Source organism: Butyrivibrio sp. AE3006, from assembly GCF_000424165.1.
GTDB lineage: Bacteria > Bacillota > Clostridia > Lachnospirales > Lachnospiraceae > Butyrivibrio.
This window is the reverse complement of record NZ_AUJJ01000009.1, coordinates 57,672-173,014: the sequence shown is the minus strand read 5'-3', so window position 1 is coordinate 173,014 and position 115,343 is coordinate 57,672. Positions and strand designations below refer to the sequence as shown.

At 41.3% G+C, this 115,343-nt stretch carries 91 protein-coding genes and 1 tRNA gene (2 of these 92 cut by a window edge); 11 read left to right on the top strand and 81 right to left on the bottom strand.

Annotated elements, in window-relative coordinates; genetic code table 11:
* The 33 genes in view from G603_RS0106120 to asnB (G603_RS0105960) are tightly spaced (at most 58 nt apart) and all read right to left on the bottom strand, a layout consistent with a single transcriptional unit that may run on beyond the window.
* Nucleotides 1-1,637 carry the 5' portion of a right-handed parallel beta-helix repeat-containing protein gene (locus G603_RS0106120; RefSeq protein ID WP_026669644.1) on the bottom strand. The gene continues 1,618 nt to the left of window position 1, outside the view, so the window shows 1,637 of its 3,255 coding nt (coding positions 1-1,637); its start codon is at nucleotides 1,635-1,637; the stop codon falls past the left edge of the window.
* 49 nt (nucleotides 1,638-1,686) lie between these two features.
* Complete coding sequence (locus tag G603_RS0106115; protein ID WP_026669643.1) at nucleotides 1,687-2,649, bottom strand: hypothetical protein; 963 nt, start codon at nucleotides 2,647-2,649, stop codon at nucleotides 1,687-1,689.
* A gap of 8 nt (nucleotides 2,650-2,657) precedes the next feature.
* Nucleotides 2,658-5,435 (bottom strand): bifunctional glycosyltransferase/CDP-glycerol:glycerophosphate glycerophosphotransferase, encoded by a 2,778-nt coding sequence (locus G603_RS0106110; protein WP_026669642.1) that lies wholly within the window; start codon nucleotides 5,433-5,435, stop codon nucleotides 2,658-2,660.
* Between the two features lie 21 nt (nucleotides 5,436-5,456).
* Complete coding sequence (locus G603_RS0106105) at nucleotides 5,457-7,319, bottom strand: hypothetical protein (RefSeq protein ID WP_026669641.1); 1,863 nt, start codon at nucleotides 7,317-7,319, stop codon at nucleotides 5,457-5,459.
* Nucleotides 7,320-7,333: 14 nt separating this feature from the next.
* Nucleotides 7,334-9,886, bottom strand: coding sequence for a CDP-glycerol glycerophosphotransferase family protein (locus tag G603_RS21370; protein WP_051207542.1), 2,553 nt, complete (start codon nucleotides 9,884-9,886; stop codon nucleotides 7,334-7,336).
* A gap of 55 nt (nucleotides 9,887-9,941) precedes the next feature.
* Complete coding sequence (locus G603_RS0106095) at nucleotides 9,942-10,781, bottom strand: LicD family protein (RefSeq protein ID WP_026524639.1); 840 nt, start codon at nucleotides 10,779-10,781, stop codon at nucleotides 9,942-9,944.
* Nucleotides 10,782-10,793: 12 nt separating this feature from the next.
* A complete protein-coding gene (locus G603_RS19445) occupies nucleotides 10,794-11,753 on the bottom strand; it encodes an ABC transporter ATP-binding protein (RefSeq protein WP_081667357.1) in 960 nt (319 codons plus the stop codon).
* Between the two features lie 23 nt (nucleotides 11,754-11,776).
* Nucleotides 11,777-12,556 carry an ABC transporter permease gene (locus tag G603_RS0106085; RefSeq protein WP_026669640.1) on the bottom strand — a complete coding sequence of 260 codons (780 nt, stop codon included), beginning with the start codon at nucleotides 12,554-12,556 and terminating at the stop codon, nucleotides 11,777-11,779.
* A gap of 36 nt (nucleotides 12,557-12,592) precedes the next feature.
* Nucleotides 12,593-13,654, bottom strand: a complete 1,062-nt coding sequence (locus G603_RS0106080) for an NAD-dependent epimerase/dehydratase family protein (protein WP_026669639.1) — start codon at nucleotides 13,652-13,654, stop codon at nucleotides 12,593-12,595.
* 29 nt (nucleotides 13,655-13,683) lie between these two features.
* Nucleotides 13,684-14,409 (bottom strand): IspD/TarI family cytidylyltransferase, encoded by a 726-nt coding sequence (locus G603_RS0106075; RefSeq protein WP_026524642.1) that lies wholly within the window; start codon nucleotides 14,407-14,409, stop codon nucleotides 13,684-13,686.
* A gap of 24 nt (nucleotides 14,410-14,433) precedes the next feature.
* Nucleotides 14,434-15,372 carry a LicD family protein gene (locus tag G603_RS19440; protein ID WP_051197914.1) on the bottom strand — a complete coding sequence of 313 codons (939 nt, stop codon included), beginning with the start codon at nucleotides 15,370-15,372 and terminating at the stop codon, nucleotides 14,434-14,436.
* 1 nt (nucleotide 15,373) lies between these two features.
* A complete protein-coding gene (locus G603_RS0106065) occupies nucleotides 15,374-18,139 on the bottom strand; it encodes a YidC/Oxa1 family membrane protein insertase (protein WP_026524643.1) in 2,766 nt (921 codons plus the stop codon).
* Nucleotides 18,136-19,389, bottom strand: coding sequence for a CDP-glycerol glycerophosphotransferase family protein (locus tag G603_RS0106060; RefSeq protein ID WP_026524644.1), 1,254 nt, complete (start codon nucleotides 19,387-19,389; stop codon nucleotides 18,136-18,138). The genes G603_RS0106065 and G603_RS0106060 overlap by 4 nt, the downstream gene beginning before the upstream one ends.
* Before the next feature lie 11 nt (nucleotides 19,390-19,400).
* Nucleotides 19,401-21,233: an aminotransferase class I/II-fold pyridoxal phosphate-dependent enzyme gene (locus G603_RS0106055; protein WP_026524645.1), complete on the bottom strand. Its 1,833-nt coding sequence runs from the start codon at nucleotides 21,231-21,233 to the stop codon at nucleotides 19,401-19,403.
* Nucleotides 21,234-21,258: 25 nt separating this feature from the next.
* Nucleotides 21,259-22,068: a DUF4422 domain-containing protein gene (locus G603_RS0106050; RefSeq protein WP_035792237.1), complete on the bottom strand. Its 810-nt coding sequence runs from the start codon at nucleotides 22,066-22,068 to the stop codon at nucleotides 21,259-21,261.
* Between the two features lie 58 nt (nucleotides 22,069-22,126).
* Entirely contained in the window at nucleotides 22,127-23,041 is a 915-nt protein-coding gene (locus G603_RS0106045; RefSeq protein ID WP_026524647.1) for an alpha-1,2-fucosyltransferase, read from the bottom strand.
* 2 nt (nucleotides 23,042-23,043) lie between these two features.
* On the bottom strand, nucleotides 23,044-24,282 hold the full coding sequence (locus G603_RS0106040; protein ID WP_026669638.1) for a polysaccharide pyruvyl transferase family protein: 1,239 nt from the start codon (nucleotides 24,280-24,282) through the stop codon (nucleotides 23,044-23,046).
* Between the two features lie 3 nt (nucleotides 24,283-24,285).
* The gene (locus G603_RS21365; RefSeq protein WP_026669637.1) at nucleotides 24,286-25,287 is read right to left on the bottom strand and encodes a glycosyltransferase; all 1,002 of its coding nucleotides are present in this window, start codon (nucleotides 25,285-25,287) and stop codon (nucleotides 24,286-24,288) included.
* Entirely contained in the window at nucleotides 25,268-26,668 is a 1,401-nt protein-coding gene (locus G603_RS0106030; protein ID WP_026669636.1) for a DUF3329 domain-containing protein, read from the bottom strand. The genes G603_RS21365 and G603_RS0106030 overlap by 20 nt, the downstream gene beginning before the upstream one ends.
* A gap of 22 nt (nucleotides 26,669-26,690) precedes the next feature.
* Nucleotides 26,691-27,701, bottom strand: a complete 1,011-nt coding sequence (locus G603_RS21360; protein ID WP_051207540.1) for a glycosyltransferase family 2 protein — start codon at nucleotides 27,699-27,701, stop codon at nucleotides 26,691-26,693.
* Between the two features lie 28 nt (nucleotides 27,702-27,729).
* The gene (locus G603_RS0106020) at nucleotides 27,730-29,139 is read right to left on the bottom strand and encodes a sugar transferase (RefSeq protein ID WP_026669635.1); all 1,410 of its coding nucleotides are present in this window, start codon (nucleotides 29,137-29,139) and stop codon (nucleotides 27,730-27,732) included.
* Entirely contained in the window at nucleotides 29,123-30,307 is a 1,185-nt protein-coding gene (locus G603_RS0106015; protein ID WP_026669634.1) for a hypothetical protein, read from the bottom strand. The genes G603_RS0106020 and G603_RS0106015 overlap by 17 nt, the downstream gene beginning before the upstream one ends.
* A 7-nt stretch (nucleotides 30,308-30,314) precedes the next feature.
* Entirely contained in the window at nucleotides 30,315-31,265 is a 951-nt protein-coding gene (locus G603_RS0106010; RefSeq protein ID WP_026669633.1) for a glycosyl transferase GT17 family protein, read from the bottom strand.
* The gene (locus G603_RS19425) at nucleotides 31,255-32,010 is read right to left on the bottom strand and encodes a DUF5672 family protein (protein ID WP_242834842.1); all 756 of its coding nucleotides are present in this window, start codon (nucleotides 32,008-32,010) and stop codon (nucleotides 31,255-31,257) included. Before G603_RS19425 ends, G603_RS0106010 begins: the two co-directional genes overlap by 11 nt.
* Before the next feature lie 16 nt (nucleotides 32,011-32,026).
* Nucleotides 32,027-33,070: an alpha-1,2-fucosyltransferase gene (locus G603_RS0106000; RefSeq protein ID WP_026669632.1), complete on the bottom strand. Its 1,044-nt coding sequence runs from the start codon at nucleotides 33,068-33,070 to the stop codon at nucleotides 32,027-32,029.
* A gap of 9 nt (nucleotides 33,071-33,079) precedes the next feature.
* A complete protein-coding gene (locus tag G603_RS0105995) occupies nucleotides 33,080-34,897 on the bottom strand; it encodes an ABC transporter ATP-binding protein (protein ID WP_026669631.1) in 1,818 nt (605 codons plus the stop codon).
* 51 nt (nucleotides 34,898-34,948) lie between these two features.
* Entirely contained in the window at nucleotides 34,949-35,818 is an 870-nt protein-coding gene (locus G603_RS0105990; protein WP_026669630.1) for an alpha-1,2-fucosyltransferase, read from the bottom strand.
* Nucleotides 35,815-36,957, bottom strand: a complete 1,143-nt coding sequence (locus G603_RS21355; RefSeq protein ID WP_051197916.1) for a glycosyltransferase family 2 protein — start codon at nucleotides 36,955-36,957, stop codon at nucleotides 35,815-35,817. Before G603_RS21355 ends, G603_RS0105990 begins: the two co-directional genes overlap by 4 nt.
* Before the next feature lie 23 nt (nucleotides 36,958-36,980).
* Nucleotides 36,981-38,933 (bottom strand): asparagine synthase (glutamine-hydrolyzing), encoded by a 1,953-nt coding sequence (gene asnB / locus G603_RS0105980; RefSeq protein WP_026669629.1) that lies wholly within the window; start codon nucleotides 38,931-38,933, stop codon nucleotides 36,981-36,983.
* 24 nt (nucleotides 38,934-38,957) lie between these two features.
* Nucleotides 38,958-40,052: a hypothetical protein gene (locus G603_RS0105975; RefSeq protein WP_026669628.1), complete on the bottom strand. Its 1,095-nt coding sequence runs from the start codon at nucleotides 40,050-40,052 to the stop codon at nucleotides 38,958-38,960.
* A gap of 44 nt (nucleotides 40,053-40,096) precedes the next feature.
* On the bottom strand, nucleotides 40,097-41,611 hold the full coding sequence (locus G603_RS0105970; protein ID WP_026669627.1) for an MBOAT family O-acyltransferase: 1,515 nt from the start codon (nucleotides 41,609-41,611) through the stop codon (nucleotides 40,097-40,099).
* Between the two features lie 27 nt (nucleotides 41,612-41,638).
* Complete coding sequence (locus G603_RS0105965; RefSeq protein WP_026669626.1) at nucleotides 41,639-42,934, bottom strand: glycosyltransferase; 1,296 nt, start codon at nucleotides 42,932-42,934, stop codon at nucleotides 41,639-41,641.
* Between the two features lie 12 nt (nucleotides 42,935-42,946).
* Nucleotides 42,947-44,893: an asparagine synthase (glutamine-hydrolyzing) gene (asnB, locus tag G603_RS0105960; RefSeq protein WP_026669625.1), complete on the bottom strand. Its 1,947-nt coding sequence runs from the start codon at nucleotides 44,891-44,893 to the stop codon at nucleotides 42,947-42,949.
* Between the two features lie 149 nt (nucleotides 44,894-45,042).
* Here asnB (G603_RS0105960) and G603_RS0105955 point away from each other — a divergent pair, with 149 nt between their 5' ends.
* Together G603_RS0105955 and G603_RS23065 are read left to right on the top strand one after the other, a co-directional pair.
* The gene (locus G603_RS0105955; protein WP_026669624.1) at nucleotides 45,043-46,155 is read left to right on the top strand and encodes a glycosyltransferase family 1 protein; all 1,113 of its coding nucleotides are present in this window, start codon (nucleotides 45,043-45,045) and stop codon (nucleotides 46,153-46,155) included.
* A gap of 1 nt (nucleotide 46,156) precedes the next feature.
* A complete protein-coding gene (locus G603_RS23065; RefSeq protein WP_035792228.1) occupies nucleotides 46,157-47,272 on the top strand; it encodes a glycosyltransferase in 1,116 nt (371 codons plus the stop codon).
* 146 nt (nucleotides 47,273-47,418) lie between these two features.
* Here G603_RS23065 and G603_RS0105945 read toward each other — a convergent pair whose 3' ends face one another.
* The 7 genes from G603_RS0105945 to G603_RS0105910 form a co-directional block, all read right to left on the bottom strand.
* The gene (locus G603_RS0105945; RefSeq protein WP_026669622.1) at nucleotides 47,419-48,582 is read right to left on the bottom strand and encodes a leucine-rich repeat domain-containing protein; all 1,164 of its coding nucleotides are present in this window, start codon (nucleotides 48,580-48,582) and stop codon (nucleotides 47,419-47,421) included.
* A gap of 369 nt (nucleotides 48,583-48,951) precedes the next feature.
* Nucleotides 48,952-50,220: a glycosyltransferase gene (locus G603_RS19415; RefSeq protein WP_035792225.1), complete on the bottom strand. Its 1,269-nt coding sequence runs from the start codon at nucleotides 50,218-50,220 to the stop codon at nucleotides 48,952-48,954.
* Nucleotides 50,221-50,222: 2 nt separating this feature from the next.
* Complete coding sequence (locus tag G603_RS0105930; protein ID WP_026669621.1) at nucleotides 50,223-51,011, bottom strand: DUF2334 domain-containing protein; 789 nt, start codon at nucleotides 51,009-51,011, stop codon at nucleotides 50,223-50,225.
* Between the two features lie 46 nt (nucleotides 51,012-51,057).
* The gene (locus G603_RS0105925) at nucleotides 51,058-52,374 is read right to left on the bottom strand and encodes a nucleotide sugar dehydrogenase (protein WP_026669620.1); all 1,317 of its coding nucleotides are present in this window, start codon (nucleotides 52,372-52,374) and stop codon (nucleotides 51,058-51,060) included.
* An 84-nt stretch (nucleotides 52,375-52,458) separates the two neighbouring features.
* Nucleotides 52,459-53,565, bottom strand: coding sequence for a glycosyltransferase family 4 protein (locus tag G603_RS0105920; RefSeq protein WP_026669619.1), 1,107 nt, complete (start codon nucleotides 53,563-53,565; stop codon nucleotides 52,459-52,461).
* Nucleotides 53,562-54,551 carry an ATP-grasp domain-containing protein gene (locus G603_RS0105915; protein WP_026669618.1) on the bottom strand — a complete coding sequence of 330 codons (990 nt, stop codon included), beginning with the start codon at nucleotides 54,549-54,551 and terminating at the stop codon, nucleotides 53,562-53,564. The genes G603_RS0105920 and G603_RS0105915 overlap by 4 nt, the downstream gene beginning before the upstream one ends.
* A gap of 14 nt (nucleotides 54,552-54,565) precedes the next feature.
* Entirely contained in the window at nucleotides 54,566-55,225 is a 660-nt protein-coding gene (locus tag G603_RS0105910; RefSeq protein WP_035792222.1) for a sugar transferase, read from the bottom strand.
* Nucleotides 55,226-55,394: 169 nt separating this feature from the next.
* On the opposite strand from G603_RS0105910, the gene G603_RS0105905 reads away from it, so the two are divergent.
* Nucleotides 55,395-56,255, top strand: a complete 861-nt coding sequence (locus G603_RS0105905) for a YitT family protein (RefSeq protein WP_026669616.1) — start codon at nucleotides 55,395-55,397, stop codon at nucleotides 56,253-56,255.
* A gap of 1 nt (nucleotide 56,256) precedes the next feature.
* Here the strand turns inward: G603_RS0105905 and G603_RS22285 are convergent, their stop codons facing one another.
* The 19 genes from G603_RS22285 to G603_RS0105810 all read right to left on the bottom strand — a co-directional run bounded on the left by G603_RS22285 (nucleotide 56,257) and on the right by G603_RS0105810 (nucleotide 82,461).
* Entirely contained in the window at nucleotides 56,257-56,742 is a 486-nt protein-coding gene (locus G603_RS22285) for a zinc-ribbon domain-containing protein (RefSeq protein WP_155832627.1), read from the bottom strand.
* A 56-nt stretch (nucleotides 56,743-56,798) separates the two neighbouring features.
* Entirely contained in the window at nucleotides 56,799-58,469 is a 1,671-nt protein-coding gene (locus tag G603_RS0105895) for a SulP family inorganic anion transporter (protein ID WP_026669615.1), read from the bottom strand.
* Between the two features lie 97 nt (nucleotides 58,470-58,566).
* Entirely contained in the window at nucleotides 58,567-61,242 is a 2,676-nt protein-coding gene (locus tag G603_RS19405) for an alpha-L-rhamnosidase (protein WP_051207536.1), read from the bottom strand.
* A gap of 12 nt (nucleotides 61,243-61,254) precedes the next feature.
* On the bottom strand, nucleotides 61,255-63,234 hold the full coding sequence (locus tag G603_RS0105885; RefSeq protein WP_026669614.1) for a glycoside hydrolase family 127 protein: 1,980 nt from the start codon (nucleotides 63,232-63,234) through the stop codon (nucleotides 61,255-61,257).
* A 5-nt stretch (nucleotides 63,235-63,239) separates the two neighbouring features.
* Nucleotides 63,240-64,595 (bottom strand): four-carbon acid sugar kinase family protein, encoded by a 1,356-nt coding sequence (locus G603_RS19400; protein WP_051207534.1) that lies wholly within the window; start codon nucleotides 64,593-64,595, stop codon nucleotides 63,240-63,242.
* 27 nt (nucleotides 64,596-64,622) lie between these two features.
* The gene (locus G603_RS0105875; RefSeq protein WP_026669613.1) at nucleotides 64,623-65,435 is read right to left on the bottom strand and encodes a 3-keto-5-aminohexanoate cleavage protein; all 813 of its coding nucleotides are present in this window, start codon (nucleotides 65,433-65,435) and stop codon (nucleotides 64,623-64,625) included.
* Entirely contained in the window at nucleotides 65,428-66,105 is a 678-nt protein-coding gene (locus tag G603_RS0105870; RefSeq protein WP_026669612.1) for an aspartate/glutamate racemase family protein, read from the bottom strand. Before G603_RS0105870 ends, G603_RS0105875 begins: the two co-directional genes overlap by 8 nt.
* Nucleotides 66,102-67,367, bottom strand: coding sequence for an MGH1-like glycoside hydrolase domain-containing protein (locus G603_RS0105865; protein ID WP_026669611.1), 1,266 nt, complete (start codon nucleotides 67,365-67,367; stop codon nucleotides 66,102-66,104). Before G603_RS0105865 ends, G603_RS0105870 begins: the two co-directional genes overlap by 4 nt.
* A gap of 9 nt (nucleotides 67,368-67,376) precedes the next feature.
* Entirely contained in the window at nucleotides 67,377-68,219 is an 843-nt protein-coding gene (locus tag G603_RS0105860; protein ID WP_035792219.1) for a carbohydrate ABC transporter permease, read from the bottom strand.
* An 18-nt stretch (nucleotides 68,220-68,237) separates the two neighbouring features.
* A complete protein-coding gene (locus G603_RS0105855; RefSeq protein ID WP_026669609.1) occupies nucleotides 68,238-69,125 on the bottom strand; it encodes a carbohydrate ABC transporter permease in 888 nt (295 codons plus the stop codon).
* A 91-nt stretch (nucleotides 69,126-69,216) separates the two neighbouring features.
* Nucleotides 69,217-70,698 (bottom strand): extracellular solute-binding protein, encoded by a 1,482-nt coding sequence (locus G603_RS0105850; protein ID WP_026669608.1) that lies wholly within the window; start codon nucleotides 70,696-70,698, stop codon nucleotides 69,217-69,219.
* 127 nt (nucleotides 70,699-70,825) lie between these two features.
* Nucleotides 70,826-71,596, bottom strand: a complete 771-nt coding sequence (locus G603_RS19395; protein ID WP_051207532.1) for a response regulator transcription factor — start codon at nucleotides 71,594-71,596, stop codon at nucleotides 70,826-70,828.
* Between the two features lie 8 nt (nucleotides 71,597-71,604).
* Complete coding sequence (locus tag G603_RS0105840; protein WP_026669607.1) at nucleotides 71,605-73,383, bottom strand: sensor histidine kinase; 1,779 nt, start codon at nucleotides 73,381-73,383, stop codon at nucleotides 71,605-71,607.
* A 16-nt stretch (nucleotides 73,384-73,399) separates the two neighbouring features.
* Nucleotides 73,400-76,021, bottom strand: a complete 2,622-nt coding sequence (locus tag G603_RS0105835; RefSeq protein ID WP_026669606.1) for a beta-mannosidase — start codon at nucleotides 76,019-76,021, stop codon at nucleotides 73,400-73,402.
* Between the two features lie 139 nt (nucleotides 76,022-76,160).
* Nucleotides 76,161-77,012, bottom strand: a complete 852-nt coding sequence (locus G603_RS19390; protein WP_051207530.1) for an ABC transporter ATP-binding protein — start codon at nucleotides 77,010-77,012, stop codon at nucleotides 76,161-76,163.
* Entirely contained in the window at nucleotides 76,969-78,012 is a 1,044-nt protein-coding gene (locus G603_RS0105825; protein WP_026669605.1) for an ABC transporter ATP-binding protein, read from the bottom strand. The genes G603_RS19390 and G603_RS0105825 overlap by 44 nt, the downstream gene beginning before the upstream one ends.
* Before the next feature lie 73 nt (nucleotides 78,013-78,085).
* Nucleotides 78,086-79,330 (bottom strand): ABC transporter permease, encoded by a 1,245-nt coding sequence (locus tag G603_RS0105820; protein WP_026669604.1) that lies wholly within the window; start codon nucleotides 79,328-79,330, stop codon nucleotides 78,086-78,088.
* Between the two features lie 15 nt (nucleotides 79,331-79,345).
* The gene (locus G603_RS0105815; protein ID WP_026669603.1) at nucleotides 79,346-80,350 is read right to left on the bottom strand and encodes an ABC transporter permease; all 1,005 of its coding nucleotides are present in this window, start codon (nucleotides 80,348-80,350) and stop codon (nucleotides 79,346-79,348) included.
* Nucleotides 80,351-80,499: 149 nt separating this feature from the next.
* Nucleotides 80,500-82,461 carry an ABC transporter substrate-binding protein gene (locus G603_RS0105810; protein ID WP_026669602.1) on the bottom strand — a complete coding sequence of 654 codons (1,962 nt, stop codon included), beginning with the start codon at nucleotides 82,459-82,461 and terminating at the stop codon, nucleotides 80,500-80,502.
* Nucleotides 82,462-82,799: 338 nt separating this feature from the next.
* Between G603_RS0105810 and G603_RS21350 the strand changes: the two genes are divergently transcribed.
* Nucleotides 82,800-84,044: a helix-turn-helix domain-containing protein gene (locus G603_RS21350; protein WP_051207528.1), complete on the top strand. Its 1,245-nt coding sequence runs from the start codon at nucleotides 82,800-82,802 to the stop codon at nucleotides 84,042-84,044.
* A 95-nt stretch (nucleotides 84,045-84,139) separates the two neighbouring features.
* Here the strand turns inward: G603_RS21350 and G603_RS0105800 are convergent, their stop codons facing one another.
* Together G603_RS0105800 and G603_RS0105795 are read right to left on the bottom strand one after the other, a co-directional pair.
* Nucleotides 84,140-85,525 (bottom strand): uracil-xanthine permease family protein, encoded by a 1,386-nt coding sequence (locus G603_RS0105800; protein WP_026524789.1) that lies wholly within the window; start codon nucleotides 85,523-85,525, stop codon nucleotides 84,140-84,142.
* Nucleotides 85,526-85,545: 20 nt separating this feature from the next.
* Nucleotides 85,546-86,853 (bottom strand): zinc ribbon domain-containing protein, encoded by a 1,308-nt coding sequence (locus G603_RS0105795; RefSeq protein WP_026669601.1) that lies wholly within the window; start codon nucleotides 86,851-86,853, stop codon nucleotides 85,546-85,548.
* 146 nt (nucleotides 86,854-86,999) lie between these two features.
* Here G603_RS0105795 and G603_RS19380 point away from each other — a divergent pair, with 146 nt between their 5' ends.
* The gene (locus tag G603_RS19380; protein WP_051197933.1) at nucleotides 87,000-87,773 is read left to right on the top strand and encodes a PHP domain-containing protein; all 774 of its coding nucleotides are present in this window, start codon (nucleotides 87,000-87,002) and stop codon (nucleotides 87,771-87,773) included.
* Here G603_RS19380 and G603_RS0105785 read toward each other — a convergent pair whose 3' ends face one another.
* The 4 genes from G603_RS0105785 to G603_RS0105770 all read right to left on the bottom strand — a co-directional run bounded on the left by G603_RS0105785 (nucleotide 87,774) and on the right by G603_RS0105770 (nucleotide 91,435).
* Nucleotides 87,774-87,956 (bottom strand): hypothetical protein, encoded by a 183-nt coding sequence (locus G603_RS0105785; protein ID WP_026524791.1) that lies wholly within the window; start codon nucleotides 87,954-87,956, stop codon nucleotides 87,774-87,776.
* Nucleotides 87,957-88,025: 69 nt separating this feature from the next.
* A complete protein-coding gene (locus G603_RS21345; protein WP_051197934.1) occupies nucleotides 88,026-88,637 on the bottom strand; it encodes a rhodanese-like domain-containing protein in 612 nt (203 codons plus the stop codon).
* Nucleotides 88,638-88,656: 19 nt separating this feature from the next.
* Nucleotides 88,657-90,441 carry a glycoside hydrolase family 27 protein gene (locus G603_RS0105775; protein ID WP_035792216.1) on the bottom strand — a complete coding sequence of 595 codons (1,785 nt, stop codon included), beginning with the start codon at nucleotides 90,439-90,441 and terminating at the stop codon, nucleotides 88,657-88,659.
* Between the two features lie 34 nt (nucleotides 90,442-90,475).
* Nucleotides 90,476-91,435: a hypothetical protein gene (locus G603_RS0105770; protein ID WP_026669599.1), complete on the bottom strand. Its 960-nt coding sequence runs from the start codon at nucleotides 91,433-91,435 to the stop codon at nucleotides 90,476-90,478.
* A gap of 198 nt (nucleotides 91,436-91,633) precedes the next feature.
* On the opposite strand from G603_RS0105770, the gene G603_RS0105765 reads away from it, so the two are divergent.
* Nucleotides 91,634-93,202: a glycoside hydrolase family 43 protein gene (locus tag G603_RS0105765; RefSeq protein ID WP_026669598.1), complete on the top strand. Its 1,569-nt coding sequence runs from the start codon at nucleotides 91,634-91,636 to the stop codon at nucleotides 93,200-93,202.
* A gap of 115 nt (nucleotides 93,203-93,317) precedes the next feature.
* Here G603_RS0105765 and G603_RS0105760 read toward each other — a convergent pair whose 3' ends face one another.
* The 5 genes from G603_RS0105760 to G603_RS0105740 all read right to left on the bottom strand — a co-directional run bounded on the left by G603_RS0105760 (nucleotide 93,318) and on the right by G603_RS0105740 (nucleotide 98,587).
* Nucleotides 93,318-94,577, bottom strand: a complete 1,260-nt coding sequence (locus G603_RS0105760; RefSeq protein WP_026669597.1) for a S41 family peptidase — start codon at nucleotides 94,575-94,577, stop codon at nucleotides 93,318-93,320.
* 13 nt (nucleotides 94,578-94,590) lie between these two features.
* Entirely contained in the window at nucleotides 94,591-95,823 is a 1,233-nt protein-coding gene (locus G603_RS0105755) for a murein hydrolase activator EnvC family protein (RefSeq protein WP_051207526.1), read from the bottom strand.
* Nucleotides 95,816-96,712, bottom strand: a complete 897-nt coding sequence (ftsX, locus tag G603_RS0105750; RefSeq protein WP_026524797.1) for a permease-like cell division protein FtsX — start codon at nucleotides 96,710-96,712, stop codon at nucleotides 95,816-95,818. Before ftsX ends, G603_RS0105755 begins: the two co-directional genes overlap by 8 nt.
* Complete coding sequence (gene ftsE, locus G603_RS0105745; RefSeq protein ID WP_026524798.1) at nucleotides 96,699-97,388, bottom strand: cell division ATP-binding protein FtsE; 690 nt, start codon at nucleotides 97,386-97,388, stop codon at nucleotides 96,699-96,701. Before ftsE ends, ftsX begins: the two co-directional genes overlap by 14 nt.
* A 116-nt stretch (nucleotides 97,389-97,504) precedes the next feature.
* Entirely contained in the window at nucleotides 97,505-98,587 is a 1,083-nt protein-coding gene (locus G603_RS0105740; RefSeq protein WP_026524799.1) for a PucR family transcriptional regulator, read from the bottom strand.
* Between the two features lie 224 nt (nucleotides 98,588-98,811).
* On the opposite strand from G603_RS0105740, the gene G603_RS0105735 reads away from it, so the two are divergent.
* Together G603_RS0105735 and G603_RS0105730 are read left to right on the top strand one after the other, a co-directional pair.
* Entirely contained in the window at nucleotides 98,812-99,003 is a 192-nt protein-coding gene (locus G603_RS0105735; protein ID WP_026524800.1) for a YjfB family protein, read from the top strand.
* An 87-nt stretch (nucleotides 99,004-99,090) separates the two neighbouring features.
* Nucleotides 99,091-100,776 carry a hypothetical protein gene (locus tag G603_RS0105730; protein WP_026669595.1) on the top strand — a complete coding sequence of 562 codons (1,686 nt, stop codon included), beginning with the start codon at nucleotides 99,091-99,093 and terminating at the stop codon, nucleotides 100,774-100,776.
* Here G603_RS0105730 and G603_RS0105725 read toward each other — a convergent pair.
* From G603_RS0105725 to G603_RS0105715, 3 genes are read right to left on the bottom strand one after another with little or no spacing between them, the layout of a single operon-like run.
* Nucleotides 100,769-101,602, bottom strand: coding sequence for a CvfB family protein (locus tag G603_RS0105725; RefSeq protein ID WP_026669594.1), 834 nt, complete (start codon nucleotides 101,600-101,602; stop codon nucleotides 100,769-100,771). The genes G603_RS0105730 and G603_RS0105725 overlap by 8 nt on opposite strands.
* 20 nt (nucleotides 101,603-101,622) lie before the next feature.
* A complete protein-coding gene (locus G603_RS0105720; RefSeq protein ID WP_026669593.1) occupies nucleotides 101,623-102,396 on the bottom strand; it encodes an acyl-[acyl-carrier-protein] thioesterase in 774 nt (257 codons plus the stop codon).
* A 3-nt stretch (nucleotides 102,397-102,399) separates the two neighbouring features.
* Nucleotides 102,400-104,205, bottom strand: coding sequence for a DUF6020 family protein (locus G603_RS0105715; RefSeq protein WP_026669592.1), 1,806 nt, complete (start codon nucleotides 104,203-104,205; stop codon nucleotides 102,400-102,402).
* Between the two features lie 54 nt (nucleotides 104,206-104,259).
* On the opposite strand from G603_RS0105715, the gene G603_RS0105710 reads away from it, so the two are divergent.
* A complete protein-coding gene (locus G603_RS0105710) occupies nucleotides 104,260-105,855 on the top strand; it encodes a hypothetical protein (protein ID WP_026669591.1) in 1,596 nt (531 codons plus the stop codon).
* On the opposite strand, the gene G603_RS0105705 is transcribed toward G603_RS0105710, so the two are convergent.
* Complete coding sequence (locus tag G603_RS0105705; RefSeq protein ID WP_242829643.1) at nucleotides 105,826-106,263, bottom strand: sugar 3,4-ketoisomerase; 438 nt, start codon at nucleotides 106,261-106,263, stop codon at nucleotides 105,826-105,828. The genes G603_RS0105710 and G603_RS0105705 overlap by 30 nt on opposite strands.
* A gap of 143 nt (nucleotides 106,264-106,406) precedes the next feature.
* Between G603_RS0105705 and G603_RS19370 the strand changes: the two genes are divergently transcribed.
* Together G603_RS19370 and G603_RS0105695 are read left to right on the top strand one after the other, a co-directional pair.
* Nucleotides 106,407-107,555 carry an AI-2E family transporter gene (locus tag G603_RS19370; protein WP_196808045.1) on the top strand — a complete coding sequence of 383 codons (1,149 nt, stop codon included), beginning with the start codon at nucleotides 106,407-106,409 and terminating at the stop codon, nucleotides 107,553-107,555.
* A 3-nt stretch (nucleotides 107,556-107,558) separates the two neighbouring features.
* Complete coding sequence (locus G603_RS0105695) at nucleotides 107,559-109,241, top strand: EAL domain-containing protein (protein ID WP_026669590.1); 1,683 nt, start codon at nucleotides 107,559-107,561, stop codon at nucleotides 109,239-109,241.
* Between the two features lie 99 nt (nucleotides 109,242-109,340).
* On the opposite strand, the gene G603_RS0105690 is transcribed toward G603_RS0105695, so the two are convergent.
* The 7 genes from G603_RS0105690 to G603_RS0105660 form a co-directional block, all read right to left on the bottom strand.
* On the bottom strand, nucleotides 109,341-109,997 hold the full coding sequence (locus tag G603_RS0105690; RefSeq protein ID WP_026524808.1) for a hypothetical protein: 657 nt from the start codon (nucleotides 109,995-109,997) through the stop codon (nucleotides 109,341-109,343).
* 40 nt (nucleotides 109,998-110,037) lie between these two features.
* A tRNA-Gln gene (locus tag G603_RS0105685) sits at nucleotides 110,038-110,110 on the bottom strand.
* Nucleotides 110,111-110,305: 195 nt separating this feature from the next.
* Nucleotides 110,306-112,417 (bottom strand): glutamine synthetase III family protein, encoded by a 2,112-nt coding sequence (locus tag G603_RS0105680; RefSeq protein WP_026669589.1) that lies wholly within the window; start codon nucleotides 112,415-112,417, stop codon nucleotides 110,306-110,308.
* A gap of 73 nt (nucleotides 112,418-112,490) precedes the next feature.
* A complete protein-coding gene (locus G603_RS0105675) occupies nucleotides 112,491-113,738 on the bottom strand; it encodes a peptidase U32 family protein (RefSeq protein ID WP_026524810.1) in 1,248 nt (415 codons plus the stop codon).
* A 43-nt stretch (nucleotides 113,739-113,781) separates the two neighbouring features.
* A complete protein-coding gene (locus G603_RS0105670; protein ID WP_026669588.1) occupies nucleotides 113,782-114,423 on the bottom strand; it encodes an O-methyltransferase in 642 nt (213 codons plus the stop codon).
* Nucleotides 114,420-114,815: an endolytic transglycosylase MltG gene (locus tag G603_RS0105665; RefSeq protein WP_026669587.1), complete on the bottom strand. Its 396-nt coding sequence runs from the start codon at nucleotides 114,813-114,815 to the stop codon at nucleotides 114,420-114,422. Before G603_RS0105665 ends, G603_RS0105670 begins: the two co-directional genes overlap by 4 nt.
* An 11-nt stretch (nucleotides 114,816-114,826) precedes the next feature.
* Nucleotides 114,827-115,343, bottom strand: the 3' end of a protein-coding gene (locus G603_RS0105660) for a ribonuclease J (protein WP_026524813.1). Its footprint extends 1,166 nt past the window's final position; 517 of the gene's 1,683 nt are visible here — the last part of the coding sequence; the start codon falls outside the window, past its right edge; it ends in the stop codon at nucleotides 114,827-114,829.

The window sequence follows — 115,343 nt, the reverse complement described above, 5'->3', positions numbered from 1 at the left end:
GTAATATTCTTATAAGCATCAAATCCTGCTAAAGAACCAAGAGATGCAAGCCCAGTCTCGACACGCCAATCACCGGACAGAAGATTAAGATAACCATCAGCGCCGTAAATAGTAGTGCCTGCTGTCATATCGATAATTGTATTTGAAGAAATATACAACGAATTTACTTTTACCGGATAACTTCCTGCAGGAAGAATAATGGTATATGTATTATTAATATCATTTCTTGACTGGTCAAGAGCTGCCTGAACCATTCCCTGGAAATTACCTTCGTTAAGGTCCCCAGAGCTGAAGGTGTATGTATGCGTACTGGCATTTAAAAAGGCAGATGGATCATAACCATTTGCAAGCACTACGGAATAAACCGAGAAAGAATCCGCCTTAACTTCAACCTCAAGTTCATCCGGTTCTTTGTATTCGTACCCTGTGTTATCCTCAACAGGCTCGGGAGTTTCTTCCTGATAATCAGCATTTATGTCTGCAAGGCTATCTTCTGAAACAGGAATTTCTTCACCTGAAGACTCTTCATCTGTTTCTTCAATTTCTTCTACTTCTTCAATATCTTCATCTGCATTTGCGTCATCAGCATTTTCATACTCTATGTCTTCATTTGCCGCATCTGCAACTTCTTGAGCATCTTCCCTTAATTCTTCAAGGTCTTCATCAGACATTGCCTGTATGATTTCACCTTCTGAAACAACATTTGTTTCACTCTCCAGTTCATCAGCCTTAGCTTCGTCATCGATATGCATAACCTTTATCTGAGGATCCACTGAATACTCGTAAAGAGTCTCCATTTCTCTGCTTATTTCGAAGTGCAGATTAACACTGGATCCTTCTACAGGCTGTACTTCCTTTCCGTCTGCATCCTTAAAGGTAATATCGAAAGAAGCGCTGCCAAGTACGGAGCCATCAATTATTTTCTCAAGAATCTTATCTATATCCTTGTTATTAACCTTCTCAACAGATTTAACACTGACGGTAGTGCCGTTTGGTAACACATTTTCATCAGCTGATATATTTATTGTGAATCCGTCTATTTCTGTTGAATAATCAAAGGCATCTGACTGAAGTTCAGCAGGCTCTTCATCAGCGGTTTCTTCTGTATTCTTTTCCGTTTCTTCTGCATTAGGCTGTTCCTCTGCGTTATCAGAAGCCTGGGCATCCTCGCTGGTTTCATCCTGATTCACATCAGATTCAGCAGCGGTATTATCTTCTGTATCCGTTTCTGGTGTTTCTTCGCCGGTAGCAGGCTCTTCACTGCTTGGCGCCGGTTCTTCCCCGTCTTCTTCCTGACCTGCAGAATCTGAAGCGCTTTCATTCTCACTTGAAGAATCTGAAGCACTTTCATCCTGTCCCTGCGATTCCTGCTCATCACCGGTGTCAGCAGCTTCATCACTGCTACCGGTATCATTGGCATCACCAGCTGCTTCATCTTCGCTCTCCGGTGCTCCTTCTTCTCCGGATGTCTGCATGGTTTCTGCCTGCGGATTCTCTGTCACAATGTCAGTATCACGATTCTCATCATCGAGATCCTGTCCATACGAATCCGTCGCTTTTGCCTGAATGGAACATACTCCATCACAGGGCGAGATTACTAGTAATCCTGTTAAAATAAGTGCTACGATACGTTTCATTTTTCCCCCTTTCAGAAAAACATATAACTTAACCTTTCGGTTTGCATCCTTATCTTATATCCAGAATATCAACGATTACTTTCTCCGCAGAATTATATTTGTTACTGTCGTAGCTCCACCTCTCATCCAGCTGAAGCTCATGGGCTTTACTCAGAACTTCTTTTGCAGTCTTTCCACTTTCGGTACCTTCTATCAGTTCCACTCGTTTATTTCCAATTTTAAAAAGATGGATCAGATAAAGATCGTCTGTGATAAGTGCACAGGATGCGTATGACAGATGCATTGTATCAGTACCGGGGTATTCAACCCTTACATCAAAGTCATTACTGCATTCTCTCATTATGAGCTCAGATAGTCTTGAGCTACGGAATATGTATACTATTTTACCACTTGTCTGTCCCTGAATTAGCTTCATAAGAGTTAAAATTTCATTAACTATTTTTCCCTCATCCGGAATCTCGTCCTGATCCCCAAGTGAAACATAACAGATATTAGCATCTCCAGGTATTTTATTCTCCATACGGACCTGATTTACAGCTTCATCCCGGGACGCATTATCTATTCCGGATGGCAGGCATCTCACAATCCTCTCATCGTCGGATATCCCCGTAAGGTCACTTAGGTATCTTTCAAATAATGGAAATGTACATATTATTTTGTTATAGGCATCAAACATTTTTTTCAGATTCTTGCCGGTTTTCATGGCATCATCCAGTTCTCTTGCCCAGTACTCGCCGGGAGAAAGCAAACAGATTCTTTCAGGTATGGCAGAAAAATCTGCATTTTTTCCTGATAATGAAAAATCATCGCAAATAACCGTATCTTTACCCTGTGCTCTCGAAATAACCTGTTCCTTAATACCCTTTTTCTCGTTCGCGCCTTTTCTTCGGGGCTCTATGCACATATCGCTCAGATCACAGTTTTCCTTATTTGACAGTGCATGTCTTATACGCCTTAGTTCATCTGACCCTTTATTTTTGCTTGTGCTTAAAAAGAATATCCTTCTTCCCATTTATTCTCTTATTTCTCCATATATCCGTTTATAACCTGCGCAATTCTCTCCGAGCTGTGTCCATCGCAAGCAGACATATATTTGTCAGTAAACCTCTTGTATTCAGGTCCTGTCACTTTTCTGTCATCAGAATTCAAAAACTCCACAAGTTCCTGCTGATTCTTAAGAATCTTACCCGGAAGATCCTTATTGTAATCCAGATAAAACTGCCTGTTGTAGGACTCAAAATCATAGCAGTAGAAAGCCATTGGTTTCCCTGTGAGCGAAAATTCAAATATCACTGACGAATAGTCTGTAATTAGGATATCAGCCACTAACATCATGTCATTGGTAGATATATCTCTGATCTCAAGAATGTTTTTACACTTACAAGGGACAATTTCATTAGTCATTAAGGGATGCGGACAAATCACTAATACCTGATTCTCAGGGAGCGAAGCAGATAATGACTCAAAATCTATCGGAGGTCTGAAGTATTCCCTTCCATCATCACTATCGCGAAATGTGGGTGCATACAGAATTACTTCCTTTCCATGCAAAGCCCCATATTCTTTATAAATCTTATTTCTTACATTATTTTTGTACTCTTCATCAAAAAACGTATCTGTCCTTGGGCATCCAAGTGGCTGAACATGCTCTACATCTATCTGAAAAGCATCCGCATAAATACTCCTAAGATTATCCGCGCTTACTGACACGAGATTGTACTGCATGTGGGTAGTTCTCTCGCTTCTTGCGGATATATTTGTTCCATACTGCCCAAACATCTTGAAGGCACCGCAAGCATGCCACAGCTGAACAACTCTCTGGTCGTCTCTTAGCTTGTAATACCTTAGATATTTCTCATAATCATCGGTAACGATTACCTTACTGCTGACGGTGTAATACTTCATCAAAAAAGTCATCCAGGCTGAATGAGGCAACCTATGGGCACATATAACCTTGCTCCCCTTTATATACGGATAAAGCGCTTTGGCATTACCTTCAAGTTCTCCGTCTTTCCTGATACTGAAAAACAAGACTCTGTTCTTAACATGCTTTGCCGCATAATCCAATACTTTTCTGGACCGCTTGGCAAAGCCGCCCTTTTCCTTAAGAGGCATTATCTGTCTGCCCACCTTAACAGGGTCCGTCTTTATCTCATCGCGATGGAGAAGCTTCCTTAATTCTTCGTTTGATGAAGATACGCCTACTGCAAATCTTTTTCTATCTTTCAAATAATCATCCCAGAAGTTTTCAGGTGCTTTCAAATAGAACACGAGTCCCTGGTGATATAAGGAAAACTCTCCTTTCTTTAGTCCCAGGTAAAGGGCTTCTGAAATGTTTTCTTTTGAAAAATCCAGCCATTTTTTTACAGAAGAAAGCCTGAACAGCTTATTATACGGATACTTTTCAAGCTGCATCCACCGAACCCCATCCTCTCCTTCTTCAAAGGCAAGAACAGCTTCCCTGGATGGCTGTATTTCCATATCAAATCCATAAACGTTGTTATGATAAGCATATCCAACAAAATCCAGACATGTTTTCTTTATGTACTTTATTGACAAATCAAAAAAGAGATTCGAATAATATATGGCAGGGGACGCAAATAGTACAAATTCTGTATTTATGCGCTTTACTGCCTGAATCCAAAGTTCCTCTTCTGTCTCTGCCTCCAGATATATTACGCGACCATCATCCGAAAATATCTGACTGGCCTGATCTTTGACCTGTATGGGAAGAAAAATGTTAAAAAAGGGAATATTCTGATTTTTGATACTCTCAAGACTTTTCTTCAGATATTCAGGCACACTGTTGTCTGCAAACATAACGACAGAAGCAAATCTGCATCCCTCCAGTGCATTTATATCTTTATCCATCACCTCGCAATATAGAGGGTATGCTTCTGTAAGGAGTGACTTACCATAGTCAGTAAGATGCTTATATGAATCATCAAGCTCCGTCATGATAATCTTTTTCAGGTCATCATCTATTTCAAAATAGTGTGCCAGAAATTTCTTGATCAGTGTTTTTGCCAGTTTAATATAAAACTCATCGAAGTATCTGGCATTGGAATCAGTCATCACGTCGCCGGCAAGGTTAAGGATTATTTTGTGAGCCTCTATGAAATCTCTAATCTTTCTGGATGAAAGTGCGCCTGTAGCAGGAATATCATCACCACTCTGATCAAATCTTCGGTATCTGTAGACCTGTTCATTAAGACCGCTGATTTTACCGGACTTATAAACACATTCCATTACAAAAACAGCATCTTCCGAATAAATAAGATCAGGAAAACTGATTTTTTCTTTCCTGATCAGTTCCAAAGAAAAGAGCTTGTTCCACAAAGCAAAACTCTTTAGGATATCAGAATCATAGGGACTTATGCTGTCCATCTCCAATAACCTGTTAATCTGAGTTGCAGCTCTTTTCATCTCATTATTGAATATGCTGTACCCTGCAATAACTATGTCAGCTTCCCTATCTTTTGCTCTGTCATAAAGAAGGCGTAAAGCTCCTTTTTCAAGTACATCATCCGCATCTGCAAAAAAGACATACTCTCCGCTGCATATCTCCAGTGCCTTGTTTCTGGCAAAAGACACCCCTGAATTTTCCTGATGAATCACTCTGAAAAACTCGTATTTATCAGAATACTCGTCCAGGATATCACCTGAACCATCAGTAGAACCATCATCTACAGCGATAACTTCAATATCTGATAAATCCTGGCTACAGATACTGTCAAGACATTCATTCAGGAATTCCCTGGCATTATAAACCGGAACAACTACCGAAACTTTAATCATAATCTGGACAAAGGCTCCTTATTAATCATCAAAATCACAGGCTATTTTCAATGAAGCAGTACCATCATCAGAAAAAGAAACCTTATACAAGGCTGCTCCGTATATCTGCTCCCCGCCGAACATCTCAGCCAGCGCATCATCAAGATATGCATCTGAATCATAAACCCACAGATATGAATAATTTCCATTCAAAAGCAGCTGCGGAAGTGCGTCAACACCAAGGTCTTTATTCAAAGCCAGTCTTATCATGCTGCCTTTTTCAGTAAACTTCCATGGCTCCGCATTGTAATTACTTACGTTTTTATCAAATGTATAAAAGGCAAAGTTAGAAGGATATTCAGAATCTCCTTCCTGATCCAGGAAATAAACTCTATCGGTCTCACCGATTGTTTTTTGAATTTCCTTAATCTGAGAACGTACCTCTTCTATATCATCATAACCGGTTATGTACTCAAGCCCGAATGCTGTCATATTGGACAAATATTTGTTATTTATGGCAAAGCAGAAAATCAAAAGCATAAAGAACATATATCCCTCTCTAATCGGGATAGTTTCTTTAATTTCAGTTCCTGTCTCATCTGACACCAGGCTGCTCCAGGCTATAAGCACAACAAATATGCCAATGATGGAAAAATATCTTCCTACAGCCGCCATTGCAGCAGCTTCCTCGTAAGAAAAGACCACAAGGTATGCCATAAATAAAGCTGTGAGGTATATAAACAGTGAACCAATCTCTCCAAAAAGCAGTACTTTGCTCTTTATAACAGAGTTTTTATCATTCTTATATACAAAGGCCCTTACTTCCGCACAGATTACCAAAATAACAACTATAGTTATCAGATAGAATTTTATTGCAGGGTTCACGGAAAGTGGTTTGCCCACAATGGATTCAATAAATGCATAGGTAATCTGCTTCACGATTGCGGTTTCATATCTTTTAAGTCCCAAGCTGACAATTACTGTATATCCAAGAAGGCACCCTGCTGTAGTCACTAAAGCTGCAATAATGCCGATTTTTCTGCTTACTCTTAGCTTTCCACCCAGGACCATTTCTGTAATCTCATGACCTGCCACATACATAACGATAAGCAAGTCCATAAGTATTCCTATATATGACTTGAAAAAGAACACCATAATAAGCCCTGCAATGAGAACAGGAAGCTTTTTCTTATCCTTCAGGCTATGCCCTGATATCCACCAGGTAGTAATCCCTGCTGCCCATCCTGCAGTGGCCAAATCCACATAAAGGTTCTTTCCACCATAAAAATAGAATGCATAGAGAGACATATATACAACTGCAGCATAGAGGAAACATTTTTTCCACTCTTTCCATCTGCAATTATGAAAAGGCAGCATAAAACCAATCCAATACAGCACAGATGCAGACACATACATAAATGCCTCGTTATATCCTGTGAATTTTTCAAAAAACAGAATAAACAAAGATGTGCCATACTTCTGCCTAATATCGCCTATAAAATCACCCGGAACCGGTAAAGTATTTTTACCAAGCATATACTTCACAATCATAGCCCATTGGTGAAGTTCATCGATATGTTGAATGAAATCGTGGAAAAATAGAATAGAATTCAATAATAAAACAGCAATAACTACCACAAAAGCAGGAGTGATAAACTCATTCCTGCTTCTGTCTTCTTTGCCCCTTTGGGTTATGAGCACAATAATTCCTATAACAGCTAATACTGCAAGCATGATTATGCCAATATTAAAATTCTTAAGATATCCTGAAAAGAACATCACCGTTATAATCGTAAATACAGACATAACAGTGCCTTCCATAATATCATAATTCAGCACCTTGGCATAAAAGACTGCTATGCAGGCTAATACTGCAAATGCTAAAAATAACATTGCAAAACTCATTTATAATCTCCCAATCAGCTTATTTTCATAATATCTTTCACTATTTTCTCGGTTCTTTCGGATGCATGTCCGTCGCAATCAGAGAAAAATCTTTCACGGAATTTATCCAGTATACTCATATCGTAATTATCGATATTTTTTATCTTTTTCACAAGTTCGTGGCCATTACTGCAGGATATTCCGGGAAGCAGTTCCTCATAATCCAGGTACATCTCCTGTTCTCTTCCATAGGTCACTCTGTCAGGTGCCCACAAAAACAGCGGCTTTTTGCAAACAGCTGCAGCCAACATATAACTGGTATAGTCACCCACAACTACATCTGCACAGGAAATAGCTTCCATTACAGTAAGTGGCGGGAACTTCTTCCAGTTTATCTTATCCATTCTCGCACCTGCTGCCTCATCAGGAAGTTCATCAGAATCAAGGGCGTCTGCATCCTGCTGCGCTACTCTCTGGGCAAGCACATATCTGGGATCAAATCCAAATCCTTCAAGATACTCTGATATCTCCATTTTTCTTCCGGGACGGCCATCACAGGCAAATCCTACGCATACGCTGTCTCTGGCAAACTCTTCATGGAGCTGTGTCATTACATTACTCAGATATACTGCAAGCGGGTCTCTGTCCTTGCATAAGAACAAAATGACCTTTTTCCCTGTTGCATAAGGGCAGATCGTATCAAGACGTTTTCTGGCATTGGCTTTAAACTCATCATCAAAAAGCAGATCTGTTACAATATTACCAACGTTATAGATACTGCCATTTTCTGTAAGTTTATAGTTTCTTCCAAATAACTCATTATCCTGCTTTGCCCCACCAAGGATAGCATCATAAGCTGAATTAATCGGGAAATTCTCACATTCCCTGACATTATAACCACTTCTCACCTCTTTGGAGTTTATCCATCTGGGATATATAGGCAACAATTCAGGACATATCTGCATAAGCTTAGTTTCTGCTCTAAGCTTTATCATTCTCATGATATAGGGCTCACCTGCACAAACGACAAGAGATGCCCCTGCAAGCTTCTCCATAAAACCGGGAGTATTCTTTTCATTGAAAGTAATATCCCGAATGATATCGTACTCTCTACCTGACTGCTTAAGGGCTTTTTCCAGACCAAGAAATACATCCCAATCTACGCCCTCTGCAGCAAGAAGAGCAATTCTATTCTCAATCACAGGTTTCTTGGCAGCCTTTGCATAGGCTTTTTGGCCAATCTTCATGACCTTCATCATTTTATCAAAGCGCTTGTCTCTGTCTCTTGGAAGACCATTAACCTCAGGCAGCGTATGATAATCCCCTTCAAGAGGTGTATCTCGTCTGAAGGCTTCCATTTCAGGACCGAAAAACTCTTTAATAATTCTCTCCGTAACATGTCCGTCACAGGAACTCATGAAACGCTCTCTGAAAGCATGAACCTTTTCTTTATCAAACCTTTCCTCGATGTTTTCAATGTAATCGATCATCTCAGAATTGGTGTAACATACCGGTCCGGGAGTAAGCTCATCAAAATTATAGTAAAAGCCTCTCCAGTCAAAATAGTTTGCAAGATCATATGCAAAGAACAGCATTGGTCTCTCAAACAGTGAGAATTCAAATATCAGAGATGAGTAATCTGTTATGCATATGTCTGATACGCAAAGCAGCTCTGAAATACTCATCAAATCTGTAAGGTCCACGGCAAATTTGCTGTAATCCGTAGGAATCGTAGGCTTCAATCTCACCATGGGGTGATGCTTAAAAATAAGGATATAGTCCTCATGGAAATGCTCGTAAAATGCACCTATCTGCAGCATATCAGGAGTTATAGCTTTTCTTGGTGTACCACGGAATGTAGGTGCATAGAGAATTATCTTTTTGCCCTTTGCCTGAGGAAGAACATCGTAAAGATGGTTAAATGCAGCATCAATGAAATCTTTTTGATAGAAAACATCACTTCTGCTGATTCCCACAGGCTGAACACACTCCGGATGCTTATCCATGCCCATGGCTTCAATATATGCCCACGCTACATCAGGACTACTTACAGTTACCATGTCATAATCAGGATGTAATCTGTAAGATGTTCTTTCTTTTGCTGTTCCTCCATATATTTTGTTAATGGTACTCAATCCGAACTTCTTAAAGGCACCGGCAGCATGCCACGTATTAAGTACTTTTGTGCCCTTTCTAACCTTAAAGCATCCCTGTACATCGATACTGTCATTGTAAACAAGATACTTGGCAGTAGCTGCATCCTTAACAAAATCTATCTGCTTCTTGAGCTCCATGCTCTTTGTCACTATTCCAAGCTGGAAAAAGTGACAATGAATATCCATTTTGTAATTCTTTACAAGTTCATTGAAAATCTGCTCATAGCTGTCTGTCAGTTCTGAAAATCTAATCTCAAGAAAAATAACCTTATTCTGCTTAATGGGTCTGAGTGCATAAAAATGATATATTGCAGGAAACATGATTTTCCTGGTAAGCCATCTCTTAACATCGCCAGCCATACTATGATTGGTCTGAAGGCTGCTCCTTATTACATTTTTACCACTTACCCTTTTATTTTCAAAAAAACTCATTTATTATCCCTTCGTAACTAACAGTGTCACCCTTAACAATGAACGGGTTTCATTATCATTCTATTCGGTATGCTTTCATCTCATGGGTTTTTCTCTTCTCAACAGGCGGAAGCGTCATGTATTCCCCAAACAGATTATGCAGATACTCATCCCAATATGATGTAGCTTTGAAAGTATGACCTTCAAATTCCACATCTATAGATTTAAGATATGCTTCTCTCGGAATAGCTTCTCTTACTCCATATAACCCTTCAGTGACTATACCCACGCGCTTTGATGCATCAAAGCCATTGTACCTTGCCGCATCCACAAGCTTTTTATTATATCTGTCGGTATTTATCAATTGTGCAAACATAGCCAGTAAAGGCTTTGTGATCATCTTGGCTAAACTTTTTGCCTTGAAAGGCCTTATATATTTCATCTGTACAAGTTTGCGGTATCTGAACATTTTCTGATAAAGCACCCGGACTTCTTCGTCATCATCCGGTAGTCCGTCAACAGGAAGAAGATCCACCCATACATTGTCATAATCACTATCCTTGAAAAATTCATTTCTGACTATGGTTCTCTTATCAAGAATCTTGATGAATGGAAACCTTGATGTCCCGTTTTCATAACATACAATTTCAAGCCAATCCGGCTTATTAAGCTTCTGTTCCCTTACAAGTGCTGCCAGCCTGTCATATTCGGGTCTTGGCATACATATATCTATATCATCATCCCAAGGAATAAAGCCCTTATGTCTTACTGCGCCCAAAAGAGAACCGCCACACAGATAAAATGTGAAGCCATTCTCATCGCATATTTTATTAAATTCCAGCAGTATATTAAGCTCAGTATCTTTTATCTCCTGCAGAGTAAGTTGCCTGCCTGGATTAGAAGAATCCACCGCCATCTGATCCTCCCTTTATATCATCTTCCTGTATGCAGCTTTAAGTGCTTCCGGTCTGTTCTGCCTAAGAACTGCCAGGGCAGCTTCAACAGCAGGCTCAGTCTCACCTTCCTGTAGGATCTTCAGAATTCTCTCTGTTTCCTTCTTGGTCTCTTCACGCATGGACTTTGCATGTCTTACCTCAAAAGCATCCGCAAGAGCTTTTATCTCTTCTTCATTGTGAGGAAGCTTCTTGGTTGCAAGAAACTCTTCGTATGCATTACAAACATATTCCGCGTCATCGCTGAATATTATCTGATTTCCATGATCAATCCAAAGGATTTTATTGCAGAGATCCCTTACCTGTGAAATTGAGTGGGAAACCAATATTCCTGTAATACCACCATTTAGTATTTCCTTCATTTTTTCGGCACTCTTTTTGCGAAATGCACCATCACCTACGCTAAGTACCTCATCCAAAATGATTATCTCAGGATTGATTAAGCAGGCAATAGAAAATGCCAATCTGCTCTTCATTCCACTTGAAAGTTGATTGAATGTATAATCCTGGAATTTTTCAAGCTCTGCGAACTCAATTATTTCATCATACTTCTGATCCATAAACTCACGGGTATAACCAAGCATAGCTCCTCTGAGGTACGCATTTTCGCGGACAGTCAGATCCATGTCAAAACCGCTTGATAGTTCCAAAAGAGCTGCAATGTTCCCTCTTGTCTTCACTGTTCCGCTTGCCGGTGCAAGAATACCTGTAACAGCCTTTAGCAAGGTACTTTTTCCTGCTCCGTTTGTACCGACAATTCCAAGCATATCACCCTTTTCGAGAGAAAATGTTATATGTTTATCAGCCCAGAATTCCTTAACCTTTATTTTGCCTGTCATTCTCTTTATTACGAAATCCTTGAGCCCGGCTGATTTTATATTTCCAGTTTTATAGCGAATGCTCACATCATTACATTCTATAGCTGATTTACTCATTAAAACCTCTTTTCAATGCATGCTTATAAATAATAAATGAACTCTCTGTTGTATTTCTTATAGATCATCCCTCCCAGTATTAAAAAGAAGAATGCATAAAATAAAAGAAGCAGATGATAAGCGGGTGATGGAATAATACCATCTATTACAACAGTTCTGAAATACTTAATATTCGCATATACCGGATTCAATAAAAACAAGCTCTGTATAGATTCACTGAATCTGTCTACTCTGTAGAATATAGCTGAGAGATATGTAAGAAGTGTCAAAAATACGTCATACAGATACCTCATGTCCTGGAAAAAGACAAACAGTGCAGACAGTATCATTCCTATGCCAATGTTCATTATCGTCAATGTAATTATAGGATACAGGAGCATCAGCATCCTCGGTCCAAATGCAATTCCATCGAAAGCACAGAACAAAAAATAAACTACCAGCGTAATTAAAAAGTTTACTAACGCAGATACGTTCTTTGATAACAAAAACAAATACTTGGGAATGTTTATCTTATCTATTATTTTCCTGTTACTGACAAGGGAGTTCATACCATTTTTAGTAGCTTCCTTATAGAACGCCATTACCAGGTTACCACTAAAAAGATATGTGGTGTAATGCGGTGTATCCCTTCCAAAAAACTCCGTAAATACGATTTTCATTACCAGCAATGTCATAAGCGGTGAAAGAATACTCCAAAGCATACCCAATGATGTACGCTTGTATTTTTGCTTGAAATCTCTTTTTACAAGTTCTGAAAAAAGAAATTCATATTTTTTTGCTCTATGAATCCATTTCTTTAACATATCTTTAGTTCTCTTCTACCTCAACATCTTCGCTTTTTATATTTCCCTCAAAACATCTATTGTTCTGATAAGTCCCTTTTTCATATCATAAGCAGCGCTCCAGCCAAGTCCCTTTAGTTTCGTAGAATCAAGGATAGCCTTTGTTGCCTTTGAATAGCCTGCTGCCTCTGTGGCATCCGGAATCTCAAATACCACTTCTTTTCCTGTGTATTCCGCGATGAGCTTTGCCATATCACGAAGTGTTATATCTGAATCAGGGTCAGCGATATTGTATGCTTCTCCGCTCTTTCCAAGGAACAGACAGTACAGAAGACCACTTACCGCATCAGCCACATAGCTGTAGGAATAAAGCTGTGTGCCCTCAGATTTAAGGATAATATCTTCGCCCTCTACACCTTTTTTGATGAACTGTGAAATAGCCTTGGTATCGCTCTTAAGCATTGACGGTCCGTAGGTTCTTGATAACCTGGGGATAACCACATCCAGCTCTCTTTGCTTCATATATGCCTGGCAGAGAGCCTCTCCTGCACGCTTACTCTCGGGATATCCTGCGCGAAGGGTATTACAGTCAATATATCCAAGGTAATCCTCTGCAAAGTATTCTGTATCGCCGCGGTTTTCGCCATACACTTCTACGGATGAAGCAAATACAAAACGTGCAGCCTTAGAGTCTGCAGCATAATCAAGCATATTTTTAAGACCGATGATATTCGTGATAACAGTTCCTATAGGGTCTGTAGAATACTGAAGAGGATGAGTGTTACTTGCAAGATGAAGCACATAATCCGCTTTGATTTCCTTTAGCTCAGTATTGATATCATCATTTACATCCTGAGTTATGGCCATAAAAAACTCATTGTCGGTTGAAAAGCCAAATCTGCTATAGATTCTCTCCTTGCTTCTGCCAAGTGCAACAATCTTAATGCCTGCGCCATTTTTCTCATTTCGCTGCAACAAAACATCTATCAGGAAGCTTCCTATAAGACCTGTTGCCCCGGATAAAACCACAGTTTTTCCGTTCAGCTTTTCCCAGGGGATATCAAGTCCTGCGACATAAGCCACATCCTCTAAATATTTTGCATTTTCACTAAGTTTCATAGTAATCCGTCTCCGTGTGTAGTATCAGATTATTTAAGCCAGTTGTCCTTATCTGACTTAAGGTATGCCTTGAACATCTCAAGGTCATCCTTGGTTGTAAGCTTGATGTTTTTATCTGAGCCCGCTGCAAAGTGCAGAGTCTCTCCAAGCTCAACCATCATAGTATTGGTATAAGCACTTCCCTTTATTCCTATCTCCTTCTCGAAGGCTTCGTGGTAAGCCCAGTCAAGCTTGCCGAATTTGTAAGCCTGAGGAGTAGATACTCGTCTGAGAGTCTCTCTGGGAATGAATTTCTTGGTAGTACTTTCATCTTCCTCGTTTACCACAAAAATCTGCTCGTTGTAAGGAAGGGATGTTACAGCATTGCCATACTTCTGGCATACTACAATAACGTCTGAAAGAACCATCTCATCTACAAGAGGTCTGATTCCGTCGTGAATGATGATAGTATCGTCGTCTTTAACCTTACCTTCTAAGTTGAAGACACCGTTTCTGATGGACTCCTGACCGCTGTTACCGCCGGGAACGATCCACTTAAGCTTGGTTATATTGAACTGCTTGGCATAAGCCCAAACCATATCCTGCCATCCATCTATGCACACAAGCTCAATCTCATCTATCTGGGGATGCTTCTGAAAGCCCTCTAATGTATAGATCAGCACCGGTTTATCATATACATTGATAAACTGCTTGGGAATGTCCTGCTGCATACGATGTCCTGATCCGCCTGCGATAATAATTGCTATGTTTGCCATACTTCCTCACTTTCAATAAAAAAATTATTCACCAAAACTAAGTTCAACTGCTGAATGTATCTCTCTGTTCTCTACCGGCGGAATCTTCATGTAATCACTGCCGTAGAGAATCTCCATATAGGTCTCTGTTCCCTTGGGAATTCTTACCTTCATACCTTCAAAAACGGCTTCACGGGATTCGCACATATCCTCCCGTCTGTACATTTCTCCAAAGAAATGCTTCCTTCCACTGGGAATACAAACATGTTCCGTATTGCCCTTTCGGCACAAAGAATACCAGAAAATCGTATCCTTAGCCATTTTGTCCAGACTTCTCCAATTAAACAAAGACCCGATTCTCTTCTTTTTAAGATAAGCTTTTTTCAGTTCTTCATTATTTACAAGAAACGGTAACAACTCTTTCCAATCTCTTGCTGTCTTTCTGCAGGTAAGAAGATATCCCCAGAAAAGACATATTATACCATGGATATTTCTTTTAACTATATTATCATAAGTATTCTCAAGAACAAAAATATCTATGAATATCCCGGTATCTTCCATTGTAAGCTCATTAAAAGCTTTGTATACGGTGCCCTTTTTCTTTATCTGCACATGTGACATGCCATAGCCCCTGCCGGATTCAGGGCTGCAGAGTACATATTTATCACCTAGTCTTTTATCAAACACCGTTTTTAAGTGCTCAAAGTCCTTCCTTGGCATATTTATGTCTATGTCATCATCCCAGGGAATAAACCCCTGATGCCTGATTGCACCAAGAACACTTCCTCCACTCAGTGTGTAAAAGATTTCCTCGCCATCAAAGACTTCTATAAAATCCTTAAGCATTTCAAGCAGAGTACTCTGAAGTTTTTTAAGATGCTCATCGCTCAGTTCAAATGTACCAGGAGCACCTCTGAAACCGACCTTAAAAAAATGCCTTTTATCTTCAGCACCTATTTTTACACCATTACTTTTATCAGCCATATCAATAGGGAAGTACAGCCTTTTTCTGGACTATACTCCAGTTCTCCTTTTTTCGCATATCATCATGTACCGATAGCCACATGGATGGAATAAACTGAGTACCGTTGTTTTCGTGAATATTATGCTTCTTAGAGGCAATTATATACTGATCATGGGCATATTTCTCGTCATCATTGATAGTCTTTCCCGTAAACGGATTTGTTGGCTCATCAATTATTCCATCGACAGCAAGAACGGGCGTATCAGCGTTTGTCATAAACTCTTCATTCGTCTTTATTTCACCATCAGCGTCAAAATCTTTTGAAAGCAAAAGCGGGTAATAGAACTGAGCGTCCATTAACATTTTACCTTCATCATCCAATATCAGATTATCCAACTGATGAAGTGAACGTCCATGATCAGAGGTTATGATAATTCTTGTATTATCATATACTCCATTTTCTTTTAAGTATTTAATCCATTCAGCTATCTCAAGAATGGATGCCATATTCACATGATAATGAGCCATTCTTCTGCCGGTATCCATCAAAATAGATTGCCCGCCTACAGTAAATCTGTCTGTGTTTTCAGCATCATACTCTGTATTATCCACAAGTGCCTCTACTGAATAATCAGGCTCTCCTAGCATATGAGGACGATGGGGCGTCTCATTATCAATCATCATGAATGTATCGCCCTCCTCTGTAATATGTGTGATATTACTGAGATTTTGCAGTACAGTATAACTTTCAAGGAACTCTGTACTAATACCCTTCGACACAGAGAGACCTTCCACACTCTGTTTGCCGGGGATTGAGGGATCATCATATCTATTATAGTTAGAACTGTTATAAAGAGAAGGCTGAACTATCACGGGCATGGATTTCATCAGACTATAGCAGAAAAAATCCGACTTTCTTCGATCAACAATGCCTTCTTTTATTTCCGTCTGCATAAACTTACCCTTGGCATGATATGCTTTTATGTTCGGATAATCATCATATATTGAAAGATCAGCATAAGTGGAATATCCGGCATATGGCGGATCTATCACCGTAACATCGTAGCCATTTTCGTCAAACAGCACCGGCATAACCTTAAGTGCCTCATTATGCTTATCCCCCAGAAGCTCTGTATCTCTCTTGTTAAGTTCAGCAGGGGTATATTCATAACCTCCAAAAAGCGCAGGAGTACCAAAATTGGTACTTGGGCCAAAGGAAATGGTATTGGGATAATACGTAAATCCCGAGAAAATCTCCCTGAGCTCAGGCTTTTCCTTGAGAATATACGGAAAATACGAATTCATTCCACGATCAAGCATGAACACTATTACGTTCTTACCGCTTTTACATAAATTAAACTCCGGCGTATCCTCCGCCGCATGCTTTACTTCATCATCAAGTTCAGCAACAGACATATGGATTGATGACATATTAATTACAGCCATAACTGCAAGTGCCATTATTGCTACTGAAAGTACTGACAGGCATACCTTTTGGAATTTTTTTACCACAAAGATCACTAACACAGTAACCAGTACAATCACAAGGAGACTGGAAATCTTTTCAAACTTTGAAAACTCAAGCCCCTCTTCAAATTCAAGCTCTGATGACAAAGTTCCAAGATTTCTGCCATAGAACATGAAATCTAATGTCGCTACTACACTTAAGACAACCATAAGCTTGTCAAATATGGGTCTATAAGTTTTCCCTGCAAGCCAGTAGAAAACTCCCATCCATATTACAAATGTACCAATAGCCACAGAAAAAGTACTGCAAATATACCAAAGCGGATGAACAAAATAATTAATATCCACAAGTTCCTGGGGTGAAGCATGCACTACAGAAACCGGAATAACAACACCAATAAGCATAACTAAATAAACCGCTCCAGCCCAAAACAGTTTGGGATTAGCTGTTCCACGAATTTTTATAGCAACCTCAGAATTCACTTTTCGCTTAAATACATATAATAAAAAAGGGCAAAAACATGCTAAACCAATTAATTCTACAAATGCTCTGTGATGCCAGTTACTGTCGAAGTAGAAACCTATTCCGTAAATTATAATCACAGTTCCTATTATCGCAAACAATATAGAAAGAACCTTCTTGGGATTCTTCAGTTTATAAAATATGGTCTTTATGAGAGAGAACAAATTGTTCAAAGTCCAATAAAAGACAAGCCCCGCCGGTGAATCATACAAAAAGATCAGGAAAAAGATTGCCATGCTGTATAACTGAACTTTGGTCTTTAACGGATAGCCTTTCGTAAAGATCGCGCAGGAAATCAGATTGATTCCTGTCATTATTATCGGAAGAAGATTGACATTCAGTCCAAAGATGCTTAAAAGGCCATCCGGCTTACCGAGATCGCCTATTACACCAAAAGACACACCCTGTAGTATCCAAAGATGAGACAAAAACTGATATGCAGCAATAAAAAAAGGGATTTCCAAGAAAAGCGAAATCGAACCCTTAAATACATCCGTAGGACGATAATCGTTTTGTCTGTAATATGTCTGAAGCATCATTACACGCTCATCGCCTTTGAATGTTTTCTTTATATGAGCTATTCCATCGTGAAGTCTGTCCTCTGTATCGCGCTCTTCCTCCTGGACAGCATCGGCTCTCTTATAAAGCGGAAGAACCAGAAAATTAATGGCAAGACTCAACGCAATTATGGATAATCCCGGATTTACGACAATCTTATTAGCTGTTATAAAAACTATCTCAAAAAAAATCCTTAAGGGACTAATGAGTAGTGAATATATTATTTCTGAAACACTCATTTATTTACTACCTGTTCACTTTCCTTTGCAAGCTGATCATATTTTGCCATAAGCCAGTCAACTGTTCGCTTGGTACCCTCTTCGTAGTGGCACCATGTCTCGGATCTCACCTGCCTGCGACCTTCCTCATACTTTGGATCCTCTATACATGTATCAATCATTTCCTTAAGAGAATCCATCTTATCAGCAGTAAGCTTCATGCCAATTCTGGGAAGCGCTGTAAGAGTCCATACTTCTTTTTTAAGCCACCATGCATCATAAGGTGCAGTGTCAAATTCAGTATCTGCATAGATTATGGGCTTATCATAAACAAGGGCAAAATCAAATGTAACACCTGAAAAATCCGAAATAAGAATATCTGAACGCTTTAATACCTCAAAATTGTCAACATCCCTGTTCCACTCAAGCTGATCAGATTCCGGATACATCTTCATTATTTTGTCGATCATTTCTGTCTCTGACGCAAATGACTGTGGATGAGGACGTACAATAACGTGATATCCTGTATCCAATAGTTTGCCTATAATATCGCCGCCAAACTTTGAAAAAATTGCGCTGGGGCCCCAGGACGGTGCTAACAAAACTGTCCTCTCATGAGGCTCTGCCGGTCCGCTGTCTTTCAGTTTCTTAACCATTTCATCCATATAAGGCAGACCTACAACACAGCATTCCTTCTCCGGAAGATTACGCATTTTTTCAAGCTGTCTTACCTCATCAACCTGATAATCGCCGGACAAAAGAAGCGCATCATAATAATCGATGCCGAACATTCTGTACAGCACCACCTCACCTGCAGCATGCAAAATATGAACGTAACATTTTACGCCTTTGGATTTCTTCCACTGATAAACATCCAGTCCCGGCGTGGAAGATAAAACCATTGTCGCCTCTAAGAAATTGAGACGAACAAATGCCTTATTGTTCTCGCCAATAAACTCCCCTTTAATATTTTCGTAGGGATTAGTAAGAGCCGGGTCATCAGGCGACTGAGTCATATAAACAACCTTCATTCCCCTTTTGTCCAGCTCTCTGCATATGGGCTCAAAAACATTCCAATATCTTTTATTATCAGAATAGATGACAAATGGAATTTCTTCCGTGTTCTTGTCAGTTACCCTTCCACCGCCCAGCATAAATTTCAGCTTTACGATTCCTATTCTGATCACATATCTTATAGCTCCAAGAATACCGATAAGCACCGCAAAAAGAATGCTACCAGTACCAGGATCTATATAACACATCATTCTCATTTCTTACTTCCTTATTCAAAACTCTTAAGTAAGTCTATTAGCTTTCCGTTATCCTCCTCATTCCTTACGGCAATTCTTACGTACTGTTTACCATCGTTTATCTTTGGAGTGATATCTTTAATAAATAAATTGTTTTCAAGAAGTTTCATGGCAATCTCTCTTGAACTCTTTCCACCCTCTATTCTGCATAAAATATAATTAGCCTGGGATGAAAACGGTGTAATATATTTTATTTCAGACAGAGCATTCATGAGATTCTTTCTGCTGTTTCTCACCTTTTCAAGAGATTTGAAGTAATCCTTGTCATACTTCTCCTTTATCTGCATGAAAAACTCACCAAAGGAATTAATATTCCAAATGGCAACATCCTTCTTAACAAAACAGATTGTATCCTCATCTGAACTTGCCATGATTCCCAATCTTGCTCCGGGAACTCCATAGCATTTTGAAATACTCTTTACTATATAAAGTCTGTTGTAAAGTGCAAGAATATCTTCTTTTAAAATAGTGAGATCTGTCACAGTCTCCTCTCCGCTCAGATCAGCAAAATCAACAAAACTCTCATCTATTATTAATACGATTCCTTTGTTCTTTGCCCACTCAATAAGTTTGAGAACTCCATCTCTGCTTATATAATTTCCGCTGGGATTATCCGGGTTGATCAGTACAAGCGCATTTATTTCCTTGTCTGAATAGAATTCTATCAGATCATCCTCAGTATAATGGTAGTCCTCAGTTTGTGGAACGTAACTCAATATCCGATCTCTGTCGTATCTGTTTGGATATTCTTCAAATGTCGGGTATACACAGCCTATCTTATCTGTATCTGACAAAAGCTTTTCCATAAGACTCTTGATCAGCTCTGCTGCACCATTCCCAACAACTATGTGATTCTGTCTGATTCCAAATGAGCTTGCAGCTGCTAAAGAATTTACTGCCATTCCTGAAGGATACTGCGTAAGAAGCTCTGTGAAATTGGACTTCATTTCATCTATCATCTTAACAGGAGGGTAATAGGGATTTACCAAATAGCAAAAATCGATCATTTTAGGATATCTCCAATACCCACCATATCTGGAAGCAATCTTATCAAAATGATCCTCTTCCGATGAAGCAAAAAGAGATTCGGCGATATCAAGATCCTGAATATTATCTATCTCATACCAAACCTGGCCTTCAAGTCTTTTTGCTCTTATCTCTCTTGTCTCAAGCAGTGATATCAGTTTAATAACAGATTCATAGTATTCATTCTCTCCCATAGCCTTCTCATATGCCGTGAGGAATGGTACATATGTATTCTTTGAAAAAGATGCACTGAACTTGTAAATATTTACTGTCTTATAGTAATTGTCTTTTTTCGAGAATCGAAGATATTTACCCGGGATAAAGTTGGTAATACAGTCTTCGTCATCAAGCTCCATGCACGTTCCGTCCATCCAGCTTTCAAACTTGTCTACCAAAGCAAGTGTCTGCCTGTCATCATCCAAAAGTGCATCTATTACACTTTCCTCAAAAACAAGATCAGACTCAAGCAAAAGTGTGTCCTCAGAACACAGATAGTCCTTTGCAAGAGCCAGTGAATAAATATTATTTGTTTTGTTGTACACAGGATTATCAATAAACTCTATGGGAGTATTAATCCCCAATGTGTTAATGTAATCTATAAGTTCCTTACCTTTATAACCAACAACGATAACTATCCTGGATAAATTCTTTTTATCAAGAATCCTAAGGGATCGCTCGATCATGGTAATTCCATTTACCTTAACCATACATTTTGTATTGTCATTGGTAAGGAATTTTAATCGCTTACCCATACCAGCTGCCAATATAATGCCCTGCATTTTAATTCTCCTTAAATATATTCAATCAAAAGCTATGATCATATTTTTTGTGGAAAAGCTTAGCTGCCAGGAATGCAGCACCTTTCTTGAACCAGTTAACCTTCTCGATGTGAACACACGGAAGTTCAGCTATTTCTGATTCAGGAATAAATCCGTGCCTGACTTCATAGTCCAACCATACATTAAAGATTATCTCTCCGATTCTTCCGATAAATCTTCCCTGATATGAGTCAAGGTCTCGGACTGAAGCCTTATTCTCCAGTTCGCCCAGTATGTCATAAAGCCAGGTACAGTATCTGTCCAGAATATCTCTTCTCATGATCAGCATATTAAACATGTGACCCGAAGTCTGCCCCATTACTCTATCGTAGGACTCCACATATTCAGGATATTTCTCCTTGATGATCTCATAAGTATCATCAAGCTGTTCCTTGTAGTGTGTATGCGCATAGTGAGACTCTATGGACTCTATGTAGTATTTCCTCTTCTTTGGGACAACTACACTGTATTTCTGCATAAGGCGTCTTACCTCTTCTCCGCCCACAATCTGATCGAAGGGATCCAAGTCAGATCTGGCCTGAGGAGATGCAAAATATCTTCTGTAATGAACGAGTCCGATATAATCCGCATCAAGATTCTTCCAAGCCCAGTAAAGCCCAGTAAGCTCACAGTATCTTGCATTCTTAACAGATATATTATCTCCCGTATTATCCTGAGTATATTCGGATATTACGGACTTTCTCAAAGAAGCCCCCACCTGAAGCGGCATATATACCGGATCTTCAGGCATCCTATATTTAGTTGTAGTCGCAACAACTATCTTTATCTCAGACATGAATAAAAAACTCTCTCCCAGTAGTACCCATTGTAAATTGCACTACAATCGTATTATTTTAACGTACTTTTCCATCCTTGTCTATTAAAATCCACCCCTTCCAGTAGTCATGCATAAGTTCAGGGTCGCAGGGCTGATTGTTTCTCATGGTAAAAGTTCGTATCATTTCCTTGTCTTTTCTGCCGTTTAATCTGGCTCCCCAAAATGAAAAAGTAGAATTTGCGCAGATATTCCCCCTGCAATGACTCATGAGCTGAATGTCCAGAAGCGAATACCTGCCTGTATTGTGATCAATAATGGTATATCTGTTCCTGGCAGCATATTTCTGTCTTGCGTATTCGGGATCATTTGTAAAAATATAAAAATGTGTATCAGGATTCTTTTCCATGAAATAATTCATAGCGCTTTCATAGTATTCATCTGTTGATATACCGCCAAAAAGAGCTGCATTCTCAGGGTCTAAATAGTCTCCTCGCCTGATATGAACACTTACGCTCTCTCTTTGCTCCATCTCTTTCATTAAATCCAGATTACGCTTATGAAGCTCCTCATCAGGATTTGCAGGAAAAACAAAAAGTTCTCGGAGCTCGTCCATAATATCGTCATAATACTTCTGGCAGGCAAAATAACCTTCTATATACTTATTCTTAAGCTCAAACACTTCCGGGTGATACATCTTTGATTCTGTGAATCTGACATTCATCCCGGGTAAAAGCTTTGATGCGACCTTCATTACAACATTTCTGTCAAGGAAAGCCGCTCTCTCCTCCTTTGTACAAAGAGGAAGGGGAAGTCCCTCAAAATATCGGAGCTCTAATTCTCTCTTTGCCAGGACTCCCTTCTGACTATCCGCTTCAAACCAGGATGCATCAAGTCTTATATCATTATCCGCTCCGGCCTTTAGAAGTTTTCTGTAAAGTGCATACTGCTGCATCTGGTTCCCAAGACCGCCGGCGATATTTATAATCAGCATTCCTATACCTCATCCAAAAAGCTTACATTGCCTTTTGCTCTTTCCCTGATATCCGGCATCTTGTCCTGCAGCGTCTTTCTGATACTGCTTCCATTTTCCATAATCCACTGGAATTTATTTAAAAGGTCATCCTTCTTCTCAAGAGACTGTACAGGAATTACATAGTTTTCCTCTGTTCCAAAAAGATCTCTTGCTATTCCTCTGGATTTGACAGAATACCCAAGAACCAATGTGGGAACTGCCTGTGAGTAAGCCGCAATTGTGGAATGGGTTCTTGCTCCCACGAAGGCTTCGCATTTGCCAATCACATATTTAAGCTCTCCTGCAGACATATCATCTATCAGTGTTATTCTGTCTGCAACAGGTGTTTTTTTATCTGTTCCTGCAAATTCGTTATAAAGCTTTGTAAGAGGTTCCCTGTCATCATTGCTGCTCCATACCACATGGGGAACGAGAGCAATGCCATAGTCAGTGTTATTTATTATATAGCTTATCAGCTCCCTGTAATTATCAAGGGTTATGCCGGCGCTTGATTCCTTGCCTGCAGCCATAGGGCTTACATTAAGTCCGATAACCTTCCTCTCGTTAAAGAGCTGAGGCAGATTCACCTTTACAGGATCAAGAACAAAGGCAGGATCAGGGCACAGCAAAAGAGCATCCTTATCCACACCTCCCTTAAGGAGTCCCTCGTAGGTGATGGTCTCTCTTGCGATTATCTTATCGTAGGCATTAAGGTCCAATATAAGTCCCGGTACAGTCTCCGGCTCAACAGAGCATCCCATAAGCACAGTCTTCATTCCAAGTCCGCGAAAAACATTATGAGATAACACCAGATCTTTGATGAGATCAGGATAACAATAGTTATCACCGCCTATTGAAACTGCCACGTCTCCCTTTTTATAATTATAAGTTTTAAGTACATTCTTATATCTGTATCTGTAAAAGGATTCAGCGTCGCCTGTTATTTTTCTATAGCCATAGTAAAGCACATGGGCAATGAAATCCCTGTCTATATGTCTGTCCTCTACAAGCTTGCACTTATTTGTGGTAGCCAGGTTGCCAAGTCCATACATATCATCCTGGGTGATATCATTAGATGCTATAACAGGTGTATCATAATTATTCAGAGCTGCATTGCCCTCCATCAGCTTAAGAGTGCTGACAGCTATGGCCTCGCATCCATGATTGCCGCTACCTGCGTGCATATAAAATAGCAATTGTTTCTTATCTGTGTTTCCCATTCGTTAACTTTTCCACTTTCCATAGAATCCAAGATAAGCCTTCTTACTTATCTTAAACAGTAAAACCTTCAGCTTATAGCCTGCTGACAATCTGCTAAAGCCCTTTCCAATATGCTCTGCACTGTCAATCATCTCTCTGCAGGATATTAGCGCCATATTTATCAGATCCCTGTCAGCGCTTTCTTTTGATGCATCATCCATGCAGGCGATTTTACCTGCAACGAGCATTGCTGACATCATCTGAATCTCGGAGAGTCTGTCATAGGCGACTGTGCTGAATTTGTGACCGCTTCCTTTAAGGAGCTTTTCGGCTTCTCTCCAACAGGTCAGCTGATCTAAATAGCTCTCCTTAAAGCTCTTTTTCATGGCTCCCTGATCGTTATCAAGATAGTCATACAAAACAGGTGTTACAAATGCTGCTATAGTCGCATCACCTGTTTTTAATGCCAGCTCTGTAAGAAAGAGCATATCTTCTCCTATTGTGAGACCCTCTTTGAATTTAACACCGGCTGTTTTTACCGCCTCTGCAAGAAAAAGCTTTCCCCATACGTGAGTATCTCTGTAGAGAATTGCTTTTTCGATGTAATCATAACCGCTGAGGGCACTTTCAAAGTTGCCCTCCATCATGTCTGCTATCGGTGCATTTGAAGACTTCGCTGTTTCAAAGAGCTTTTGAATATACTCCTTCTGAACCGTATCATCTGAATCCACAAAGGAAATATATCTGCCCTCTGCGCGTTTCATTCCCACATTCCTTGCGTGGGATACGCCAAAATTCTTCGTATGAACTACAATCAAAGTCTCGCCACTTAGCCTGTCACATAAATCAGAGCTTCCATCTGATGATCCATCATCCACCAGGATAATCTGAGAAACTCCATGCAAATTATTTACTTCTTCCCAGTATGACAGCGCTTCCCTGACAGAAGATACACACTTCTCCAGGGATTCAATAGCCTGATAGACGGGTATTATTATACTTATCTCAATACTCTGTCCATTCATCTCTGTCCACTCCAACAAGTGTATTAAAGCCATAATACTCTGCCATCATAACATTTACCCAGTACTGCCAGTCCTCGGTAATATCGCAGTCATAGGCAGATGAGTATTTGGTCTCAAACTGTGGTCTAAGCTTAGGCACAACCACATCCTTTTCCCCGGTCTTGGCATATTCCTCAAGATATGCATATCTTTCCTGCTCTTCTCTGTATATCCTGGCAAGACTTGCGCCGCTTGAAAGATAAGTAAAAAACATGTAAAGGCAGGCAATATAAATAACGGACCTACGTATAACCTCTGTCCAGTCAGGACCGTCATAGGTATAATTAAAGGCCTGCACTACAGCGATTATGAGGAAAATACCCGCACCAAAAAGCGCTCTGCTCTGCGGAGTAACAGTCAACACAAGGCTATAGGTGGTGATAAGAGAAAGAGCTGCAAATAAGAGCACATCATATATCTGCTCAAAGCTTTTCCCGTATACCCTCAAAAATACAATCAGAACTATCAGCACCGCCAGAAGAACAAACATCTCATCCCTTACAACAAGGGTGATATTTAAAAATCTTGCAGCCATGCCCAAAATACCGCTATGAAGTTCCTCTCTGTATGCAGCTCTAAGCGCATTACCGGGAGCAAGAACCATCATTGCCAAACCTGCTATATTTCCAAGTATGGCAAAGATCATCCATATCTTTACTTTTTTCTCCTTTTTGTAATACAGGTATGTAAAGAACAATATGAACAAAAGACATCCACCGCTGGTGTTCTCATTGCACCATCCCGCAATGATTCCGAATACGAAAAGTCCAGCAGCCTTAAGATAAGCCTTATCATCAGCTCCGCCTTCCAAAAGCTTTTCAACATTTTTTCTAAAACAGGTCATAAAGCCCAGAATTATTGTGGTGGTCAAAAGATAGTTGCAGGCTCCGGTCTCCCAAAGAATGGTCTGAGCAAAGGATATTCCAAAAATCCAAAGGAGCAAAACTATAAGCACATAGCCCAAAACATCATATTTAGTTTTTCTGCGAATATTACTGTAGATAAGACGAGTCAGCACTGTAAAAGCGCAGGCTGCAAGAATATTGAAAAAGATCCTGTTTCCTGACAGAAAATGATAATCGATATACATGATGATGCGGGCCATAAGATGGGCCACGGAACGTCCGGTCCAGCGAAGATACTGGGCCTTCTCCTGAGCAAAAAGATCAAAAAATGAACCTGCCTTTTTTACCTCAGATAAATATCCCATATCATCCATCATCATCGGAGTGAGAAATTCATATATAAGAATAGAGATAAAGCAAAGTATTGTAGCAGCATTAAAAAGACCGGCAGATACACCCATCTTTTCTTTCTTTTTCATTTCTGAATTTGCTGCCATTTACCTGCTCCCCCCAAAAACATTATCTAAATCTGAATCCGGTCTCAACGACAAAGGCCATAAACCTTCCCGGATGTCTCATTAATAAATATAATAAATGATTAACCTTGTTTTTTACAACAAGAGGTGTTTTCATAACCCGTGCCTTGATATTGTAATCGGAAAGCAGCTTAAGGATTCTTCCCGTAGTGTCAGGAGCACTGTTCTTTAATTCATTCTTTATCTGGAACATGAAAAGAAAAAGATTTTCTTTTTCAATAAGCTCTTCTGCATCAGGACCATCGTATTTATCAGCAAAGACTTTTCTGACTGCATCCATAAGATATTCAATATTATCATTCAGCCCTGCATCATACCCATGGGCCATGGACTCATCATTGTAGTAATAATGATAGTAGCAGGCATCCTTCATAACATAGATACGAGTTGCATCGAGAATTGCAGGAAGCATGATATTCATATCCTCCCCCATCCTGACTCTCTTATCGCAGTACACCATATTATCAGTAATGAGCTCTCTGCTGGTGAGCTTCATACATCTGGACATTGTGATGATCCTGTTCTCATTGCCAAGGATTCTTTTTTTTATCTCTTTGTCCAGGGTTTCTCCTGTGTATTCACCCGGAGCTGCTCCATGATAAATAGGATCAAGCTTGCCGTTGTCATGCTCAAAAAGGCAGTTGCTGCAGATAATCTCTCCCTTACCACGGATATACGATGCCATGTCAGAAATCATCTCGTTTTCTATCCAGTCATCGCTATCTACAAAACACAGATATGCTCCGGTAGATATCTCTACTCCTGCCATCCAAGCGCTCATGAGGCCGCCGTTTTCTTTATGTATAACTCTTATTCTGTCATCGCGGGCTGCAAATTCATCGCACATAGCGCCGCTCCTGTCCTTGGAGCCATCGTCAACAAGTATTATCTCCAGATTCTCGTAAGTCTGGTTGATAATACTATTTACGCACTTATTAAGATAAGCCTCTGCTCCATACACAGGCACAATGACACTTATGAGCTCTTTTGCCATATATATTATATTTCCTCCCGGTAAAAGATTATTCTGCGCCTCTTCCGAACAATACTACTCCCACGGTCTTAATAAGAATTCTTATATCAAGCGCAAGGGACCAGTTATCAATATACTGAAGGTCAAGCTTAACAACATCATCAAAATCATCGATATCGCTTCTTCCGCTGACCTGCCACATACCGGTAAGTCCTGGCGTCATACTGATTCTTCTGCGATAATACTGATTATATTCCTCAAATTCCTTCTCAGTGGGCGGTCTTGTTCCAACAAGGCTCATGTCACCCTTAAGAATATTCCAGAACTGAGGAAGCTCGTCGATACTGGTCTTTCTGATAAAAGAGCCAACCTTGGTAACTCTGGGATCATCCTTCATCTTGAACATAAGACCACTCATCTCATTCTGATCCTGAAGCTCTTCCTTGATCTTCTCAGCATCAGTACGCATACTTCTGAATTTATAGATTCTAAAGCGTCTTCCGTTTCTGCCGATCCTGACCTGTGAAAAGAATACCGGGCCCGGAGAATCAAGCTTAATTGCCAGAGCAACAAAAGGAGTGACTACAGCAGTAATCGCAAGTCCCACAAGAGCACCAAGAATGTCCATGGCTCTCTTTAAAATAAGGGCTCTGTAGCGTCCTGTTCCGTTCATATATGATACAACTGAATAGGTTCCAAAGGTTCCCACCTCTGTACTTCCTGAAATACCGGGAAGTTCTATACAATAGTGAACTGTAACGCCCATATCTCCCAAAGCTTCTATCATATCATTAAGAGCTTTTTGGGAAATATTCGGAGTATGTATGAACACCTCGTCAAGAGGAATAGATGTAACCTTCTCTATGAAATCGTCTTTGTTTGAAATGACTTCTACTCCTCTTATAACCTCTCCTGTCATATCCTCATCAAGACACACTGCACCTACTATTGAATAGTTGATCTCAATTCTGTGCTGAAGATGCCTGATGGTTGACATGAGATTCTCTTTTTCAGACAGCACCAAAAGTTTAACCGCTGAATCTCCGCTCTTCCAATAGGTTTTCAGCATACTTCTGAAAAGCTGGTGAAACAAAAGTGTCATCAGATAATCTATGATTCCAAAATAGAACATAACAAGACGTGAAAACTGTTCTGCCAGCTGCAATCCATATGCGATTGCAATTGTTCCGATAATTAAAGCAATCTCATATTTGAAAACAGCTGTACCTTCACGCCAAACCGTTCTTTTAATAAAATCTCTGTTGTAATCAAGTGCGAAGTTGTATACGGTACCAACAAGTATCAGCACGATACAGATATAGAAATGGGTAGACTTATCCCTCATATCTCTGAAGTTAAAATATCTGACATAGGTCGCAATAACAAATGATAGTCCTATTGCGATCATATCTATTCCCCAAAGTAGATACGTCAATAAATACTTATCTTTCCCCTGCATCTTTTTCCTCCCGACATGCTAAGAATATGTAAGCCCCCCAAATCATAAGCATGAAATTCCTGCCGATATATGACGAAACAAACGTCGCCTCTACTATTGTATATAAAAACATCGAAACAAGCATCACAAAAGTGTCGTAATCCTTTTGTCTGTACATTCTGTAAAGCAGAATAAAAAGAATCACTGTCACGATGATACCTGGTATTATTCCATACCAGTAAAACAGCCTAACCCATCCCATATCAAAATACGTCTCACCGCTGTTGGAATCTCCAAACAACGTCCAGCTTGAAATCGTGCCCTTATGTTCAGGTGTGTTCCCATAAAAAGCTATAATACGTCCGGTAAGCATCCTGTCAATTGCTGCAGAAAAACTGAAGGGATTTTCGAAAGCATACTGACTTACAGCTGCTGCAACAACAGATAAAACTACAGACAATCCGCTTACAGCAACGCCAATAGCATAATAAATCCCCGGCTTCTCATCATCTGATAAAAGCGACGGAATAAGACCTATCAACATAAATATGATTATAAAAAAACCGGTCTTTGAATCCGTAAAAACAAACAGCAATATATTCAGTACAAGGATTATACTGCCTGCTATCTTCCTCTTTTTCCTGCTTTCATCCTTAAGGAGATACATCACAAGCATGGACAGAGCAAACAATACACTGTGAACCGTATTGGGATGCCCAAATCCAAAGGAATACCTGGTCTCAGTTCCAACTGACCTTCCAAAATAATCCGTGATGCTTATATTGCCGTAAATTCCTGTAAGTGCTGCCACAAAGATAGCCGCATATCCGATAAAGCTTACTGTAAAAAAGTAGTTAAGGGCCTTTTTAATATTCACTCCCTTACAGGAAATCACAAACATCGACACTCTTAGAAGGTCATTGTTCCCACATACCCTGTAACAAAAAAATGTAAAAACTGCGGTTATGCCGATAGCAATCCACTCTTTTGCAGAATACTCCGTCAGCAGAATAACCACCATTGTCATCAGAAATGTAGCCCTGAAAACATAACTTGGAGTAGACAACGGCAGATCGCTTCTCTCATAAATCGCCATAAGAAGTTCTGTGGTAAGCATCAGATAAAATACAAAATTCCTGATGGGCGAAAACCGCGATATAAAGTTATTATATCTTGAAGTAATACTCATAAACCGCCTATCTATGCCTCAGAGTCCTTAAAATTTTGTGGTATGCCTTTCTGCAAAATCTTCCAACTGTAATATCAAACTTATGGGTAAATCTCATAAAAGGTGTAATCACCGGCATATACAGATGTCTGTACTCATCGAGATGTTCTCTCAAATATCCGGGATAGGTTTCATCCACTTCAACTCTTGTAAATCGGGCATCTCTTCCAAAAATATCTCTTCCAAGGATCAGATGATCCATGGTCTCAGCCAGGACTTCTCTGTCGTTATACTCCTGGTGGGCCGCAGCCTTAACCTTAACACCGATCCTTTTTACAGGATTGGATTCCTTATAGCCGCCCATATATCCAAAATGCCAGCCTCCGTCAGCAACTCTCACAGAGCGCTCATCCGTAGGCGGAACCAGATCTCTTAGTCTTACTATACCCTCATCCGGGATATTCTCTATATTGCAGACCTTGGTTCCAAGCCATTTCCTCTCGGAAACAGGTATCTCCGGGAATTCTCCCGTGATAGATAAAAGCTTACCCGATGACTCCTCCATATTCAGGAATGCATAAAAATTCCTCTGGGCAAGGTGATAAACCTTTGTTTTATCAAAGTGCTCTATTATATCCGTAAGCACCTTGGGATTAGGGATCTCATCGCAGTCTCCGAAGATTATCACATCATCCGGGGCCGCGTCCTTAAGCCCCTGTAGCAAGTTGTTCTTTTGAAAATAATCCCTTTCATGGGTAACCTCAAAATCTCTGTCTTCAGAAACCACAATATATTCTATCTTATCAAGGAACTTCGAAAACTTCTCTTTGTTCTTTTCAAAGCAAAGCTCCTTTGGCTGTCCTGAAAAGGTGGTTGTTGCTTCCTCGATTATAAACTTGTCCACGTAAGGGTCAAGTACATTCAGACGAAGCTGTAGTATATCTATTTCATTAAAAAAAGGTATCAGATCATAGACCATGTTTCTCTCTCCAGCTCTTCGTCCTTCTCCAGAAAAGCAGCGGTCTTACCGCCATCTTAAATCGCTTATAAGGGCTGTAGAACCTTGGATAGTCCCCATTTTCGCCTCTCCACTTATGGAATGCAAAGGGTGTTATGCCTGCATTCTCAGGAAGATTGTGCTCTCTTGCAAAATAAATCGCTTCCTCAAGGGGTGCTATCTGTATGCCCTCCTGCTCCATCTCTTTTTTCAGATGACAGCAGATAAAAATGTCTTCATTGTAAAATCCATCATCCACTGGAACCCACTCGCAGTTGTGCTTTGCAGGGTATTCCATAAGTCTCTTTGATCTGATGGATACGGAATTCCCAACCCTGCAGATATTGCCGTCAGCATCTCTGTAGGCATAATCGTTCTCAGGCAGCGGCCAGGGGGATCCTATATAGTCATAATCAAGGAATGAGTCCCTCCACTTATCAGGATTAATTACAAAACCATCTGCGTGGACTATAAGGGCAAATTCCGTATTTATATGCTCATGCAGCTCATAAGTCATCTTATAATTGAACTTATCTATGCTGTCGAGCTTTGATGTATAACTGAATCTGATACCGGCAGGCAGATAAAAGGGCTTTTTATCAGAGATAAAAACCACATCGCCAAACTCGATATCCTTCATACTGTACTTAAGCGCCTGAACAGTCTCGTAGACATTTACGCTGGTCATGGCAGCCAAAGTAACATTCTTCAGCGTTAGCTTTTTCAACTTACAAATCTCCGTTTCACGGTTTCCAGGTCTTGATTATTCCAAGCCTTCGCTCCAAGGACCTGACTATCTTCTTTAGGTAGAATACGCCGTAGAGGCATTTTCTTCTGATGATCTGACAATAATATCTGATCTTCCCGGGACGCTCATTTCTTCTGGCATAGAGTCTTGACCTCTTTTTATACTCAGCCAGCTCTTTCCTGCACTCATCAGCCTCCCAGATTCTGCCCTTCTTATCCTGATAATGCAAGAAGCTGTAAATGTTCTGCTCCGATGACCAGAATCCATCGGATACATTATGCCTTGCCCAGTACTTGGGAGCAATTGCATACTTAAGCTCTGTGCTGCTAAGCACGGGCATTATGGAAAATGATGAGTTGGACAAAATAAGGTATCTGGCGTTTTTTATCGTCACATAATCCTTGCCCATATCAAAATGGTGGCACTCATACTCAGGAAGAACCTTCTTTGCGGCTTCCTCGTCCTCTGTGACTATCATAAATCTCATTGCGGGATTTATCTTTTTCATATTTTTTATAGCATTTAAAAAATACGATCTGTCCAGATAAAGCTCCGGATGGTCAGTGTATTCTCCGCCGCGGATGTTTATGATGCAAAGATCATCAGCGGTATATTCATAAGACTCAGCTTCTTCTTTTACATGGAGCCATTCACGAATCTTGTCCCTGTACTTTTCAAAGTAGCTCTCATCCTGCATATTGCCGTAAATAAGAGTGTTATCGGACACCTCGAAAAGCCTCGGATCCGCCCCTGATATATAGCAGCCATTGGCCATATCGTGCTTGGAATTACCCATGTAAAGACGATCGTCCTGCTCATTTACTATTTTATATTTGCATTTATCTTCAGCAGGTATCTCTGTGCCAAGGTCAATGTCCATAAAGTACATTCCGCGCTTGGAATGAAAAACATTTCCTACCTGCCCCGGATTTATAAAGCCGAAATCAACGCCCTTCTCCATGGCTATACATCTTGTGGTCACATAGAAGAAAAGCTGATTGCCAAGGCCGTAACCCGGTATAAATTCTGTTCCTATCATATTCTGCAATCACCCGTGAATAATGGTCTTACCTTCAAGGCTCGACTCTACTATCTTCTGATCTTTTACCTCGTAGATAATGTCGCACTTCTCAATGGTATTAAGTCTGTGAGCGATGATAACCATGGTTTTTTTACCATGGAAACTGTTAACCGCCTCCATAACTGCTGCCTCTGTCTCGTTATCAAGAGCACTTGTAGCTTCATCAAAAACAAGAATCTCAGGGTTGTGGTAAAGAGCCCTTGCGATTCCGATACGCTGTCTCTGACCGCCGGAAAGTCTTACACCTCTGTCACCGATCTTGGTATCAAGACCCTCGGGAAGACTCTTGATGAAATCTTCAAGCTGAGCCTCTCTGCAGACCTCCCAGATTCTCTCATCACTTATTTCTGCTGCATCTATACCAAATGCAATATTGTCTCTTATTGATTCATCAATAAGGTAGATGCTCTGCGGAATGTATCCAACCTGAGCAAGCCAGGATTCGTAATTACTGAAAATGTTCTTGCCATCACAGAGGATCTCGCCCTCTTTTACATGCAAAAGTCCAAGTAAAATATCAACGATTGTGGATTTTCCGGCTCCTGATGAGCCCATGATTCCTACGGATTTACCCCTGGGAACCATCATATCCGCGCCGGTGAAAATGTTCTTTTCAGCATCGGGATATGCAAAAGTAATATTCTTAAGCTCGATCTTATCTTCAAGCTTTATGGCAGGACCTGCGATTGCCATTCTCTCAGCAGCCATCTTTTTATCTGACTTCATGGACTCTGTGAGATTGTTGTAAACGAAGTCAAGGCTTGGCTCCTCGTAAGCAATCTGCGTAATGTAGGTGTTGATGCGGTTGGCACTTGGCATAAGTCTTACTGCAGCAACACCAAAGGCTGTGAGCTGTGTGATGAGAAGCTTCACATCACCGCCGCCAATTATGTAAATCATGATGTAGCTAAGGACAGCCACCATGAAAACAGTCTCAATAAGAAGTCTTGGCAAATTGTTGAGCACGGTGTAGTCTCTTGCGGTCTCAGCACCGATTTTGCCTGACTCATAGTAGTTTCTTATAAAGAAGTCCTGTCTGTTTAAGACCTTTACATCCTTAAGTCCGTAGATAGCCTGAATTCTCCACTTGGCAATCCTTGACTGGATATTCTGATTCTTTTTACCAATGCTGTTCATCCTGGGCTTGATAAGCTTTGTACTAAGAAGCGTCATTAGCCCAAGTACAACGATTATCAGAAGTGCCATCTGCCAGTTGGTATAGATAAGATATATTCCAAGGAATAAGGAAACAACTCCCTCTGTTGCCAGACCCAAAAGCGCCAGCATAAGAGAAAATGTGTGCGGTATATCGCTATCCGTTATTCTAAATACCGTAGGTATATCCGCACCGAGGTAATCCTCATAGGGTCTGTTTAAAAACTCTCGCATAACCCTTGAAATCATGTCGTTTCTTGTTTTTGCTATAAAAGTGTTCTGCTGATAAGTAAGATAAAGAAGATATGCGTTCTTAACAATATAGATAACTATCAGGAATGCAAGTATCGCACATATCTGTCTTTTTTCGGTATTAAGTCCCATCCCATAAGCTATATTTGCAAGCAAGGGGGCTTTGTCCATGGCCTTTTGAAGGGACTCGGGATCAAGAATCACACTGACAACGGGAACCATCATTCCAACACTGAATGTCTCGAAGACGCCTCCCACAAGTATCATAAATCCAAGAAGTACCAGATACTTCTTTTGTTTTGTATCAAAAATATAATTGATCTTCTGAAAAAGATTAAGGTTCTCCGCCTTATTTTCAGAGGGTTTTCCTAAACTCATATAACTCCTTAAATGTCAGATGGAATAACATCCATGCAAAGACATATATCTTCACACTTTAATCATTCGCTCTGTATAAATATCCTCCATGGGCTTGTTGTTAAGCCACTTCGGAGGCACAAGTATCGTCTTCTCCGGTGCATCATTCATCCATGCACTCCACCAGCTAAAGCTTGAATTTGCAAGGATATGGTGCTTGCAAAGACTCATCAAAAGAAGATCCGCTACGTCTTCCTTCTCTTCACCGGTCTCTACATAGTGGAATCTATCGCCTGATACATGGGTCTCGTACCATTCATTATCATTTGAAAAAATGAAAAACTCTACATCCGGATACTTACTGATAAGTGTGTCGATGGCTCTCTTGTAGTAGTCATCATCACAAATTCCGCCGAAGGTCTCCACTGTTCCGGGCTCTAAGTAATCGCCTCTTCTTACATGGATGCTGGCAGAATTACTCTGCAGGATCTGTCTGTATATCTCCCAGGATTTGGATGTGGTAAGACAGTCCTCAGGCTTAATCTCAAATTCTCTTTTGAGCCTTGAAAGGACATTCCTGTCTGTAAAGTACTTATCAGACTGGAAGTAACCGTTAAGGTATGCTGTGTCCATTTCAAGAACCTTGGGGTCAAAATTACCTGTATTGTCCTGATATTCTGCGGACTTTCTTCCGAATAATTTTCTTTTGATCCTGCTAAGAAGGTCCATATGAGCATCAGTAATCTCAACTACTTCCTCATCTGTGGCCGTATCATAAGTGATCCCAAACAGGTCAAAAAGGACGGGATCTCTTTGCGGATCATCCTTAAAACCATTTACCTCGTCGATTTTAACTTCTTTTCCAAGTGCCTTGAGCTGCAGGTAAAGGGCATACTGGAACATCTGATTTCCAAGACCGCCTTTTAGCCTTATTATTATCATTTTTTGTGTCCCCCACTAAACTTTTGACGTAAAGGCAAAACTACCCCCTCATTCAGATCCATGAACAGATCGTAAAACTTGGGGTTCTTTAAAAATAATTCCATTCTCATTTTCTGGTGCGGATCAGCTATATCACATGAAAATACCCTGTACATCTGATTTGCACAGGTTCTGATCTCCTCTGCCAGAGGCTCCATGAATTTCTTTTTTTCTCCGGTCTTATCTCTTCTGGCTTCGGTATATAAAAGCAGAAGCTTCTTGTAGACCATGTAATCATGGCTTGCAGCAAGGTCGCGCCTTCCGATCTCCTCAAGGAGCTCACTCCTTGCATGATACGAAGGAATCTGCTCTGTGAGAATCTCTTTTCTTAGGCCTGCGCCCATGGCCCCACCTTTTCTGTTTATTATATAATGATACAAAGGCGTGTCAATATATGCCACTTTCTTCACTTTTGCGAGAACCCTTGCTGAAAAAAGGATATCCTCGTAGTATCTCTGAATGGGAAAAGAGGTCTCGTCCAGAAGCTCGGCTTTATAGAGCTTATTCCAGGGAGCATTTCTGATGACTATATCATCGCTCTCCTCAACATAATTCTTAAGAGCTTCTTCCCCAGTAAGTTCAAGGAGTCGTACTCCTCTCTCTACTATCTCCTTTGCTTTTCCGTCATCCTTAATATGAACAAGTCCCTTTTTCCTATAGGTCCTGGTCTTTTTCAGATCTTCCTGACTGTCTTCAAAATATCTGCAAACAGAAAGCTCGGCGTCTGCAGTTACCATGGCACTAAGCATATACTCGTACATGTAGGGCTCTATGTAATCATCGCCGTCCACAAAGCCGATGTACTGTCCATGGGCAATCTTTATGCCTTCATTCCTTGCTATAGCAGCTCCGCCGTTTGTCTGATGAACCACAACGATTCTCTCATCAAGAGTCTTATAGTGGTCGCAGATATTACCAGTGTTATCCCTTGCGCCGTCATCGATGAGGATTATCTCAAGATTCCTGTAGGTCTGCGCCATTATGGATTCTATGCATCTTGGCAAAAATTCCTCCACATTGTAACAGGCAACTATTACGGATATAAGCGTATTCTGTTTTATTATGGGAATCTCTTCCATGTAATGATTTTTCTCTTCCATTTATGCGCCTACATTTAATCTAATTAGTTATTTTCCGAAAGCCACTGCTCAAACATCAAAATATACCAGATAAGAGGCTGCCACTGTCCGTCCTCATCGGCAAAATTCTTCCATACCTTAGCTACTGCCTCGGGATTAAGGAAGCCTTCTCTTTGAAGCTTTTCTGCAGAAATCATGTCTTCTGCCCACTGACGGAGCTCCTTTTCCTTAAGCCACTTGGCAACAGGTATTGAAAAGCCCTTCTTTGGTCTGTCCACCAGCTCTCTTGGTACATGTCTGTAAAGTACATCTCTAAGTACCATCTTACCGGTACCTGTGTTTTTATCTCTAAGAAGTGATAGCGGCAGACTCCATGCAAACTCCATTACATCCCTGTCAAGCATTGGTATTCTGCTCTCTAAGGAAACTGTCATGCCGGATCTGTCCACCTTAACAAGTATATCATCGGGATGATACATCCTCATATCCATAAGCATTATATCATGATTTACTTCCCTAAGTCCGTCACCCTCGGCAAGACTTAGCTTATAGGGAGGCATACTCTTTTCTCTTGCGATATTAAGAGCACCGGGGACCATCTCGAACTGGATTCTGTAGAGATCCTCCGGGCTTCTTGCCTGAAGGAGCTTTGCCTTATCTCTGAAAACACCATCCCTCTTAGCAGCTCTTGAATGCTGAAGCATTTTTCCTGCGCCGTATCTCATGCCGCCGGGAATATTCTTCATCTTATTCCATATTCTCTGAACGGATTCATAGGATCTGTAGCCGCAAAACAGCTCATCTCCGCCGTCACCTGAAAGGGATACTGTTACATGGTCCCTTGTCATCTTACTTACAAGATATGTGGGAATCTGTGATGAATCAGCAAAGGGCTCACCGTATATTGATGGAAGCTTTGGAATAACAGCCTTGGCATCTGCTTCTGTGATATAAAGCTCTGTGTGCTCTGTTCCAAGGTGCTTTGCAATCTCCTTTGCAACCTCAGCTTCGTTATATTTTGGATCCTCCATTCCTATGGTGAAGGTCTTAACCTTTCCCTCAGCAACCTCCTGCATAAGGGATACCACAGTACTTGAATCTATTCCCGCTGATAAAAAAGCACCAACAGGCACATCAGATACCAACTGTCCCTTTATGGACTCCTTTAAAAGGCGCTCCAACTCATCTGCTGCCTCATCAGCAGTACCTTTGAAAAGATTCTCCTGACCTTTTCTTGCAACCTCTGTTATGTCGTAGTAGGTTTCAAACCTGTACTCGCCACCGGATCTCTGTATTCCTGTGAGCTTTCCTTCGTCATCATCCTCATGAACGGGCCTGAAATATGAAAAAGGCGCTGTGATACGAAGTATGGTTCCCGGCTCAAGCTTATAGATATCATGGTAAATCGTATAAGGTGCAGGAATATAGCCATGAACAAAGTACAGGTTCAGGGCTTCCTCAAATATCCTGTTCTTAAAGCCTTCTATGGCTCTAATAGCAGAAATCTCAGAAGCAAAAACAAAATTGCCATTTACAAAGCCGTAGTAAAGGGGCTTTTCTCCAATCCTGTCCCTTGCAAGGCAAAGCTCATGGGTCTCAAGATCATAAACCGCAAGAGCAAACATTCCTTTGCAGAATTTCAAAGTCTCACTAAGCCCTAAATGCTCAATAGCTTCAAGTAAAACCTCTGTGTCGGAGGTTCCTCTGAAGGCTGTAACAAAGCCCTTTCCCATAAGAAGGTCTGAGAGCTTATCGGCGTTGTAGATCTCGCCGTTATACACGATTACATACTTCCCGCTCTTTGAGCGCATGGGCTGGGATCCGTTTGAAGATAAATCTCTTATGGACAGTCTTCTGTGTCCAAGCCACACCATATCATCGGGGCTGTTCCAGATATCTCCGCTGTCAGGACCTCTGTGAAGAAGTCTGTCATTCATTCTTTTGATATTCTTTTCAGCATCGCCGCTATATCCGCAAAGTCCAGCTATTCCGCACATAGAATTCCTTTCATGGTTCCTTCGTTATTTGCCAATCATCTTATTATAATCAAATGCTTCAAGAAGCTCTTTCTCAGCAGCAAAATATTCATCCGCATTTTCTTTGGTGATCCTGTTTATGTACTGACCGCCTTCTGAGAGTTCCTCTGCTGCTATCTTCTCTATTATCCAGTCGTTAACTGAGGGTTCATAGTGTCCCCTGTCTCTGTATCTGTCAAGATCTGAAGTAATATCTGTATTCATAGTAAAGCTGTAGACATGGATATTGTCGCATTCAAGCATCATCTGTGTCGCAAGCTTTTTATATTCAAGCTCCTTATCAAGCTCACCTGCCTCTAACAGTCCTCCGAAATATGCCATTGAATATGGAGGATAAAAATACAAAAACGTGGTCTCCGGATGCTTTCTTGCAAGCTCTACAACATTCTCTTCCATGTTCCCTTTAAGAAGCGCTATCTCCTCATCAGATACAGGCAGTATGCTCTCAGGTTCGCCATATTTTTCTCTGCCCTCAAGAACTGCCCCTATTCCATAGATATAATTTACCGCAGAATAGCTGTATTCATCAAAGCTGGTATGGCCTCCCGGTTCGCCTTTTATAAATCTGTAAAGCACGGGAAGAGAATACCTTAGAAAAGCATCCTTGTTCAAAAGATATTTTACATCATCAAAGGGATTATTATTAGTCAGATACTCAGGATACTCGCCCATATCAAGCCTCAGTTCATCCTTATCCCTTACAAGCAGCGTATAATCAAGTGACCTTAGCACATACCTTGGGCTGTGACCTGTTTTATATGCTACCTCCAGATTATCGTCTATCTCTTTATAGGTAGCACCTGAATATGTAACCTTTATGGAGTTTGTCCCAAAAAGCTCATCAAACATCGATGCCCTGAAATTCTCAGCCATTGAGGTTCCTGTAATAATGGCGTCATAGTCAAAGTGTTTGGTTATGCCATCATTCTGGGATCTCTGGTCATTCAGAATATAGTAAAAGCTTTCATTTGGTTTTCTGTAATGGAAAAAAGGATCTGTCCAAAAGACACATCCGGCGATGGCCAGGAGCGCTATAACACTCGCTATCAATATGGAAATAAACCATCTTTTTCCAGTCATATCAGTTTACACTCCATGTTCACACACAAACTATAGGCGAACATCTAGAAATTGAAATACAAAAATGTTGAAACAGAGCTAAGAGAAATAACACAGGTCACAATAAGTACCCAGGTAAAAGCAAGGGATGATACCTTAAACTCATATTTTCTCTCATAATTATTCTTAAATAGCAGGCACAGGCAAAGAGCAAGTACCATCATAATAAACATACAAGCTAAAAGTACAGCGTGGTCTTCTGCGGAAAGTCCTATGGCAGACATCACATATCTAAAGCGCGGTATACGGAAGGCTTCAAGCATGCCATCTCTCACATCAAGATTAAGAACGAAGAGACGCTTTAATATCTGTACCCACTCTGTAACAGAATTTGCTCTAAAGAGGAGCCATGTCACATTTAAGAATGCAAAGGTTACGATCCACTGAACTGTTTTTATGAGAGCTGCACCTGCTTTTCCAAGGAAGCTCTTAGAAACAGCATTATACACAGCTTCGTAAATACCATGAGTAAGCTTATTAAAGCATTGTGCCAGTCCGTGAAGTATTCCCCATAAAATGAAGGTCCAGTTGGCACCGTGCCAAATTCCGCTGATGGTGAATACGATCATTATATTTAAATAGGTTCTAAGCTTACCCTTTCTGTTTCCTCCAAGAGGAATATATATGTAGGTTGTAAGGAACCTTGTCAGTGTCTTATGCCAGCGTTTCCAGAAATCTGCAACGGACAGGGCCTTGTAGGGCGAATTGAAATTCATGGGAATCTTTAAGTTAAACATAGACCCCAGGCCTGTAGCCATGTCACTGTAACCGCTAAAATCAAAGTAGATCTGGAAGGTATAGGACAGCATCAAAATGATGATCTCTGCTCTTGTGAGAGCGCCTTCTCCCACCTGAACTACAGCTGCCTGTGCAAAAGCCCAGTCTACTGCTTTACCGAAGGTGTCTGCAATAAGAACCTTTTTAGCAAGACCTCTTGAAAAAAGCATTATGCCCTTGGACAGATTATCAAAATTAACCCTGTGTCTGGTCTTATCCCTGAACTGAGGAATCAGCTCAGAATGAAGCACGATAGGTCCTGCCACAAGCTGCGGGAAAAAGGACACAAAAAGCGCATATTCCAAAAAGGAATAGCCTACGGCCTCCCCTTTGTATGCATCCACGATAAATGATATCTGCTGAAAGGTAAAAAAGCTGATGCCAAGGGGCAAGACTATTGTCCTTAAAACAAAGTCTGTCTTAAAGGCATCGTTTAGATTCTGTAAAAAGAAATTGTAATATTTAAAATAGAAAATAAGTCCGACGTTAAATAAAAGTCCCAAAATAAGATAGGGCCTGCGGGATTTTGCAGTCTGCATTTTCTTATACAAAAGGAAATTCACGCAGATACTGCTGCAGATTATCACAAGATATGATGCGTTGAAATATCCGTAAAACCACAGGGACATAAGAAGAAGATAGCCTTTAGCCTCTTTTTCTCTATCAAAATGGTTCAGTAAATAATACCCAAGGCAAGTGATGGGCAAAAAGAACAATATGAAAATAAAAGAATTAAATTGCACTTTTCCTTATCTTAGCCTTTCAATAATTTAAGTATCTCTCATCAGTCCTTCAAAATACTCTTTCCACTGGGAATTGATCTTTTCAGGACTGTAATCCTTCCTTACTGCCAGGGCAGCATCTGCCATAGCTTCGCTCTTTTTTGCATCACTTATAAGACTCCTAAGTGCCTTAGTGAGACTATCCTCCATGGCGGAATCCTCACCCATTGGAATAAGTATACCATTTTCACCATCTCTTATAAGGTCTCTTGGACCACCGCAGGGGCAGTCTGTGGATATACAGGCAAGTCCCATGGACATGGCTTCAATGAGGGCATTTGGCATACCCTCCTGCTTAGATGTCAGAACAAAAATCTTCGCATCACGAATTTTATCCGCAACGCCGCTGACATTCCCCATGAAAACGATGCGGTTTCCATCTGTATGGTCATCGCTTGAGCCGCTTGTTCCTGCGCTTCTGGCGGCTTCTATCCCGGCAGCTTCCTTCTCAAACTTCTGCCTTGATGGGCCATCTCCGTAGATAACAAGCTTGTACTGGGGAAACTCATCCATGATCTTCCCAAAGGCTCTTATCAAAAGTATCTGGTTCTTGTTATCATCAAGTCTTCCGACTGAGACAATGATATTTTCCCTGTCGGAAAAGGATACTGTTTCACCCTTCATAAAGGATGGATTGACTGAATTTGGAAGTATCCTGCACTTTTTCCTGATGCTGTCCTTAAAATACTCAGCAGCTCCCGTTGTCTGCACCACAACGCCTGCTGCCCTTGGAAAGAGCATGTTCATTGCAAGATTAAGTCCCTTGGAAGCGTATTCTCTTGAAGGGTTTGATCTTACGGATACGACCACAGGAATTCCAAGGCCTCTTGCCGAGTAAATCGCCATGCAGTTATTTTTTCCAAGAAAAGAAAGGATAAGGTCAGGCTTTAAGCTCTTCCAGGTATCTCTTAATTTCTTTACTCTGTTTCTGAAATTCGCTACTCTTTTGCCCTTTTCATCGGGCATAAGAGCCGTGAAAACTCTGTCTATTCCCGGCTCCTCAGAAGATTTCATACGGACTGTTTTTATGTGCTCGTCCATATTCAGAACTTCGATGATGCGTCCTGATTCGACTTCCTTGCCCTGTTCAGTTACAGGCTCCCACTTTCTGTCCGCAACTTCATACTCATCATCCGCAAGGTATGTGGTCACAAACGTAACCTGATAGCCCGCATTATAAAAATACTCTGCAAGGTTACACATAACGCGCTCGGCACCGCCCTTATTGAGGGATCCGATATACATTGCTATATGCTTTTTTCCTGGATCCATATTTGCGGACATAAATACCTCTCGTTAACTTTGGTAGATATGCTTCTCATACCACTGCTGAAATATGAAAAAGCTCCATGCGATATTGGAGAAATTGGCACCGCTGCCAAAGCCTCCATCTCCTTTTGCAAGAAAATCTCTTATAAAACCGGATGCGTATGTCGCATCAAAAATTCCCTGATTTTTAAGAAAGCTCTCATTACTGTAATCAATGAGCCTGTCCTTAAGAGGACCCCGAAGCCACTTATCCATCGGAACACTAAAGCCCTTCTTTGGTCTGTCCAAAAGCTCTCTTGGGATATAGTCATAGGCGATATCCTTAAGGATATATTTTTTCACGCCGTCTTTATATTTAAATTCATGAGGAATTCGGAAGCTGTACTCCATAACCTCCGTATCCATAATAGGGCATCTGCACTCAAGAGAGTACTTCATAGCTGCCCTATCCATCTTGACCAGAATGTCGCTTGGAAGATATGTATCCATATCAAGGAGCATCCTTCGAACCTGCCAGTTGTCCACGTCATAGTAAGACTCAACGGGATACTTACAGGGGAAAACACCATCCCTTAGGAAATCCCTGCTCATATACTGTGCATATGTCATCCTCTGATCCATCTCTTCTCTGCCGGAAATAAAGGCATGGGCTGCAGGGATATATTTGGGTGCAGAAACTTGCGTCTTAGTCTCAGGATCTCTGTTATCAGCAACTGCCTGAACGCTGTAGGGAAACTTTCTAAGAAGCTTCTCATTACCAAGCGGAATCTGACCAACGGCATTAACTATAGCTCCTATACCATCAAGCTTCCTAGCCTGTACTGCTCTGTCATAGATATTGTAGCCGCAGTAGAATTCATCTCCGCCATCCCCGGAAAGGGCCACAGTCACTTTCTGCCTCGCAAGCTTACACACCAGCATAGTAGGGATCTCTGACTCATCTGCAAAGGGTTCATCAAAATACTGAGGAATGCTGTCCACAAGCTCGATCATCTCTGATTCATCTATATAAAGCTCTGTGTGCTCGGTGCCAAGGTGATTGGCAACCTTCGCTGCATACTCAGCTTCGTTATACTCGGGAACATTAAAGCCTATACTGAAGGTCTTTACAGGGCTCTCAGAATTCTCCTGGGCAAGAGCCGTTATAAGTGATGAGTCATAGCCACCTGATAAAAATGTTCCAAGGGGCACATCTGCAATCATCCTGTCAGCTACAGACTTCTTAAGGCGCTTTTTAAGACCTTCCTTGGCTTCCTCGTAGCTTTCTACCTTTTTATTTACATTATCTTTATAAGCATCCCTGATGCTCCAATATTTTTCCTTAGTGATATTTCCCTGATTGAAAATAACAAGCTGCCCCGGTTCAACCTGATAAACGTTCTCAAAAATGGTCTCCGGTGCATTTATATACTGCTGATAGAGGTATCTTGGAATGATGGATGTTCTTATCTGTCCCTTAAAGCCCGGGCACTTCATTATGGGCTTAAGCTCTGAACCGAATACGATGTTGCCATCTTCAAGCCAATAATACAGTGGCTTTTTACCTATCCTGTCTCTTGCAAAAAGAACGTCCTGATTTTCTCTGTCGTAAAGAGCTATGGAAAACATTCCATGGATGTGCCTTACAAAATCTCTGCCCCATTTAAGATAAGAAGCCAGAATAACCTCTGTATCACAGGTTGATTTGTAAGGATAATCCGAAAGTTGCTTTTTCAGCTCCCGGTAATTATAAATCTCTCCATTAAAAACGACAGAAATCCTGCCATCTGTCGTGGTCATTGGCTGATGTCCAAGGGGTGACAGATCCAGGATTGAAAGTCTTCTCTGAGCAAAGCCTATTATGTAGCCATCCTTACCGGGATACAACTCGACGCCGCTATCATCGGGTCCTCTGTGTATTATGGTGTCATTCATGGCACGCAGCTCATCTTCTGTTATTCTGTTTTTGGAAATATATCCGCAGATTCCGCACATAGGCGCTCCTTCTATGTATTATCCTTTAAATATGTTATACTACTCTTACTTTTTTAGCAAACGACTTTTCAGTTGCCATCTTGCCGGCGATGATAAAATATCTGTACCGGTCAAGATGGTAACAGCAGCGAATATCAATTGAGGTTATCATGGATAGAAAAATCAAAGTTCTTCACATTGTGGGAGCTATGTACCCAGGAGGGATGGAAAACTTCATAATGAATATCTATGAGAACATAGATAAGGAACGGTTTCAGTTTGATTTTGCTGTTCATGACGTGAGAAACGGAGGTTATGACGATCTCATCCGAGAAATGGGCGGCAAGGTTTACCAGCTCCCAAGGATGACAAGTCATCCAATACAGAATCTCAAAAAGCTGGGGAATATTGTAAACGCTGAAGGATATGACATTGTTATAAGGCATACCGCCAATGCGCTTGTTGCTCCTCAGCTTATGGTAGCGAAAAAGGCGGGGTCAATAACGGTTTGTCATTCACATAATGAGACTGATCCCAAGAAGCTTGCACATTTCCTAAGCAGACCTATTCTTATTAAGAACACTGATGTAAGACTTGCATGCTCAGAAAATGCAGGTAAGTGGATGTATGGAGATAAGAGCTTTAAGATAATTAACAACGCTATCGATCTTAATAAATTTGAATTCAGGAATGAATACAGAGATCAGATAATTCATGAATTTAACCTTGAAGGCAAGCATATCTACGGCCATATTGCAAACTTCATCGCATCCAAGAACCACTCTTTCCTTATTGATGTATTTGCTAAGATCGCCGAGAAAGACGATAAAGCTATACTTATATGCCTTGGCGAAGGGGACCTTAAACCGGACATTCTGGAAAAAATAAAATCCCTTAATCTTGTTACAAAGGTTATCCTGACCGGAATCCGCCATGATGCACAGGCTTTCTTTTCAGCCTTCGACGTGATGATATTCCCTTCGCTGTTTGAGGGACTTCCGCTGACTCTTATCGAGGCGCAGGTTAGTGGTCTCCCAATGCTGATATCTGATACCATCACACCAAATGTATCTGTTACAGATGGGCTTATCACAAGAAAATCTCTTTCTGATTCAGCAGAGAGCTGGGCTGATGAAGCCATAAGTATAAGGAAAGAAAAAGAGACGGCAGACAGATCCTGTCAGCGTGAGTCCATTCGTTCACATGGCTACGACCTTGAGCAGCTCGTCAGCTGGTATGAGGATTTCCTGTCAGATCTAGTAAAAAACAAGGGGCAACATTAACATGAAAATTCTTTTTCATTTAAACAGCATGGGCCGCGGCGGCGCAGAGCACGTAGTCAGTATTCTCTCAGGAAAATTTGCCGATGCAGGTCATGACGTCATCGTCGCAACCCAGTGGTTTTCGGAAAATGAATATAAGCTTTCAAGCAAGGTAAGGCGTATCTCCGTTGGCTTAACCGAGAATGAAGAGAAGGCAGGGCGAATTAAGAAGGCCTTTACCAGACTTTTTAAATTACGAAACTGCGTAAAGAAAGAAAAGCCTGACCTTGTAATCTCATTTTGTGCAAAGGCCAATTTCAGAAGTGCCTTCAGTCTCTTTGGGACGAATACTCCTCTTATCGTCTCCGTTCGCAACAATCCGGAGGTTGACTATGCACCTCATAAGCTCGCAACCCGCTACATGGAGAAAAGGGCTGCCGGCTGTATATTCCAGACACCGGATGCTATGCATTATTTCTCAGAGGACTTCCAGAAAAGGTCAACAATTATCTTTAATCCTATAGATGAAAGCTACCTTAATGCAGATACGAATAGCTCCGAGGGAAGAGGCGACAATTCAAAGAAAATCGTAAATGTAGGAAGAATCTCCGTTCAGAAAAATCAGCTGCTTCTTCTTAAGGCATTTAACAATATCACAAAGGACTATCCTGATTATTCACTTTATATCTACGGTGATTCTCAGGAAGGTGGCATATTGGATGGACTTACATCATACATAAGAGAGAACCATCTCGAAGAGAAGGTTTTCATTCTTCCTCCAAGCTCTAATCTTAAAAACGAAATCATCGGCTCTGCCATGTTCGTGCTTTCCTCGGATTTTGAAGGCATGCCAAACGCCCTTATAGAAGCAATGGCTCTCGGAATTCCAAGCATCTCAACTGACTGCCCCTGCGGCGGATCCCGCATGCTCATTGATGATGGCAAATCCGGCCTCCTTACTCCTGTGGGGGATGAGAAAGCTCTAACCGATGCCATGTTACGAATTCTAAAGGATAACGAATTCGCAGCCACACTGGGAGAGACCGCCAAATCTGTAGTGTCAAGGGTTCAACCAGACAAAATCTGTAAAGAATGGGAAGATTTTATAAATACAAAATTAAAAAACAAAAGGGCATAAAGCAAATCAAACTTGTTTGTACATTTCAAACAAACAAGTTTAATACACGTCTTTATCTTTAACGGATTATAAAAACGAAAATGATTAAAAAAGTATAAAAGATTTAGGCGCCTGCAAAAAGCAAACGCCTAAATTTTTAATTATCATTATCCTTTTTTAAACTTATACTTTACGTTTTTGGCACCGGATTTCTTAATCTTTTTCACAATCTTATCAAAGGTCTTTTTGTTCTTTGCTACAATCGTGATAGTTGCGCCTTCCTTTATGTTACTAAATGCGCCTTTGCCAATTGATTTCAATGTATTTCCATTTAGCTTAATGTTATCCAGATTTGAGCAATACTTAAATGCTCCACCGCCGATTGAAGTTACAGTTGAAGGAACCGTGACACTTCTTACTTTCTTATTCTTGTAAAAAGCCTTTCTCTCAACCTTTGTTACCTTGTATTCAACACCCTTATCATCCTTAACAACTGATGGAATCTTTACCTTTTTTGCCTTACTATTCTGTGCCTTCACATAGGATACTTCTGCTTTTCCTGTATCTGAGGAAGTAACCTTAAACATTCCCTGTGTTCCGGAGGAAGCACCATTAAAGGTCGTTCCCTGAGCTGCAGGAGTGGGATCTGTGGGGGTGTTTTGGTTATTCTGGTTGTTTTGGTTGTTTTGATTATTTTGGTTGTTCTGGTCGTTTTGATTATTTTGATTTTCCTCTGGCTCAATACTCTGTGTAGGCTCCGGAGCATCGGCAGTAGCTGTAATAATTAGATACTTATTCTCATCAAAATTCAGAGTTCCATCTCGTAAATCATATTGGTTTTCAAATTCAGTCCTGCACCAATTTTCTTCGCTCATTGAGGTTTGCTGTGAATTTAACAAAAATTCAATCTGTACTCTTGCTCCTTTTGTCATCTGCATTATTGTCCTTACCCCATTTACACCAGTAGTCTTCGTAATAAAGACTCTTCCGTTTAAGACAAGCGTTTGATTTGCTTTTAAAATCTGAAAATCTTCAAATGCAGCCTGAGTTATAGTTATAGTATTACTTGAATAGCTGAGATATTTTCGTACATCAAAATTAGAAGTCTTCGTTCTTAATTCTCCTTCAGCAATATTACTTACATCACTATGCGCGTCCATGCCGCAAAGAATTCTTCCATCCCCGGTTATACAAACAAAAGTTAACTCGTAATCACTAGCATGTACCGTTTCAGGAATAGCCACAAAGCACAATGCCAGCGCTATTGCAAATGCAGAAAAACCGCTAACCATCCTTCTAATAATGTTTTTCCTACTTTTCTTTTCTCTCATAAGAACCTCCTGTAAAGTCAATAATTTACAATGTTTCAAAAAGCAGACAATCTGAAACATATAAAATTGTAATTTGGGCAATTGCATAAAAACCACAAATACCACTGCATAAAATTCTAATAATGATGTTTCAAAAAATCTACTTATCGAAACAAGATTTAAGATTATTTAGAGATTTTTTATAGTCAGACTGATTCAGCTTTTTCACAAGCTTCTGATAGCTTGGTCTATGGAAATCCCTCCCAGACATTTTGTCCACATAAATACAGGCTGCTCATTTACTGAAATTATAGGCAATGCCAAGTATTCGCAGCCAAAAAAGAAACACATCACCGAATCAATCTCCAGCGATGTGCTTTCATATAATCTTCATGAAAATTTTCCTGTTAAATAGAATTTCGACATCATCTCTGCCTGAGTCTTAACATCAAAGCCTGCTGCAGCTATCTGTGATATGATTGGACTTGATGAAGCCTCTCTGTCTCCGATAGGGATGCCGTACTCTTCATCATTTACTCCATTCAGCATCAGGTCATTGAGGATTTTTCTGGCCCATGTGGCAGGTGCTTCCTCGATGCTCATCCTGCTTACAAGAGGGGTTATATCAACCTCCGGAGTGATGGAATCAGATACAAGGCACTGAAGCCCTGCTGCCTGCGCCTCCACTACTGTCCCCGGAAGTCCCTCATAGCGTGAAGGGAAAAGGAAATAGTCCATTGCCTGATAATATTCATTGGCATTACTCTTATTGCCTGCAAAGATTACCTTATCCGAAATCTTAAGGTCGTGACACAGCTGCTTCATAGTATCCATCAGCTCGCCTTCTCCCAGCATCAGAAGTCTTATTCTCATACCGTGCAGCATGCTGAAGGAGTTAACCTCGTCATGATCAAGGATTCGCAAAAACTCAGCAAATACCTTTATCAGATACTCATGGTTCTTTGCATAGTGAAAACGACCCACATGTCCAATCACTATGGCATTGGAAAGACCCAGCTCTTTCCTTATTCTCTCCCTGGCTTCAGAATTATAGACGAATCTCCTTAAGTCTATGGCATTGGGAATGATCCTTACAAGGCCGCCGTCAGTAAGTGTATCTCCAAACACAGCCCTTGCAGCATTCTCTGTACATGAAAACCTAAGGTCACAGGTCTCTGTATTACTCAAAGGATGACGTATAATCTTAGTAACTATTCCCTTGATTCCCGGGTCAACTCCCGCGCTTCTGGCATGGGCTATCGTAGTTCCGATGCCACAGGTCTTGGCGATAGGAAGATATATGGCTGCCGTACTTGTCATATGACCCTGAACCATTTTCCACTCGCCTCTGTGCTGCATGAAAAACATACGGATAGCATTCTTATAATCTCTGAGATTGGTTCCGTGATATCTTGGAATGCAGTATATATTGCCACCCAGCTTCCTTACAGCAGCATCAAAATAGTCTGGCTTCCTTACAAGCATAAGTTCATCGGATGTAGGGCATTTTTTCCCTGTCGGCTCCGCTGCTGCATGAACAAGGAAGTCAAACTGTACCTTGTCCCTGTCTATATGTCTGTATAAATCCATTATTCGGCTCTCGGCACCGCCAAGGCCCAGTGTACCAAAAACATGTAATATTCGAATAGGCTCCGCCATTATTACCACCTCTTGTGCACTAAAATGTATTTAATCCTGGCAAGGAGATACTCTTTTATCCCCTGAAATTCACCTGCTTCCACAGGGTCGGTCATAAGCCATTCATTCCAGCTGACAACCTTTCCCGTCTCAAAGACTTTGGAATAATAATTAAAATCTTCATTGGTAAGGGTATTTGTATGAACGACAAACGTGGTGTAGCCTTCATGATCGTCTGTCAGAGCACTGTCCTTCCTATAGGAAATAGGATAGAAGGTCATATCAAAACGTCTGTAGGCATCCCTTCCAAAACCATCTGTCACCCTTCTAAAGCCCTTCTCTACAAGAGCAGTTATGGTATTTCTGTCGTAGCTGTGACTTGGTGCCATGAAAAAATCCGTGGCTATACCGTGGCTTTCAAGAATCTTCTTGCCCTCGGTGACCATCTCCAGCTGTTTCTCATAAGGGATCCCCGCAAATTCAGACTGTTTATTAAGTGGCAGCATTCCACCCTTTTTAGTGGTGTATACATGATGAAGACCGTGCATCGCTATGATCCATCCCTCTGACTGAAGGTCCCTCACCATTCTCCAGAAGTATGGATTCTCCTCACTGTCTGCCTCTTCATCTGTCCCCTTTTTTTGCTTTGATTCAGGTTCATCAGCTTCCACCATAAGCTTCGGATCCCTGTTATCAGGTACCACGCCTATAAGAGGTCTGATATTGTACTCATCCAGAAGTCTCTTAAATCTTCTGAATTTGCCCATATCCATACCCGGCGCGATATCATCCATTCGAATTAATATCTTCATACAACAACGCCGCCACTTTTTAAGGTGGCGGCATTCCCCCATTTAATTAAAGTCTCCAGTAAGCAAACTCTGCTTCGTCGAACTCATTCTTATTATAGATTCCCTTTACATCAAGGAAAACTCTCTTTCCTCGAGAAGGTGCATACCACTTTTTAATATCCTCTGTAGTGATTCCAAGGAACTCCTCATGGGCTACAGCTACGATCACTGCATCCATATCGTGGATGTCATCCATTGTATCAAAAGCGATTCCATAAAGTCTGTTAGCTTCATCACTGTCAGCTGTAGGATCAACTACTATAGGATCGATACCATATTCCTTAAGTTCATTATAGATATCGATAACCTTGGTATTTCTGGTGTCCGGGCAGTTCTCCTTGAATGTAAATCCAAGAATACCGACTCTTGCTCCCTTAACAGGAACATCACATGCGATCATCTTCTTCACGCAGGACTCTGCAATGTACTTACCCATGTCATCGTTGATACGACGTCCTGAAAGAATGATCTGACTGTGATAGCCAAGGGACTCTGCCTTATATGTAAGGTAGTAAGGATCAACACCGATACAGTGACCACCTACAAGTCCGGGCTTAAAGTTCAGGAAGTTCCACTTGGTTCCTGCTGCCTCAAGTACGCTCTTTGTATCAATATCCATCTTGTGGAAGATCATTGAAAGTTCATTCATGAAAGCGATGTTGATATCACGCTGGCTGTTCTCAATAACCTTTGCTGCCTCTGCAACCTTGATGCTCTCTGCCTCGTGTACACCTGCAAGAGCAACAAGCTTATATACGTTTGCAACTTCCTCAAGAGTTTCCTTATCCATACCGGAAACGATCTTGGTGATGGTCTCAAGCCTGTGAACCTTATCACCGGGATTGATACGCTCAGGTGAATATCCAACCTTGAAGTCTACGCCGCATTTAAGTCCGGACTCCTTCTCAAGGATCGGCACACATACATCCTCAGTAACACCGGGATAAACTGTTGACTCATATACTACAATAGAACCCTTTGTGAGATACTTACCAAGTGTTCTGCTGGCGCTCTCAACAGGGGTAAGATCAGGTGTGTGATCCTCGTTAACAGGTGTGGGAACAGCCACAACGTGAAATTTACACTCTCTAAGTTTTTCGGGATCAGCTGTGAAATCTACTGATGTCTCCTTAATTGCAGCATCGCCAACCTCTCTTGTAGGGTCGATTCCCTTTTTATAAAGAGCAACCTTCTCTGCATTGAAATCATATCCAACTACCTTGATCTTCTTGGCGAATGCAACGGCAATGGGCATTCCTACATAACCAAGTCCTACCAGTGACAGTTTCTCCTCTCCTGAAAGGAGTCTCTCATATAAACTCATTTTTATACCTCGTTAAATTTTCTTACCTCACATAGCTGCAAGATAGAATATTACTTATCCATTATACAATCTTGAATCAAAGATTCAAGATTGATGCACATTCTCAAGTTCCTTTTTATACGCATCTATAACAAGCTGTCTGTCAAAATGCTTCTCTATATGCTCTCTGCCAAGCTTTCCCATTTTGGCTCTGTCTTCTTCTGACAATGAAAGCATTTTTCTTATGGCGTCTTCAAGGGATTTTGTATTTTTTATCTCAAAGGTGAAGCCGCTTTTATCAGGCTCAATTGCTTCTATACAGCCATGAATATCTGAACATAAAATAGGTCTTCCGCAGGCTGCTGCCTCAAGCAGCACGTTGGACATTCCTTCGTGATAAGAAGGATGAACGATTACGTGGCTCTCTGCCATAACCGGCTCTACGTTATCAAGATGGCCATGATAAGTGATAATCCCCTTATCCTCCATTTCCTTGATAAGAGGCTCATAAACTTCTCTCTCATCCTCTTCATACTCGCCCACAAGATCAAAATAGACGTTTTTATATTCAGCGGTAATGTTCCTTGCAGCTTCAAGGTACTCGGCTATTCCTTTATCTCTCATGATTCTGATGACAGCAAGAAAATGAATACCCTCAGCTTCAGATGAATACTCATGAAAAGGATGGGCGGTCAGGTTCACACCGGATCCCGGAAGAAGTCCCGCATTTTTCTTTGCAACACCTCTGTCCTGCATAAACTTCTTATTGCGCTCATTCTGGAAAAATACTTTCCTTGCGCCAGCTGTAGCGGTTTTATAAAAAGCGATAAGGGCTTTACTCATAATTCCGCCGTTTTCAATGGCCATTCCAAGGCCTGTAATGTTGCAGATATAAGGAGTGCGGGTAAGTCTTGCAGCCATTCCTCCATAGAGATTGGGCTTTATTGTATAGGTCAGAACAAATCCCGGTTTTATCTCCTTAATAAGCTTCTTATACGCCATCATAAGGGCAAAATCCTTGGCAGGATTCATCCCATGTCTGTTAAAGGCTGTCTCTACTATACTTACGCCAAGATTTTTGAGCTTAGCCACATTTTCATCCGGAGGAACAGATACTATAACTTCATGTCCATCTGCCATAAATGATTCCAGAAGCTCCCGTCTGAAAAGATACAGACCATTGGCATAATTGGTCAAAATAAGAATTTTCATTGCATTCTGCCCTTTAAGTTTGCAAGGCTGTCGATAACTACGCTGTCATACATCATCATGACCACATCCTCTTCATACTGTCCGATCACAGGCTCATTTTTCTCCTTGTCGTGGACATTCTTATATATGAAGGCAGGGAAATCGACACCTGCGCCGTATGCATGAAGGTATGCACCGCCAAATCTGGGATTGATCTCTGAGAGGTAATATTTGCCATCCTGGTAAAAGAGATCCATATCAAGCGGTCCGTTGAATCTGAATACCTTAAGGGCTTCTTTTACAAAATCAAAAAGAGCTTCATCCTTAAAGGATATTGTCTTGTTGGCACCGCCTATGGTGGTGGATATCTTTTTCTTTGAGAAAATCGCAATTACTTCATTGGTAATAGTATCAACATAGACATCAGCATCCATGTCTTTTCCTGTCATAAGCTCCTGAATGATAAGTGAAGGATCGGTAGCTGTGACCTCTTCAAGAAGCTCTATTGTATCCACTCTTCTTGCTCCAACGCTTCCGCTGCCAGTCCTTGGCTTTACAAATACAGGAAGTGAGATGGCATTCTTTTTATAATCTTCATGGAACTCCGCAAAGCTTCCGTATGTCTTTACTGTGTTGATCCCCTTTTCACTGAGGTACTTAAACATCTCATATTTATCAAAGCAAAGGTCTGCCGTCTCCTTATAGGGAGCAAGAACCTCTACACCTATCTCTTCAAACTTCGCACGGTTGTCTGCAAGTATTGAGATCTCAGGATCAATAAGTGTGGTAACTGCATTTATTTTTTCCTTTTTACATATATCAAGAATTATTCCGATGTAAGTGGGATCTGTGATGAGCGGAACCTGATAGCTGGCATCCGCAAAAGCAAGAGCAGGTGCATAGAGACTGTTATCTGTGACAACAATCCTTACCTTATCTCCAAGGGTCTTTCTAAAATCCTTTAAAAGCTCACATCTTCTTCCAACACTGCAAAACAATATATTCATAGTTCTAATACTCCTTACCGATCACTTTCTTTTTTGGCGGGAGTTCCTTTGAAGGCCTCCATCGTAGCATCCGTTGCGCTGTTTACATCGCTGTGATCAAGCACTACCTTAATAGTCATTATTATTATCTTTACATCAAGTGCAAAGGAAAGATTCCTTACATAATATACATCTTTCTCAAATTTATCTTCCCAGCTTAAAAGATTCCTTCCATTCACCTGCGCCCATCCTGTAAGACCGGGGCGTACATCATGGCGGTGATGCTGCTCTTCATTATAAAGAGGAAGATATTTCACAAGAAGGGGTCTTGGTCCCACAAAGCTCATGTCTCCCTTCAGGATATTGAAAAACTCAGGAAGCTCATCAAGGCTGGTGCTTCTAAGCTTCTTACCAAAATTCGTAAGCCTCACCTCATCGGGAAGAAGCTCTCCGTTAGCATCTCTTTCATCAGTCATGGTTCTGAACTTGTAGAGATTAAAGACCTTCTCATCCTTGCCGGGTCTTGGCTGCCTGAAAATGACAGGGCTTCCGAGCTTAACTCTCACAAGGATTATGAGTATCAGATAAAGCCAGGAAAAACATATAAGTACAAGCAGGGATATTATGATATCCAGCAGTCTTTTGAAAAAACACCCATATAATCCATGCTTAATTTTGTTATCATTGTTTGACATTAACGGTGTCCCCCGTTTTCATTATTTGCACAACAAAGTTATCACAGTAGATATTATAAATCAATCTCTTTGTTGTTATTGCATTTTTTGTGCATTATACTGTGATTATATAACAAAACACGTCAAAAAAATGTTCTTATAATTAATATATTTTGTTAGGGGATTTTTTATGAAAGCTACCTTAAAAAAGGATTCTATTCGTCTTATTGTCGTTCTTTTAGCTGCTCTTTTAATGGCTATGAACATCCAGTCATTCATCAATGCCGGCGGTCTGTTCCCGGGCGGAGCTCAGGGTCTTACCATTGTGGTTCAGCGAATAATACTGAAATATACCGGTATCAGCATTCCTTATTCACCCGTTAATATCATCCTGAACATTTTTCCTATCTATCTGGGCTTTCGTTACATAGGAAAAAGATTCACCATCTTCTCAATGATCATGGTGCTGGCAAACGGCTTTTTTGTTGATATCATTCCTGCCCATGCAATTACTTATGACCCGCTTCTTATCGCTGTTTTCGGTGGAATGCTCAATGCGATTGCCATCTGCATGTGCCTCATGGTGGATGCCACCAGCGGCGGAACAGATTTTATCTCAATCTATCTGTCACAGAAAAAAGGCGTGGATTCATTCCCCTTTATACTTGGTATAAATACCGTAATCCTATTGGTTGCAGGTATCTATTTTGGCTGGGAAAAGGCCCTCTACTCCATGATATTCCAGTATGTTACAACTCAGGTACTGCATATTCTGTACAGGGTTTATCAGCAGCAAACTCTTTTCATCATTACGGATAAGCCTGCCGAGGTCTGTGATCTGATCTACCGGGTAGCCAATCACGGAGCTACTCTTATGCACGGCGAAGGTTCCTTTGAGCATCAGAATAAGATGATTGTTTATTCCGTAGTAAGTGCCTCTGATACAAGAAAACTCATCCCCGCGATAAAGGAGATAGACGAAAACGCCTTCATCAACTCTATTCGCACGGATGAGGTTCGTGGTAATTTCTATTTAAGACCCAGAGATTAAATTAGTATAATCCACCGATCTCATTTAAAAGAGATGCAAAAACTGCACCAAACGCCATTACAAAGATGAATGAGAGAATATAAATGATTACCATCCAAACAAGTCTGGCTCTGGCCCAGTTCTTCTTGCTCTCCTTGGTACTATCACTTACTGCCCACACAATCAGCATGATGAATCCTACAAGCGGGATGCATGTGATAAGAAATGTAAGAAGCCAGTCACCAAGTGAAACAGGCTCATTATTCACAGGCATGTATCCATAAGGAGCTCCGCCCTGAGGGCCATATCCCATCTGCTGCTGATACTGAGGCTGATACTGGGGCTGCTGGTACAGGGGCTCCTGATACTGAGGTGTAGATTCAGTAGCAGAAGCTGCTTCACCCTCGCTTGCAGATGATGCTGTAGCGTTTTCAACAGGTGCCCCGCAATTAGGACAAAAAGCCATATGGTCTTCAACATTGGCGTTACATTTTGAACAAATCTTCATTTCGAATTCCTCCTCTACAAAACTTTTCTCATAAAATTATACAGATATTTCTATATTCATGTAAAGTCTGCATTCACTTTTGCTGCAAGCTCTAATGCATCATCAATATGAGGACAGAAATTCTCTTTTCCAACTCTATCTATAAAGCCGTCCTTCTCCATGGTTCTCATGGGCTGCTCATTAACATGTGAGAATATGAGGCGAACTCCCTTTTTCCGGCAGTCTTCATACAACATTTCAAGAGATCTCATAGCTGTAGCATCGAGAGCAGGCACGCTTCTCATTCTGATTACAAGGCACTTTGTGAAGTCCTTGGTGGTGATATTTGCAAGAGCGTCCGCATCACCAAAGAACATGGGACCGCTTATCTCATATACACGCACATGCTTGGGAATTACTCTGAGTTCAATTGAATCAGGATCATTCTCGGGATCAATATCGGGATCAACATAAGTCCATCCGCGAACAGATGACTCCTCGCTCATTCTCTTCATGAAAAGGAGGCAAGCTGCGATCATACCAACCTCGATTGCAACAACAAGGTCGAATACTACAGTGAGCACGAATGTCATTACAAGAACAATTATGTCACTCTTGGGAGCTGTCTTGCAGAGCTTCAGGAAAGGTCTCCACTGGCACATATTATATGCAACCTGAAAAAGAATAGCTGCGATGGTAGGCATGGGAATAAGTGCAGCGTAGGGCATAAGCACCACAAGTACCAGTAAAAGTACAACTGAATGAACCATACCTGCTATAGGAGTTCTACCGCCGTTTTTAATATTTGCAGCAGTTCTGGCTATAGCACCTGTTGCAGGGATACCTCCGAAAAGTACGGAACCGATATTACCGGCACCTTGTGCGATAAGCTCCATATTGGATCTGTGCTTTGAACCAATCATACCGTCTGCAACTACCGCAGAAAGAAGAGATTCTATTGCAGCAAGGATTGCTATTGTAAATCCGTTTGAGAAAGATGCTCTTACAAGGCTCCATGAAAAGTTAGGTGCATGGAACTTTGGAAGTCCTCCGTTTATCTGGTAAAGGTCTCCTATTGTATTTACCTTAAGGCCGACAACCTTCACCATAAGGATTCCTACGATAACTGCAATCAAAGATGCGGGAATCTTCTTGAAAAACCTGGGCCATATTACAAGAATAAGAAGGCAAACCACTCCGACGATAACTGCCTGGAAATTGATTGTTCCGATGTTGGCAGCAATAGCCTCCACCTTCTCGACTGTCTCGATCGTAACCGTTCCCTTAGGATATGTAAGTCCAAGGAAATCCTTTATCTGTCCGATAAGAATAGTAACTGCGATACCGGCAGTAAAACCTGTGGTAATTGTATAGGGAATAAATTTGATAAGGCTTCCAAGCTTAAACAGTCCCATCAGAATAAGGATGATACCTGCAATTATGGTAGCCATCATAAGACCATCGTAGCCGTTCTTTGCGACAATACCGGCTACGATGGTAGCAAAGGCAGCTGTAGGTCCTGCTATCTGAACACGGCTTCCGCCAAGGAATGAGATGATGAAGCCTGCAACAATTGCTGTGTAGAGACCTTCTTCAGGGCCAACGCCTGATGCCAGAGCCAGCGCAATTGAAAGCGGCAGTGCAATGATAGCAACAATAATTCCGGAAATAACATCAGTTGTGAACTGTTTTGCTGAATACTTCTTGATAACTGAAAACAGCATCGGTTTTAGTTTTTCTTTTTTCATAATATCCTCACTTACTAAAAACACCTAAAATTAAACCACAACTATGCTAATGCTTTTACGCTGTCTGTGCAAGTTTTTTTATGACATAATTATTTTATTAACAAATTTTTCCCCTGATCACATACTCTCCTTTATTAAAACATTTCGAAAGAAGTTCTTCTTCCGTTATCTCATGACCATTAAGAGTCATATCCGTAAGCGTCCTGTCTTTTCTGAACTCTGCCTTACCACCAAACGGTACAGAAAACTCGTAAGTGACTTCATTTCCGTTTATTGACCATCCTGATGAATATTTTCCGGAAGCTGTATCTACGCTTGCTTTTGCCCTTCCAAGTCTTTCGTCAATATGAGGTGCTATAACCATACTCATGCCGGCAATATTATTTTCATCAACGCTGATGCCACACACAGAATCGTAAATCCACTCAACTATCGCACCATAGGCATAATGGTTTAAGCTGTTCATTCCGGTTCCGCTTATCTTCCCATCAGGAAGAAGCGAATTCCATCTCTCCCAAACAGTTGTAGCGCCAAGATTTACTTCATATAACCAGCTTGGATAATCTTCATTTAAAAGAAGTGTAAATGCATCCTTTGTCAAACCTACTTTTGTGAGGGCACTGCACAAAAATGTAGTTCCCACAAATCCTGTTGCAAGGTGGTGATTCCAAAGCTTTAATACTTTAAGAAGATTATCCCCGGCTTTTTGCATCTCATCTTCATTAAACAGGTCAAAATAAATCGCTATGGTATAGGCTGTCTGAGTATTTATAGAAAGCGTTCCGGGAGCTGTAATATATTTATTTCTTATGGCATCTCTGACCTCGATGCTTCTTTTTCCGTAATACTCCTTGTCCTTATCAAATCCAAGAATGCCTGCTGCCTTTGATGTAGTCTCCAGGGAAACCATGTAATACGTGGATGCCACATAATATTTGTCTGTGCCTCCCTCACGATTCTCCATTCCTGTCACGTCGCCTTCAACATCCAGTGACAGCCAGTCACCAAAATGGAATCCGCAGTCCCACAGGCGCCTTCCTCCGCAGTGCTCTTCCTCCATTCTGATAATGAAATCTGTCCAAAGCTTCATGTTGTCATACTGTTCCCTGAGCCATGCCTTGTTACCATAGTGCAGATACATTTTCCAGGGAATTATGACAGCAGCATCTCCCCACACGCTGGCACCGGCTTCTCCCCACTTATCTTCAGTAAGGTCGAAGGGTGGCTGCGCCATCTTTTCTCTGCCTATGGTCAGAATATCCGGCACAACATAAGGTACAGCACCATCCTTTTCGATCTGCTCATATTTCATGTCCCTTAGATATTTTCTGAAAAATGAAGGAGTCTCCATGTGATAGGACGCAGCACCCGAAAAAATCTGTGCATCTCCTGTCCATCCGCATCTCTCATCTCTCTGGGGACAGTCTGTTGGAATATCAACAAAATTATCCTTCTGACTCCACTTTGTGTTTTCTATAAGTCTGTTTATTTTTTCGTTTCCTGTTACTATATAACCTGTCTCGGTAATATCAGAATAAATCGAAACCGCCTCGAAATCAGCGTTTTCTATCTCCTGTCTGCTAAGTCCTTCTACCTTTACATATCTGAATCCAAAAAAGGTAAAGTGTGCTCTTGCTCTGGTTTTTCTTCCGGAACTTATAAATGTATATTTCGCATCAGCAGTTCTTAGATTGTCCCTGTAAAAACAGCCATCCTGCAATACTTCTCCGTATTCCAGAGTCACTTCATTTTCATTTGGGATGCAGACGTCAAATTCAGCCCAGCCTGTTATTTCCTGACCAAAATCCAGAACATATTCATCTCTTTTAGTTTGAATAAGCTTGGGATTTTTTATTCTCTCATGAGCTTTTACCGGCACGCCAAGCATAGGTGACAGTTTTCCCTTAGGCGCATCTGTAAGCCTTACATTTGAAATATCTGCATCTGATGGATTTTCTAATGTAACCGCTTTTCTATCATCAAATATTTCTCCATCATAAATGCCTGAGAGCAAAACCGGAGCCATGATGCACTTCCAGGATTCATCTGTGCAAACGGTTTTTACACCATCATCCAGAGTCATAATAATATCTGCTATCAGTTTAAACTCATCTCCGTAGTATTCTCTTAGCTGGCCATGTGCCAGATATCCAAAGCGTCCCTTATACCAGCCATTTCCAAGCATAACACTTATGGTATTTTCACCCGCTTTCAGCATATCTTTGATATCGTAGGTCTGATACTGGATCCAGTAGCGGTAGTCGCTGCAATAAGGTGTCAGATAATCATCCATAACCTTATTGCCATTTACATATACCTCGTAAAGCCCAAGTCCGCAGATATACAGTCTTGCCTTTTCCATTTTTGACAATTCTTCATCTGTAAGCAAAAAGTCCTTTTTCATAACAGGATGAATTTCTCTGGAAAAAGAAGGGCTTATCCACTTACCTTCAAAGCTTCCTCTTCGCCCGCCTTCAAAAAACTGAACATCACTTTCCGCTTTTTCACCGCTGTCATCTACAGCGCGCACCTTCCAGTAATATGTCTTTTCAGGTTCAAATTTAAAGGATGGAACGTAAGATACAGAAGGCACATCACTACCTGCTTCACTGTGAAGTATATTTTTAAAGCCTTCATCATCTGACAGAATAAACTCCGCTTCAGATATATAATTCCCGGAAGCATTCTCATACTTCCAGGAAAATGTAACTTTATCCAGTTCTATACCAATGGGACATTTTTGATAATTGCATTTTAAATCCGTAATAAACATTTTTACCCCCTGTCATGCTCCAAAATATACGGGAAACCAGAGCCTCATTTCTTCATCTGCTTCTCTGTTATCCCATGCAAAGTATGGGATGAACCTGGCACTTATCTCAGAAAATTCCTGCTTTTCAAGCTCTCTGTAAAGTGCGTTTTTATCATTGTTCTCTGCTTTTGCTTTATATACTTTTCCCCAAATAACCGGTATATCTCTCGAAAGGATCTGCTCTACTTTCATCTCATAAGAATCCTTATTCTCAGGAAGATATATATCCTTAAGCTCTGCTCCTTTTACATCCTCTTTTTCCATACAATAAACAAGAGGTCCTCTCTCTACGCATACTCTTGCGCGGCACTCCTCTATTCTGTCATGCCCCACCGTATATCTGATTGGAAGATCAAAAGCCAGCTCAACCACAGTGCTTGCAGGATCTTCTATAATCAGTGAATAGTAGCTGCCTGCATCTTTAGCTGAAAGCTCCATTATATCCCTGTTTTCTTTACGGCTTATGATAATCTTCCCGCTTTTTAGCCATCCGGGGATTCTTAGGTTAAGTTCTGCTTCTCCATTTTTTCTCACATCTTCGAATGAAAAAATAATATTTCCATCATAGGGATAGCCTGTCTTAGTGGTAAGAACAGCGTCAAGTCCGCCGGCAAGGACAATATGAGCCCTGACTGCAGCATAAAGTCCTGTGTAAATCTTATTACCTGATATGGCAAAAATATATTCGCTGCTCTGAGCAAGATTTCTTGCAAGATTTGGCGGACAGCAATAGCTTGTTATGTAATTTGTTCTGTGAAGAGGCCATACCGGTTCAAATCCCAGATTCTTTGTCCTCTCAAGCATGTTTTCATAAAAATATTTAAGTCCGTCAAGGCTAATGGATGCCAGGTTTGTATTTAGCATAACCCTTTCTATTACATCAAAATATTCAGCCTTTGGTTCTATCAAAAACATTCTGTAGGCCCACATTACAAGACCTATATTTGCACAGGTTTCATTGTAGGCAGTAATATTCGGCAGCTGATAATCATAGCCATAGGCCTGGTGGATCAGCTGATGGTTAAAGAAATTGCCATAAGGAGATGCCCCGTTATAAAGCGCTCCGCATCCTCCTGTCACATATATTTTATGGGACAAAAGATCATTCCATACGCTCTTTAGAACCTCAAGATACTCTTCATCTCCCTCTTCAAGATAAAGATCCGCAACTCCTGCATAGAGATAGTTTGCCCTTACTGCATGTCCTATGATCTTTCTGTGTTTTTTGAGGGGGATTCTGTCCTGATTATCATCCATTCCGTTTTTAACTGAATCCCTCAGCCTGACTGCCTTTTTTGCCAACTCCAAATATCTTTTATCCTCTGTTGCCCTGTAAAGTTCAATCAGTCCCATATAATGAGAAGGACATACTGCAGTCTGAACTTCTCCCTTTTCCTCTGCATCGCTGTACATTTTATCCAGATAATCTGCAGCTTTTAATGCTATATTTACAAAGTTCTTTTTACCTGTAAGCCTATAATGCAGTGCTGCTGATGTCATTAAATGTCCGAAATTATAAACCTCGAAATCATTGATGTCACCCATCCTGCCTGCACCTTTATTATTCATCTCACCTATTATCTGCTTTGTTGAGATGTATCCATCCTCTTGCTGAGCTCTTCCTATCAGGTCTATATACTCATCGAGTCTTCTGAGTAATTCCTCGTCTTTGCAGGTAACAGCCTTATATACAGCTGATTCCATCCACTTATAGAAATCACCATCGCCAAATACGGTACCGTCAAAATCCCCCTGCACTTCCTTTGCGCATATTCTGAAATTCTCAAGGACATGACTTATCTCCTTGGCACTAAACATATGCTCAAGCTGAGGTACTGTATTTGAAAACACTACATCTCTTACATCCTTCCAAAAGCCTTCTGTAAAAGTAATATCTTTTGCAGGAAGGGGAACAGCCCTGGCATATTTGCTTTTTCCTGTATCAGTAAGCATATCTGTTAATTCCTTTCTTCATCCTGAAGTATGTTTACAGCATTTAGTAAAGTGTCTTCATCTCCGACATTGCCGGGGAAAATCACATAAGGAATACCCGGAAATCTGCTGCTTTCGTCAGTCCTCCACACAGGAACTCCCGGCTGAATCTGTCCAAGAGCAATTGCTCTTCTTACCCTTAAAGCTTTTGTTCCTATATCACTGGAGGTTATCCCGCCCTTTCCAACTATATATGAAGGCGTTACGGTTAGTTTTGAGACCACATCCGTGAATGCCTCCGAAATCTTTGCCGACCTTATAAGTGCATCCTCTTTTGTATCATTTTCCAGAGTGAGCACTTTTCTTTTTGTGGATACTACTGCGGTAATACCTTTTTCTATAAGATCTGAAACTATTTTGGAAACCTTTACTGTCTCTTCGCCAAGTTCATCTGTAAGTACTTTGTCAGAGTCATACTCAATAAATTCAAGGCTATTTAATCCTTTTAGTCTTTCAAGCTGAGACGTGGTCTTTTTTGTGTGGGAACCAATCATTATCACTCCGCCTCTGTCTCTTTTGACAGCCATATCCTCTGCGGACAAAAGAGGGATATCGGATACCCCGCAAACTGCTTTTACAAAGTCTGCCGCTGTTCTATACAGGTATTTTTTACCACTGCAAATTGCTTTATACAAAGCTTCGCAAAACACCGTAAGATCACCCGGGAACTCTGCATTTACAACTATTGGAACGCCGCCCTTTGAAGACATCAGCTTTTTAACTATTCCATCCACATCCTTATTTCTTATGTCATCAAGGCTTATAACTATAATGTCCTTAGCCTTCCATCTTCCCTCTGTCTTTTCTTCAACATATTCTGTCAAGTCAGATGATCTGTATCCAAAAGTCTCATCCTTTGCAAACTCTGTCTCCCCGGCAGGAACCAACTCATCACCGTATTTTACATAGTGAATATTGTCTTTTGTTACTCTCCCCCCTGCATAAAAAAAAGGAGCAAGGATCAGACCATCAGTCTCTATCCCAAGCCCATCATATAAACATTTTTGGATGATATCTGTCTCCAGAGGGAAATGTCCTCTAAGAGTGGAATCACTTCTACTTATAATAGAAAAAGGTATTCCGGTCTCTTTAGAGGCACATATAAGATTGCTCATAAGTTCCATGTGAAGCTCTTTTGTTTTGGAAGCTGTGAGCCCTCTTGAATTTGTAAGTATATAAAAAAGCTTTTCCTCTTCTTTCAGGGCTTTTTCCAAAGTATCCTTATTCCAGTCAGTATATACAGCCACATCATGCACTGTCTGTATACCTGTTGGGTCATCATCGAGAACCACCCATTTTGATTTATTATCTACTTTTTTCATACGCTAAACTCCGCACATATAAAGCATTTAAAGTCCCAGCATTTGTCTTGTCTCTTTTACGCTTGCAACCTCTCTGTTACACTCCTTTACAAGATCAGCTGCTCTCTTTACAATAGGTGCATTTGTCTCTGCTCTCATTTCACCATCAAGAAAATCCGAATCCTCAAAGCCAATCCTCAGAGATCCTGCGCCGTTCATAAGAGCATATCTCATCATTTCCCAGTCTTTTCTCCCTGCCTGGGTATATCCCCATATAAGTTCATCACCATATGGAAAAATTTCCCTCACATAACCCGACATGTGATCAAGAGCACTTTTAGTTGCAGGAAGCTCTCCCTCATGCCCAAACACAAGGGCCAGTAAAAGAGGTCTTGGAAAATCGAACTCTCTTGCAAGCTCTGCAAGAGTATTCACCATACCAAGCTCAAAAAGCTCTGTCTCAGGGAACTTCTTATTTTCTAACAGTTCTTTAACACAATATCTGACATCATCTATAGGGTTTTGATAAACGGCTTTTCCAAGATTCACTGAACCCACATTAAGGCTGACCGCCTCCGTAAAATCCGCATAGCAGGGAGCGCATCTTTCTTTTATTGACAGATTTGATACTCCGCCTGTAGATATCTCAATTATGATGTCACACATCTGCCTGATTTCTGAAACTGTTTCCTCCAAAAGAGTAAGGTCAGGCGTCAATGCGCCATTTTTATCCCTCACATGGAGATGAACCATTGATGCTCCGTTCTTATAGCACTCATAGACATCCCTTGCAATTTCTTTTGGCACTATTTCATGAGGCGTTGCTTTTACAGGAGCAACTGACAGGATGACTTTACTCATTTATAACTCCTTTTCTGATAAGTGCATTTTTGAGTGCTCTGACTCCATAGGCTGGGCTTGAAAGGACTGTCACTCCAAATTTTTCGGAAAGGAATTTTTCGCAATAGGCCATACTTCCCTGCGCAAGAACAATCACGTCCACATCTTTCGCAATAGTCTTAGCAGAAGCGCTCATTCTTTCTTTGAACTGCTCCTTATCAAGGCCAAAAGCATTGTCAACAAGGCACTCGGTTATAGTAATTTCTTTTCCGCACTCCCTTGCCATTCTCCTTATGGTATTACAGGTGGGATCAAGAGTTGTTTTAAGCGTTGCCATCACACCTATGCGTGTTCCTTTTCTTACAGCATCAAGACACATGTCTTCATCTATTCTTACTATGGGCATTCCCAGATATTTTGATGTAATCTGAACACTATCTGCCACTTCTCCAACTGAGGAACATATATTTAATACCGCATCACACTCGTTTTCCGCGGCATTCATGAACATCTTAATGAGCCTTGCAGCAGGAGCCGTGGTAACGTATCCTGCCTCCCTTACATCAGATAGTATGGTTCCATCCTCCTGGGTATAGATCTCAATATCATCCCCAAGAACATTTCTTATTTCACGATCCACATCTTCAATCAGTTCAGGTGTAGTACTTGTATAAACGACTCCGATTTTCATAGTATCCCTCTTTCCTGTTTTGCATTCTGAAGCTCTGTAACCATGTTAAGAGCCAGAATATTCCAGTTAATAAATCCTCCGTTCATGACAGGTTTCCCTGTAAAAGGATCATAGTATTCATGCATGCACCCTGTTTCCAAAAGGTCTTCATACAGAAGATTCATGCTCTTATTACACATATCTTCAGCCTCATCATAAAATCCATAATTCAGCATGCCCTTAAAGACACAATAATTTGCCACAAGCCATATAGGACCAAGCCAGTTTGATGGATTGTTTGTAGCTTCTAAATTGAACATCTTCTCATTTTTGCCCAGGGTACAAATACCGTAATCACTGGTAAAAGCCAGTTCGTCATGATAGTGACGCCTAAGCTCTAAGGCTTCTTCCTTAGTGGCTGTTTTTGATAACATCGGCAAAAAGCCTGACCAAACCGCGATTCTGATAGGAAGGCTTTTCCAAAATACACCAAGTCCCTTATGGAACCAGTCGTACTTCCTTGTGCAGACATCCACATCAACCGAATAGAAGAAGCCATCCCTTTTATCGAAGCACTCTTCATGAATCGCCTTTTCCAGCTCATCTTTTCTCTTAAGATAAAGCTCTGAATTTGCAGTATCCCCTGCGGCCTTGAATATTTCTGCTGCGCAATCAAGTTCCATCACCATAAAACTGTTAAGGAAAATATTAGCTGTTGATGACTTTGGTCTTCCAAAGGAAGCAGGGTCATTATCCATGCCGATCATGATATCATCACGCCATACGAAAAGACCTGTTTTGTCGTTGTAATAATTTTTGTAGTAGCATTCAAAGTATTTTTCTATGGCAGATACTTTATCAAGTATCCATCCATAGTCTCCGATCTCACGGCTTATCAAACTGATTTGCTGGCATAAAAACGGTTTATGCATATTCATAAGATAGCCGTTTTTATGTTGAATATTCAGATAGGGTTCATCCCATTCTCCGTTTTCTATCATCATTGGAATGTAGCCATCATCCAGCTGCCAGTCAAAAAAGTTAAGAACATTTCCCTTTACGTGCCTTATTATTTTCTCTGATAATTCTCCACCTCTGAGAATTTTTCTTAATGGCAAAAGAGAATAAGTGCACCAGTAGGTGTCCCAATCCCAGACATTTCCGTCATATACAGATCCCGGATCAGTAAAAGGGAATCGTATGAATCCAACAGGTTCTTTCATTACAGAATCTATATTGTTTTCTAAATACTCCAAAAGGAGTTTCGATTTCTCCTTCAGCATGCTTCTTCCTTATCCTTTCACCGCTCCTGCTGTCATACCTTCGATGATAGTTTTGTTAAGTATCGTATACAGAATCAGCATAGGCAGAATACTCATGGATACAGATGCAAATATAGCGCCCCAGTTTTTTGAGCCAAACTCGTCTGAGAAATACATAAGTCCCGTCTGTACTGTCTTTAGATTGGTGCTTGATACGAATGTCATTGAAAATAGCAGGTCATTCCACTTAAAGAAGAACTGCAGTACCAGTACTGTGACGATGGCATTTTTCATAAGCGGTAAAACAACGTAGTACATAAGCTTATAGATTCCGCAGCCATCAATTACCGCAGCCTCCATGATCTCATCAGGGAAAGACCGCAGGTATCCTGTCACCAGATAAATAGACAACGACAGGCCAAAAGCCACGTATGAGATAATTAGTGAACCTGCCTTGTTATAAAGACCTGCCCTGTTGTATATCTGAAACAGCGGGATAAGCGCTGTTGCTACCGGAACCATGATTCCAAGCTGAAAATAATCTGCCACCAGCTTTTTATATTTCCACTGCATCTTGGTAACGGCAAATCCGACTGTTACTGAGAAAAATACTATAAAGACAAGAGATAATAACGTGTACACAAGAGAGTTTCTAAAGAATGTTGACATGTGACCTCTTGTCCAGGCGTCTATGTAGTTTTGAAAATACAATCCGTGCGGCAGTGCAAATGCAGGAAATGCAGACCATTCGTACTGCTCTTTAAGAGAAGCGGTGATCATCCAAAATATAGGATAAATATCCACCAGGCATATTATAACTATCACAAGCTTTATCAAAACATTGCTTATGATCTGTTTTGTTTTATCTGTCATTGCTCACACCCCGTAAACTTAGTAATAGCTTTCTTTTTTATCAAACAAATTAATGATCCTGGAACCTGTTATACAAAGAAGGAAAATGAATATCGCAATAACTGATCCATACCCGACTTTGTTATAAGTAAATGCCACAGAGTACATATACATTGAAAGCGATCTTGTAGCATTACCGGGGCCGCCGTTTGTAAGGGCCAGTGCCGACTCAAAGAGTTTAACTGTTCCTGAGAAGCTAAATACCATACAGGTTATTATCATCGGTCTAAGAAGCGGTGCCAGTATATGTCGGAACAGATTAAAGCCGTTGCAGCCATCTATTCTGCCTGCTTCTATTACATCATCAGGAATATCAAGAAGTGCCCCATAAAGAATGATTGAATGGAAACCTATTCCCGTCCAGATATCCATCACTTCCAGCGCTCCAAGTGCTGTAGATGCCTGACCTATCCAGGGCTGTACCAATGATGAGAGTCCTATGGCATTTAAAATAGAATTGAGAAGTCCATAGCTTGGCTGTATCTCATATATCTTGGCAAAAAGCTGACCAACTGCAACTGTAGGGAGGACAACAGGAAAGAATACTATGGTTCTCACTATGTTTTTGAATCTCCTCAGCCAGAAACGGAACATCAACGCCATCAGAAGTCCGCCGCCTACCTGCCCTATCATTACAATTCCTATGTATTTTAAATTCACAATCAGCGAATTGCGAAAGTTCTTGTCGGATATAATTTGAAGATAATTTTTTGTACCGGAGAATTCCCATTTAAGTCCGGGAGATCCGGAAAAGAAAGAATAATAAAATGACCACAAAACCGGCAGAATAACAATGATTGAATAAAGTATAAGTGCCGGTATAACAAATAATCCTATAGCTCCCTTATTACCGAGTACTTTTTTCATAACCAGGCCTTTTCCTTTTTATAAATCGAGCGGGCGATAAACAGACACCGCCCGCTCGTATAGATTTGTTTCTTATATCTTTTGGATTAGCTTACTCTATAGCTGACATATCTGCAGCATCCTGAATTGACTGCATATAATCTTCAGGAGTCATCTCACCTGAGAGAAGCATCTGAACATTACTCTGAGCAGCATCTGAAATCTCAGAATTCATAGTTGCTTCATACCATGTAAATGCACTCTGAGCTTTGCCGATCTCGTCAAGTACGAGCTTGGTATAAGCTGTCATGTCAGAAGCCTGTGCACTGTATGTGTAGCCCTTGATAGAGCCCTGTGTTGTCATTGCTTCATCACCGATGTGCTCTACAAAATACTTAACAAACCACTTTGTAGCTTCATCTTCCTTAGCTTTGCTGAGGCAAAGAATATTACCACAGTTCATAGAGTAAGAATCGATTGCTGATACTGACTCATCAACAACAGGTACATTGAAGAATCCGATGCCATCCTCACCTGCTGCATTTGCAGATTCATCATTAAGGTTTGAAGCAAACCATGAACCGTTATAGAAAATAGCTGATTTGCCTGTCATAAGCATTGAGCCTGCAGTATTCATATCTACTGTGTTTACGCCTTCTCCAAAATAGCCTTTGTCTGCCCACTCCTGAATCTTAGCAGCTGCTGCAACGTAGCCTTCATCCGTGTAGGAAGCCTTGCCTTCTGAAGCATTCTTAAGAGCATCTGCTCCAAGACTTCTTACTGTATAGGCGTTTATAAGACGTGTAGCACCCCACTTATCTGCAGCGCCACAGGAAAGAGGCTGAATGCCTGCATCCTTTAACTTTGCCAGGTCTTCTTCAAACTCATCCCAGGTTGTAGGTACCTCAGTGATGCCTGCCTGCTCAAAGAGCGCTTTGTTGTACCAGAAGCCTTCAACATTAAGTCCTAAAGGAAGGTCGTAAATTGTGTCTGTTCCTGACAGAGTCTCAAGAAGAGATGTAGCTGACGGAGTAACAAAATCTGTTGATCCTATTTCTTCAAGCATTGCTCCGATATCTACAATCTGATCAGCCTCAATAAGATCTACGATTGGTTTACCTGATTCATAGACAAACATATCCGGAAGGTCATTTGACGCAACAAGTGTTGCTACCTTCTGTCTAAGGTCATCTGATGATACAAGTTCATATTCATATGTGAAATTGGGATTAACTTCCTGATATGCTTTACAGATATTGTTGATAAGTACGCCGTTATCATTATCCTCAGCCCAGATTGAAAGAATATGGAAATCTTTCTCAAGCTGCGGATCCTCTCCGGAAAAATCACCTGTAGCTGCTGCCTGTGTATCTTCAGATGCATCAGCAGTCTCTGCTTCCTGGGTCTCTTCTGCTGCTTCTTCAGTAGTTTCTTCAGAAGTCTCAGCAGCTGCAGTTTCAGTAGTTTCTTCAGAAGCTTCTTCTGTAGCTGTTTCTGCAGGTGCCTCAGTACTTGTAGCGCCGCCACCGCAGCCGGCAAGTGTTCCGAGAATCATTGTCGAACTCATTAGAATTGCCAAAACCTTCTTTTTCATAAATCCCTCCGTAAAGAAAATTATTATAGTTTTGGATTCGTATTGCTACGAACCGGTTACATTTAGTAGGATATAGCATATTCATTTACGGAAATAGGTGAATTTTTATATATTATGTTGGTTTTTTTTAGATTCTTTTAATTATTTTGGTTTTTTTAACATATTCCTTATACTCTCTAGGAGATTTTCCTGTATATTTTTTAAAAATCTCACTGAAGTAATGAACATCACTGACACCTACCATGGAGGCTACAACGGACACCTTATTATCTTCCTTAAGAAGCTCGCAGGCCTTTTCCATCCTTATCCCTGTCAGATACTTAATATAGGTTTTTCCAACTGTATCCTTAAAAAGGACACTGAGGTATGCAGGGTTCATCCCTACAAGCTCGGATAACTCCGTAAGTCCGATATCCTTATTGTAGTTTTTATCAACGTAGGCAATAATCTCGTCAATGGCCTTATGTCCACTGTCAGGTTTTTTTATTTCTTCTTCCAAGGGCTCCTTCTCATCTTCAGCACCCTTTTGAAGCCTTTCCTCAACCCGCTTTAATGTATCATTGAGCTTATCTATTGTTACAGGTTTTGTTATATAGTCAATTACTCCAAGACGTATAGCTTTTCTTGCATATTCAAATTCCTGATATCCACTGATAACTATAAAGGCCGTCTCCGGGCAGAACTCCCTGCACTGTTCAATTAGGGATAAGCCATCAATATATGGAATTCTGATATCTGTGATCACCAGATCCGGCATGAGATTTCTTATTACTCTAAGAGCCTGCATTCCATCATGGGCAGATCCTACAACCTCAACCTCTGCATCAATTCTTTTCAGAATTGCTTTTATGCCTTCTATTACCAGGATCTCATCATCTATTATGACCAGTCTTTTCATGCATTCACCTACTTGCCAAAGTTTTCTTCCATCATCTTGGCCGTTGTAATACGCGGAACCGTGATGGTAACTCTTGTTCCATGTCCGGTATTTTCAAACACCGGCATATACTCTTCACCGTAAAAAAGCTTTATTCTCTCTCTGATATTTCTGACGCCGTAACCACTTTCAAGCACAGTCATATCCTTTATTCCTACGCCGTCATCTTCTACAATAAAAGTCATGTCATCACTTCCAAGTTCTCCTGAAACGGTAACTGTACCTTTATCAGCCTGGGTCTCAAGGCCATGGAAAACTGCGTTTTCTACCAGGGGCTGCAATATAAATGTAAGAATCCGCTCTCGCAGTATGTCTGCTCCCATGTTTATTTCAAGGCTGTACTTGCCTCTGAAACGATAACTTTGGATTTTCATATAGGCCTGTATTCTTCTGACTTCATCTTCAACCATTATTAACTTGTTGCCCTTGTTTAAGGTCAGCCTGAAATTCTCTGAAAGAGCCTGGACAAATTCCGCTATTTCATCCTCATTTTTAATGATTGCCATCATGTAGAGGGTATCAAGAGTGTTATACAGATAATGAGGATTTATCTGAGTCTGCATCAACAAAAGCTCAGCTTCTCTTTCCTTTAGTTCCGTCTGAATAAGCTTTTTCTCAAGCTCAAGATTATTATTTACGACATCCTTGAATTTCTGTCCTATGCGTCCCGGCTCAGAGTCATCAAATTCAGTATCGACATGGTAATTTCCCTCTCCAAGGCTCTGTATATTTTCCTCCAAAAGGTATAACGGTCTTGTAATATATCCGGATATCATATATGAAATAGGTAACGCTATCGCAATCAGAATAGCGCCTATCACGATATCAACCATGGCAATATATTTACTGTGGTTACCAAGCTCCGCTTTACTTATAACATTTATTATGTCCCAGTCACTTAGGTTATTATGCCTGCCCTCAAAAAGATAATCGGGATTTTCCGCTTCAGAATAATAAGCAGCAGTTACCTCCATAAACTGCTCTTTGGAAATATCTGCTGTCGCATAAACAAGCTCATAGGAGTTCTCATTTTGCCTGTCTTTTGCCACAATCATCTCATAGTCGGTTCCATAAGCTTCATCCATTCTGCCAAAAGCACCTGAAAGAGCATTTTCTTTTCTTATATTCATGATAAGAAAGCCGATGTGTTTGTAATTAACAGGATCTATTATTTCCTTAACCAGTGAAAAGGTCTCATTCTCATCATCAAATATCACATTGCCGGGGTAAAAAACCTCTTTTCCCTTTGCCTCTGAGGCATCTTCGATAAAAGATTCTGACAGGATTTCTTCTTCGTAATAATATTTTTGAACTTTTCTCAGATTATCATCATTCTGCGAGACAAAGGAAATATTTCCATAGGCATTTACTACAAGTATGTCTCTGATTTCATTATTCGAAGAAATAATGTCCTGTAAAAATTCCTGGATTATTTTGTTCCTTGATGCGGAAAAAGTTCTGGCTTCTTCATTTCCCTCCTTCAGGCTCACAATAAAAGCATTTTCTGTAAGAAGAGATCTTGCCTGCTCAATGTCTGATCTAAGGCTTAATTTTATGACTTCGCTGGCAACTCCCAAAGAGTTTTCATAGGCTTTGTAATATTGATCCTCTATTGTCCTTTTGGATACGCTATAGACAACTATTCCAAGTATAAGAGCTGTAAGTAGCGACAACCAAACAAGCGCCAAAAAAATTTGGCGCTGAATGGAAAGTCTGAAAAATCCAATTTTCTTTAATATGAAACTCACCTATTTACCCTTATGATCATCTAATGTCGTATACGCTCTTAAGTCTTAAATTCGAAGCATCACCTGAAATAATATCAACTGTCACTTCGCCTGCATTCATATCAAAGTAGTTATCTGAAAGAATAAGGTCTTCATTGTCGTTAAGAATCTCAACGCCCCTTGCATAGCTATCTGCTTTAACGGTTATCTTATTGTCATGAACTGTTGCAGTGAGATTTGGATTCTGATACTTAAAGTACTTTGGCATTGTAAAGATAACAGTTCCTGATGAAACCACCTTACCTTCAACCTCTACTTCATAGCTCACATACTGGCTGAATCTGTCAGCATCTGCAAAATCCACTTTCTTTGTCCATGCGCTTGAAAGAGCAGGTACATGGATAGTGCCGTTACTTCCTGCCTTACCGGGATTTTCTTCTCTCTCTGAATCAAACTCTGCAACGCCTTCTTTGATGATCTTGCCTGATGCATCTCTTAGAGCCCAGCGAACCTTTGCTTCGATATCCTGTCTTGTCTCGTTTGCAACACTGAATACCGCCTCCTGCCTGATATCTCTGGGAAGCCAATTAAGCTGCTGAGGATTGGTCATCTCGCCCTCTTCCTGACAGGAAACAAGGATAGGTGCAAAGAATCTCTTCTCTGCATAGTGAAGAGCCTTAAGCCTTCCGCAGTAGTCGATACTTGCCCATGAAGCAACGGGCCAGCAGTCATTTAGCTGCCATACTACAGCACCCATGCAACGTCCGCGATTTCTTCTAAAATGCTCAACTCCGTATCTGATTGCATCTGCCTGAAGCATCTGAGATGCATAGATAACTGTTGCAAAATCACTGGGATAGCGATAGGTCTGCTGCATGTAATTCATTATCTTACCGTTAGCAGCGCCATTTCTCTGGTGTTTTTCCATAATATAGGAGAAAACATTCTTATCTTCAGGATCATCCGTAAAGCTCTCAACAGTTTTCTCTGCAGGGAAGGACTGGAATCCAAACTCTGAGAGGAATCTGAAATAGAACTGTCTGTATGCTGAGAAGGGCTGGTTACCATGCCATACTTCCCAATAGTGAACATCTCCTCTGTTCTCATCATTGGGTTCATCAAAACATCCGCCTGAAGAAGGTGAAGCAGGCCAGTAGTAAACATCAGGAGCATACTCCTTCATCATATTAGGGATGATATATTCGAACATTATTGTATAATCGCGCTTCTCTGTCTTCTTTGTAACCCATACGCCATAATCAACGAACATCTCCATCTCGTTATTACCGCACATAAGTCCAAGGGATGCGTGGTGGCGAAGTCTTAAGAGGTTATCCTTGAACTCAGCCTTGATGTTGGCCTCAAATTCAGGTGTAAGATCATATACACCGCAGGCAAACATGAAGTCTTCCCAAACAAGAAGTCCAAGCTCGTCACAAATATCAAAGAACCAGTCATCGGGATAGTATCCGCCGCCCCATACTCTTATGGAGTTATGGTTTGCAAATACCGCTTTTTCAAGGAGCTTTCTTGTAACTTCAGGGGTAACTCTTCCAAGAAGATGATCCTCAGGGATATAGTCTGCACCCATTGCAAAGACCTTTACGCCATTTACAACAAAGCAGAATTCATTGCCCCATTTATCTTTCTGAGTGCTTACCGTGCAGGTTCTAAGACCGATTTTTCTCTCCCATACATCAAGCGTATTTCCTGCATCATCTTTGAGGGTTACCTTAACGTTATAAAGAGGCTGCCTGCCGTAGCCATTGGGCCACCAAAGCTTAGGATTATCAATCCTGATCTCTGTGCCCTTAACATCCTCCCAAAGACTATCTACTGCATTTGTAGGTGTCTGGGCACCGCTCTTTGCATAGTTGAATATAGCATCGCTTATCTCCATATGCTCAGAAGAGATATTTTCGCAGTTTATTACTTCACCATCAGGAGATGTGATCTCAACGTCAAATTTCAGATCGTTTTTTTCTACAGACAGATCTCTTATGGACGGCTTTAGCTCCAAAACAACGCTTCCGCTTTCATTGCCTGCATCATCAATCTTCACATTGTCATGATTCTGACTGATCAAAACAGATTCAAATCTCGCCTTGTTAAAGCAAATGACAGAGATTGGTCTGAATATTCCGGCATCGGGAAGGTGTGCGCCCCAGTCCCATCCAAACATGCAGTGCGCTTTTCTGATATGAACAAAGCCGGGCATTGCATCATCTGTACCCTTTGTAGGAGCCTTTTCATAAGCCTCTGCAATGAATTTTGTGGGAGAATGGAAATAAACTTTGAGCTCATTTTCATCCTTAAGAATATCTTTTATATCAAACTCCCAGGTTCTGTGCATGTTATTGACATTACCAAGAAGTGTTCCGTTCAAATATAAGTCTGCAATTGTATCAAGACCATCGCAGTGAAGCATTACAACATCAGAAGTATCTGCATCTGCCGGCTTTGCAAAATTGCAGATATACTCATAGTCATCATCCATGAGCTTTAATGCTTTGTCTTCATTGTCCTTGAAAAAAGGATCATCCATTTTGCCTTCCCTTAGAAGGTCTGTATAAACAGTTCCGGGCACTACGGCATTTATCATGTCGCTATCACCCACTTTGTGCATTTTCCAATTGTTGTTAAGATCAAATTTTTTCATGTCTGTACCTCACAAAATAAAGTCACTGTTACTTTTATGTTGATAATAAATAGGAAGTCTGAAAAAAATTCCTACAAGTTTAAAAACCGGGCGGCTGCAAAATTGCATCCACCCGGCATTAATTTTTACATAGAAGCGTTTAATTAGCAACAGTATCAAGATCCCATTTTTCATAGATCTTGGGAACGTCACTGATAAGTCTCTTAGTGTATGCAGCCTGAGGATTGAGGATAACGTCCTCAGCGGAACCTGACTCTACGAACTTACCATGCTCCATGATGTAAACCTTATCGGAAATGTAATAAGCAAGACCGATATCGTGTGTGATGAAGATGATAGTCATGTTGATCTCGTCGCGAAGCTTAAGAAGCATATCGAGGATTGTTGCTCTTGAGCATGCGTCGATCATTGATGTAGGCTCGTCGGCCATAAGAATCTTCGGCTTAAGAAGGAAGATACGAGCGATCATAAGACGCTGCATCTGACCACCTGACAGCTCGAAAGGATACTTATTGGTAAGCTCTGCATACTTCAGGTTAACGAAGCTGCAGGCCTCTGTCTTCATCTGAACCTTCTGTTCTTCGGGAAGATTCTTGAAGCCTCTCATGTTGAGACAGTCATCAAGAACCGCATCTATCTTATAGAAGATATTATATGAAGAGAAAGGATCCTGGAATATTGGCTGAATGTTCTTCCAATACTCTTTTTTCTTCGCATTTGTGCTGATATCACGGGGCTTGCCCTGATACTCAATTGTTCCTTCTGTTGTGCTGATAAGTCCGAGAAGCATCTTGGAAAGAGTTGTCTTACCACTTCCTGACTCACCAACTATTGAAATGATCTCACCTTCGTTGAAATCAAAGTCAACATGATCAACTGCCACAGTCTGTACCTTACCAACGCCGAAAACCTTGGTAAGTCCTCTACCTGAGAGGCAAGGCTTGGATTCAGTCGAATTCTGTTTCGGGCTCTGGTTTTGATTCGTTGCCATTTGCATATACCTCCCTAAGTTTTCTTACTGACATCAGGCAGCGATAACATCTGCCGTTCTCAAATTCCTTCTCATCCGGTGCCATTGCTGTACATGTGGGTACTGCATAAGGACATCTGGGTGCAAATCTGCATCCCTTAGGCGGGTTCTTCAGGTTCGGAGGTGTGCCGCGAAGAGCGGTGAGCTCGTGTGCCTTCATTCCTTCCTCAGGAACGATGATGGATCCCATAAGTCCTTTTGCATAAGGATGAATCGGATCAAATACCATTTCTTTTGCAGTTCCGACTTCTACGAACTGTCCTGCGTACATTACTGCGATATCATCAGTAACGTTATACAGAAGCGGAAGCTCATGCGTGATGAAGATCATGGACTTGATGTAACCCTTTTCCATGAGCTGTCTCATCATACGGATAACCATCTTCTGAGATGTAACGTCAAGAGCTGATGAAGGCTCGTCCGCAATAAGTACCTTAGGTGAGAGGATAGTAGAAATAGCGATTACGGTACGCTGTTTCATACCACCTGAAAGCTCAACAGCGTGCTTCTCAAGAACCTCTTCCGGAAGTCCAAGCTCAGCGAAACGCTCTCTTGCCATGTCATAAATCTCTTTCTTTGTCATCTTGATTCCATGAGCGTGGATAACGTCCTCGATGAAACGGATGATCTTCTGTGTAGGGTTCAGAGCATTCATAGCTGCCTGAGGGATGTATGCGATCTCGTTACCGAGAATTCTACGGCGTACATCATCGGGCTTCATATTTGAAATTGTCTGACCATCTACTATAATATCGCCGCTAATATAATGAAGCGGTGCGAAATAGTAACCCATAAGGGAAAGTGCGAGTGTTGACTTACCGCATCCGGATTCTCCGGCAATACCCAGTGATTTTCCTTCTTCTACTTTCAGGGAAACACCATCAACCGCATACACGTCCTCATGGAATCTGGTTACATATTTTGTTTTGAGGTCTTTAACCTCAAGCATTACTTTTCCCATACTTAACCTTTTCCTTTACTGTTCTTAGTGTCAGCCATCCGGCCGATCACATTTCCATAGTTACGTCTTAACATCATTCACGAAGCTGCGGGTTGAATACCTGATCCAAACCTGTATTCATAAGGTTCAGTGAGAATGAAATAAGTGCGATCAGGATTACTACCGGGAAGTATGCCCACCATGAACCATTAAGGTGTGCTGAGTAGGTCATAGCCCACTGCATCATAAGTCCCAGTGTTGCGGTTTTTGTTGTTGCAGGTCCAAGTCCGATCATTGAAAGCTGTGCCTCTGCAAGGATTCCTGAAGAAATCTGGAGGATAAAAGCCATTACTACATAAGAAGCGATGTAAGGAAGGATGTCCGTGAAAATGATACGGAACATACTGTGTCCTGACAGCTTACTTAAGTTAACGTGATCTCTGTTTCTAAGAGATATAACCTGTGAACGAACGGAACGTGTAGTCCAGGGCCATGCTGTAATTCCGATGATGATACCTACCATCGCAATACCTCTTGCGTTATCACCTACTGAGTAGGAAATAAGAATAAGGATTACGAATGAAGGAATAACTGTAAACAGGTTTGTAATGAAAATAATGATGTTATCGGCAAGACCACCCATGTAACCTGCAAGAAGTCCAAGGATAAGTCCTATAGCTGTTGCAATAGTTCCTGCAAGAAGACCGATCTTAAGTGAAGACTTTGTAGCTGCTATAAGCTCTGTCAAAACGTCACGACCAAAGTTATCTGTTCCGAGAATAAATGTCTTTTTAGTTACATCATTGATATTTACATAGTCTGTATCCTTAATGACTTTGCTCTGAGCAAGTGCGCCTTCTTCATCTTTTTCAGCGATGATAACGCCTGAATCCTTGAGCGCTGCATTGATCTCGTTGTTAAGTCTCTTAAGAGCTTTTCTCTTAGCTGTTGTAAGTCCCTTATACTTTGTATCGGGATCGTAATTAGCTTTCCACAAATCTACCAAAGACTCTGCATCTGTAACATCGATTTCTGATTCAGCAACGCCTGCCTGGTTGATGAGGAACTGCTGGATTTCAGATCTTGTATCGATATCAAGCACAGCTTCAAGCTTGGAAAACTCTTTGGGAAGCTGCAATGTATAGCTCTTACTAAGAGTTGACTCTTCTATTGATACATAGGTTCCGGGCTTAAAGAAGTTACCCTGACCGATCATCTGAAGAGGATCAGCTGTTACAAAAATCGGATAGATGATACATGTTGCAAGAATAAGTATAAATATGCAAAATCCAAAGAGGAATTTACCTGAATGGAAAACTTGCTTTAATGTGTTTTTCATTTAAATCCCCCTTTCTTAATCCATCTGATTAGCCTTAACTCGAGGATCGATAACACCATAGAGGAGCTCGACCGCAAGGTTAGCTATAAGTACCATGATAGTGATGATAAGTGTACAAGCTGAAAGAAGAGGATAGTCCTGTCCGTTTACAGCTGTAAGAAGTGTCATGCCAAGTCCGGGATAGGAGAATACCATCTCCGCTACAAGAGCACCACCCATCATAGTTCCAAGTGAAAGAGCAAGACCTGTGATCTGAGGAAGCATAGCGTTTCTGAACACATAGCCTACAATCTTTCTATCCTTGATACCAAGGAATCTTGAGTATTTAACGTAATCTGCGTTTAACTCATATATTGACATAGAACGCATACCAATTGCCTGTCCACCGATTGTAATAAGAACGATTGACCAGAAAGGCAGCTGATAGTGCGAAATGATCGATTTTATGAATGTCCAGCTGGCTGATGGAATAAGATCATATCCATATCCACCGGATGAGGGAGCAATTCTAAGTTTGATAGCAAATACAAACAGAAGAACTGTAGCCATACCGAATGCAGGAACATTACCAATGAAAAGGAACAGAGGAAGGATAGCCTTATCAAATACGCCCTTGATATAAGCTGCGATAGCACCAAGGATATTTCCAAGGATCCAACCAACAATAATTGCAGGGAGCTGCAGACATACAGTCCACCATACTGCTTTTGCTATTATGTCTGAAACAGGTCTGGGATACTGGCTGAATGATACGCCGAAGTCACCCCTTAATGCGTTGCCTAGCCACATGAAGAACTGCTTGTACATGGGCTCATTTATGCCGAACCTTGTTGCATAATCATTAATTACTTTCTGGATAGCCGTGGAATCCGTCATACCACTTACTGCCTTTGATGCTAAAGCGGAAACAGGATTTCCGGGCATCAGGCGCGGCAGAATAAAGTTGAGGATTACGGCAAAGATGAGTGTCAGAAAATACCAGAAAATCTTCTGACCATAGTATTTTTTATACCCTTTCAATTGAAAAACCTCCCTTCTGCAATCATACGCCGGTTATTTCTTACCATTTTTACCGATTTTTGACTGAATTTTCTGATAATAAGGGCTGCCGTAAGAGATTTTGCCCTAACGGCAGCCCTGATTTAACTAAATTCTTTGTTCAGTTTTTATCACTCAACAAGCTCAAGATCGTAAAGAGCTGCAATACCATAACCGTCTGTGCAGTCTGTCGGAGGAATATTTCTTCCGTCATCAGCTGCAGGATAGTTAGTCCATACAGACTCGTTTACTGCGTAGAACAGTGTAGGACGATACATAAGAGCAACTGCAGGGCACTCCTCAAGGAGGATCTTAGAAAGCTCTGTGTAGTACTCTTTAAGCTTAGCTTCATCTGTCTCAGCAGGTATAGCCTTAAGAATAGCTTCAGCGTCATCGTTCATGTAGTGACCGAAGTTACCACTCCAGTTAGAAGGAAGCTTTGCATACTCTTCTGAGAAGTAGAACATTCCCTTTGAGTAAGGGTTCATAACGCCTGCGCCGGGTGTTGACCACATGCAGATATCGAAGTTACAGGTTGTCATGTCATCGTAGAATGAAGATGCCTCAGGGAAGTATGTCTGGATATCGATACCGATATTCTTACCAGCAGCTGCTACGATTTCCATAGATGCATTCCAGTCTGACCATCCTGTAGGACACTCAGCCTTGAAGGAAAGGTTCTTGCCGTTGTACTCACGGATTCCATCGCCATCGTTATCAACGATTCCTGCATCGTCAAGGAGCTTGTTAGCGCCGTCAACATCAGCGTTATCCCACTGAAGATCTGCGATTGCGTCAAAGTCTACATACTTTCTCTCGCCGTCTGTAGGTCCAACAACTGATCTGGGATACTCAGCGAATGTAGGTGACTGACCAGACATAGCTGATGCAATGATCTGCTCATAGTCAACTGCCATAGCTATAGCACGACGAACTTCCTTCTGATCAAGTCCTTCCCTCTCTGTGTTGAAGAACATTGAAGGCATAACCTCGCATGCGCCGTAAGGAGCATCATCAAGCCATGTGGAGATCGGGAGATCATCCTCAAGCCAGAGGTTCTGGACATCTGTGATGAACTGCTGACATACGTCAACCTCGCCCTGTGACAGAGCAACCTGTCCGGCAGCGTTGTCCTTATAAATTGTATGTGCGATGTACTTCGGAACAGGAAGCTTGCCCCACATGGATGAAGCCTGTCCCCAATAATTGTCATCTCTCTGAAGAACTGCCTTCTGATCGTTAGAGATGTAAGGAGCATAAGGACCTGTATGTACAAGATCTTCCATTGTATCCTGCTTAACCTTATCAGCATCCTCGCCGTTTCTCTCTTCTACAGTCTGCAGATAAGCTTTCTGCATCATATACATTGTGTTCAGCATGGATGTAACCTTAAGAGGATTAACAGCTACGCCGCCTTCAACCTTAGCCTTGATGAGTACTGTTGTATCATCTACAGCCTCTACTGAATCAATATATGTAGAGAAGTCAGCTCCCTGTGAAGACTGATACTTAACATGTGTATCATATGTATAAGCTACGTCCTCAGCAGTAAACTGTGATCCATCACTCCACTTTGCATCAGCATTAAGCTTTACAGTAAGTTCAGTCTGGTCATCATTCCAGCTGTACTCTGATCCAAGAAGAGGATAGAGCTTGCCATCAAGAGCGTTAAACATGAACAGTGTCTCATAAACAAGTTCACGCGCTGACTCATTAGCTGAAAGTGCAAGACCGTTGTTTGAGTTTGCAGACATAGGGTTCCAGTCATTGATTGTGCCCCACTGCTGACCTGCTTCATACAAAGTCTCGTTTCTGGGTGTTGCATCAGCATCTGATGAAGCTGTATCTTCTTCTGCAGCCTCTTCCTCAGTTGCCTCTTCTGTTGCCTCTTCTGTAGTCTCCTCAGCTGCTTCTTCAGTTGTCTCTTCTGCTGTCTCTTCAGCAGGTGCTTCTGTTGAAGCCTCATCTGTTGCTGCAGGAGCCTCAGTTGTAGTTGTGTCACCGGATGTTGATCCGCCACATCCAACCATCATGGACATTGTAAGAGCGGATACACACAGAAGTGACATAACCTTCTGTAAGTTTTTCTTCATAACTTACCTCCCTTTTTTATTTTTTTCGAGTCATAGACTCACCTTAGTTGATAGAATTTTAATATTTTGTTAATAATCTTTTATATCAATAATTCCACATCTATAAAAAAATATCCTCATTTGTGCATTTTGTATAGTTTTACCTTATGAAATCGGTTTCATTTGTTGAATAGCCCCTAAAACCGCATTTTACCTATGGCAATTTTTAATAACAAATTGCAATTAATTGCAAATTATTGTAAACTTTTTGTGTCGTTAATATTAATTTGGTATGTCTAAATCGATTAAGTTTGCTTTCGAAAACGATTAATATATCAAAATCGTAAGAGGGGTCAGATATGCAGACAAACATTCAAATTCTAAGATATCGTTTAGATAATTTTTATAAAGATAAGAAGATTCCGGTTTGGGTATTTGGTCAAAACTATGAGATCATTTATACCAACTTTACGACGTCTGCTATTCTGAACATTTTGGAGTCTGTTCAGTCACAGGTTCGTTCCTTCAGACTTGCTCACTCCATCGAGGGCTATTATCTCAACTTCGATAATCCACACGAAATGTATTTCCTGTTTTCTTTTGATGTGGGAAAACACCAATCAAATACTGTTATTGTTGGTCCCGTGCTCAAGATCAAACCCACTGAGAATATATGGAAAGAGCTTTCTTTTAATCAGAATTTGTTCGCTGAGCAAAAGAGAGTCCTCTCACATTCCTTACCTGTGATAAGTGAAGAAGATTTTAAACTTTCCATCACGACTATAATGGAAAGGGTTTATGAGACCACAGCTCCATCATTCCCTGTATCAGAAGGATCATCTGAGGAGCCTGTAAATAACGTTATTGAAAATATTCCCACTGAGCAGATCTATGACAGAGATGATTTGTCTGAGTACAACGAAATCTGCAGGATTGAAGACCTGTTCCGTTTCTACATAATCAACGGAAGCACCTATCAGCTCTATGGCTTTTTCAAAGACGAGAATGCTATGTGCACCCTTTTTACCAATAAAGCTTCTCCGACAGAATGCGCGGTAAGATGTGTAGAGCTTTTGACAATTGCAAAAATGGCTTCGACTGAAAGCGGCAACGACAGAAGGGTAAGCCATTCAAGATTCCAGAAATATATCGATATGCTAAAAAATGTAAAGACCTATGAGAAAATGGTAGACATTTTGCAGAAGGCTGCCATAGATTTCGCAAAAGGCACCCACGATATCCATCATTATACAAGCAGCAACTACTCACCTATGACCAACAAATGTATACAGCGTATCATAGAAAGGCTCCCCGACAAGATATCTCTTGAGGAGCTGGCAAAGGAGCTTCATATATCCGCAAAATATCTGTCCGCTCTTTTCAACAAGGAAACAGGTTCATCTATTACAGACTTTATGCAGGATATCAGAGTTAACGAAGCCAAGCATCTGCTTACAAGTTCGAGTATGTCCTACCTTGAGATAAGTAACTCCCTGAATTTCAGCTCACAGAGTTATTTCAATCTTGTCTTCAAGAAAAAAACAGGCCTTACTCCCAAGGAATACAGAGAGCAAGCCTTTAAATTATCCGAGGCAGAAAAATAAATTATCCGATCAAAATAAGGGACATCGCAGTGATGAATGTCATCCAAAGCAATGTCCCTTTTCTTATTGTTTCTTATTTTTCTTTTTCCGAAGAATTATTTCTCGTCTTCGATCTTATTGTTGAAGCTTACACCTCTGTTGATATCACCCTGGTGGTTAACACCAAAGTTGTAATCATTTCCGGGAAGAACTGCATTGAACAGGATTCCAAGGATAGCTGCTATAGCAAGTGATGTAAGTGTAATGGATGTATTTCCAACCATGAATGTGATGCCGTTTGAGAAGCCAAGTCCTGAAACAAGGATTACTGCAGCAACGATAAGGTTACGTGACTTTGTAAAATCAACCTTGTTTTCAACTACGTTTCTGACACCGATAGCTGAGATCATTCCGTATAATACAAAGCTTATACCACCGATAATAGCTGTAGGCATTGTTCCGATGACATCTGCAATCTTGGGAATGAAGCTTACCACGATAGCATAAACAGCTGCGAGACGAACTACTGAAGGATCATATACCTTTGAAAGCTCAAGTACGCCTGTATTCTCACCATAGGTTGTATTAGCGGGGCCTCCGAAAAGACCTGCTACAGCTGTTGCAAGACCATCACCAAAGAGAGTTCTGTGAAGACCGGGATCTTCGATGAAGTTATTGCCTGTTGTAGCAGAGATTGCTGAAATATCACCAACGTGCTCCATCATTGTTGCGATAGCGATGGGAGCCATTACAAGGATAGCTGTGATATCGAACTTGGCGATAAGGAAAGGAGGAAGTCCTACCCAGCTTGCCTCAGCGATGGGCTGGAAATTGAGGATCGCACTACCATCTGCATTGGTGAAGCCTGCCAGCTGCATAACAACAGCAACTACATAAGAAATAACTACACCCATCAGGATAGGTATGATCTTAAACATACCTTTTCCCCAAATATTGAAGAAAACTACTACAAGAAGTGCAACTATAGCAAGGAACCAGTTAGCTGAAGCATTGCTTACAGCTGAAGGTGCCAGTGAAAGTCCGATACAGATGATGATAGGTCCTGTTACTACAGGAGGAAGGAATCTCATAACCTTCTTAACACCTACGATTCTGATAAATACTGCAAGTACCAGATATAAAAGACCTGCAACAACAATACCGCCGCATGCATAAGGAAGCTTTTCAGCATAAGTCATGTCAGCGAATTTGCCGGATTTAAGCTCAGCAACCGTTGCAAAACCGCCAAGGAATGCAAAGGATGAGCCAAGGAAAGCCGGTACCTTAAATTTAGCAAACAGATGGAACAGAAGTGTTCCTACACCTGCAAAAAACAATGTAACCTGTACTGAGAGGCCCTGACCTCCAAAGTAATTGTTGACCAGGATCGGCACCAGTATCGTTGCTCCAAACATCGCAAACATGTGCTGCAATCCCAGAATCATCATTTTCGGCATTCCCAAGGAACGCGCATCCGTAATAGCCTGTCTCTTTTCTCCCATTTCTCTCCTCCTAAATATATTTATTTAATATCTATAAATTCTTCACCTTCATAGAATGTGAGCTCCATATTCATCATGAGAGTATCTGTTCTCATGAAGCTTGCCACCTCTTCGATGGAGTATTTTGAATAAGTACTGTACTCGCAGTAAAGTCTGATGGGAATAACATCTCCCTCTTTTGCCGCAAGCATTTTCTCAAGAGCACTTGCACCTGCAGCGGACTCCATTCCGCCGTAGTTGGAGATATTGGCTCTCATGTTACCGTTGAATACAAAATTACCGTAGTAATAATCATCTACAGTACCTGTTACTCCCTTTTCCTCAATAAGGGCCTGGAGCTCAGGCTTGAAATCCTTCTTGCAGACAAGCTCAAAATCAAGCTGAACGAGATTCTCCTCTTTAAGAAGCTTCATCTCAATGTTCTTATCGGAAATATCAAAACAGTTGCCAACTATATTTCTCATGCTGAACTCGGAAGGAACAACGGTATTGGTCTCATTTACCGCATCCATTGAAAGCTCTTCCTCATCCTCGTTATAGATGAAAGTCTTGTAATACTGCTGAGCCTTATAGTCTGCATATTTCTTATAAGCAACAGTTCCTGTTGTAAGTAAAAGAGCTGCCACAGCCAGGACCACAAACTTAACCCAGTATTTCTTTTTAGCGGAATCCAGAAGATACTGTGTCTGATTGTCTATCTCGTCATAGATATCCTTAACTGCAGGATTCACACCGTGATTGGCAACTGATCTCTGGTAAAGCTGCATAGCCTTGTTTCTCCAAAGAGATACCCAGAATGCCATGTAGGAATTCTTGCTGATATTTTCAAGCTGATCGATCTGACCCTTTATAAAATACAGTGCTTCCAATGTGGTGTTCTGGTCATTTGCAAAAACATAGTTCTCCACAATGTTGGCACAGCGCAGTTCGTTAGCCTTAAGCCTGTTCCTGTTAAATCTGTATGAAGTTGAAAGATAATATATTGTCATTAGTGGGAAAAAGAAAACCCAAAGAAGTCCCCAGCCCATTTTTGCAAAAATGTTCCAGTTAGACCAGCTTCCTTTATTAAGATAACTTACATAATCTCCGCCATTTGCTGAAATAAGCAGCTTCTCCAGTTCCTTTACAGAACCATTTGCGTTGGTGCCAACTTCGAATTTCTCCGGAGACGGAGTAAATCCCTGAATAAAACTGCGATCCTCAGGCTCTGCATAAGCCGTCATCACAGGTGTCTCCCCAACTGCCTTTTGTGCCAGCGGAGCACCACAACTGGAGCAGAATTTCTGTCCTTCACTCCCCAAAGCACCACATTTTCCACACTTAACCATTGCTTCTCCTCTTTGATACCTTGTAAAACTTTTGTAACCGATCCCCCTCGGTTCATTTATTCTGATACAAATAAATGAAGTCATGTTATTATTGGATAATAACCTTATAAATTATAACAGCATTTTAATAAAAATAAGAGGGTAAAATGAAATATATTTACGAAACTCATTTACATACTATAGAAGCCAGTGCCTGCTCAAGAACTCCCGCAAAAGATTACATCGATCACATGATGAATCTTGGCTACAGCGGAATGATCGTTACAGATCACTTCTTTACAGGAAACAGCTGCGTACCAAAGGATCTTCCCTGGGAGGAAAGAGTTGATATATATTGCAGCGGCTATGAGCATGCTCTCGAAGCAGCCAAAGGTCACGACTTCACAGTAATGTTCGGAATCGAATTCAATTTCCAGGGCGATGAATTCATGATATACGGCGTAGATAAAAAGTGGCTGAAGGATCATCCGGAGATCATGGAAATATCCAGAAGAGGGCTCTATGATCTTGTACATGAGGCAGGCGGAATCATGCTGCAGGCTCACCCCTACAGAGAGCGGGGCTATCTGTCTGCAATCCATATCTCTCCCACAATCGGTGACGGCGCAGAAGTATTTAACGCAGGAAATGAAGATTATATGAACGCCCTCGCCTACGACTATGCCATTAAGAATAACTTTAGGATGGCATCCGGCTCAGATATTCATTTCCCCATGGATGATATGGGCGGAATGAGTTTTCCCTACAAGATAAACAGTATTGAGGAATACGTTAAAGCCTTCCTGGCAGGTGACGGAACTCCCGTATTCTGGAAGGATGTCACACATACAGATACAGGCTTTTTACCTGTTGATACAGAAAAATCCCTGACTGAAATCAGCCAGGGACCTACTCTTGAAGTTATAACTCATAATGAGTAATTATTTATTTTTTGCATTTTCATCTGCAATAATAGCCAGCGTCTGCGAGATATCATTGAGAGTACCAACCATAATCTGCATAAATGCTTCTACCTTTGAATCATCGGGAGAATTGGCAAGTCTGTTTTCAACCTCTTTTGTGCGCTGTTGATAAAGTGCTGTAACTTCTGATAATCTGCTCATTTGATATCTCCTTTCTAATACAAAAGTTAGCTCTAGTATTATTTTATCTGATATATTCTAAAAAATGTATTAAATATTGGAGACGTATACTTTTTTGTATCCTGCTATTCTGGCATACTCCGCAGCCATAGTGGATTTCATTCCTGTCTTACAGACAAATAAAATTTTCTGATATTTATCTCCGCCAATTATAAACGGATTGATTATGATCTTTGACAGTGGGATGTTCTCAGCCCCTTCTATGTGTTGGACTTCAAACTGTTCTGTTCCACGGACATCGATGATCCTACCGTCATTAAGGAAACCTTTAGTTTGTTCTTTTGTAAGCTTCCTTGGAAGATCAACAGCAAGGCGCACATCCTCGATGGTCTTAGGAATCCTTCTCAGTCTCACATTGAAAATCCTGTTCTCTATTTCTTCAAGTTCCTCCTCATTAAGGACTCTGTCCATACCAAATTCCCTGTCTGAATCCGGAGGAATTATGCCCTTAAGAAACATCTGCGCCACATGGTATGCGCAGGTATTACAATCATAAAGATCCTTCAAAATAGCAGCCCCGAGAATATCCTCAATATCATTTTCTTCCAATACCCCGGTTACATATTCATGAGCTATTTTTGCTGCCTGCTTTTTTGTAATTTGTCTATCCCTTGCAAAAATTATATTTTCCCCTTCATTCACCTTTAAATCCCCCCGGCGATCACCCTTCAGGAATCACCTTTATAGTTACATTATCAAAAGCTTCTATTCTGTCTACCTTAAATTCCTCTCCATCAAAAGACCTAACCTCGCCTGTCCAAAGATCTTCGATTGTATATTTGCCCGCCTTTTCAAAGCTGTCCCCACACAGCTTATCCTTAAGAGCCTTTACTATATCTTCTTTTGTGATGCTATAAACATCCTTTGTCTCATCACTCAAGTTGATAAACGAAAGTGCTACGCTTCCATCACTTAATGGCTTAGCCAGAATATCGACTCTGTCGTTGTTTGTAACATATTCCTTATCTGCATCTTCTTTTAAAAGACTGCAGAACACTCTCTTTGCCTGAATTCCAAGTCTGTCCTGATTAAGTGCTATGAGCTTTTTGTTGGCAATTATGTTATAAAGCTCATCTCCCTTATTTACCCTTCTAAGGTCCAGGCCAAGCATAAGAGGTGAATTCATCATACACCACATTACCATATGTGTGCGGTTCTGAACTAAATCAAGGCCATCCATGCCTATGACCATCATATCAGGATCATTCCATCCCTTATCAAGTCCTGCAAATTCATCCATGACAACGCACTTGTTATACTGACTTGTAACGCCGGTTGTGTAATCGCTGGTCCATGCTGCCTTGCCGGGATTACCGTCACTTCCCACATTAAAGGTAATGTCGTTAAGAATTCTCCAGGAGTCTCCAACCTTTTTTGCCCAGTTCTGAGGCTGTGTCTTACCCCATTCACAAAGAGAATATATCATCTCATTGTCAGGAGCAGCTTCATAAAGGCCTTCCTTAAGTCTTGCATAAGAATACAGAGTATTCTCCTGTCTTCTGTGGTTCATAAGTCTGACTCTGTTTTGGCCCTTTGAAAGGCTTATTTTCACTGTAGTCTCCTGAACCTTTTCAGAATCTATATCGCCGATGAAATCATCAAACAATATCCTGCTGCCTGTTCCCTCGCCTGTTGCTATCTGAAGCCAGGAACCGGTACCGATCTTTGCTCCGTTTACATGGCGAAGAGTAAGCTCATATTCTCCGTCAGATGGCACATCCACATCAAAGAAAAGCTCTCCGCTCTCAGCACCAACAGGAGTCTGGGCAGGGCCTGTTCCATCAAAAGTACCGATAAAGGTAAAAAATGTCTCATCCTCTATTTTCTCTGTCTTAATACCATTGCCCGATGTTGCAAGATTTATACCGGCCTCAAAGCTATCGCCGCATAGTAATACCTTTGTTATAGCCGGCGCATAAACGTATTTTGCATTTTCCTCTTTTGAAAATGTAGCATTGTCCCAAAGATAATAACAGTTATCCACCTTAAGAAAATCTACATCCCAGCTCACATAGGACTCTGCATCCTCTTTTTCATGGCCGCAGGTACCAACTGCAGCTCCGGCGCAGAGATTGGTTCCAATATCGTTGTACATACCAAACTTAAGATCTTTTCCGTGGATATAATCCGCAAGTACCTTAAAACCGCCGGGGAACTTTTCCTCGTCATTTGAAAGTCTGCCGAAGGCTCTCTCGTCTTTGTAGCAGCCATCGTCTAGTACAAGATACTTATAGCCAAGCTCGTCTAAAGAAAGCTCCTTTATCTTGTCAGCCATGGCTTTGGTAAGAGCTTCAGTGTTGCCGCTGCCAAAGGCGTTCCAGCTGTTCCAACCCATGGCAGGAAGCCTTCCCTGCTTTTTACCATAAAGCACCTGTCCATCATCAAATCTGTCGTATCTGTGATCTTCAGGAATTCTGTCAGGTCCTGTTAAACTACTGTTTTTCATACAAGTCTCCAATGCAAGTAATATTTGTTAACGGTTACTCTGCCTTAAATACTGCAGGGCGGGGCTTATTTACAGAAATTACCTTTGCTGCCTCAAGATTTTTAAGCAGCAGTATTCTTACCTGTCCCTGGTACTCAGGCTTAATCATGTAGTGACAATAGGTCTCAACCAGTGAGAAGATGCTGGCAGTTCTGCCCTCAATCTTAAAGTTGTTAATGCCCATAGGCAGATATTTTTCATAGATCATCTCAGGAGATACATAGGTTGAATATCCCTGAATTGTATGGATGCAGTTGTTGTCCCCATATTCGCACTTCCATGGAATAATGTGCTTTTGCTTTTCCTTGGGAAGCTTCATATTGTCCATAATAATCTGCTGGTTGAGAGCGATATTCTTATAATGATCGCCCCTTCTCTTACAATCCGGTATGCAGAGGGCATTTATAAGGACTTCAAGTTTCTCCTTGTGATTTATCTTTTCAAGAACATCCCACTTATTGTTCATGTTGTAGTCAAGGACAACGTAGCGGTAATCCTTCTCAAGCTCTGCATTCAGTTCATCCACGTCCTTGATCTCTTTACAGGTTGTGGAATCAATCTTGAATGATGGATATTTATCTCTGATATACTGCTCAAGTATTGGAGAAAAAACAAGAACCTCGTTCATACCGTTATCTGCTGCCTTAAGACAGAAGTTGCAGAAGGGATCATCCAAATCCTCCTCCCCGATAAGAGGATTGGTGAAGGTATAACGAACGGGAATACCCTTTGAATTTATAGTCTTTATAACGTTTTTTACAAATGCTGCGTCGCACTGATCATTACTTACAAGTCTTCCGCCATTCCACAGAGAAAAGGGGAATGATCCAAAAAACGAAACAATCTTAATACCGTCCCTAAAATACTCAGGATGCTGCTCCTGAAGGCTGAGCCAGAACATGTTGAGAGGGAAATTATATCTCAGTCCCGGCAAATGAAAACGTACTTCTTCCATAAGTAACCTCCAAAAATAAAACTAAAACCATGATCGTTATGAGCAGAAATCTTGACTATTCTGCTTACATAGCAAATCAGATTTCATTATAAAACAAAACGATGTAGAATGATAATCGAATGTTGCTCTTTCCTAAATAGAAAATGCCTTTTAGGAAGGAAACTATGCGAAAGCTAATTCATTTTGAGGAGGAAGGTTATGGTAAAAAATCCAATAATACCCGCAGATTTTCCGGATCCTGATGTGATTCGTGTGGGTGACACCTACTATATGGCCAGCACCACCATGTTCCTTATGCCCGGAGGAGACATCCTTGAGTCCAAGGACCTGGTACACTGGGATATAGCAGCACATGTTTTTGATACTCTTGGGAATGACGACGAGTATGAATTAAAAAACGGAAAGCATGCCTACGCAAGAGGAATGTGGGCTCCGTCACTTAGATATGACAATGGCACCTTTTACCTTGTTTTTGCCTGCAACGAACGTCCAAACTCACTGCTCTTTACTGCAACCGATGCTAAAGGCCCATGGAAAATGCAGGAAATGGATGGATTTTTCTATGACTCATCCCTGTTTTTTGATGAGGATGGAAAGGTCTACATCGTTCACGGCAACACAATAGTAAGGATCACTGAGCTCGACAGAAATACCTGGGGTCCCAAAGAAGGCGGTCTTCAGAGAATCCTTATTCAGGACGAGCCCGGACAGCCTCTTGGTTTTGAAGGTTCACATTTATATAAATTAAACGGAAAGTATTATCTTTTCACATGCCATATGCCTAAAGAAGAGGAAGGCAGAAAAACAGAGTGCTGTTTCATCAGCGATACGCTTGAAGGTGAGTTCGTTGGAAAGACTATAATCAACGATCCAATGGGTTATAAGAGAAAAGCTCTCCAGGTAGCTCAGGGCGGCGTGGTTGACGACCCTGAAGGGAATCTGTATATGTTCATGTTTCAGGACAGAGGAGCTGTTGGAAGACTTCCCATGATCTTCCCCATGAAATATGATTATGAAGGCTATCCTGTTCCTGCTACTTCAGGTGTTGTTCCACAGATGCCATCTGATGATGAAACGCCTCTTAATGAGTGGGGCCGCGGTCACTTCTTTGATGATGAATCTTTTGATGAGGGTAGTTTGTCAGAACTTCTTGATAAAAAGAAATGGTGGCAGGTATCTCACAACATAGATGAAGAAAACATCTGCCTTGTTAAAGAAAACGGCGTGAATGCCCTTAGAATTAAAACAGGCGCTGTTACATCAAACCTTCTTAAAGCAAGAAACACTCTTACCCAGAGATGTGTTGAGACTGTATGTACAGGCGAAATTACAGTAGATGGAAAAGCCTTAAACGATGGCGACTATGCCGGAATCAGCGCTTACAATGCACACTACGGCGCTATTGCACTTAGTAAAGCTGATGGAAAGCTCTCACTTGTAAAAATAGAAGCAGATGCAGACAACGATTCCGTCGGCGGTGATAAGGATTTCTATGAAAGAGATCCAAAAATCACAACTATCTGCGAGCTTCCGGATGGTGTAAGCTCCGTAAGACTTAAGGTAACAACAGACTTTAATGATGCCCCTGATTTTTGCACATACTCCTATGATGCAGGAAATGGCTATGTAGCTGTTGATGGTAAACACAACCTCTATTTCAAGCTTGATCTTTTCATAGGCGCAAGATTTGGTCTCTTTGCATACAGCACCAAGGCATGCGGCGGCTACGCAGACTTTTCTGATTTTAAGATAAGTGCAAAAGACTGAAAGGGATAAATAGCATTTCGCATCTTGCGGAGAATTTTTATGAAAATAAAAAAGTACGTGACGACTGATGATTTCTAGCCGCTACGTACTTTTATTTTCCTCAAATACAAATCAATTACTTCATCTTTTCTCTCAGAATCTCTTTTGCCTTATCTACCTGGTTATCAGATCCATCCTTGGAGAGGGCTTCTGTATCCAGCTTAATCTCCACATCAGGCTCAATTCCGATTCCGTTAATATTATTGCCATTCGGAGTGTAGTAATTGCTGATAGTGAGCTTTACTGCTGTTCCATCCTCAAAGGGGAATATTCTCTGAACAACACCTTTACCATATGTCGTTTCACCTACGATTGTTCCCTTTTTGTAATCCTTGATAGCGCCTGAAAGAATCTCGGATGCACTTGCGGAATATCCATTAACGAGAACAACCATGGGAATATCAATCTCATTGGCACCATCACAGGTGTAATCCTCTCTGTTACCATCCCTGTCTACAGTGTAAACAATTACACCTTCGGGGAGGAGCTGTTCTGCTATCTCGCATACAGCGCTAAGGCTTCCGCCGGGATTTGAACGAAGATCTATGATAAGTCCCTTCATGTTCTGATCCTTCAGCTCCTGCAGACCATTCATGAACTGATTGGTTGTAACAGAATCAAACTCCGTGATGCCGATATATCCAATCTCATCATCCATCATGGATGCATTTACTGTCTGCGATTCCACCTTGTCGCGGACAACATCATAATCAATGTAATCGCCCACTGACTCTCTGAAAACAGTTACCTTAACTGTTGTTCCGATCTCACCTCTTATAAGTCCTACAACCTCTGAAAGGGTAAGGCCCTGAGTGAGATTTCCATCTACCTTATAAATGATATCGTTACCAAGAAGTCCAACCTTCTCTGCAGGAGAATCAGGTATTGTTGCTGTAATACGTGGAAGATTGGTTTCCTTATCCATGCTGACATAGGCTCCGATACCGTAATAAATTCCCTTGGTATCAGACATGAGGTCCTGGTACTCTTCCTCGGTGTAATATTCCGAATAAGGATCTCCCAGAGAAGAAACAATTCCTTTGTAAATTGAAACCGCTTCTGCATCCCTGTCTATATCTGTCTTGTAGTAATTCTCATTTATAGCTTCTTCAACTATCTTTATCTTCTGCAGTGTAGACTCATCTATGGCTGTGTCACCGGAAAACTCGTGGCTTTCAGAAGTAGCTGTAGCTGCACTGTCTGCTGCAGCTGTTTTGCTTAAAATCTTCTTTATGCCGAGATAGTTGATAAATCCCATTGCTATCATCATGCATACTAAAACGCCTATGACAAACCCAATGAGATACGGAGTTTTTCTGCTTGATCCTGATTCCATTGTTCTAACTTCCTTACTTCAAATAGTTCCAGGGACTAACGTAATTACCCCCTGATCTAACACCAAAATGCAGATGCGGTCCTGTGGATCTTCCTGTGGAACCGACTGCCGCAATCTTCTGTCCCTTCTTTACCTCTGCACCTGTTGATACGCTAAGGGAAGAAGCATGCATATATATCGTATAAAGTCCGCTTCCATGGTCTATCATTATATAGTTACCCATGGTTGAATTGTATGCAGCAGCAACGACCTTGCCGTCATAAGCTGCAAGAATTGCTGAACCGCTGGCTGCCGCGAGATCTATACCGTTGTGCATCTTCTGAATTCCCAGGGTAGGATGCATTCTCATACCGTAATCGTCAGATATTCTGGTATATGAGGGACATGGAAATGTAAACACTCCGCCGTCATATTTTCTCGCATTCTGCGCTGCAAGCTCTGCCTTATCAGCTTCAACAGCTTTTTCAAGAGCGGCGATGGTGGCATTCTCTTCCGCAATCTGCGCCTCATATTCCTTGATGGCTGCTTCTTTATCCGCAATATTCGCAGATACTTTGCTGACTTCACTGTTCTTCTGGGCAAGGAGGTTTTTCATATTATCCTCCTCAATGAGCTGATCAGCCTTGGCCTGGTCGAGAGTCTCCTTCTCTTCCTCAAGGGCTGTCTTTGTCATTTCCACAAGTTCTGTGTGCTCTATGTACTCCTCAAGCTTTTGCCTGTCATAGGCAGACAGCTTTTCTATGTAGTCGGCTTTATTAAGCATATCGCCAAAGGATTCAGACTCCGCAAGGAGCTCAAAGTACATGGTCTCACCCTTTTCATACATGAAACGAATTCTGTCCTTCATTTCTTCGTACTGTGTATTCTGGGTTTCAATAGCTTCTTCAAGCTCAGCTGTGGTCTCTTCTATCTTCTGCTCTTTTTCTTCAATCTTACCCTGAAGTTCATCGATATTGTTCTGAATCTGAGTAAGATTTGAATCAAGCTCTGTAATGTACTTCTTAAGATCAGACTTTTCCGATTCCAGATTCTTTTTAACTGTCTGGAGATCAGTCAGAGAGCTTTTCATACTCTCACGCTCTTTTTTGGCGTTCGCTATCTGATTCTCTTTCTGCTTGATGCTCTCTTTTGTAACAGCAGCGTATGAAGATATAGCCGAGTTACCCCCACATAGCATAAGCATTGCAAAAACAAGTAAAACCGACAATATTCTTTTGCTGTTTTTCCTCAATCGGTAATCATACATGCAAATGCTTCCTAACTGTCGTCACACTTCCCATAAATCCGATTCCAACGCCTATTAAAATTGAAATAGGCAAAAGAGCTTCAAATATAGTATTAACCGGCAGAATATCAAGGATTGAGTTTAGCATTGAAAATCTCTCTGCCAGGTAAAATGATGCTTTGTTATAGATCACATAAATGATCACAAGCGGGATTACCGATCCAAACAGTCCGATAAGGATACCCTCAATAACGAAGGGTGCACGAACAAAAAAGTCCGTAGCTCCGATGTACTTCATTATCTCGATCTCCTGTCTTCTTACAGCGATACCGATTGTAACCGTATTGCTGATAAGGAAAATAGAAACCAGAAGAAGGATTCCTATAATACCCATTGACACATAAGCAACAAGGCTGTTGATACCGCTCAGCATTGATGCCGTAACCTCTGATCTGTTAACTGTCCTGATATCATTGATTGATTCAAGATAAGTTACAAGAGCGGGCTGCATGGAAACATCACTGAGGTAAATCTGAAGGTTACCCATATCCTCAAGAGGATTCTCGGTAAAGCCATCTGCGTATTCCCCAAGGTAATCTGTCTTAAAACTTTCCCAGGCTTCCTCAGCGGAAATATATACTACCTTGCTGACTTCAGGTCTCTTTTCAATAAGAGATTTTGCCGCAAGCATTACTTCCTCGCTTGTGCCCTCATTAAAGAAAACAGTTACGGATACGCCTTCCTCAGCAGTCTTAACAACGTGTTGAAAATTTGAAACCAGTGAATAAAAAATACCAAACAGGAACAGACATGCACTTATTGTTGCAATAGATGCCAGAGTGTACCATCTGTTGCGGCCAAGATTCTTAAAGCCCTGTCCCAGTGTATAGAAAAAACTACTCATCCTCATCGTGATACTCACCCTCTTCTTCGTCGTAAATCACGACGCCTTTTTTCATAGTAATAACTCTCTTATGCATGGCATTAACAATCTCTCTGTTATGTGTAACGATAATGACTGTAGTACCATTTGCATTTATCTGCTCCATGAGCTTCATGATATCCCAAGAATTGTTGGGATCAAGGTTACCTGTAGGCTCATCTGCAAGCAGGATTTCAGGCTTGTTGACCATAGCTCTTGCGATGGCAACTCTTTGCTGCTCACCACCTGAAAGGGCTTTTATCTTGCTCTTGTATTTTCCGGCAAGGCCGACTGTAGCCAGCACTGACGGAACATTTTTCCTGATTTCTCTTGAGGATTTCTGAATGATTCTCTGAGCAAATGCAACGTTCTCATAAACATTTCTGTCCATCAAAAGTCGGAAATCCTGGAATACGATTCCAAGCTTTCTGCGGAATTTGGGAATGTTTCTGTGTCGCATTCTGCCAAGATCCTGTCCCATAACGGTGATCTTACCGTCAGAAGGAACAAGCTCACGAAGCAGGAGCTTGATCAGGGTGGATTTACCGGAACCGCTGTCTCCTACTATAAAAACAAATTCACCCTTCTTGATATGAAGGGTGACCCCATTAAGTGCCGGAGCGCCCGTGGAATAGGACTTCGTCACGTTTTCAAGCGTGATAATGTCGTCCTCCCCGACAGGACGCGCTACTCTCTTTCTTCTAACTTTTTCCATACCTTTTTCCTTGCTAAAAAACTATTTGTTGTTCTAAACTTTCGCGATACACGGATTGCTACGCATTAGTATCGCTCCATGTATTTCATGTAACGTACCACCATTAAAGCGATCTTGAATGTGATGGCGTCGTCGAAGACACGAAGGTCTAAGCCTGTGCTCTTCTGGAGCTTATCAAGCCTGTAGACAAGTGTATTTCTGTGAATGAATAACTGTCTTGATGTCTCTGATACATTCAGGTTGTTCTCGAAGAACTTGTCGATTGTGGACAAAGTCTCCTGATCGAATCCATCGGGATTCTTGCCGCCGAATATCTCTTTTATGAACATCTTGCAAAGAGGAATGGGAAGCTGATAAATAAGTCTTCCGATTCCGAGCTCGCCATAGCTGATTACGCCCTTTTCCTCAAAGAAGATTCTTCCTACATCAAGGGCCATCTTGGCTTCCTTGTAGGAACGGCTCACTTCCTTGATCTCGCCAACTACTGTACCTATTGCGATATGTACATTCTTAATGCCTGCGCTCTCAAGGTGCTCCTGAAGCTGCTGAGCTGATGCTGAAATCTCCTCAGCTGACTTGTACTCGGTAACATCCTTAACTACAGTGACATTGTCCTCATCTACTTCGGTTACAAAGTCGCCACCATTGCCTGCGCCGTATGAACGCACCATCTCAAGGACATTATTCTCCCTAACCTTCTCGGCAGCAATTATCATTGTAACACGCTTTGCATCGGAAGGAATGTGAAGTTTTTTTGCCCTACTGTAAATATCCACCAAAAGCAGGTTATCAAGGAGCAGGTTTTTGATGAAATTATCCTTATCAAAACGCTCCTTGTAGGCAACAAGAAGACCCTGAATCTGATAAGCGATCATTTTGCCTATCATATAGGTGCTCTCACCGCTGCCTGCAGCCACGAGAATATACTCCAGCTGCTGCTCGTCATATATTTTAAAATATTGATGTCCCTGAACCTCCTGAGAGTCTGCAGGTGATCTCACAAAATCCCTAACTGAATCCGCAACAAGACTTAAGTCAGGTCTTGTGGCAGCCACCTCTCCCCCGTCGACATCAAGGACGCACAGATCCACGTGTGCTATGCCTTTCAATCCATCTATTGTGTTTTGAAGGATCTGATTTGAAATCATAATGCTCTCCTATGCATATTACATAATTATAGTTGATTATATTCTACTCGATAATTGCATAAAAATCCACAAAAAACTAGTTGTTTTTTGTGGATTTTTCCCAATAAACTTCTAATGGCCATTAATCGATATACAAATTAGGATATTAGCTTTCTTTTTATGAGGGCCATGTATAGCCGAAAATACATGGATGTATCCACTTAAGCAGTAAAGGAGGTGGCTATATGGACATACCCGAATTATCCATGGCTTTATCTTTAAGCAAAGTCCAGACTGATTTTGGCGCAGCAATGCTCAAAAACAGCCTCGATTCCCTTTCGGATGTCGGTACCGCCGTCGCCGAAATGATAGACACTTCTGCAATGGAATTATCCGTGAACCCGGATATAGGAGCTAATATTGATCTGAGAGTCTAAGCCATGGCAGCAATAAGTCACCGCATTTTGCGGTGACTTATGTTATTATATAGACAAATTCGCAGTTAACGGAGATGTCTATTAACTATGGAAAACATCAACCATGAAGGCTTCATATCTAAAACATTTAATATAATAATTTCTTTTCTTTCCCTGATCATTCTCGCTTTTTTTGTATATATTTCAGCGACGGTGACCTGTCTTGTGGACAGCAATGAGAAAACATATTTTATGAAAGACAATGTGTTTATCCATGTAATCTTCACCGGGGTTATCCTTGCAATCATGGTATTTCTTGGCAGATTCTCTTTTTTTCAGGATCTTTTAAAAGAAAAAAATAAAAAGAATTTGTCCAAAGTAAAAAATATCATGCTGGCTATTATCTTTTTAATGTCAGCTCTGTTTGTGTACTTTTCAAGACTTTCTCCTGTATCGGATCAGGCCTTTGTTCAGCTGGCTGCTTACGGTCTTCGCTCAAAAAACTACTCCTTTTTCATGGAGGGCGGATATATCCACACCTATCCCAATCAGATGGGGCTTATGCTCTTTAGCTATGTCTTCTTTAGCATTTTCGGCTTTGGAAATTTCCTTGCATTCCAGATAATGAATGCTCTTTTCCTTGTTCTTTTTTATAAGCGCCTGTCTGATATTACAGGTTTTATTTATGAAGAGAATGCCACGCCTCAGCTTATGGTGCTGCTTTTTGGCATACTGTTTTATCCTCTTCATATCTACTGCACCTTCGTCTACGGTACAATCCCGGGCCTTGCCCTGTCGGTTAGTGCAATCTACCATGCGCTTAAATTTGAAAAAGATAAATTCATAAAAAACTGCATCTTATCAGCGCTGTCCATTCTGGCAGCAATGCTGCTTAAGTCCAATTACCTGATCTTTTTCATTGCCATTTTTATCTACATTGTTATGGCAGCCATCAGAAATAAAAAGGCTATTCTGCTGGCGCTTCCTGCTCTTTTTGTTGTGGCATTTCTGATTCAGGCAAAGGTTCCTTCATTGATAGTTCGTCAGATGACAGGCATCGATGTGGGAAAAGGTGCATCCACTTACTCCTGGATAGCCATGGGACTTCAGGACAGCGACCTTGCCGAGGGGTGGTACAACGGCTTTAATACGGACAGCTATGAACAGAGCGGCTACAACCCTGATATAAACAAAAAAATGGCAACAGATGCCATAAAAGAAAGACTCGAATATTTTAGCGAAAATCCATACGACTGCCTGGAGTTCTTTTCAAGAAAGCTCTCTTCCGAGTGGAACGATCCAAGCTATGAGGCCCTTTGGATCATACGACCTCTTCAGGAAATCCGTTATGAGAATAACCCTGTCCGCAAGCTTCTTACCTATAACAATTACTTTTTGCAGATAGGATTTCTAAATTGGCTGCAATTCTTTATACTGCTTGGATGCCTTTTGTTTCTGGTATTCAAAAACAAAAACACCGGTAACTGCTTTGAAATCCTTGCTATTACCATCATAGGCGGATTTCTTTTCCATATCATGTGGGAAGCAAAATCACAGTATACGCTTCCTTACTTTGTGCTGATGCTGCCTATGGCAGCCATAGGTTATCATAAGCTGCTCTTTGATTCTAAGGAGCTTTTCAAAAAAAATCGCCTGAGGATATTCCTCAGGCTGGTTTTACCGCTTCTATTCTTTTATCTTATTTATTCAGGAACCATCGGAAAAAACCTGACTTCTGACAATGCTTCCTATACAGAAGCAATGCAGCGTGAGCTTGAAGCCGACATCAGATAAGAGTGATATCGGATTCTCCTATCTTTATTTTGCCCTCTTTTAAGAGATGTCCAATGGCGCGTTTGAACTCGTTTTTACTCATTCCCATTTCAGTTCTGATCTTTTCAGGATCAGCCTTATCTGTGAAGGGCAGTCTTCCGCCTTCCTCTTCCACTCTGGCAAGGATCTTTTCTGCGTCTGAATCAATCTGAAGATATGCCTTTTCTCTGATACTGAGGGTAATCTTTCCATCCTCTCTGATCTCGGTGATTCTGGCAGTGATCTGGTCGCCGATTCTGATATCCCCGTAAAGCTCCTTCTTGGGAATAAGCCCGGAGAAAATATTATCAACAGCTACGAAAGCCCCAAAATTGTTACTGGTCTCGTACACTGTTCCTGTCACTCTGTCATCCTTATGATAAGGGCTGTCAGTTCTAAGGAACTCATATACGTTCATGGTAACAGCAAGGCGTCCTGACTTATCCACATAAAGAGCACACAGAACCTCTTCGCCGCTCTTTACCTTTCTTGTCTGCTCTCTGAAGGGCAAAAGTACGTCCTTTTCAAGTCCCCAATCCATGAAGGCACCGATCTTACCAACATCCTTAACCTTAAGCATGGCAACATCGCCAAGCATAAGCTTAGGAATTCTTGTGGTTGCTATAAGTCTGTCATCAGAATCCTTATAAAGGAAAACAGACAGCACATCACCTATCTCTGCATCCTGTGGCACCTGCTTTTTAGGAAGAAGAACCTTGTCCTCATCTCCCTGTCTCTCTGCAAGATACACACCAAAATCTACTTTTTTAATTATCTCAAGTTCCTGCTTTTCTCCAATTCTAAGCACTTTATAACTCCTTTAAAATATTACAACTGTTTAAGTTCCACTATTGAATAGGGCTTACCGCCATCATCATTCAGTAAGACAACGCAGCCTGTAAGACTGTCATCTCCTGTACCTATTACTATCTCAGGATGAATCACATCCCCTAAGTGAGCCTGCTGCCTGTACTCAGCTCTCACCATGAAATCCTGTCTGTTTTTCGCAAGGGTCCTAAGAGAATCAAAATTCTCTTTTCCTGAAAACTCCTCGATAGCCGCAAGCGCAATTCTTATGTACTGACCGTTATTTACATGGTGATTTGTATCAAGATGGTGAAGCCCCACCTTCTTTTCTTTTACAGAAAATCGTCTGCCATCCTCAGGCTCTGCAATTTTCCTTGGGGCATACTCCATTGGAAGCTTTTCATCCAATGGATAGGTTTTAATTATATCATCATTTATTCTGTAGGGAGTGCCCTTCTCAAGGTTTATGAGAGACCACACGGAGTTGGCAATAGCCAGCTCTTCTCCGTCCTTAGTTTTCATGAAAAAATTTCTAAGACCCATAAACGCCTTAAGCTCATAGGGAACAGTACCTACGGTAACACTCTCTCCAAGCTTAGGAAGCCTTTTCACATTCACCTGCCAGCTGTTAATAACCCAGGCAATGCCAAGCTTCTCCATCGCTTCCATGGTTGCAGGTCCTTCCTGGGTCTGAAAGGTCGAGCAATCCTGAAAATAATCGATTAGTCCCTCTATAGTCAGAAATCCGTTTATATCGCATTCACTGTATCTGATCCTTGAGTCGAATGAATACATTACTCAGTACTCCTTAGCTGTTTTTTCACTCTTTATGATAACACATATCGAAACCGTAAGAGGCATTAGCATTACAACTGCATACTCATATCTAAAGTCAATGACAGGCGCCGCGACAAGAAGTGTGGCAATCATGGCCGCCTGAAGTATCATGATTACGGCTAGCTTCTTATTTCTGCCATTTTTAAGTACAGCTATCAATGCAAAAATCACAAGCCAGGTATATGCACCGGCGCACCACAGCATTCCGTAAATCGGTACAAAGCTTCCAAGCTTTATCAGTATCTCTTTTCCCTTAATTACGGCTTTTCCGCCAATAAGCGGAGTAGGAACAAGGCCGTGATCATTTGCCATTATTCCATCCACATTTCCAACATCATAGGGAAAATCAGTATACACATATCCGCCCACAAGGTCAAACCATGCCTTTATATAATCAGCAGGATATTTTGCAAAAAGCGTAAGCCACAGCCCAAGATAGGTACCTTTATTATTCTCGATAACTTCAGGATGTCCCGCTCTTACGAGCTCCTTTATATTGTCCGCAAAATCAGGTGCGTAAAGCTCATGAATATAGGTGGTATCTATAACATCCGTGATAAGCTCCATGTCCTCATCACTTAATGCTCTGTCATTAACAAGAACTCTTGCCACCTGCTGAAGAGGGAGTGACAGGGATTCTGTAAAATCAGGCTGAATCACGCCTGCGCTAGTCATGACAGGTCCTTTTATTATGATAACTGCAAGGACTGATGCCGCTACCATAACTGCAATCTTAATCAGGTTATCTCTATAAAAATACAACATAAAGGGAATGCACAGTAAAAATGCATACCATCCGTTTGACCTGAATAATGAAAGAAGCACAAGCAGTACAAACAGCATTATGAGGTCGCTCCACACTCCCCTGTCCTTCTGCGCCATATCGACTAGAAGGCAGCCCGTCAGCATCACAATCCCCGCAAATGGAACATCCTTCCATAAAGTCACTGCAAATACCGCATTAAATGGCACAAGCGCAAAGAATATAAGAGAAAGGACAGGTGCTACGATTCCTCCAACTATTCTTTTTACACGAAGCACCACCGCTCCGCAGCAAAGAGACATAAATATCATCTGCGCTACGGTATAGAAGCTTATGGCTTTATTTATATCTCCCGTTACTGCCAATCCAAGCTTATAGAAGAATGAAATCACAAGGGTATGAGCCACAGGATGGTGGTTGGACCAGGGTGTTACTCCAATTATCTGCTCGTACTGAACAAGAGAATCTGCCGTCATAATTCCCGGGTACTCATATAAAAAATAAGGCAGGTAACATAAAAAGCAGATTACAGCGCTGATGCCCAAAACTGTCAAATCACTAAAGGGCAGTTCTTTCCTACTCTTCTCTTCCTGCATCATGCCTTTTACAGCCAGGAATGAATAATCCTTGGAAAAAATATTTTTTATTAAAGAAGGCAAATCTTTAAGCCTTACAAATACCAAAAACATTCCGGCGAAAATAATCAGAATTCCAACAAGCCTGAATAATCCGCTGTCGAATCCAAGCACAGCTTTTCTTCCTATAAAAAAAGTCACTGCGCCTGATAAAATAATTGAAGCTGCTCCCCAGAGAATATCCGCCATTTTCCCTTTTTTATCATCATATTTCTCATTTTTCTTACATCTTCCAAGGATCCAGAAAAGCGCGAAATACAAAAGGGTCAGCGGATTCCTTACGGTAATACCTGTAAGAAGCTGTAGTCCCCAGGTACAAATGAAGGCTACAAGCACATTCTTTAATTCATTAATCATTAAACCGTACATATATGCTATAATCCTTTTATATAATTTGGCTGTTGAAAGGAAACCTGCAACCGCATGGGAGAATCTATAAACGCAAACAACAAAATAAAAGCTTTCGAGCTCTTTTATTATATTTACTTCCTGATTCTCTTTGGCGCTCGTGCTATAGGCTTCTATGACGGACAGACTATCTACAATGTGCTTCTTTTGGCAGGTGCCGCCATGTTTGGCATCAAAATCATTTCCACAAGACACACACTGGCAGAATGCCTTATCATAATATGCTTTCTCGGGGCAGGCTCAATTACTTACGCATGTTCCGGCGAGAAAGGTCTTCTTATATACTTTACCATGATGCTGGGCATGAAGGGTATAAATGAGAAAAAAGTAATGCGCCTTGGCCTCTATATCCTTGGCATTTCTTACTTTGTACTTTATGTTCTCTCAATGACAGGCCTTATTCAAGAGCTTAATCACATGAATAACAGAAGCGGTTTTGGCTATATTATGAGACATTCACTGGGCTATCCCTATCCCAATACAACCCACACCACACTTCTGATACTCATAATGCTCTTTTTCTATTTATATAAAGCAGAGAGTTTTTCAAAGCTGGTAAGGGCATCTCTTATTGCAATGCTCCTTAGCTGCTTTATCTATGTATACACCGTAAGTCTTACGGGACTTATTTCTATTTCAATATATCTTGTGGCAAACCTTTATCTCCATGCGAGAAAAGAGCGTTCAAAGCTTGAAAATGCTCTTATCCTCATGCTTTTCCCTGCCACAGTAATCTTTTCAATCGCAGGACCTCTTCTTGCAACAGGAGATGCCTTCGAATTCATGAATAAGCTTCTTCACAAGCGCTACGAATATGCGCTTTATTTCCTGACCAATGAAAAGATCACACCTTTTGGTTCATATTTTGGTGAGACTCCCACAAGCTGGTATATGCTGGATAATTCCTTCTTATACCTTTTCCTGCAGCTTGGAATCGTATCCTTTATCCTGATATGCTCTATCTACCTTGTTTGGATAAAATACATTGTTAAAAACAACAAAAAGCCGGAGCTCGCCATTATGATAACCTTCTGCTTTATTGGCATGAGTGATCCGTTCCTTTTTAACTTAAGCTACAAGAATCTCACTTTTGTTTTCATCGGTGCATGGCTCTACGATACCCTTTCGAAAAAAGCAGAGAACTTCCCGGAGCTTCTTAGAAAAGAGATTATCCTTCTCCCTCTTGGAGAAAAAGAGATCGTCGTTCCGGATATTGCCGACTTTAAGCTCCATAAGGCCTTCGTAAAAACAATAGCTCATATCAGCTGCAACTTTTTAAAGTTTGCCCTGCTTTTTGCAGTTTCATTTATCCTGGCATCAGGCATTTATTATGTGTCAACCACAGAGCCTAAAGTGCTTTACACAAACACCGAGATCGCTGATCCTTACTTTAATCACAAAAATATCGAGATGACTCAGGCTGATGTGGATGCAGCCTTAGCCAAGGGCGACATTGTAGAGGGTTATCACAGCAGTGACCCCACCATGTATATTTTCAAAAAAACAGCCCCGCATATGGAATATATACGGAGCGTCATTACCTGTGGCTTTTTTGCAGGTATCATCTGTGTTCTTATCTTCTCAATTGGCAGATTCATTAGAAAAAGATGATATCTCTTTTACATATTCATCATAGTCCCTGATGTACTCAGCAGCATCATAATGCTCACTGGCAAGTACTAAAAGCACCGAATCCGGGCTAAAATCATACATCTCCTTCCAAACCATGTTGGGGAGATAAATTCCTGTGTTAGGTCTGTTCAGACAGAAAATCGTCTCATTTCCAGCACCATCCAAAACCTTAACCTTACTGGAACCTGCAACATTTATAAGGACGAACTCTGTCCTTCTGTTTGCATGCTTTCCTCTTACAACAGTAGCATCACTTCCATAGATGTAGAATGTTCTTTTGATATCAAAAGGGATGTCCTGTGCACCCTCAACTACTATAAGCTGTCCGCGCTCATCGCCCCTGTCCTGGAACTCTATCATTTTTACGCGGTCCATATGATTGATCATTTTCTTAACTCCTATCCGTTTAAAATTTGACGAATCTTAATACTTTTTTAATTGATTCGAATTCCCTTAAAGACTAGAATTAGTATAACGATAAAATACTATAGATTGGGGAAATGTGCAAATTTTATGCACATACAGACATTATGAAATTTAACAAAGACTGGTTTAACAGAAATTGGTTTCCTTACACAATCGCTACCTGCTCTGCGGTAGTTTTATATCTTGTGCTCTCTCACCTGAACGTATTCCTTGGAGCTCTTGGGGTTCTTGGCAGATATTTTTCACCTGTAATAACAGGTCTTATCATCGCATATATCATGCATCCCCTTGTGGACCTTTTTGAGAAAAAACTGCTAAAGGGTATCAAAAACGCTGATGCCAAGCGCATATTATCCGTAGTGCTTGCCATAGCGACAATAATACTTGTGATTGTGCTTTTGATGATAGCGCTGATACCTCAGCTCATTGACAGTATTTCAACCTTTATATCCAACCTGGACGGCTATGCCGGTTCCCTTGAATCACTGCTCAATACACTGAGTATAAAGGCAGGAAGCTTCCATCTGGATATTTCCGGTATCACATCCAAGATCAACACCTTCCTGGCACAGTTTGCACAGAAACTGCCGCAGGCCATTGAGCAGGTCATCAATGTTTCTGCCGGAATAGGAAGAAATGTTGTCAACGTGGTACTTGGCTTCATCCTGGCCATATATTTTCTTATGGGCAAAGAAAAGCTCCAGTTTGGATGCAGAAGACTCTTAAGGCAGTTTGTTCCCGCTCCTGCCTTCAAGAGCATGGAAGCATTCCTTGATAAGTGTAACAACATCCTGCTGCAGTACATCGTCTATGATCTTCTTGATGGAATTATCGTAGGAATAATTAACTGGTTCTTTATGCTGATAACAGGTATGTCCTACTCAGTGCTTATTTCAGTGGTTGTAGGAATTACCAACCTGGCCCCCACCTTTGGTCCCATCCTTGGTGCAGTTATCGGCGCATTTATCCTTGTACTGGTTAATCCATTCCACGCTCTGTTGTTCCTTATTTTTACAATAATTCTTCAGACTGTGGACGGATATATCATTAAGCCCAAGCTTTTCGGAGGATCCTTAAACGTTCCTGCCATTTGGATCCTGGTAACTTTGGTTGTTGGAGGAAGAATGTTCGGCGTTGCAGGCATCATGCTGGCAATTCCGTTTGCTGCTATTTTTAACGTTGTATATACTAACTGGATTGAAAAAAGGGAAGCTGCAGCACAATCAAAGCAGTCTCCCGAAGATGAGGATTAATCTATGCGAGTAGATGAGTACACCTATAAAGATCTCGGTCAGATGATGGACACAATGAAGCGAATGTATGATACCGTCCGCCTTGTTGATCCCATTGAATGCCGTGAGATTACTGTTGACGCATCAGGCGGCGTCCACTACGGAAAAGAATGTCATTCTGTATGGAATGCTACTTCAAGATGCTCAAATTGCAGCAGCTACAGGGCATGCCTTAGTTCTAACAGACAGAGCAAGGAAGAGATCTATGAAAACAGACGGCATCTCATCCAGTCCATTCCCATAAAGCTCCTTTTACCCGATGACAACAGCTTTTCATGCGTATTGGAGCTTATAAGTGTTGATACTCAGAACCTCCCTCAGCCGGGAGAAGCTATCGTTCCAATCCTTAATTCCGAGGGCATACAGCTATCTCAGGGCATGACTGATACTGACTATGTTGTAACCCACGACCCGCTCACAAGGCTTTTTAACCTTGACGGAATATGCCGTGCCATCAGAAAGCTTCTGGTGGACGATCCCGACGTGGATAGACTGCTAATCACAGGAGACATCAGACATTTCCGAGTTCTGAATGAGAGATACGGAAGACAGCGAGGGAACGAAGTCCTCATCGCCATCGCAGATATGCTTAGAAAGCGCTGCGGTTCCGACACGGTATACGGAAGAATTCAGGCTGATCATTTCGTATTATGTATGCCCGAAAACAGATTTGATGAAGGAACCTTCATCGATGCCGTAGAGGAAATAGGCAAGCTTGTAGACAGCGAGAATTATCATCTCTATTTCCACCTTGGCGTTTACAGAATAGATGATCCGGAAATACCTGTAACCACCATGATAGAAAGGGCTGACCTGGCACTTCAGTCCCTTCATGACCAGAGAGAAAATATCCTCACCTTCTACACCAATAAGCTTCTTAAGCAAAGTGAAGACGAAGAGGAATTCCTCAGCACCTTTGAAAATAACCTTTCAGACGGACAGTTCACCATCTATGTTCAGCCCCTCTTTAACTCTGACAAGGCTGTAACCGGCGTGGAAGCACTGACAAGATGGAAAAAGCCAAACGGAACCGTAGTCCCTTCTGAAAAATATATAGGTATCCTTGAAAAAACAGAGCACATCGCTCAGCTGGATTACAAAAACTGGGAGCTTGTTATGCGACAACTGAGCGCATGGCAAAATACCTCAAAATATAACATTATAATGGGTGTTAACGTAACGCCTAAGGTATTTTTCTACATGGATGCTCTAAAGGCCCTTAAGGAGCTTGTAAACAACTATAGGATAGATCCAAACAGACTTGTTCTTGAGTTCTCTGAAGTTGATCTTATGAACGACACTGAGAAACAGTTCGAGCTTATAGATGCATTCCGTGCAGAGGGCTTCAGAGTTGCAATTGACAACTTTGGTATAGGAAATGTATCTCTTAATATGCTTAAGGATGTCCATGCGGAATATGTAAAATTCGACCGCACCTTCATCGCAGGAAGCGAATCGGATCCCCGCAGCAAGATGATCCTGGAATCATCTCTTAAGCTCTGCAAGAGCCTTGGAATGAATGTAGTTGCGGAAGGAATTGAGACTGAGCAGCAATTTGAATACCTTAAGTCCCTTGGCTGTGACAGATTCCAGGGGTACTATCTTGCAAGGCCCATGCCCATATCAGAATTTGAGTCAAATTTCTAAATGCTGCCAGTTTCTATACTAAAAAGATAACCCCGGTGGATTGCCCATAAACAATTAAAGCCCTGTCCTTGCAGACAGGGTTTTACATTTCTATAATCATCATCTAAGCGAAATTCTCGCTACGTCATAAACAATATTTGGAATGTGCTGATACATCATAAACAGAATATTCGCTGCCATGGATACATATACATTCCTCGTTACGAAATAACAAAGAGCAAGGGGCAACGCCAGCATCACTGCTTCAGCAACTCCAAGAGGAAGATATGCACTTCCAAAGCCGCAGAGCAAAAGTCCGATCACAAAGCTAATCATTGTGGAGCCAATGGTATCGAACCTCATGACTGCCTTCCTGTAGTATATCTCACTGGCAATGGGACCAAGGAACATAATAGTGATGGCATAGAGGAGCTCGCCTAAATAGCTGTTCTCCCATGTGATACTGAAGGTTCCATCCAGCATAATTATATTTCTCTGGATAACATTGGTCTTAACCCAGTATAAAGCCAGCATCGCAGCAAAGGTTATGGCAACAGGAATCCAAAACTTTTTGATATTTTTGAAATTAGCGGAAAATTCTTTTATTGAAAAGCTCTCGTGATAATAAACAAGAAGAACGAGATAAAATACAAAGAACAAATAAAGCGTCTTTATCGGGCGCATAATGCACATCACTATAAATAATAGCTCCCACAAAACCGGGAACGCAAAATCCTTCATAAGAGACTTCACAACGCACCTCGCGTTCTTTGCCATTTTAGTAAAAAAACCTCAGAATCAAATTCTGAGGTTTGAACTGGGCTAGTAGGATTCGAACCTACGAAATGACGGAGTCAGAGTCCGTTGCCTTACCGCTTGGCGATAGCCCACCGACAAGAATTGATTATACGTAAGTTATAAAAAAAATGCAAGCACTTTTTTCATAAATTTAGAAAAATTTTTTAGTTTCCGCGAAGTGCCTTGAATCAGCACTCCGCAGGTTCATTTAACAGGGAAGTTCCGCTCTCGCTGTCGCTCGCTGGAACACGTTCGCACTAGGCTCAACAATACTTCGCCAAGTGCTCTCAGCCTTCAAAAAGTAAATCAGCGTATGTAGGGAAGGGCCAATCCTTCTTATCAACAAGCATCTCAAGCTTATCTGCAGGCTCTCTTAATGCCACCATTGCAGGCATTACCTTATCCTTGCAGTAGTATGCTCTCTTTCTGGTATCAGAGATGGTTCTTGCCTTCTCCTCATCCTTCTTAAGCTGATCAAGAGCCTTCTTCATAGCCTTTAAGTTATCTGAAATCTCCTTGAGCTCTGCCTTCTCAACAGATGCATCACAACCTGCAGCAGCGATTGCATTTATGTTGATTGCAAGAGTTCCTGCATACTTCATTACAGCAGGAATGATCTGCTTACTAGCCATATCTATCATGGTGAGAGCTTCTATATTAATGGTCTTTGCATAGGTCTCAAAGATGATCTCTTTTCTTGCTTCAAGCTCGGTCTTATTAAATACGCCAAACTTCTTATAGAGATCAACTGCCTTCTTGGTTGTAAGAACCTCTGCTGCCTCGATTGTTGAAGGAATGTTGGGAAGCTTTCTCCTTGCAGCTTCTGCCTTCCACTCATCTGAATATCCGTCACCGTTAAAGATTACTCTCTGGTGATCTGTAAGATATTCCTTGATGATATCATGTACTTCCATGTCAAAATCATCAGCCTTATCAAGTCTGTCTGCTGCCTCACAGAAAGCCTCGGCAACAATTGTGTTAAGGGCTGTATTTGAGCTTGCCATTGAATCCGAGGAACCAACCATACGGAACTCGAACTTATTACCTGTAAATGCAAAGGGTGATGTACGGTTTCTGTCTGTAGCATCCTTCTCAAATTCAGGAAGTGTTGAAACACCGGTCTTAAGCTTTCCGCCGCGCTTAGAGCGTCTTGCTTCACCTGTCTCAATAAGCTGCTGAACCACGTCCTCAAGCTGCTCACCAAGGAACATTGAGATGATTGCCGGAGGTGCCTCATCAGCACCAAGTCTGTGATCGTTTCCAACATCAGCAGCACTCTGTCTGAGAATGTCTGCGTGTGTATCTACAGCCTTAACGATACATGCAAGTACGAAAAGGAACTGAATATTTTCATTGGGTGTATCGCCGGGGTCAAGAAGGTTTACACCATTATCTGTGCAAAGAGACCAGTTGTCATGCTTACCTGAACCGTTAACACCTGCGAAGGGCTTCTCGTGAAGGAGACATCTCATGTTGTGATGCTCTGCCACTCTCTTCATGGTCTCCATGATGATCTGGTTATGATCTACAGCGATATTTGCTGTCTCATAAATAGGTGCAAGCTCATGCTGTCCGGGAGCAACCTCATTGTGCTGAGTCTTGCCGGGAACACCAAGCTTCCAGAGCTCGTCATTTAAGTCCTTCATGAACTCACCGACACGCTCTCTGATAACACCGAAATAGTGATCCTCCATCTCCTGACCCTTAGGCGGCTGAGCTCCAAAAAGAGTTCTGCCTGTAAAGATAAGATCAGGGCGCTGCAGGCTCTTCTTCCAGTCTACAAGGAAGTACTCCTGCTCGGGACCAACTGATACATTTACTTTTTTTGCTGCTGTATTTCCAAAGAGATGAACAATTCGAAGAGCCTGCTTATTAACAGCCTCCATAGATCGCAGGAGAGGAGTCTTTTTATCAAGAGCCTCTCCATTGTATGAGCAGAATGCTGTGGGGATGCACAGAGTAACACCTGCTCCGCTCTCCTTAAGGAATGCGGGAGATGTGATATCCCATGCTGTATAGCCTCTGGCTTCAAAAGTGGCACGAAGTCCGCCGGAAGGGAAAGAAGAAGCATCAGGCTCACCCTTAATGAGCTCCTTTCCGGAGAAAGATGTCATCATGTGTCCGTCGCCGCGGGCACTGGTAATAAATGCATCGTGTTTCTCAGCTGTGATGCCTGTCAGGGGCTGGAACCAGTGTGTATAGTGTGTAGCACCGTTCTCCATTGCCCAGTTTTTCATAGCGTTAGCAACTACATCCGCTGATGCAAAAGAAAGGTCTCCGCCATTCTCCATAACATCAATCACTTCTTTGTAAACACTCTTTGGAAGTCTCTGACGCATCTTTTCCAAAGTGAATACATTTTTTCCGAATAACTCTTCTACCTTGACCTGCTCGTTCATGCCTACCTCGTTTTCTATTAATGATTTGAAATTACAATATCGCAAATGATTGTACACTAAAAGAATAAAATACTCAATTATCAGATGCGGTATGTACTCTTAAAATATCATACTTCTCGGTTTCCTGATCGAGCTTTATATACAGAACTTCCTTGGGATGAGGGCAGCTCTCAACTTCCTCACCATTTTCATTTATTATTCCAAGTACCTTGGTCTCTATATCACGGCCATCGGGCTTCATGATCTCAATTGTATCTCCAACGGAGAATTTATTTCTCTGCTCTATTCTTGCAAGGCCTCTGTCGTCAACCTCTCCCACGATACCAAGATATGTGTACTCATTTACATAGGTATTGGCATCGTAGATCTGAGCTTCATCAGAAGGCTTACCAAAATAGAACCCTGTGGTGAACTGCCTGTAGGTACATCTTGAAATCTCATCAAGATACCAGGGCATGTTCTGTCTGTATTTTTCCTCTGACTCAAAATAGTCATCGATGGCTTTTCTGTAAGTTCTTGCAACTGTAGCCACATAAAGTGCTGTTTTCATGCGGCCCTCTATCTTACAGCTGTCAACACCAGCTTCAACCAGCTCCGGAATATGCTCTATCATGCACAGATCCTTTGAATTGAAAATAAAGGAGCCTCTCTCATTCTCATATACGGGAAGATATTCGCCGGGTCTTGTCTCCTCAACAACCGCATACTTCCATCTGCAGGGATGAGTGCACTCGCCGTGGTTGGCATCTCTGCCGGTGAAATAATTAGACAAAAGACATCTTCCTGAATAGCTAATACACATAGCTCCGTGAATAAAACTCTCTATTTCAAGATCATCGGGAATATTGTCCCTTATCTGCGCAATCTCTTTAAGTGAAAGTTCTCTTGCAGCAACTACTCTCTTAGCTCCAAGATCTGCCCAGAACTTATATGTCTCGTAATTCGTATTATTGGCCTGAGTTGAAACATGAATATCAATCTCAGGACAGATTCTTCTTGCCATCATGAACATGCCGGGATCTGCAATAATAAGCGCATCCGGACCAAGCTCTTTAAGCTCATGGAAGTATTCCTCTGCTCCCTTAAGATCATCATTGTGGGCAAGGATATTGGCTGTTACATGGACATGAACGCCATGCTCATGGGCAAATTTAATACCCTCTGCCATATCATCATGACTGAAGTTCTTTGCCTTTGCCCTAAGTCCAAAGGAATTTCCTCCTATATAAACTGCATCCGCTCCAAAAATTACCGCAGTCTTAAGTACTTCAAGGCTGCTTGCGGGTATCAGAAGTTCCGGTTTCTTTTTTTCTCTGCTCATTACTTTCCTCTTGCCGATAATCCGGCATCTTTCACTTTCTAAATTACAACTTATATGACAGCGCCATGCCATCACCAATATTTAAAATTACACTCTCAAGCTCAGGATCATGCTTTATGGCATACAGATAATCCCGCATTCTCTCATGTATGGTGCGGTTTCTTCTGGTTACGGCAAATCTAGATTCCATAACATCGCCGTCCTGAAGTACATTATCGGACACCAGCAGCCCTCCCTTTTTTAGGAGTCTCTTACAATCCGGTAAAAATGTCAGGTACTGTCCCTTAGCGGCATCCATAAAAATAAAGTCATAGGAATCAGACAGCTGCGCAAGAATATCTGCTGCGTCTCCCTCAAGAAGAGTTATCTTTTTATCCTTGTCATATTTTTCAAAATTGCTCCTGGCAACAGGAATTCTTTTTTCGAACTTCTCAATGGTAGTGATCTTAGTATCCGCATCTGTATACTCTGCCATCAGAAGTGCCGAAAAACCAACGGCGCATCCGACTTCCAAAATATTCTCAGGTCTTGTCATTGCCATTAAAAATTTCATAAGGCCCTGTGAGTCTTTCCTAATAATCGGAACGTTTCCCCCCAGAGCCTCTTTTTCCAGTTCATCCAAAAATGGAGCATTCCCTCTATCAAGAGAATTGATAAAGGTACGTATTCTCTCTTCGCTAATCACTTAGCTGCCTCCGCCTCTTTTTCCTCGATCGTCTTGGCACTCATAACACCTATGATCTCGTCGGCCTTCTGCGAAGGACTAAGCTCATAAGTACCGGCTGCGATCATTCCGTGATACTCAGAGAATCTCTCCTGAAGCCAGAAAAGATATTTATCATCAACTATCCCTCTGTTTTCAAGGAGTTCTGCAATATCCATAACAGACATCGATTCTGTAACTGAGATGGTAACCGTTCTGGTATCATACTCAGAGGCAGGTGACTGATTATAAATATGGTATCCGTAATCATACGCAACCTTTGCATATTTGGATATCATCATTATGGCTACTACAATGAGCAATCCCTTAAAGATGGTATCAAGTAAACCAAGTCCTACGCTTCTTGCACTCATAATAAAATCCTTTAGAAATTATAATCCATGATAATAGGAAGAATCATGGGTCTTCTCTTTGTCTTCTTCCAGATGAAATCCGAAAGGACATCCTTAACAATATTCTTTAACTTGTTCCAATCAGTTATACCACTATCGAGAGCCTCTGTCACCTCATCAAGGACAAGATCAGTTGCATAATCGATCAGCTGATCCGATTCTCTTACATATACAAAGCCTCTTGAAACAATGCTGGGGCCTGAAACAAGCTGAGCATTTTCCTTATCAATGCCAAATACGACGATGACAATACCGTCTTCAGCAAGTCTCTGTCTGTCTCTAAGAACCACATTACCAACATCGCCTACGCCAAGACCGTCAACCAGAATAGCACCTACAGGCACCTTACCTGTAACCTTGGCACTGTCTTCCTTGAGCTCAAGTACGTCACCGGATCTGATAATAAAGATATTATCCTTATCCATTCCAAGGCCCATGGCAATATTTTTCTGAGCAATGAGGTGCTTGTACTCTCCATGCACAGGAATA

Coding starts and splice junctions, on each gene's coding strand:
- G603_RS0106115 (WP_026669643.1), bottom strand. CDS start 2,649: ATGGGAAGAAGGATATTCTTTTTAAGCACAAGCAAAAATAAAGGGTCA.
- G603_RS0106110 (WP_026669642.1), bottom strand. CDS start 5,435: ATGATTAAAGTTTCGGTAGTTGTTCCGGTTTATAATGCCAGGGAATTC.
- G603_RS0106105 (WP_026669641.1), bottom strand. CDS start 7,319: ATGAGTTTTGCAATGTTATTTTTAGCATTTGCAGTATTAGCCTGCATA.
- G603_RS21370 (WP_051207542.1), bottom strand. CDS start 9,886: ATGAGTTTTTTTGAAAATAAAAGGGTAAGTGGTAAAAATGTAATAAGG.
- G603_RS0106095 (WP_026524639.1), bottom strand. CDS start 10,781: ATGGCGGTGGATTCTTCTAATCCAGGCAGGCAACTTACTCTGCAGGAG.
- G603_RS19445 (WP_081667357.1), bottom strand. CDS start 11,753: ATGAGTAAATCAGCTATAGAATGTAATGATGTGAGCATTCGCTATAAA.
- G603_RS0106085 (WP_026669640.1), bottom strand. CDS start 12,556: ATGTTAAAGAAATGGATTCATAGAGCAAAAAAATATGAATTTCTTTTT.
- G603_RS0106080 (WP_026669639.1), bottom strand. CDS start 13,654: ATGAAACTTAGTGAAAATGCAAAATATTTAGAGGATGTGGCTTATGTC.
- G603_RS0106075 (WP_026524642.1), bottom strand. CDS start 14,409: ATGGCAAACATAGCAATTATTATCGCAGGCGGATCAGGACATCGTATG.
- G603_RS19440 (WP_051197914.1), bottom strand. CDS start 15,372: ATGGCTGATAAAAGTAATGGTGTAAAAATAGGTGCTGAAGATAAAAGG.
- G603_RS0106065 (WP_026524643.1), bottom strand. CDS start 18,139: ATGAGTGTTTCAGAAATAATATATTCACTACTCATTAGTCCCTTAAGG.
- G603_RS0106060 (WP_026524644.1), bottom strand. CDS start 19,389: ATGAGAATGATGTGTTATATAGATCCTGGTACTGGTAGCATTCTTTTT.
- G603_RS0106055 (WP_026524645.1), bottom strand. CDS start 21,233: ATGCAGGGCATTATATTGGCAGCTGGTATGGGTAAGCGATTAAAATTC.
- G603_RS0106050 (WP_035792237.1), bottom strand. CDS start 22,068: ATGTCTGAGATAAAGATAGTTGTTGCGACTACAACTAAATATAGGATG.
- G603_RS0106045 (WP_026524647.1), bottom strand. CDS start 23,041: ATGCTGATTATAAATATCGCCGGCGGTCTTGGGAACCAGATGCAGCAG.
- G603_RS0106040 (WP_026669638.1), bottom strand. CDS start 24,282: ATGGGAAACACAGATAAGAAACAATTGCTATTTTATATGCACGCAGGT.
- G603_RS21365 (WP_026669637.1), bottom strand. CDS start 25,287: ATGAATGGACAGAGTATTGAGATAAGTATAATAATACCCGTCTATCAG.
- G603_RS0106030 (WP_026669636.1), bottom strand. CDS start 26,668: ATGGCAGCAAATTCAGAAATGAAAAAGAAAGAAAAGATGGGTGTATCT.
- G603_RS21360 (WP_051207540.1), bottom strand. CDS start 27,701: ATGGCAAAAGAGCTCATAAGTGTCATTGTGCCTGTGTATGGAGCAGAG.
- G603_RS0106020 (WP_026669635.1), bottom strand. CDS start 29,139: ATGCAGGGGAAAGATAAGTATTTATTGACGTATCTACTTTGGGGAATA.
- G603_RS0106015 (WP_026669634.1), bottom strand. CDS start 30,307: ATGAGTATTACTTCAAGATATAATAACTTTATATCGCGGTTTTCGCCC.
- G603_RS0106010 (WP_026669633.1), bottom strand. CDS start 31,265: ATGGTCTATGATCTGATACCTTTTTTTAATGAAATAGATATACTACAG.
- G603_RS0106000 (WP_026669632.1), bottom strand. CDS start 33,070: ATGATAGGAACAGAATTTATACCGGGTTACGGCCTTGGCAATCAGCTT.
- G603_RS0105995 (WP_026669631.1), bottom strand. CDS start 34,897: ATGAGTTTAGGAAAACCCTCTGAAAATAAGGCGGAGAACCTTAATCTT.
- G603_RS0105990 (WP_026669630.1), bottom strand. CDS start 35,818: ATGATAATAATAAGGCTAAAAGGCGGTCTTGGAAATCAGATGTTCCAG.
- G603_RS21355 (WP_051197916.1), bottom strand. CDS start 36,957: ATGGAAGAGAAAAATCATTACATGGAAGAGATTCCCATAATAAAACAG.
- asnB (WP_026669629.1), bottom strand. CDS start 38,933: ATGTGCGGAATAGCTGGACTTTGCGGATATAGCGGCGATGCTGAAAAG.
- G603_RS0105975 (WP_026669628.1), bottom strand. CDS start 40,052: ATGACTGGAAAAAGATGGTTTATTTCCATATTGATAGCGAGTGTTATA.
- G603_RS0105965 (WP_026669626.1), bottom strand. CDS start 42,934: ATGTCCGCAAATATGGATCCAGGAAAAAAGCATATAGCAATGTATATC.
- asnB (WP_026669625.1), bottom strand. CDS start 44,893: ATGTGCGGAATCTGCGGATATATTTCCAAAAACAGAATAACAGAAGAT.
- G603_RS0105955 (WP_026669624.1), top strand. CDS start 45,043: ATGGATAGAAAAATCAAAGTTCTTCACATTGTGGGAGCTATGTACCCA.
- G603_RS23065 (WP_035792228.1), top strand. CDS start 46,157: ATGAAAATTCTTTTTCATTTAAACAGCATGGGCCGCGGCGGCGCAGAG.
- G603_RS0105945 (WP_026669622.1), bottom strand. CDS start 48,582: ATGAGAGAAAAGAAAAGTAGGAAAAACATTATTAGAAGGATGGTTAGC.
- G603_RS19415 (WP_035792225.1), bottom strand. CDS start 50,220: ATGGCGGAGCCTATTCGAATATTACATGTTTTTGGTACACTGGGCCTT.
- G603_RS0105930 (WP_026669621.1), bottom strand. CDS start 51,011: ATGAAGATATTAATTCGAATGGATGATATCGCGCCGGGTATGGATATG.
- G603_RS0105925 (WP_026669620.1), bottom strand. CDS start 52,374: ATGAGTTTATATGAGAGACTCCTTTCAGGAGAGGAGAAACTGTCACTG.
- G603_RS0105920 (WP_026669619.1), bottom strand. CDS start 53,565: ATGAAAATTCTTATTTTGACCAATTATGCCAATGGTCTGTATCTTTTC.
- G603_RS0105915 (WP_026669618.1), bottom strand. CDS start 54,551: ATGAATATATTGTTTTGCAGTGTTGGAAGAAGATGTGAGCTTTTAAAG.
- G603_RS0105910 (WP_035792222.1), bottom strand. CDS start 55,225: ATGTCAAACAATGATAACAAAATTAAGCATGGATTATATGGGTGTTTT.
- G603_RS0105905 (WP_026669616.1), top strand. CDS start 55,395: ATGAAAGCTACCTTAAAAAAGGATTCTATTCGTCTTATTGTCGTTCTT.
- G603_RS22285 (WP_155832627.1), bottom strand. CDS start 56,742: ATGAAGATTTGTTCAAAATGTAACGCCAATGTTGAAGACCATATGGCT.
- G603_RS0105895 (WP_026669615.1), bottom strand. CDS start 58,469: ATGAAAAAAGAAAAACTAAAACCGATGCTGTTTTCAGTTATCAAGAAG.
- G603_RS19405 (WP_051207536.1), bottom strand. CDS start 61,242: ATGTTTATTACGGATTTAAAATGCAATTATCAAAAATGTCCCATTGGT.
- G603_RS0105885 (WP_026669614.1), bottom strand. CDS start 63,234: ATGCTTACTGATACAGGAAAAAGCAAATATGCCAGGGCTGTTCCCCTT.
- G603_RS19400 (WP_051207534.1), bottom strand. CDS start 64,595: ATGAAAAAAGTAGATAATAAATCAAAATGGGTGGTTCTCGATGATGAC.
- G603_RS0105875 (WP_026669613.1), bottom strand. CDS start 65,435: ATGAGTAAAGTCATCCTGTCAGTTGCTCCTGTAAAAGCAACGCCTCAT.
- G603_RS0105870 (WP_026669612.1), bottom strand. CDS start 66,105: ATGAAAATCGGAGTCGTTTATACAAGTACTACACCTGAACTGATTGAA.
- G603_RS0105865 (WP_026669611.1), bottom strand. CDS start 67,367: ATGCTGAAGGAGAAATCGAAACTCCTTTTGGAGTATTTAGAAAACAAT.
- G603_RS0105860 (WP_035792219.1), bottom strand. CDS start 68,219: ATGACAGATAAAACAAAACAGATCATAAGCAATGTTTTGATAAAGCTT.
- G603_RS0105855 (WP_026669609.1), bottom strand. CDS start 69,125: ATGAAAAAAGTACTCGGTAATAAGGGAGCTATAGGATTATTTGTTATA.
- G603_RS0105850 (WP_026669608.1), bottom strand. CDS start 70,698: ATGAAAAAGAAGGTTTTGGCAATTCTAATGAGTTCGACAATGATTCTC.
- G603_RS19395 (WP_051207532.1), bottom strand. CDS start 71,596: ATGAAAAGACTGGTCATAATAGATGATGAGATCCTGGTAATAGAAGGC.
- G603_RS0105835 (WP_026669606.1), bottom strand. CDS start 76,021: ATGAAAAAATTTGATCTTAACAACAATTGGAAAATGCACAAAGTGGGT.
- G603_RS19390 (WP_051207530.1), bottom strand. CDS start 77,012: ATGGCAACGAATCAAAACCAGAGCCCGAAACAGAATTCGACTGAATCC.
- G603_RS0105825 (WP_026669605.1), bottom strand. CDS start 78,012: ATGGGAAAAGTAATGCTTGAGGTTAAAGACCTCAAAACAAAATATGTA.
- G603_RS0105820 (WP_026669604.1), bottom strand. CDS start 79,330: ATGAAAAACACATTAAAGCAAGTTTTCCATTCAGGTAAATTCCTCTTT.
- G603_RS0105810 (WP_026669602.1), bottom strand. CDS start 82,461: ATGAAGAAAAACTTACAGAAGGTTATGTCACTTCTGTGTGTATCCGCT.
- G603_RS21350 (WP_051207528.1), top strand. CDS start 82,800: ATGCAGACAAACATTCAAATTCTAAGATATCGTTTAGATAATTTTTAT.
- G603_RS0105800 (WP_026524789.1), bottom strand. CDS start 85,525: ATGGGAGAAAAGAGACAGGCTATTACGGATGCGCGTTCCTTGGGAATG.
- G603_RS0105795 (WP_026669601.1), bottom strand. CDS start 86,853: ATGGTTAAGTGTGGAAAATGTGGTGCTTTGGGGAGTGAAGGACAGAAA.
- G603_RS19380 (WP_051197933.1), top strand. CDS start 87,000: ATGAAATATATTTACGAAACTCATTTACATACTATAGAAGCCAGTGCC.
- G603_RS0105785 (WP_026524791.1), bottom strand. CDS start 87,956: ATGAGCAGATTATCAGAAGTTACAGCACTTTATCAACAGCGCACAAAA.
- G603_RS0105775 (WP_035792216.1), bottom strand. CDS start 90,441: ATGAAAAACAGTAGTTTAACAGGACCTGACAGAATTCCTGAAGATCAC.
- G603_RS0105770 (WP_026669599.1), bottom strand. CDS start 91,435: ATGGAAGAAGTACGTTTTCATTTGCCGGGACTGAGATATAATTTCCCT.
- G603_RS0105765 (WP_026669598.1), top strand. CDS start 91,634: ATGGTAAAAAATCCAATAATACCCGCAGATTTTCCGGATCCTGATGTG.
- G603_RS0105760 (WP_026669597.1), bottom strand. CDS start 94,577: ATGGAATCAGGATCAAGCAGAAAAACTCCGTATCTCATTGGGTTTGTC.
- G603_RS0105755 (WP_051207526.1), bottom strand. CDS start 95,823: ATGTATGATTACCGATTGAGGAAAAACAGCAAAAGAATATTGTCGGTT.
- ftsX (WP_026524797.1), bottom strand. CDS start 96,712: ATGAGGATGAGTAGTTTTTTCTATACACTGGGACAGGGCTTTAAGAAT.
- G603_RS0105740 (WP_026524799.1), bottom strand. CDS start 98,587: ATGATTTCAAATCAGATCCTTCAAAACACAATAGATGGATTGAAAGGC.
- G603_RS0105735 (WP_026524800.1), top strand. CDS start 98,812: ATGGACATACCCGAATTATCCATGGCTTTATCTTTAAGCAAAGTCCAG.
- G603_RS0105730 (WP_026669595.1), top strand. CDS start 99,091: ATGGAAAACATCAACCATGAAGGCTTCATATCTAAAACATTTAATATA.
- G603_RS0105720 (WP_026669593.1), bottom strand. CDS start 102,396: ATGTATTCATTCGACTCAAGGATCAGATACAGTGAATGCGATATAAAC.
- G603_RS0105715 (WP_026669592.1), bottom strand. CDS start 104,205: ATGTACGGTTTAATGATTAATGAATTAAAGAATGTGCTTGTAGCCTTC.
- G603_RS0105710 (WP_026669591.1), top strand. CDS start 104,260: ATGGGAGAATCTATAAACGCAAACAACAAAATAAAAGCTTTCGAGCTC.
- G603_RS0105705 (WP_242829643.1), bottom strand. CDS start 106,263: ATGATCAATCATATGGACCGCGTAAAAATGATAGAGTTCCAGGACAGG.
- G603_RS19370 (WP_196808045.1), top strand. CDS start 106,407: ATGAAATTTAACAAAGACTGGTTTAACAGAAATTGGTTTCCTTACACA.
- G603_RS0105695 (WP_026669590.1), top strand. CDS start 107,559: ATGCGAGTAGATGAGTACACCTATAAAGATCTCGGTCAGATGATGGAC.
- G603_RS0105690 (WP_026524808.1), bottom strand. CDS start 109,997: ATGGCAAAGAACGCGAGGTGCGTTGTGAAGTCTCTTATGAAGGATTTT.
- G603_RS0105680 (WP_026669589.1), bottom strand. CDS start 112,417: ATGAACGAGCAGGTCAAGGTAGAAGAGTTATTCGGAAAAAATGTATTC.
- G603_RS0105675 (WP_026524810.1), bottom strand. CDS start 113,738: ATGAGCAGAGAAAAAAAGAAACCGGAACTTCTGATACCCGCAAGCAGC.
- G603_RS0105665 (WP_026669587.1), bottom strand. CDS start 114,815: ATGAGTGCAAGAAGCGTAGGACTTGGTTTACTTGATACCATCTTTAAG.